Here is a 113,407-nt window from a genome sequence, read left to right as displayed (position 1 = left end):
AACAGCACCACGGTCGGCAGGCTGCGAATACCGAAGCGGGCGACGATGTCTTGCTCGATGTCGCAGTTGACCTTGGCCAGCAGCAACTCGCCCTGATAGCTCTCGGCGATGGTTTGCAGCATCGGCATCAGCACTTTGCAGGGCGCGCACCACTCGGCCCAGAAATCCACCAGCACCGGTTTGTGGAAAGAGTTCTCGATCACCGACTGGTCGAAATCGGCAGTCGTGGCATCGAAGATGTACGGCGTTTCTTGACTCATGATGGATCTCGTAAAAGCGTGAATAGATGCACTATAAGGTGTGGCGCGAAAGATCGCAGCCTTCGGCAGCTCCTACGGCTAAACCGTATTCCTCTGTAGGAGCTGCAGAAGGCTGCGATCTTTTTCGACTTCAAGCCCGACGCGCGTGATACAGACTCACATGCCGAAACTCTTCGGGCTCGGCCAGATCCGGCAGGGTCATGGCTTCGAGCATTTCGATGCGCCTGTACAGCGGATGACGAAAGTCCCGTACGCGGGAATCCGCCACCAGCGCTTCGCGGCCGCGACTGAGAAACGCGTCGAGCAGCGGCAGGTTCGCCCGGTCGTACAACACGTCCGCCACCAGGATCAGATCGAAGCGATCAGCCTCGGCGAAAAAATCTGTCGAGTAATTGAGCTGTACGTCATTGAGTTCGGCATTCGCCCGACAGGCGGCAATCGCCAGCGGGTCGAGGTCGCAGGCCACCACTTCCAGTGCCCCGGCCTTCACCGCCGCTATCCCTGCCACGCCGGAGCCGGCGCCAAAATCCAGAATCCGTTTGCCTTCGACCCAATGCCGGTTTTCAGCCAGGTAGCGGGCCACGGCCAAACCGCTGGCCCAGCAGAAACTCCAGTACGGTGGCTCATGCAGGATGCGCCGGGTTTCTTCGGGGCTGAAGGCACGGTCCATGTTGTCGCCGTCGATCAGCCACAACTTCAGGTCAGTCCCCGGCAGATGACAGGCGACCAATTGAGCATCACCCAGCAACTCACCCAACGCCTGTTGCAGGTCGAGCGGTGCACTCATGGGGCTTTGACGAACTGCAACTGGCCCAGCGCCTGGGTCGTCGGCTGGCTGATCACTTGCGACGGCAGGTGCAGGATCAACTGGCCGGACTGACTCGCGCGGCCACGCAATTCAACGCGAGCACCGGCCGGGAACGATTCCGGATTGAAACGCAGGTGGAACGGCAGCACCTGGTTGTTGCCGATCAGGCTGGAGCTGGCGAGCAATTGCTGGGGGCGGTCTTTGTCGTCGATCACCAGCAGCGCGATTTCGACTTCAGCACCGGCCGGCACGCCTTGCAAGGTGCCACTCAATTCGCGCTGATACGCCGGCAGCGGCCCGAGTTCGGCGGCTTCCTTGGCTTTTTTCTGCGCCTGTTGCGGCGCAGGGCCCGGTGTAGGCGGCTGGGGCTGGGGTGCATCGCTGCTGCAAGCCACCAACAGGCTGAAAAGGCTGAGCAAAACGAGCGGACGTAACGGCATTGGCAGCTCCGGAAAGATGAAATCCATGGATCAATTGATCATCCCGTCTGTATACCGTAAACCCTATGGCTTGTCTTGCCACCGGGATGCGCTACCATGGCCCTCCCTTTTTTTGTTGCCTGCCACCATGCACTGTCCCTTCTGCGGTGCCAACGACACCAAGGTCATCGACTCGCGTCTGGTCGCCGAGGGCGAACAGGTGCGCCGCCGGCGTGAATGCCTGGCCTGCGGCGAGCGTTTCACGACGTTCGAGACGGCTGAACTGGTGTTGCCGCGCCTGATCAAAACCGACGGCAGTCGCCAGCCGTTCGACGAAGAAAAACTCCGCGCCGGCATGCAGCGCGCGCTGGAAAAGCGCCCGGTGAGTGTCGAACGCCTCGAATCGTCGCTGGTGCACATCAAACATAAACTGCGCGCCACCGGCGAACGCGAGGTCAAGTCCCTCGTGGTCGGCGAACTGGTGATGGCCGAGCTGCAAAAGCTCGACGAAGTCGCCTATATCCGTTTCGCCTCGGTGTATCGCCGCTTCCAGGACCTTAACGAGTTCCGCGAAGAGATCGATCGCCTGGCCCGTGAGCCGGTGAAAGAATGAGCACATCTGCCGAGCAGGCCATCCTCGACGCTCATTTCATGGCTCGCGCCCTGGAACTGGCGCGCAAAGGTCATTACACAACGCACCCCAATCCACGGGTTGGCTGCGTCATCGTGCAGGCCGGGCAAATTGTCGGCGAAGGCTGGCACGAGCGCGCCGGTGAACCTCACGCTGAAGTCCACGCCCTGCGCGCGGCCGGTGAGCAGGCGCGTGGCGCCACCGCCTACGTGACGCTTGAACCTTGCAGCCACCACGGCCGCACGCCGCCCTGCGCCGATGCGCTGGTGAATGCCGGTGTGGCGCGGGTGGTCGCGGCGATGCAGGACCCGAACCCGGAAGTCGCCGGTCGTGGGCTGCAACGTCTGGAGCAAGCGGGCATTGCCACTGAAAGTGGCGTGCTGGAAAGCGAAGCGCGCAAACTCAATCAAGGCTTCCTCAAACGCATGGAACACGGCTTGCCGTTCGTACGGGTCAAGTTGGCGATGAGCCTGGACGGGCGCACGGCGATGGAAAGCGGCGAAAGCCAATGGATCACCGGCCCGGCGGCACGTTCGGCGGTACAACGCCTGCGTGCCCAGGCCAGCGTAGTGCTGACCGGTGCCGATACGGTGCTGGCAGACAACGCCCGGTTAACCGTCCGCGCCGATGAGCTCGGCCTGGATGCTGAGCAAACGGCACTGGCCATGAGCCGTCCGCCGCTGCGTGTGCTGGTCGACGGTCGCTTGCGGGTGCCGCTGGATGCACCTTTTTTCAAGGCTGGCCCGGCGCTGGTCGCCACCTGTGTGGCCGTGGAAGAGCAATACGCCAACGGCCCGGAATGCCTGATCGTGCCGGGTTACGATGGGCAGGTTGATCTTCGTCAGTTGCTGGTCGAACTCGCCAACCGCGACGTCAATGAAGTCTTGGTCGAGGCCGGTCCGCGGCTGGCGGGTGCCTTTGCCCAGCTCGGGCTGGTGGACGAGTTCCAGATTTTCATCGCCGGCAAGTTCATGGGCTCTTCGGCGCGGCCGTTGCTGGATTGGCCGCTCGCGCAAATGAAGGATGCGCCCGAGCTTAAAATCACCGAAATTCGCGCGGTTGGCGATGACTGGCGGGTCACTGCCATTCCTTCGCCAGCAGCCAGCGTATAATTCCCGGCCATCGCTATAGCGCTGGCTTTGTTCTCGAGGAGAACCTCATGTTTACCGGCATCATCGAATCCATCGGCAGTATTCGTGCATTGACCCCAAAGGGCGGTGATGTGCGGGTTCACGTCGAAACCGGCAAGCTCGACCTGAGCGACGTCAAACTGGGCGACAGCATTGCGGTGAACGGCGTGTGCCTGACCGCCGTTGAATTGCCGGGCAACGGCTTTGCGGCGGACGTCAGCCGCGAAACCCTCGATTGCACCGCCATGAACGATTTGAAAAGCGGCAGCCCGGTCAATCTGGAAAAAGCCCTGACCCCGACCACTCGCCTCGGCGGGCATCTGGTCAGCGGTCACGTCGACGGCGTGGGCGAAGTGGTTGCCCGTACCGAGAACGCGCGTGCCGTGGAATTCCGTATCCGCGCACCGAAAGACCTGGCCAAGTACATCGCCCATAAAGGCTCGATCACCGTCGACGGCACCAGCCTGACCGTGAACGCAGTCGATGGTGCCGAGTTCCTGTTGACCATCATTCCGCACACCCTGAGCGAAACCATCATGGCGTCGTATCAGCCGGGTCGCCGGGTGAACCTGGAAGTGGACTTGCTGGCCCGTTACCTGGAGCGCCTGCTGTTGGGTGACAAAGCCGCAGAGCCAACCTCCGGTAACATCACCGAAAGCTTTCTGGCCGCCAACGGCTATCTCAAATCCTGACTGAAGGGGGTGCCTTGTGGCGCTCAATAGCATCGAAGAACTGGTTGAAGACATCCGCCAAGGCAAGATGGTCATCCTCATGGATGACGAAGACCGCGAGAACGAAGGCGACCTGATCATGGCCGCCGAGTGCTGCAAGCCCGAGCACATCAACTTCATGGCCAAGCACGCCCGTGGCCTGATCTGCATGCCGATGAGCCGCGAGCGCTGCGAGCTGCTCAAGCTGCCGTTGATGGCGCCGCGCAACGGTTCCGGTTTCGGCACCAAGTTCACCGTCTCGATCGAAGCGGCCACCGGCGTCACCACCGGCATCTCCGCGGCCGACCGTGCGCGTACCGTGCAGGCTGCCGCCGCCCGTGATGCCAAGGCCGAAGACATCGTCAGCCCGGGCCACATTTTCCCGCTGATGGCCCAGGCCGGCGGTACGCTGGCTCGCGCCGGCCACACCGAAGCAGCCTGCGACCTGGCGCGGATGGCCGGTTTCGAGCCGAGCGGCGTGATCTGCGAAGTGATGAACGACGACGGCACCATGTCCCGTCGCGCCGAGCTGGAAGCGTTTGCCGCTGAACACGACATCAAGATCGGCACCATCGCCGACCTGATTCACTACCGGATGATCCACGAACGTACCGTTCAGCGGATTGCCGAGCAGCCACTGGACAGCGAACTGGGCCAATTCAACCTGGTGACCTATCGTGATTCCGTGGAAGGCGACGTGCACATGGCACTGACCCTGGGCAATGTCTGCGCCGAAGAACCGACCTTGGTTCGCGTGCACAACATGGACCCGCTGCGCGACCTGTTGATGGTCAAGCAACCGGGGCGCTGGAGCCTGCGCGCCGCGATGGCTGCGGTTGCCGAGGCTGGCAGCGGCGTGGTGCTGTTGCTCGGTCACCCGCTCGATGGCGACGTGTTGCTGGCGCACATCCGCGAAACCGCCGACCACGCGGCCGTGAAAAAACCGACCACCTACAGCATTGTCGGTGCCGGTTCGCAGATCCTGCGTGACCTGGGCGTACGTAAAATGCGCCTGATGTCGGCGCCGATGAAATTTAATGCGATATCCGGTTTCGATCTGGAAGTTGTAGAATACGTGCCCTCCGAATAATGACCGGTTGTTGCCGGCCCTGAATTCGCGGTTCAAATATCACTGAGGGACGCGTACGAGACGCGTCCCGGCTCTTTAAGAGATCTAACGAATGACCCTGAAGACCATCGAAGGTACCTTCATCGCCCCTAAAGGCCGCTACGCTTTGGTAGTGGGCCGTTTCAACAGCTTCGTCGTTGAAAGCCTGGTCAGCGGTGCAGTTGATGCCCTGGTTCGCCACGGCGTGAGCGAAAGCGACATCACCATCATCCGCGCACCTGGCGCCTTCGAAATCCCGCTGGTTGCGCAGAAAGTCGCTCAGAAAGGCGAGTTCGCAGCAATCATCGCCCTGGGCGCGGTCATTCGTGGCGGTACTCCGCACTTCGAATATGTGGCTGGCGAGTGCACCAAGGGCCTGGCCCAGGTGTCCATGGAGTTCGGCGTACCGGTCGCTTTCGGCGTCCTGACCGTTGATTCCATCGAGCAAGCCATTGAACGTTCCGGCACCAAGGCCGGTAACAAAGGTGCTGAAGCTGCCTTGTCCGCTCTGGAAATGGTCAGCCTGCTGGCGCAGTTGGAGGCCAAGTGATTAGCGACGAAAGCGATCGTTTCAACCCGCGCGATCCAAAGCCTGCGGATGCCGGCAAGCCATCGAAAAGCGTCAAGCGTCGCGAAGCCCGTCAGCTCGCGACCCAGGCGTTGTACCAATGGCACATGGCCAAGCAGTCGCTGAACGAGATCGAAGCGCAGTTCCGGGTCGATAACGATTTCACCGATGTCGATGGCGCCTACTTCCGCGAGATCCTGCACGGGGTTCCGCAGTTCAAGACCGAAATCGACACGGCACTCACGCCATGCCTGGACTTGACCATCGAAGAGCTGGACCCGGTTGAGCTGGCGGTTCTGCGCCTGTCGACCTGGGAACTGCTCAAGCGCGTCGACGTGCCGTACCGCGTTGTGATCAACGAAGGTATCGAACTGGCCAAGGTCTTCGGTTCCACCGACGGCCACAAGTTCGTCAACGGTGTGCTCGACAAGCTGGCCCCGCGTCTGCGTGAAGCTGAAGTGAAGGCGTTCAAGCGCTAATTAGCGCTTGGATCTGCGATGGGTGAGTTTGAGCTGATCCGCAACTTTTTCGCCGCCGCGCCTTGTGCGCAGGGCGGCGAAGGCGTTGCCCTCGGGATTGGCGATGACTGCGCCTTGCTGGCTGTTCCCCAGGGGGAACAGTTGGCGGTTTCTACCGATACGCTGGTGGCCGGTGTGCATTTTGCCGACCCCTGCGATCCGTTTCTGCTCGGTCAGCGTTCGCTGGCCGTTGCGGTCAGCGATCTGGCCGCCATGGGCGCCACTCCGGTCGCCTTCACCCTTGCCCTGACCTTGCCGACGGTGACCGCCGATTGGCTGCAAGCCTATGCCCGTGGTTTGAACCAGATGGCGCAAAGCTGCGGCGTCGCGCTGGTGGGCGGCGACACCACGCGCGGTCCGTTGAGCCTGACCATGACCGTGTTCGGCCGTGTGCCGTCCGGCCAGGCGTTGACCCGCAGCGGTGCGCAGTCGGGCGACCTGCTGTGTGTCGGTGGCGAGTTGGGTAATGCGGCGGGTGCGTTGCCGCTGGTGCTCGGTCAGCGAACGGCACCTGCGTCCATCGCCGACCCGTTGCTCGCGCACTACTGGTCGCCGCAACCTCAGCTTGGGCTGGGCCAGGCACTGCGTGGCAAAGCCACGTCGGCGATGGACATTTCCGATGGCCTGCTCGCGGATTGCGGCCATATCGCCCTCGCGTCAAAAGTCGGCCTGCTGGTTGAGCGCGACCTGCTGCCGCTGTCGCCAGCGCTGGTGGCATTCCTTGGCCCTTCGGATGCGCAAAGTGCGGCGCTGAGCGGTGGCGACGATTACGTGCTGGCGTTCACTTTACCGTCCGTCGAGCTACCAGCGCTGCTGGCCGATGGCTGGCCAATCCATGTGATTGGCCGAGTCGTGAACGGGCAGGGCGTGATGCTGCTCAATGCCGATGGACAAGACATCACCCCGCAAACCCGGGGTTACCAACATTTTCGGGAGTCACCGTGACAGATCATCCCAAACAGGTCCCGGCGGAATTCGTACCGCCGTCGGTCTGGCGCAATCCGTGGCATTTCCTGGCGTTCGGCTTCGGCTCGGGCACCTTGCCAAAGGCTCCGGGCACGTGGGGGTCGTTAGTTGCGCTACCCTTTATTCCGTTGTGGCAGATGTTGCCCGACTGGGGGTATTGGTTGATGCTGGGCATCACCATGCTGTTCGGCTTCTGGCTGTGCGGCAAAGTGGCCGATGATTTGCGTGTGCACGACCATGAAGGCATCGTCTGGGACGAAATGGTCGGGATGTGGATAACCCTGTGGCTGGTGCCCGAAGGATGGCAGTGGCTGTTGGCAGGGTTCTTGGTGTTCCGCTTCTTCGATATTCTCAAGCCGTGGCCGATTCGTTGGATCGACCGGCACGTGCACGGTGGTGTCGGGATCATGCTCGATGATGTATTGGCCGGGGTCTTTGCCTGGCTGGCGATGCAGGGACTGGTGTGGATTTTCGCCTAAGGGGTTAAGTGGGAGAACTAGGGATGGCTCGGCGCGGGTTGATGGTGATGGTGTTCGCCTTGTTTTGCTCATTCGTCCAGGCGGGTGAGGCCGGGACGGCGCCATCGGTGATTCATTTGGCCAGCGAAGATTGGGAAGACTACACCGCCGCCGACGGCCACGGCCTCGGCTGGGACGTGCTGCGCAAGGTCTTTGAGCCCGCAGGCGTCAAGCTCGACATCCGCACCGAACCTTACGTGCGCTCGATGGGCCTGGCCGAGCGCGGTGAAATCGACGCCTGTGTCGGCTCCTATCGTGATGAATCGCAATCGCTGCTGTATCCACGCTGGAATTTCGACACCGATCACATCTATGCCCTGGGGCTGGCCAGCAGTCCGGTGCCGACCCTGGAAACCCTGGGTAACTATCGACTGGCGTGGGTACGCGGCTACGACTACCAGGATTACTTGCCCAATGTTCGCCGTTATAACGAAGTGCTGCGGCGTACGGGCATTGTCTCGATGCTGACTCAAAATCGTGCCGATTTTTACATCGACGCACTGACTGAAGTCGATGACGTCCTCAATCGGGCCAAAGATCCATCGCAGTTGCGCCGCACGCATATTGCCGAACTGCCGCTGTATCTGTGTTTCGCCAAGACCGACAAAGCCCGCACGCTGATGGCGTTGTTCGACCAGCGAATGGAGGTGTTGGTGAAAAGCGGCGAGCTCAAGCCGATTTTCGAACGCTGGAAGCAGCCGTATCCGTTTGACATGGAATGAAGCCGGACTTTGTAGCCGCTGGCGAAGCCTGCGTTTGGCGACGTAGTCGTCGTAAATCCATGCGCTGTGGAGCATCAGGTTGACCGATTCGTCAGTATTTACGACTGCTGCGCCGCCGAACGCAGGCTTCGCCAGCTGCTACCAGTACAGTGCAGACTGGCGTTGGGCCGCCTGATATCAAACTTTTTGATAGTTATCGCCGATAATTCAGCCTAAGCGCCCGTCGGAAGCTGCTGTTACAATGCCGGCCTGCGAATTTTCAGTCTCTATAGATCAGGAGCACACCGGTGCCTGTCGTTTTTGTCGCCGCTTCCAAGCTGCCAACGCCTTTTGCGCAATTCACCATGCACGGCTTTCTCGACGAAGCTACGGGCCGCGAGCACGTTGTGCTGAGCCTGGGTGAGATCGCCGACGGTGCCCCGGTACTCGGCCGGTTGCACTCCGAATGCCTGACTGGCGACGCCTTGTTCAGCCAGCGTTGCGACTGCGGTTCGCAACTTGAGGCCGCGCTGCAAGCCATCGCCCGTGAAGGCCGTGGCGTGTTGCTGTACTTGCGTCAGGAAGGCCGTGGCATTGGCCTGCTGAACAAAATCCGCGCCTACGAATTGCAGGACGGCGGTGCCGACACCGTTGAAGCCAACGAACGCCTGGGCTTTGCTGCCGACCAGCGTGACTACGCCATGTGCCTGCCGATGCTGGAGCACCTGGGCGTCAAGTCTCTGCGCCTGATGACCAACAACCCTCGCAAGGTCAAAGCCATGACCGACATGGGCATTGTGGTTGCCGAGCGCGTGCCGCTGCACACCGGCCACAACCCGCACAACAAACTCTACCTGGCTACCAAGGCCAGCAAACTCGACCACATGATGGGCAATGAACATCAGGGCGAGGTAGACCGGGCGTGACCCGCGGTCAGGTGCGGCGGCGACTGTCCGTCAGCTGGTGGCAATACCTGGCGCTGGCCTTGTTGCCGCTGTTCGTGATCAACGGTGTGTTCGGCCAGACCGAAGCTATCTTGCCGGTGCTGGCGATGCCGTTGTTCATTGCCGGGGTCGCCTCGATGTTTGTCAGCCTGAAGTTTTTCGGCGGTTACAAACACGCGTTGATCGCCACCCAGAAAGCCCTCGATACCCCTGAAGAACCCGCCGCGTGGATCAGCCTGGCAGCCAAGCGCCGCACGGCATTTCTCGCCGCCGGCCTGCCGGCGTGGATTGGTGCGCTGGCCGTGTTCGTCGGCCTCGAAGCGGTGCCGCTGATGTTGCTGGCGCTGTCGACCACCGTGCTGTTCTATCTCTACCGTATTCCGCGTCAACTCGGTTGATGCGCGCGGCGTGGCTGGCGGGTTTGCTGTTGGCCTTCGTAGGCTCGGCAACCGCCGTCGAGCGAGTGGTCAGCCTCGCACCTTCTCTGACTGAAATCGTTGTCGAATTGGGTTCGGCCGATCTGCTGGTAGGCGTGCTGGATGCTGGAGAGCGCCCGGCCGAACTTGTCAGCTTGCCTTCCGTTGGGCGCTACGGTCAGTTGGACATGGAGCGATTGCTCAGCCTGCAGCCCGATTTGCTGCTGCTCTGGCCCGGCAGCGTCGGCCCGGCCCAGCGTGAACAACTCAAGCGCTTGAACATCCCGACCTACGTCGCCGAACCGCACAATTTCGAACAGCTCACCACACAGATCGAGGGGATTGCCGCGCAGTTGGGTCGGCCGGAGCGGGGTGTTTCATTGGCCTCGGATTTACGCCGTCGACTGGCTGAACTGCGTCAGCGCTATCGGCGGGATACACCTTTGAGCGTGTTCTACCAAGTCTGGGATAAACCGCTATACACCGTGGGCGGCGAGCAAATCATCAGTGACGCGCTGGAGGTTTGCGGAGCCAAAAACGTGTTCGCCGATCTGAAGTTGCCGGCACCGCAGGTCAGCGTGGAAGGCGTGTTACAGCGTAATCCCGAGGTCATTCTGGCCAGTGATCAGGCGCAGCTCGATGCGTGGAAAGCCTGGCCGCAGGTAGCGGCGGTGAAGCAACAGCAATTGCGTTTAGTGACGGACAAGGGCCTTGAGCGACCGAGTGGGCAAATGGTCGAGGCGACGGCCAAGCTTTGCCAGTTGATTGCGCCCGAGCGCTGAGACTGCAAACGCTTCTTCTGAAGGCGCTGCCGAAGGCTGCGATCTTTTGACCTTGCTTTTGACCGGTCCGACGACGCCGAAAATCAAGATCAAAGGATCGCAGCCTTCGGCAGCTCCTACGGGTGATTTCATTGGGCTTGCGGCGTCCACGTCACCCCAAACATCCACGCCCGACCTTCTTCGCGATACCCATACTGACTGCCTTCATGGCTGTACAGCGCTCGGCTGTAACCCTTGTCCAGCAGGTTATCGACCTTCAGCTCAAGCTTGATCTCGCGGTTGAGCGCCCAACTGCTGCGCAACCCCAGCAACGCATAACCCCCTAACGGCTGTTGATTGTTAAGGTCGTCATAACTGCTGCTGACCGCTTGCCAACTGGCGCCAAGGCCCAGCCGGTCGAACTGGCGGTCGAGGTCCAGGCTTAGCGTGCGGCGGGCGCGACGGGCCAGGGTGTGGCCGGTTTCGCGGTCCCGTGGGTCGATGATCGCCACACCGAGGTTGCTCTGCCAGCCGAACAGTTCCTGCTTCAGCGCAGCTTCGAAGCCGTTGATCCGCGCCGACGCAACGTTTTCCGGGCGCGAGTTGCTGCCGAAAATGATCGCGTCTTCGAGGTCTGTGCGGTACAGCGACGCTTCCAGCCGACTGCTGTCGGTGAGTTGGCTGCGCCACTGCAGTTCATAGCTTTTCGAGGTTTCCGGCTTCAGGTCAGGGTTGCTGAAATCCGGGTAATACAGGTCGTTGAAGGTCGGTGCGCGGAAGCCTTCGCTGTAGGTCAGCAGCACATCGTTGTTCGGGTTCAGAGGCACGGTGATGGTACCGCTCCAGCTGTTCTGCCCGCCGAACTGCTGGTTCTGGTCACGACGCAGGCCAAGCTCGGTGGAAAAGGTGTCGGCCTGAAAACGGTGCTGGATAAACGCCGCACGGTTCCAGCGGCTGTCTTCGTCAAACGCGGTGCTGCTGTTGACCCGGTCTTCGTACCAGTCACCGCCGAGAATCAGGCTGTTGCGTTCGTTGAGAGTCAGGTCGTTCTGCCAGTTCAGCGAGTCGCGGTAGGTGTTGAAAACGCTGCGTTCATCGCTGAGCTTGTCGAAGGTTTTCTCGCGGTTTTCGCTGTGGCCGAATTCGATGCGGGTTTTCCACACATCATTGACTCGCGCGTCGACGTAGCTGCTGACGCTGCTTACATCGAATTCGTTGTAGGGCTGTTCTTGCACTGACTCGAAGGTATTCAGGTCGAAGCGGCCGAACGGATTGTCGTATTCACTTTTACCGCGGTTATCCAGCACGTTGGCGCCGATTTCGATGTCATCGCTCAGGGCGTGGCTGAGGCTCAGGCTGAATGATTTGTTGCGGTACGCGTCGTGATCACCGTCGCTGGGATACGATGCATGAGTGCGATCGATGCCGGCGGTTTCATCGAGGCTGGCGCGAGATTGAAGCGGGTCTGCTCATCGCCGCCAGCCAAATTGAGGCTGCGCTCCCATGTCTGGTTGCTGCCGAAGCCAACATGCACCTGCGGGCGCAACCCCGGCTCGCTGCCACGTCGAGTGAAGATCTGGATCACTCCGCCGATCGCGTCGCTGCCGTAAATCACCGAGCGGGAGCCGCGCAGTACTTCCACGCGCTCGACCTGTTCGATGTTGATGTGTTGCAGATTGCTGTCGCCGGAGGTCGAGTTGCCAATGCGTTGGCCGTCCACCAGCACCAGGCTTTGTGCCGACTGTGTGCCGCGGATGTAAACCCCCGGCAGACTGCCGCGCCCGCCGGTTTGCGCGATTTGCACCCCCGGCACGCGACGCAGTAAATCAGTGACGCTGTCGGGTTGCAGGCGGTCGATGTCTTCGCGGGTGAACACGGTGTTGGCAGCGCTGCTGTCATTGCGCGCTTCGACCTGGCGATTGGCGCTGATCAGCACGTCGGGCAGCTTAAGGGCCTGGTCGCGTTCAAAGGTGTCGGCCAGCAGTGGGCCGGACGGCAGAAGGGTTAGCGTCAAGGCGAGGAGGGAGAGTTTCATGGAGGATCCGGTATTTCAGATGCGACACAACTCCCTGTAGGAGCTACCGAAGGCTGCGATCTTTTGATTTTGATTTTTCGGATTTGGAGCTGCCGAAGTTCAAGATCAACAGATCGCAGCCTTCGGCAGCTCCTACACAGGGTGTTGCGTTCAGATATTGAGCAGTTGCAGACGCTCGCGAATCGAAGCTTCGATGCCTGCCTCGTCCAGCCCACACTCAGCCAGCATCTGCGCAGGCTTGGCGTGTTCGACATAGACGTCCGGCAAGCCCAGGTGCAGCATCGACTTGAGGATGTTTTCGCGGGCGAGGAACTCGCTGACTGCGCCGCCGGCGCCGCCCATGATCGCGTTCTCTTCGATGGTCACCAGCAGCTCATGGCTGGCGGCGATTTCACGAACGAGTGCTTCATCCAGCGGTTTGACGAAGCGCATGTCGACCACGGTTGCATCGAGTTTCTCGGCGACTTTCAGCGCCTCGGCCAGTTGCACGCCGAACACCAGCAGGGCGACTTTGCTGCCCTGACGACGAATCACACCCTTGCCGATTTCAATCGGTTCGAGGTCTTTCTCGATGGTCGCGTTCGGGCCATTGCCGCGTGGGTAACGCACGGCCGCCGGGCCTTCGTAAAGGTGACCGGTGGTGAGCATTTTGCGCAGCTCGTTTTCGTCGCTCGGGGTCATCACCAGCATGCCGGGGATGCAGCGCAGGAACGACAGATCGAAGCTGCCGGCGTGGGTCGGGCCATCTTCGCCCACAAGACCTGCGCGGTCGATGGCGAACAGCACGTCGAGGTTCTGCACGGCGACGTCATGCACCAACTGGTCGTAGCCGCGTTGCAGGAACGTCGAGTAGATCGCCACCACCGGTTTCGCGCCTTCGCAGGCCATACCGGCAGCGAGGGTCACGGCGTGTTGTTCGGCAATAGCCACGTCGAAATAGCGCAGCGGGAAACGCTCGCTGAAGGCTACGAGGTCCGAGCCTTCTTTCATCGCCGGGGTGATCCCGACCAGGCGCGGGTCAGCCGCCGCCATGTCGCACAGCCATTCGCCGAACACACCGGAATACTTCGGCCCGCTGGCCTTTTTCGGCGCAGCGGCCGGAGCGTCCAGCGGTTCGAGTTTGGTGATGGCGTGGTAACCGATCGGGTCGACTTCCGCCGGGGCGAAGCCTTTGCCTTTCTTGGTGACGATGTGCAGGAACTGCGGGCCTTTCAGATCGCGCATGTTGCGAAGGGTGGCGATCAGGGTCGGCAGGTCGTGGCCATCGATCGGGCCAATGTAGTTCCAGCCCAATTCTTCGAACAGCGTGCCGGGCACCAGCATGCCTTTGGCATATTCTTCGGTGCGACGGGCAATTTCCCAGGCGCCGGGCAGGCGCGACAGCACTTTCTTGCTGCCTTCGCGCATGCTGGCGTAGGTGCGGCTGGAAAGAATCTTCGCCAGATAGTTCGACAAACCGCCGACGTTGCGCGAGATCGACATGTCGTTGTCGTTGAGGATCACCAGCATGTTGGCGTCCACTTCCGGCGCGTGGTTCAGCGCTTCGAACGCCATACCTGCCGTCAGGGCACCGTCGCCGATCACGGCGATGGCCTTGCGATCACTGTTTTGCAGACGCGCGGCAATGGCCATGCCCAACGCGGCACTGATCGAGGTGCTGGAGTGACCAACGCCAAAGGTGTCGTACTCGCTCTCGGAGCGGCGCGGGAAGGCGGCAATGCCGTCCTTCTGGCGCAAAGTGCCCATGCGCTCACGACGACCGGTGAGGATCTTGTGCGGATAAGCCTGATGACCGACGTCCCACACCAGCCGGTCGTCCGGGGTGTCGAAAACGTAATGCAACGCGATGGTCAGCTCGATCACGCCCAGGCCGGCACCGAAATGCCCACCGGTCTGGCCGACCGTGTAGAGCAATTCCAGGCGCAACTCATCGGCCAGGGTTTCCAGCTCGGCTTCGCCTAACCGGCGCAGGCCGTCCGGCGTATTCGCGCGGTCGAGCAGGGGCGTGGTCGGGCGCTTGCGGGGAATCTCATGAAACGTCGTGGGCATCAGGCGAATCGTTATAGGTATAAAAGATGCGGCAGTTTACCTGATGCATCGCCCCCTGCCCACGCGTTGAGCTTTTTTGGCGGATACGCCGTCAGTTGCGGCGCTCAACGATATACCGGGCCAGGTCGCGCAACGGCTCGGCCGCCGCGTCAAACGGTCGCAGCGCGTGCAAGGCCAGATCGCGCAGTTCCAGCGCATAGGCCTTGGCCGCGTCGAGGCCGAGCAGGGCCGGGTAGGTAGGCTTGTCGCGAGCAATGTCGGCGCCCTGGCGTTTGCCGAGGGTTTCGGTATCGCTTTCGACGTCAAGAATGTCGTCCTGGACCTGGAACGCCAGGCCGATGGCCTGTGCATAAGTCTGCAAGGATTTCAGTTCGTCTCTCTCGGCACGGCCGCTGGCCAGGGCGCCGAGCTTGACGCTGGCTTCAATCAGCGCGCCGGTCTTGTGCCGATGCATGTACTCCAGCGCTTTCTGATCGAGTTTCAGGCCGACGGAGCCGAGGTCTATGGCTTGACCGCCGACCATGCCCGCCGGGCCTGCGGCTTGCGCCAATGCGCTGACCATTTGCAGGCGAATCTCCGCGTCCACATGGCTCAGGCGCGGGTCGAGCAGGGCGCTGAAGGCCAGGCTCTGCAATCCGTCGCCGGCGAGGATCGCGCAGGCTTCATCGAATTTCTTGTGGGTGGTCGGCTGGCCGCGACGCAGGTCGTCATCGTCCATGGCCGGCAAATCGTCATGGACCAGTGAGTAAGCGTGGATCAATTCCACCGCGCAGGCCGCGCCGTTGGCTTGCTCCGCCTTGCCACCCAGTGCTTCGCAGGCCGCGTAGGCCAACAATGGACGCACGCGCTTGCCGCCGTTCATCACGCTGTAGCGCATGGCCTCATACAACCGCGCCAGTTCAGGGCTCGGCGCAGTGAACAGAGTTTCCAACGCCGCATTGACCCGGGCCTGGCTGGTCGCCGAATACGCTGCAATCATTCTGGCTGGTCCGCGTCGAAGGGTTCCTCGGCCAACTCGCCATCACGCTCAAGCAGCACCTGAACCTTTTGCTCGGCTTGGGCCAGCGCTGCCTGGCAATCGCGGGTCAGACCGATGCCTTGTTCGAAAGCGGTCAGCGAATCTTCCAGCGACAATTCGCCATTCTCCAGACGCTCGACCAGCGTTTGCAGGTCGGCGAGGGATTGTTCGAAATCCAGTGCAGCTTTTTTGCGGGCCATGGCGGCGATTTCCGGTTGACGTTAAACCGGCGCGACACTAGCAGATAGGGGGTTTATGGGCAAACTCACCGGCGACGTACACTCCTGTAGGAGCTGCCGAAGGCTGCGATCTCTTGATCTTTGTTTCAAGGAAGCAGATCAAAGGATCGCAGCCTTCGGCAGCTCCTACAGTGGCGAGCCATTCGGATAATTGATCTGGTATCGAGTACTGCGCCCACCACCTGGCAGTCGTTTCACACAGCCTTTTTCCAGCAATTCAGCGAGATGACGAGTCGCTGTGGCTTTGGACACCTTCGCCACAGCTTGATACTGCGCCGCGCTGACCCCGTGCTCAAATCCACGCTCCCCACCATCAAGTAAACGATTCAGTACCTTGGTCTGCTCGGTCGATAGTCCGGCTTCCCGGTGCGCCTGCCAGAATCGCGCTTTGGTTAGTACGAACTCGATCCGTGCCATTGCCTGCTGCAGGCTGCGCAGCAAGGTTTGCAGAAACCAATCCAGCCATTGCGTGATGTCCAGAGCGGCTTTCTGGCTGCTTTCGAGTACGCGGTAATAGCCCAACCGATCGTCGAGGATGCTCGCGGACATGGCGTAGAAGCGAATCGCTTGGGCCTCTCCCTGAGCCAACGCAAGATCGGTGATGGTGCGCGTCAGGCGTCCGTTGCCATCATCGAAGGGGTGCAGCGTAACGAACCAGAAATGCGCGATACCCGCGCGTAGCAGGGGATCGAGTCCTGTCGCATTGCGACTGTTCTCGAACCAGGTGAGAAAGGTAACGAGTTGTCGCTCAAGGCCCTGACGAGGCGGCGCTTCGAAGTGCACGGTCGGCCTGTCGAGACGGCCGGAGACCACTTGCATCGGCTCTTCGCCACGCAAAGCACCAACACGGATGCTTCGCGCAGCGAGATCGGAATTTTGTTCTGGGAACAGCCACTCATGCCAGTCCAGTAATCGGTCAAGCGTCAGCGGGGCGGCAAAATGCTGCGTGGCATCGAGCATCAGTTGCGCGAGGCCTTCGCTGCGTTGGCTGACGTTGTCTGCCTCGTTGAGTTCCAGCCCCAATCGCCGAGCCAATGAAGAGCGAACCGAACTGACATTCAGCTGTTCACCTTCGATCGCGGACGAAGTGACGATGTTTTGCAATAACGCATCCAGTTCACTTTGCGCGCTCAGCGAACTGCCCACGGAACGGGCCATACCCATTAATCGCCCTTGCGCTTGGATGCACTCGCGCAGCAAGGGTGCCAAGTGCTCGGCATTCCAGGTGAAGTCCGGCCAGTCAGGCTGCTGCCATATCCATTGAGGTGTCATGAACGGAATGCTCTTAAGGGTTGAGCCGATTGGAAAGGCTATTCGGCTCATTTAGTGAGCCGAATATGACGCTTATTCGGCTCACCGTCCACCACGCGTCGCGAAACTCTACGCACTTTGAGACACCCGCGATTGTTAAAAAACACCCAACTGGCTAACCTTCGCGCCATCGACGACCCAACCGTCACGGGTCTTTCAGACGAAACGCAGTATTCCCATCTGTAACGCGCCGAGGATCAGGCGCAAGGTTTCGTCATGCATGGCAGGAGGCGTCACATGCGCTCAATTCTTTTGCTGCTGATCGGGCTGGCCTGCGCCTCGGCTCTGGCTGCACCGAGTGCCGAGCTTTCGGAGCCGGTGGGTGGCTGGCGCTTTAACGGTTTGCTCGACCGCACCGAAAATCCGCAAGTGGCCTATCCCACGCCACCCATCGACCGTGGCGTGCAGCGTAATCGCACGATGATCGAAGGCCAACTCAAGGCCATCGGCACCCAGCGCGGTCCTCACACGCTGGCGGTCAACGGCAATCCCTTGAATCTGTACACCGACGACCAGGGGCGTTTTGCCCGGCCATACGCGTTCGGTGCTGGTTCCAACAGCGTCGAAGTGCGCAGCGTCGAAGGCCAGTCGCTCAAGCGCGTTCAGTTCTATGAAGCCAATAACCTGCGCACGCCCGCGCGGATTCGCGTGGTGTTGGGTTGGGATGATCCCAAGGCCGAACTCGATCTGCACATCATCACGCCTGACGGCCAGCACGCCTTCTGGGCGCATTCGGCGTTGACCAATGGCGGCGGCCTGGACCCGGACGGTGTGGATGGTCCCGGCCCGGAAATGTTCACCATGACCGCGCCGCTGCATGGCACCTATCTGGTTTACGTCAACTATTGGGGCAACTTCGGCAGCGGCGGCTATAACTTCGATGAGGCCGGTAACCAGAACGAGGTGATCACTTCTCAGATCAACCTGGTGCTCAACGAAAACACCGTCGACGAAAAACGCGAGACCTTCATCGTGCCCCTGCGGGCCATCGGTGACCTGCTGCTGGTCAAGACTTTCAACTATTAAGCATCCCGCACCACGGATGACATCGGGTTTTGTGAACATGAGCGATAACACTGTTTCTGCGGCCGCCGAATCACCGAGCGTCAAGCCGTCCCGGCGTTGGCCGGTCATCGTGGGCGGGCTGTGCCTGGTCGTGGGCGTGGCCGCCGGCATGGGCTGGCTGATGAAAAAAAGCACAGCGCCGGCACCGCAACTGGCGGCGGAAAAGCTCGGCATGAGCCGCCCCGATGGCTTGCTGGAAACCCACTCCTTGAGCCAATTGCCCAAGGACTTGTTGGCAGTGCCGTTCCTCAAGGAAACCCTGACCGAAGATTTCGTCTTCTATTACGAAACCCACGCCGATCGCCTCGGTTTGATCGGCAGCTTGCGCCGGATCATTTACGAGCATGACCTGAAGTTGCAGGACACGCTGATCGAGCAGCTCTTCGATCAACCGGCGGATGTCGCGCTGTGGCGCGGAGCGGATGGGCGGCTCAAGGATTTCCTGCTGGTGATGGATCGCGGTGGCCTGGCCAAGGTGCTGGAACCACTGGCGAAAGTGGCACTGGACGATTCTCAGTTGAGTAAAATCGCGGACGTGAAAGTCGGCGGCGATGACGTCGCGCTTTATCAGCTCACCTACAACGCCAGCAAGGCGCTGGTGTTCGCCTCCCACGGCGACAAACTGGTGGTGCTGTCGAACCCCAGCAAACTTTACGACCCTGAAAGTGGGGTAGCACAGGAAACTGGCAGCGTTTCAACGCGGTCCATCGCAGCCTTGCTCAACGGCGAAAAACTGTTCCCTGAAGCCTTCGGTCTGCAGCCCCGTGCTCCCGAGGTAAAGCAACGCCTGTCGGTCAACGCCAGTGTGCTGGCCATGGGGTATCAGCGCTTCATTCCGAACTTCGCCGGCCTGCGTTTCGACATGGACGATAAAGGCTGGCACAGCTTCCTCGCCATGGATGAACTGGAGAACCAGCCGGACTTCGATTTCAAACCGGTCTGGCAAGCCATGCCGATGGGTGCCAGCGCTTGCGTAGCCCTGCCGCTGGCCGCCGAACAGCAGAAACCATTACTGGTAAAACTCGGTGCCGAAGAGCGCGCGGCTCAAGCATTGACCGAGCGGATGGCCGGTGCGGCGGGGCTTTGCTGGTATGCCGATTCGCGGCTGTACACGCCGCTGCTGGTGGCCAGCCTCAAGGACGACGACAGCGCCAGCCTCGATGGTGATTTGGGCCAGTTGTTCGGTTCGATGGTCGGTGCTTACGAGGGCAATGTCGACGAGCACGCATTTCCGGTGGTGGAGAAGCAGCAAGACAACAGCCATCAATGGCGACGCCAGGTCAGCTCCAACTTTGGCCCCTACAAAGCCAGGGACGCCGAGAATCCGGATGCAATCAGCGGCAAGGCGTTCATGCGCGTCAGCCTCGCGCGGCATGGTTCGACGCTGGTGTTTTCCCTCGACGACAAACTCGTGGACAAGGCCCTTGGCACCCTTGATAAACGCTTCCCGCCGATGGCCGATGTGGTGCCAAAAGATCTGTTGATGCCGGTGTATTTCGGCCCGGATTCCATGGCGCAACTGATGCAACAGGAAACCCTCGACAGCCTGCCCCAAGACATGGAACCGGTGTTTTACAACGCCGCGCAAACCTACCTGATCCCGAAACTGCGCAAGCTCGGCGGCTACGGCAAGTACGCCCTGACCTTGCCTGAAGGCAGCGAGCCCGACGGCCACTGGCAGTGGCTGCCGCTGGAGTGGAAAGCCCTGTGAACGGATTGATCCGCAGCTTGGGATTGCTCGCGTTGCTGTTGAGCGCAGGCGCCCAGGCCGTCGAAGCGCCGGCGCTGGATGTGCAGCAATCCCAGGTGTTCCGCGCCTGGTTTGTGCGCATCGCCCAGGAGCAATTGAGCCAAGGCCCGAGCCCGCGTTGGTATCAGCAGGACTGCGCCGGGCTGGTGCGTTTTGCCGCCAACGAAGCGCTGAAAGTCCACGACGAAAAATGGCTGCGCAGCAATGGCCTGTCCAATCGTTACCTGCCGCCGGAGTCGCAACTGAGCGACGCCCAGCGCGGTCTCGCCCAGCAATGGCAACAGGGTGGCGGCAAGGTCGGGCCGTACGTCAACGCGATCAAGTTGATCCAGTTCAACAGTCATCTGGTCGGCCGCGATGTTTCACAGGCCCGGCCCGGCGACCTGATGTTTTTCGATCAGGGCGACGACCAGCACCTGATGATCTGGATGGGCCGCTACATCGCCTATCACACCGGCAGCACCACCCCCACCGATAACGGCATGCGTTCGGCAAGCCTGCAACAACTCATGACATGGAAGGACACCCGATGGATACCCGATGCAGCCAACCCCAACTTCATCGGCGTCTATCGACTGAATTTTCTCTCCCAATGACCGGTGCCCGCATGCTGCGATCTCTGTCTCTGTGGTTGCTATTGCTGCTGCCATTCTCGGTGGTCAACGCCGAAGACACCGTCGAACCCAGCGGCTACACGCCGGTCTCGGGGGAAAGTTTTTTCCTGTTGGCCGACAGCAGTTTCGCCAGCGATGAACCGGCGGTGGTACGCCTCGAAGCGCCGGGTCGTGACTACCGTCGCTTCCGCATGGAGCCTTACGGCGGTGCCGACATTCGCGTGTATCGCATCGACAAGCCGCTGGACTTTCTCAAACGTCAGAAGAACCTGCACCGCGTGGTCAGCGACGGCCAGTTCAAGGGCGAAGGGTTGTCCAACACGCTCGCGTACCTGTGGGACAACTGGTATCGAAAATCCCGTCGAGTGATGCAGCGGGCGTTCTCTTATGAGTCGCGCAAACAAGTTACCGAAGAGGTGCCGGAACTGAAAATGGGCAACGCGATGGCCGCGCCCACGCCCTACGATGCGCAGCCGCAATTTGCCTTGATTCCGGGCCTGCCGGTGGTCAGCCAGTTCCGCTATCCGCTGTGGCAGGCCAAGCCGATTCAGCCGCCGGAAGGCGTGAACCTGGCGGGCTCTTCCAGCGAGTTCGTCAGTGTCGCGCCGGGTAACGTGTACATCCCGTTGGGCAACTTGAAACCGGGGCTGTATCTGGTGGAAGCGCTGATCGGCAAGTACCGCGCGACGACCATGGTGTTTGTCTCCAACACCGTGGCGGTGAGCAAGATTGCCGGTGATGAATTGCTGGTCTGGGCCGCGCGCAAACACGAAGGCAGTTCGGTACCAAAGGTCAATGTGCTGTGGACCGACGGCCTCGGTGTGATGAGCAGCGGCGCCACCGATGCCGATGGTTTGCTGCGCCTGAAACACGTCAGTCCCGAGCGTTCGTTCGTGATTGGCGAGGACGAAGAGGGCGGAGTTTTCGTCTCGGAAAACTTCTACTACGACAGCGAAATCTACGACACCAAACTCTATGCGTTCACCGACCGGCCGCTGTATCGGCCGGGGGATTGGGTGTCGCTGAAAATCGTCGGCCGCGAATTCAAGAATGCCCGGGATTCCGTGCAGCCAAGCGCTGCCGACGTCACCGTGACGGTGCTGGACGCAACCGGCACGGCGCTGCAAAACCTGGACTTGAAACTCGATTCCAAGGCCGGCACCCAAGGCCGTTTCCAGTTGCCGGACAACGCCGTGGCCGGTGGCTATGAGTTGCGTTTCAGCTACAAGGATCAGGCCTATAGCAGTGCCTTTCGCGTGGCTGAATACATCAAGCCACACTTTGAAATTTCCCTGAACCTGGCCAAGCAGGATTACCGCACCGCAGAGCCGGTCAAGGGCAGTCTGGTGCTGCTGTACCCGGATGGTAAACCGGTGACCAACGCCAAATTGAGCCTGAGCCTGCGTGCCCAGCAACTGTCGATGGTCGACAACGAACTGCAATACCTCGGGCAATTTCCGGTGGAGCTGACCAGCACCGAACTGACCACCGACGCCAAGGGCAACGCCACCCTCGATCTGCCGGCCGCCGACAAACCGAGCCGCTACATGCTCACCGTGTTCGCCAGCGACGGCGCGGCGTATCGGGTCAAGACCACCAAGGAAATCCTCATCGATCGCGGCGCCGCGAATTTCCGCTTGGGTGCGCCGCAGCGTTTCAGCGCGGTGGGCGACAAGGTTGCGTTCAGCTACGTCAACGAAAGCGAGCAAAGTGCAGCCGTCACGCCAAGCAGTTACGGCTGGGTACGGCTGGAAGATCAGAGCGCCGGCGAAGGCAAACTCGCGGCAGCCGACAAAGGCTTCACCCTGGCCTTCGACCGCCCAGGCACCTACAACCTGACACTCAGGGATGCCCATGGCCGTACCCTAGGCGCGACGGGGCATTCAGTCACTGGCGAAGGCGTCAAAGCCGTACCGGGCACCGTCGAAATTGTCCTCGATAAACCGGAGTACAAGGCCGGTGATGAAGCGCTGGCGCTCATCACGTTCCCCGAGCCGATCAACGATGCGCTGCTGTCGCTGGAGCGTGACAAGGTCGAAGCCACCGCGCTGCTTTCGAAGGGCGGCGAGTGGTTGAAGATGGAAAAGCTCAGCGACACCCAGTACCGCGCACGCATTCCGGTGAAAGACAGCTTTGCCCCAAACCTGACGTTCTCGGTGCTCTACACCAAGGGCGGTCAGTACAGCTTCCAGAACGCAGGCATCAAAGTGATTACGCCGCAAATCGACGTGGCCATCGCGACGGATAAAGAAACTTATCAGCCGGGCGAAACGGTCTCGGTGGACCTGACCACGCAGTTCGCCGGCAAACCAGTTTCCGCGCACCTGACGGTCAGTGTGGTCGACGAAATGGTCTATGCCCTGCAACCGGAAGTGGCTCCCACCATCGACCAGTTTTTTTATCACCCCCGTCGCAACAACGTGCGCACCAGCGCCAGCCTGTCGTTCATCAGCTACGACGTCGCTCTGCCCGGCAGCCCCGGTGCGCCGGGCAAAACCAACCGCAGCGAGCGCGGGGTGAAAGTGCTGGAGCGGCCGCGTCGCGAAGACGTCGACACCGCAGCCTGGCAACCGGAGTTGCTCACCGATGCCGACGGCAAAATCCGTTTCACCTTCAAGATGCCCGACTCGCTGACACGCTGGCGCATCACCGCGCGGGCGATCGCCGATGACGGTCAGGTCGGGCAGAAGAAGCAGTTTGTGCGCTCGGAAAAACCGCTGTACCTGAAGTGGAGCGGGCCCAGCAAATTCCGCACGGGCGACAAGCCGGATCTCGGTGTGTTTGCCTTCAGTCAGGCGCAAAACCCGGTCAAGGCTGAGCTGGTGATGCATTACTCAGGCAGCGAGCAGCGCATCCCCGTCACGCTTAATAGCGGCATCAATTACATCCCGCTGCCGGCGTTCGCCTTGACCAACGGTGAGTGGACCGCCGAACTGGTGCAGGACGGCAAAACCGCGGATACCTTGGCCGTCCGCCTGACCGCGACCGGCGAAGGTTGGCAGGTCACGCAAAGCCAAAGCCTGGATGTTGCCAGCGGTGATACGCCGCTGGCTTTGCCGGCCGACGCCACCGACATTCGCCTGAGTCTGGATGACAGTCCGCAAGCGCTGTTCCGCTCGGCGCTCGATGATTTGCTGAGTTATCCGTACGGCGGCGTCGAGCAAACGGCCAGTCGCTTGCTGCCACTGAGCATCGCTTACCCGGTTCTGTCGTCGAATCCGCAAATCCGCGATCGCTTGCGCCTGATCATGCAGAACAGCCGTTTGCGTCTGGTACAAATGGCCGGGCCCTCGGCGAGTTTCACCTGGTGGGGCATGGACGGTGAGCCGGATGCGTTCCTCACGGCTTACGCCTACTTCGCCGATTGGCACGCCAGCCAGGTGCTGGAATTGAGCCTGCCACCGGAGCATTGGCAGCGGGTGCTGGAGGTTTATGCCAAGCAGGCGAACAACACGCCGCTGTTGCAGCGGGCGCTGATTTTGTCGTTTGCCAAGCAGATGCAATTGCCGGTCAACACCTTGCTCAGCGGTTTGATGGATGAGCTGGCGCAAGCCGGCGAGGGCCATGCCGCTAACCTGATGGAGGACGGCGAAGACAGCATCGTCATGAGCGACCCGGATTCGGCGTTGGGCCTGGCGGCGGCGCGCGTATTGACTGCCTCGCTGGCCAAGCAATCGAAGGTCGCTCTGCCGGAGGCGCTCAACCGGCAAGTGGCCGATGCGCAGCAGCGAGTGGCGGTGAGTTCCCAGCCATTTGCCGAGGCGTTGAACTTGTCGTTGCAACCGTTCGATCAGGCTCGGGCGCAAGCGTTGCTGCAACGCCTGTTGCCGCAGCAATCAACCCTCGAACGCGCACTGGCGCTGACCTGGCTGCAACGCAGCATCGAACAGGCTTCGCCGACCATCGCGCTGGCGCCGGGAGAGGGCTGGAAGAAACAATACGGTGTCACAGGGGAAATGTATTGGACGTGGCAGGGCGCAACGCCGGTGCCGAGCGTGTTGTCGCTGTCCGGCGTTCAGGAGCGGCCGATGCGTGCGGCATTGAGCTTCCAGACGCAGCAAGCGGCAGTCGACCCCATGGCGGTGACGATTACCCGTCGCCTGTCGCGATTGGTGCCGGGAGAAGAAGCCTTCACCTTCAAACTGGAAGCGGTCGGCAACGCATCTCTGTCCAGCGACAGCCTGTATCTGGACGAAGTGATCCTCACCAGCAAAGCCGCGAAGCCGCTGCGCTACGGCCTGCTCGAAGTGCCGCTGCCACCGGGTGCCGATGTCGAGCGCACTACCTGGGGCATCAAGCTGCAAGGCAAAGCCGGCACTGAACCGACGGCACTCGAGAAAGCACGTTTCGAACCGGGACAACTGGCCTATGCCGTGCCCGTCGATGCGCTGAGCGGCGAATTGCGTTTGCGACATTTGGTGCGCTTCTCACAGAAAGGCCAGTTCAATCTGCCGGCGGCACGCTTCACTCAGGTGTACGCCCCGCAGCATCAGGCCCAGGAAAAGAAACCGGCACTCGGTCAGGTCACGGTCCACTGACATGTTCCGGCCTCTGGTCTGCTGGCTGCTGTGTTTGATCCCTGCGCTGACGCTGGCGCAGGACGAACCGTTGCGCCTGGCCTTCAAGGACGAATTGTTGTCTTTGAATCGGTCGCAGTTGATGTCTCGCGAACCGTTGTCGGAGTCGTTGCAGACACCGTTGGGCAGTGTGTGGAAGCTCTTTGTCTACGGCTGGCTGGTGGATACCGGCGCCCGTGAGCCGGCGTATGTGTGTCGCGGGCAGTCGAAAGAGGAAGTCTATTGTTGCACCACCGGCGGCAAAATCGAGCGAGATCAGGCGTTGGTGAAATCCTGCGGTTTGTATTTCGAGCCAGCACGATTGGGGATCGACGCGGTTGAGTGGCGGAGTTATTGGCAGGCTCGGCAGGCACCTCCATGGTTAGTGGATTTGGCTACTTTGCAGCCCTCGACCCGTGTTTCGGTGGTTGAGTTGCTCCGCGCGCTGGCCGTGATGCCGGCGCAGGTGCAGGCGCGGCGAGTGCTGCTTGATGTGGTGCTGAGCGCGGCTGACGGCAATGTTGTCGGTGAGCTGGGCAGCCGCTTGCGGGTAAAAACCTGGAGCTGGCTGGGCGATCAAGACCCCACATCACGTCAGGGTGGTTTCGCGGGCTGGACAGCGGACGGCACGCCGATCTGGGCCGGCGGGCGTGGGACCAGTCAGCGCGTGCTGCGCGATTTTGCGCAGGCATTGGCGACGGTGGTGCCTGCGTCCTGGCCTGCGGAAACCGGGAAGTGTGTGGAGGTCGAGTTGTTCTCTCGCTACCCGCTTCGGCGCGTAATGTCGGATGATCGTACGCAGTCTTCCGGGCCGCTTCAGGGCGATTTGCGTGTTGAGTTCGTCAATGGCAACCAGCTCGATATCCACAGTGACGGCGAACTGTTCCTGATCAATGAAAAACTCGTCGCCCGGCTGGATCGCGAGGAATACGTCGCGCGGGTGCTTCAACGCGAAGCCACCCCCGAACCGGTCGAAGCCGCCAAAGCCCTGGCCGTCGCCATCCGCACTTACCTGCTGCAAAACGCCACGCGTAACGGTGAATGCCTGAGCATCGACGACAGCAGCCAGCGTCAACGAGTCGCCCCACGACCGGCCACCACCGAAGCGCGCAACATCGCTGCGTGGACCAGCGACCTGGTACTGGCTGGCAGCGCCGTCACCTACCATTCCGACCAGCCCGGTCCGGACAAATTGTCCTGGCAACACGCCGTCGAGCAGGCCCACGCCGGCCAGCGTTACGACGCGATCCTGTTGCACGCCTACCCGCGCGCCAGCCTCAGCCGATGGGACAACCCCGTAGCTTCCTGCGATGCACTGCCCGCCGCGCAAGACTGGCTGCAAAAACAGCGACGCGGCTGGCGGCCTCGTCTGGAGGGCGAAGTGGGCTACAACGAAGTCAGTACCTTTGCCGTCTGCCGCCTGAGTTTTGGTCGCCCGTTTGTCGACCGCGAACGCCAGCGCATCTACGTGCGCGGCGTGCTCTCGCTGCAAGACCGCCTCGACCTGACCCACGAATACTTGCACCTGGCCTTTGAAGCACACCCCAACGGCCAGGATGAAACCTACATCGAAGGGCTCGCCCGCCACCTTTTGCTGGAATAGACCATGACACTTCGTTATTCACAGGTCTTGCTGTTGCTCTGTTCGCTGTCGGCGTTGCCGCAGGCAATGGCGCAAGGCATCAAACTCGACACGCCCAACGGCGGCTGGCGAACCGGTGCGCCTGAAGGCGAAGGCGAGAGCTTCCGCCAGACCGTCAACTATCCTGCATCCTCGGTCAACACGCCCGCCGGGCAGGCCAACACCGCGCGTATCAGCGGCCAGATCAACGCCACGCCCAAGTCCGCCGAGCCTGGTCGCCTGATCGTCAACGGCGTCAGCATGCCCCTGAAAATCGACCCGGAAGGCCGCTTCGACCGACCCTTCTCATTTCCCAACGGCAGCAACAGCGTCGAAGTGCGCAGCCCTGACGGACAGCAACGCCACCGTACTCAATTCCTCAATGCCAGCGGCGGCGCAACCCCGGCCAAGCTCCGCGTACTGCTGGCGTGGGACAGCGATGGCACCGACCTCGACCTGCACCTGATCACCCCCGACGGCGCCCACATCTGGTATGGCGACCGCGCCGTAGCCAACGGCGCCGCACTCGACGTCGACGTCACCACCGGCTACGGCCCGGAAATCTTCGCCATGCCCGCACCGATCAAAGGGCAATACCTGGTGTATGTGAACTACTTCGGCGGTGGTTATCGCAGCGATGAAGAAGGGCAGGAAGACGCGGTGCAACCACTGACCACGGCGCAGGTGACGGTGATTACCGAGGAAGGCACGCCGAGCGAGAAGATGGAGACGTTTCTGGTGCCGATGCGGGCGGTGGGGGAGTTGACGTTGGTGAAGGGGTTTAGTTATCCGTGAGGGTAATTCCTTGACCAGTTTCCAGCAGGCATTAAAAAGCCGGCTTGTGGCCGGCTTCTCGGGGACTGGCTTGGATCATTTTTGGTAAACCGCGCCAGCCTTCAAAACGTACACCCGGATCTTGCGTCCGGCTGTGGGACTCGGCTAGAAAATCATCTGCTTTGTCGGTGCGATCTGGGCCGCGTGGCGGGTCGATGCGCAAATGTGGGGCGCAGCATACTGATTATTTGGGGAAATTCCCAGCATGGAGTGCGCTGCAGAGCTATCGCACGGGTGTGTAGCAGCTGCCGAAGGCTGCGTCCGGCTGCGCAGCAGTCGCAAACCCGCCAACTGCGGTCTACCTGAAGCACCGCGGTGAGTGATTTTACGACTGCTGCGCAGCCGGACGCAGGCTTCGCCAGCTGCTACAAAACGCCGGGTATTACAGGAACGGCACTTCCGGCCTGCGTTTGTTCAGGGTTGACCACCAGAACACCCATCCCAGCACTCTGATGTTTTGCTCTTCGATTTGCGCGGCCCTGAGGATCTCGTCCGGGTATTCGGCGTTGTTGTGGCTGCGCATGCGCAGTGCGTTGCCGGGAACTCGGTGCAGGTATTTGATACGTAGCATGCCGTCATGCTCGATCGCATAAATTTCGCCATCGACGATTTGCGTCAGTCCTTGGTCGATGGCGACGACGGAGCCGTCTTCAATTTTTTCGGCCATGCTATTGCCGATCATGCGAGCGCAGATTGCATCCGCGTGGTTGATTTCCAGAGAATCGAGGTCGGTGCGTGGCATTCGGATGGATTGGCCGGGGTCTTTGATGACGTGGGTTTTTTTGTCGCCCGGGGTGATCGGCGTTTCTTTGTAAAAGGGCAGGTCGACATCCAGTGGCTCGATAACCCGATAGGTGCCGCGGATTGCCTGGGCATCCAGCACGTTGCCGGACTCGTCGAGCAAGCGCAGTTCTTTCGCGTCTCGGGGGCCTTCGCCGGTTTTCAGCCAGGTGGTATTGACGGAAAGCTTTTTGGCGACCTCTTCCATGCGGTAGTGTGGCACTCCGCGGGTATACCAGTTATGGACATTTTGTGGTTTCGAAATCTTCAGGAATTCGGCGAATCCCGTCGTCGTGATGTTCGCCTCATTGAGGAGCATTTTGAATCGTGAACCGCAGGCTTTGTTCTTTTTCATAAACGCGAGTCTACCGGCGCGGCGTCGGGCTTTGGTTCAACGAGATGTTCAAATTTGGCGAGAAATTTACGACTGGATGTAAGACGCATTTGGACAAAATTAAACAGGAAAAAACCGTAACGGTTCTAGCTAAACTCAGGGTTTAGCCTGGCTCGATTAGCACCCATAAAAAAACCCCGGATCTACCGGGGTTCTTCTTCAAGCCTGAATCTCGCAGCCGCGCTTAGCCTTTGTAAGCAGCAACCGACTTGGTGATCGCTTCGCGAGCGGCGTCTGCGCCGGCCCAGCCTTCGATCTTCACCCATTTGCCTTTTTCGAGATCTTTGTAGTTCGCAAAGAAGTGCTCGATCTGCTGGATCAGCAGCGGTGGCAGGTCGGTGTATTCCTTCACGTCGACGTACAGCTGGGACAGCTTGTCGTGTGGCACTGCGATGACTTTGGCATCGCCGCCGCCGTCGTCGGTCATGTTCAGGATGCCGACTGGACGCGCGCGGATCACCGAGCCTGGAGCAACCGGGTAAGGGGTCACAACCAGCACGTCGAGGGGATCACCGTCGTCAGCCAGGGTGTTCGGGATGTAACCGTAGTTGGCCGGGTAGAACATTGGGGTGGCCATGAAACGGTCAACGAACAGGCAATCGCTGTCTTTGTCGATTTCGTATTTGATCGGCGCGTGGTTGGCCGGAATCTCGATCGCGACGTAGATGTCGTTCGGCAGGTCTTTGCCAGCCGGAATCTTGCTGTAGCTCATTGGGCGTTGCCCCCGTTAGTTGACCAAAAACACTTGGCCGGATTGACCAAAAAGTGGCGGCGATTATAGGCATATTCCTACGCCGACGCCATGGATCAGAGGTCGTGTAGACCTTAGTCGTGTGGCTGATAGACCGGATCGTGCGCCTGAAGTTGCTTCAGTCTTCCGAGCGGGTCCTGACGATAGAAAAGCTTCAACTGCTCGTACACCTGCGGATAGGCCTCGTGTAGCAAATCCGGGGCGCTGAAGAAGTACTCGCTGGTGACGGCAAAGAACTCGGCAGGGTTTTCGGCGGCATACGGGTCGATTGCGGTCTCGGCGTCCGGATTGCGCTCCAGTTGCTGGTCGAGGTCGTCGTAGGCGTCCTGCATGACACTGGCCCAGTCGCTGACCCGCATGTCGGCATGCAGCGGAGGCAGGCCGTTGGCGTCGCCATTGAGCATGTCGAGTTTGTGCGCCAGCTCGTGAATGACCAGGTTGTAGCCTTCCCAGCCACCACTGGCCATCACCCCCGGCCACGCAAGGATGATCGGCCCTTGCTGCCAGGCTTCGCCGCTGTGTTCGCCGTCCCATTCGTGTTCGACGCCGCTGGCGTCACGATGACGCTGGGGGCTGAGGAAGTCGTCGGGGTAGAGGACAATCTCATGAAACCCCTGATACCAGTTCAAGTCGCCCAGATTGAGCAGCGGCAATTGCGCCTGGGCGGCGAGCAGCAGGCGTTGTTCCTGATGCAGCTCGACACCGGGCAGGGCGGTCAGGTGTTTGTCTTCGAGGAACAGTACACAGGCTTCACGCAGCCATTGGTCTTGTGCGGAGTTGATGCCGTCAAGAAAGCTCAGGTGATGGCGCACCCGCTGCCACATGTCGTCGGCAATCGGATGCTTGGCCAGGATGCGCCGGCGACGCCAAGCGCTCAGGGACCACATCGAGAATCAGCGCGGGTGAGCTTTGGACGCCGTGTTGCCGAAGCGACTGCGCACCACTCCAATGATCATTGGGACCAGCGACAACAGGATGATGCCGACCACCAACAACGACAGGTTCGACTTGATGAACGGTACGTTGCCGAAGAAGTAACCGAGGGTGACCAGGCCGCCGACCCACAGAATCGTGCCCAATACGCTGAAGCCGAAGAAGCGCGGGTAAGGCATTCTTGCGACGCCGGCGACGAACGGTGCGAAGGTGCGGATGATGGGTAGGAAGCGCGCCAGGGTCACGGTTTTACCGCCGTGCTTTTCATAGAAGTCGTGGGTTTGCTGCAGATAGTCGCGGCGGAAGATTTTAGAATTCGGATTGCTGAACAAGCGTTCGCCGGCCGTTCGTCCGATCACGTAGTTGGTGCTGTCGCCCAGTATCGCCGCCAGCATCAGCAGGCCGCCCAGCAGCACCGGGTCCATGCCGCCACCCGCAGCCACCGCGCCAGCGATGAACAACAGCGAATCACCCGGCAGGAATGGCATGACCACCAGGCCGGTTTCACAAAAGATCACCAGAAACAGAATGGCGTAAATCCATGGCCCGTAATTGGTTACCAGCAAATCGAGGTAAACATCGAGATGCAGGATAAGGTCGAGCGGGTTGAAATCCATGGAAAGCACCTTTGGTAGCGGTCCGAGTCTGCGGGCCATGTGCGGATGACTTCGCGAAAGCCTACAGACGGGTGTAGTTTTTCTTACAAGCCGGAAAGGTCGGCATTATACGAGTTGAGGGGTGAAAAGCGCGTCGAGATTGTAGCGGGGCATGTCGATAGAACGTGTGTAAGTCTGGTGACAATTAATAACCCTCCAACAGGCGCCATGAAGCCTTGAGTGTGAGGGCGCAACGAAAATTCCATCGAACAGATTGACGGCTGCCTGGCAGGGCGGACGAACGGGGCGGGTCTGCTCGTTGCAGAGACCTGCCCCCCACTGAAGCATCTTTACAGTTCGTCGCTGATTGGCAATACGTAGTTCTTGAACTCGGTGTCTTCCTTGAATCCGATCGATTCGTAGGTTTTCTGCGCCACTTCGTTGTTGCTGCTGGTAGACACACGCATGCGCACGGCATTGGTTTCCTTGGCCATCTTCTTCGCGGTGCGAATCAGATTGTCGGCAACCAACTGGCGGCGTGCGTCTTCGGCGACGTAAATGTCGTTGAGGATCCACACGCGTTTTAGCGATAGCGAAGAGAAGCTCGGGTACAACTGACAGAAACCCATCAGTTTGTTGTTGTCATCATCGGACAGGGCCAGGTAAATCACCGACTCTTTACGACGAAGGCGTTTTTCGAGGAACGCCCGGGACGAGTCCGGATACGGCAGGGAACCATAAAACTCGCGATATTTGACGAACAACGGGGTCAGCAGGTCCAGGTGTTCGAGGGTCGCTTGAATAATCCGCATGGTAGGTCTCGTCTTCAAGTGGCTGTCTTGCGTGCTTGGACGGCAACGGGAAACCCTGCCAGCCGTGAGTCGATCCTGCCTGAAACTGGAACGAAAGTGCAATGCGGAAGCGGTTCAGGCATCCGGCGGACTCAGTAGGAAGTTTCCTTTCATGTCCGCACCGGCGACTGACTCCAGCGTCTGAACCTGCGCCTCGTCCTTCAGATTGACCCCGGATAATTGTCGTCGGCAGGCTTCGCGCATCAAATACAGCAAACGGTGTGCCGCCATGCCGTAGCTCAAACCTTCAAGGCGTACATTGGAGATGCAGTTGCGATAGGCGTCTGTCAGGCCGACCTTGGGATTGTAAGTAAAATATAATCCGAGGCTGTCTGGAGAGCTCAGCCCTGGGCGCTCGCCGATCAGAATGACCGTCATTTTGGCGCCCAGCAGCTCGCCCACTTCGTCGGCGACGGCAACGCGACCCTGTTCCATCAGGATCACCGGCGCCACGGTCCAGTTTTCAGCGCGAACCTGTTCTTCCAGTCGCGCCAGAAATGGCAGGGTATGGCGATGAACGGCCAGTGCCGACAAACCATCAGCCACCACGATGACCAGATCGACTCCACCGGGATGGGCAGAGGCGTATTCGCGTAAAACCTGTGCCGATTCATCACTCAGCTTTCGCCCCAGATCGGGGCGTTGCAAGTAACTGTTCCGGTCGATGGCCGCACTATGCAGCAAAAGGCTCTCATGCCCGCGCTCGCTCAGCTGTGAGCGCAGTGCACGATGATCAAACGGTAAATGCACCGCATCCCGCGCCTGGGCATGGGCGTATTGAAAGTCCAGCTGCGCGCGGGTCGGCATGCTGGTGCCGGTGCGACCAAGCGCAATGCGCGCCGGAGTCAGGCGTCGCAGTTCCAGCCATGGGTTGTGTGGGTCGTAGGGTGGTTTTTCCATGTCAACAATCATCCCAATTGCGCCAGAGCCTGGCGGAAGGCTGGCGGCAGGCTATTGCCGAAGAGAACCCGGCCGTCCGCCTGGGTAAAGATGCCCATTTTTGCCAGCCACTGTTCGAACTCCGGCGCGGGTTTGAGCCCCAGGGTCTGCCGAGCATAGAGCGCGTCATGGAACGACGTGGTCTGGTAATTGAGCATGATGTCGTCGGAACCGGGAATGCCCATGATGAAGTTGATCCCGGCCACGCCCAGCAGGGTCAGCAAGGTGTCCATGTCATCCTGGTCAGCCTCGGCGTGGTTGGTGTAACAGATGTCGCAACCCATCGGCACGCCCAGCAACTTGCCGCAGAAGTGGTCCTCAAGGCCGGCGCGGATGATTTGCTTGCCGTTGTAGAGGTATTCCGGGCCGATGAAGCCTACGACGGTGTTCACCAGAAACGGGTTGAAATGTCGCGCTACTGCGTAGGCTCGGGTTTCGCAGGTCTGTTGATCGACGCCGTGGTGGGCGGTGGCTGACAGGGCGCTGCCTTGGCCGGTTTCGAAATACATCAGGTTTTTCCCGAGCGTGCCGCGGTTGAGGCTCAACCCGGCGTCGTAACCTTCCTTCAGTACATTCAGATTGATGCCGAAGCTCGCGTTGGCGGCCTCGGTTCCGGCGATCGATTGAAACACCAGGTCCAGCGGTACGCCGCGATTGACCGCTTCGATGGACGTGGTGACATGAGTCAGCACGCAGGCTTGTGTCGGAATTTCGTAGCGCTGGATGATGGCATCGAGCATTTCCAGCATCGCGCAGATCGAGGCGATGCTGTCGGTGGCTGGATTGATGCCGATCATGGCGTCGCCGTTACCGTGCAGCAGACCGTCGAGAATACTCGCGGCGATACCGGCCGGTTCGTCGGTGGGGTGGTTGGGTTGCAGGCGTGTGGACAGCCGGCCGCGCAGGCCCAGGGTGCCGCGAAATTGCGTGACCACGCGAATTTTCTGCGCCACCAGCACCAGATCCTGCACGCGCATGATCTTCGACACGGCCGCTGCCATTTCCGGCGTCAGTCCAGGGGCGAGGGCACGCAGGACCGGTTCGTCGGCGGCATCGCTGAGCAACCAGTCGCGAAACCCGCCAACGGTGAGGTGGCTGACGACGGCGAAGGCATGTTTGTCGTGGGTATCGACGATCAGGCGGGTGACTTCATCGTCCTCGTAGGGGATCAGGACTTCCTGCAAAAAGTGGCTCAGCGGAATGTCGGCCAACGCCATTTGCGCGGCGACGCGCTCGCCATCGTTGAGGGCGGCAACACCGGCCAGAAAATCCCCGGACCGCGCCGGACTGGCCTTGGCCATCACTTCCTTGAGGCTGTCAAAGCGATAGGTCTGGGCGCCGACGGAATGGGCATATACGGCCATGGGGCGGAGTCCTCCTGATTATAAATAGCTCAAATTAACCACCAATCCCTGTAGGAGCTGTCGAGTGCAACGAGGCTGCGATCTTTAAAGGCAAGATCAAAAGATCGCAGCCTCGTTGCACTCGACAGCTCCTACAGGGGGGGTGCACTTCAATAACTCAGGCGTCGATGCAATTCATATACCTTCGAGCATAGCGTCCGCCGGTGCTTCCGAACGTTGCCGGGCGGTCAGCTGGAAGTACAGGTAACCGGCGGCCATGAAACCGAGGAACACCAGGCCGATCAGCGTGTTGAACCAGGCCATCGCCACCAGACACACCACCGCCAGAAACAGCGCGATCCCCGGCACGATCGGATAGCCCGGCGCGCGGAAGGTGCGCTCCAGGTTCGGCTCGGTTTTACGCAGCTTGAACAGGCTCAGCATACTGATGATGTACATCACGATGGCACCGAATACCGACATGGTGATCATCGCTGCCGTCAGGGTCATGCCTTGCAGGTTGACCAGGCCGTCGCTGTAGATCGCGGCAATGCCGATCACGCCGCCCGCGAGAATGGCCCGGTGCGGAGTCTGGAAGCGCGAGAGTTTGGCCAGGCTGCGCGGAAGGTAACCGGCGCGGGCCAGGGCGAAGAACTGGCGCGAGTAACCAAGGATGATGCCGTGGAAGCTCGCCACAAGGCCGAACAGGCCGATCCACACGAGCATGTGCATCCACGTCGAATTGTTGCCCACCACGGCTTTCATCGCTTGGGGCAGCGGATCGTTGATGTTCGACAGCTGACGCCAGTCGCCGACACCGCCGGCCATCACCATCACGCCGATGGCCAGGAACACCAGGGTCAGAATGCCGCTGACATAGGCCCTGGGAATCGTGCGTTTCGGGTCCTTGGCTTCTTCGGCCGCCATAGCGGCGCCCTCGATGGCGAGAAAGAACCAGATGGCGAAAGGAATGGCGGCGAAAATGCCGGGAATCGAAGCGATCGTGAACTCATTGGCACCGGACCAGCCGTTGAGCACAAAGTTGCTGAAGCTGAAGCCCGGCGCAACTACGCCCATGAACACCAGCAATTCGGCAACGGCCAGCACGGTGACCACCAATTCAAAAGTGGCTGCGATGCTGACGCCGAGAATGTTCAGGCCCATGAACACGAAATAGGCGCCCACTGCCGCGAGTTTCGGGTCCAGTTCCGGATACTGCACGTTGAGGTACGCGCCAATGGCCATGGCGATCGCCGGTGGCGCAAAGACAAATTCGATCAGGGTGGCGATGCCGGCGATCAACCCGCCTTTTTCGCCGAAGGCCCGGCGGCTGTAGGCAAACGGCCCGCCTGCATGGGGAATCGCGGTGGTCAATTCGGTAAAGCTGAAGATGAAGCAGGTGTACATCGTCGCCACCATCAACGCGGTGACGAGGAAACCCAGCGTGCCTGCGGTGCCCCAGCCGTAACTCCAGCCGAAGTACTCGCCGGAAATCACCAGGCCGACGGCAATGCCCCACAAGTGCAGGGTGCCGAGTGTGGGTTTGAGCTGTGTGGAAGAAATAGTCATAAGTCCTCTCTAATTTTTATTGTTCAATCTTTTGGACTTTCGGGTACGACGGGTTGAGTGCAAATCCTGAATGACGGGTACGCAAGGCCCGTGCCAGAGCGGCCAGATATTGGGAGTGGGTCGTTTAGGATGCCATCGCCAGCAAGCCGGCTCCCGTAGGAGCTGGCGAAGCCTGCGATTTTTTCAATCAGGCGATGGGAGCGACCGACAAGCAGAGATCTAAAGATCGCAGCCTGTGGCAGCTCCTACATCTCCCGGTTTTTAGAAGAAGCCCAGCGGATTGATGTCGTAGCTCACCAGCAGGTTTTTGGTCTGCTGATAGTGGTCGAGCATCATCTTGTGAGTTTCACGGCCGACGCCGGACTTTTTGTAACCGCCGAACGCGGCGTGCGCCGGGTACAGGTGGTAGCAGTTGGTCCACACGCGACCCGCCTTGATGGCGCGGCCCATGCGATAGGCGCGGTTGATGTCGCGAGTCCAGAGGCCAGCGCCCAGGCCGAACTCGGTGTCGTTGGCGATGGCCAGGGCTTCGGCTTCGTCCTTGAAGGTGGTGATGCTCACCACCGGGCCAAAGATTTCTTCCTGGAACACGCGCATTTTGTTGGTGCCCTTGAGCAGCGTCGGCTGGATGTAGTACCCGCTTGCCAGGTTGCCCTCGAGTTTTTCCACCTTGCCGCCGGTCAGCAGCTCGGCGCCTTCGCCCTTGGCGATTTCCAGGTACGAAAGGATTTTGTCGAATTGCTGCTCGGACGCCTGGGCGCCGACCATGGTGTCGGTGTCCAGCGGGTCGCCACGTTTGATTTGCAGGACTTTCTTCATGACGACCGCCATGAACTCGTCGTAGATCGACTCTTGCACCAGTGCGCGGGACGGGCAGGTGCAGACTTCGCCCTGGTTGAAGAACGCCAGCACCAAGCCTTCAGCGGCTTTTTCGATGAACGAAGGCTCAGCCTTCATGATGTCTTCGAAGAAGATGTTCGGCGATTTGCCACCCAGCTCCACGGTAGACGGAATGATGTTTTCGGCGGCGCATTTCATGATGTGCGAGCCAACCGGGGTCGAGCCGGTGAAGGCAATTTTGGCGATGCGCTTGCTGGTGGCCAGGGCCTCGCCAGCTTCGCGACCGAAGCCTTGCACGATGTTCAGCACGCCTGGTGGGAGCAGGTCGCCGATCAGCTCGACCAGCACGGTGATGCCCAGCGGGGTTTGCTCGGCAGGCTTGAGTACCACGCAGTTGCCGGCGGCGAGTGCCGGAGCCAGTTTCCACGCGGCCATCAAAATCGGGAAGTTCCACGGGATGATTTGCCCGACCACGCCCAGCGGTTCATGGATGTGATAGGCCACGGTGTTGCCGTCGATTTCGGCAGCGCTGCCTTCTTGAGCGCGGATGCAACCGGCGAAGTAGCGGAAGTGGTCGGCGGCCAGCGGGATGTCGGCGTTGAGGGTTTCACGCACGGCTTTGCCGTTGTCCCAGGATTCGGTGATCGCCAGCAGTTCCAGGTTCTGTTCGATGCGGTCGGCGATTTTCAGCAGCACCAGCGAGCGCGCCTGGGCGGACGTGGCGCCCCACGCGTCGGCAGCAGCGTGGGCAGCGTCCAGGGCCTTGTCGATGTCTTCGGCCGTGGAGCGGGGGAATTCGGCAATCGGTTGGCCATTCACTGGCGAGGTATTGGTGAAGTACTGACCTTTGACAGGCGCGACGAACTCGCCGCCGATGTAGTTACCGTATTTGGCTTTGAACGAAACGATAGCGCCTTCAGTACCGGGGTGAGCGTAACGCATGATGGTTTCTCCTTGGTTCTTGTGCTTATAAGGAAGACGCGCATGGGCGCTTGCTATAAGCGTAGAGCAAAGGTCGGGCCACTGCCCTGCAGCTCAGGCAAATCAAGGCCTTGCGTGTTTTTTCTCGGACGGGCGGGTAGCAGGCGTGACGCTTTCGGTACAGCCCTGGTGACACTTTGTACCGCTTATGGCACAGCGTGTGACTGATCGGTCTTGCCAGCATTGCAATGCACGCTAGGCTGGAGGATGCTCGGGATCATCCGCCCTGTCGCAGCTGCCGAAGGCTGCGTTCGAGGGCGAAGCGCTCGCATCGGTTTGGTCAGAAATACGAGACGTGAGTTTTACGACCGCTTCGCGGCCGGACGCAGCCTTCGGCAGCTGCTACACGGAGGCGAGCCAGACCCTGCGGGGAGAATAATAAGAAATGCACGACAACCATTTGAGTCGCCATGCCCAGCAAGTCTTGACCGTGACACAAGGTAAGACCCACCTGCACGGTCCGGGCAGCGATCCGTCCATCGCCCGTTCCTGGCTGCGCTGCCTTGAGGACTATCACCTCGACCCGGCCTTGACCATGGCGCCGACGGTGCTCGAACATGGCCGCGTCCTTGAAAGCCGCGAGCGCCTGCAGCAAGTGCTGCACATTGCCGGCAACGAAATGACCAGCCTGCATCAACAACTGTCCGGCGCCGGGCATGCGGTGTTGTTGACCGATGCGCGCGGGGTGATCCTCAACTGTGTCACCGCCCCCACCGAACGCAAGATCTTCGAGCGCGCCGGCCTGTGGCTCGGCGCTGACTGGAGCGAGGCCTGCGAAGGCACCAACGGCATCGGCACGTGCCTGGTGGAGCGGCAATCGCTGACCATTCATCAGGACGAACACTTCCGTGGCCGTCACACCGGCCTGACCTGTTCGGCAAGCCCGGTGTTCGATCCCCATGGCGAATTGCTCGCCGTGCTCGACGTGTCCTCGGCCCGGCACGATGTGTCGCGTCAAAGCCAGTTCCACACCATGGCGTTGGTCAATCTTTCGGCAAAGATGATCGAAAGCTGTTATTTCCTGCGCTGTTTCGACAACCAGTGGTTGCTGCGTTTTCATTTGCAGGCCGAGTCCGTTGGGTTGTTCAGTGAAGGCCTGCTGGCGTTTGACGGTGAGGGGCGGATCAGCGCGGTCAACCAGAGTGCGCTGAACCTGCTGGGACAGGTGCGCGGCGGCTTGCTGGGCAAACCGGTGGAAGCGTTTTTCGACTGCTCGCTGAATGAACTGCTTGGGCGGGCGAGCCTCAATGCCAGCGCCAGTTGGCCGCTGCGCACCCGTGACGGGCGCAGATTGTTCGCCGTGTTGCGGGGCGAGTCGCGCCGCGTACCTGCGCCGTTGGTGCCAAGCCCTGTGAGCGAGGACCGGGCTGCGTTGTCCGGTATCTGCCTGGGCGACAGCGGTTTGCAGACGGATTTCCGCAAGGCCTTGCGCGTCTATGAGCGGGACGTGCCGTTGCTGATCAATGGTGAAACCGGCTCGGGCAAAGAAGCTTTTGCCAAAGCCGTGCATCAAGCCAGTCAACGCGCAGAAAAAGCCTTCGTGGCCCTCAACTGCGCGGCCATCCCGGAAAGCTTGATCGAGAGCGAACTCTTCGGTTATCGCGGCGGCAGTTTCACCGGGGCGCGCAAGGAAGGCATGCGCGGCAAGTTGCAGCAGGCCGATGGCGGCACGTTGTTTCTCGATGAAATCGGCGACATGCCCCTTGCCCTGCAAACACGGTTGTTGCGGGTGCTGGAAGACCGGCAGGTGGTGCCGATTGGCGGCGAGCCGGAATCGGTTAACGTGCGGATCATCAGCGCCACCCACCGTAATCTGCTGGATCGAGTGCAGGACGGCAGCTTCCGCGAGGACTTGTATTACCGGCTCAATGGGCTGGAAGTCGCGCTGCCAGCATTACGCGAACGCAGTGACAAAGAACAGTTGCTCGACTTTTTGCTGGCCGAAGAAGCGCGCGGCGAAACGGTGTTGATTGATGGCGCGGCGCGGGAAGCTTTGCTGGGCTTTGCCTGGCCGGGCAACGTGCGGCAGTTGCGCAATGTGTTGCGCACGTTGGCGGCGTTGTGTGACGGCGGGCGAGTCGGACTGGAGGATTTGCCGGCGATGATTCGTTCGTCGCGACCGGCGGCGGTGCAGGCGATTGAAGAGCCGTCCGAACATCCGCTGGAGGATGCCGAACGGCTGGCGTTGCTCAATGCGCTGGAGCAGACGCGATGGCACATGACGCATACGGCCGAGCAGTTGGGGGTTAGCCGCAATACCCTTTATCGCAAGCTGCGCAAACACGGTATCGCCCGGTGACCGCGTCGCGGCCATCGCTAGCAGGCTAGCTCCCACAGGGTAATGGGCTGAATCAACAGTTTGGGAGTGCACTCAAATCTACTGTGGGCGCTAGCCTGCTAGCGATGGCGCCGGTATGGGCGAAACAAAGGTGCGAATTTCCCCTCCCTACGCTAACCTGCGGCCATGTTTTACGAGGTCGACTATGCACATTCATATTCTTGGTATCTGCGGCACTTTCATGGGTTCGATGGCGGTACTGGCCAAAGAACTGGGCCATCACGTGACGGGCTCCGATGCCAACGTCTACCCGCCGATGAGTACGCAGCTTGAGGCTCAAGGCATCGAGCTGACCCAAGGCTACGATCCGGCGCAACTCGACCCGGCCCCCGACCTGGTGGTGATCGGCAACGCCATGTCCCGTGGCAATCCGGCCGTCGAGTACGTGCTGAACAAAGGCCTGCCGTACGTTTCCGGTCCGCAATGGCTGGCCGATCACGTGCTGCAAGGTCGCTGGGTGCTGGCTGTCGCCGGTACGCACGGCAAAACCACCACCAGCAGCATGCTCGCCTGGGTGCTGGAGCACGCGGGCATGAGCCCGGGTTTCCTGATCGGTGGTGTGCCGCAGAACTTCTCGGTCTCGGCGCGGCTGGGCGATACGCCGTTCTTCGTCATTGAAGCCGACGAATACGACAGCGCGTTCTTCGACAAGCGTTCCAAGTTCGTTCACTACCGTCCGCGCACGGCGATCCTGAACAACCTGGAATTCGACCACGCCGATATTTTCCCGGACCTGCCGGCCATCGAGCGCCAGTTCCACCATTTGGTGCGGACCATCCCGAGCGAAGGTCTGGTGATCCATCCGACCACTGAACCGGCCTTGCAGCGCGTCATCGAGATGGGCTGCTGGACCCCGGTGCAAACCACCGGTGCCGGCGGGCAGTGGCAGGTCAAGTTGCTGAGTGAGGACGGTTCGGCCTTTGAAGTGATGTTCGAAGGTGTTTCCCAAGGCGTGGTCGAGTGGGACATGACCGGCCAGCACAACGTCGCCAACGCGCTGGCCACCTTGGCCGCCGCGCGTCACGTCGGTGTAGTGCCGTCCATGGGCATCGCTGCGTTGAGTGTGTTCAAAAGCGTCAAGCGCCGGATGGAAAAAGTCGCGGAAGTTCGCGGCATCACCATTTACGACGACTTCGCTCACCACCCGACGGCCATCGCCACCACCCTCGACGGCTTGCGCAAACGGATTGGCGACGCACCGTTGATCGCGATCATCGAACCGCGCTCCAACTCCATGAAGCTCGGCGCGCACCGTGACGGCTTGCCGGAAAGCGTGGTCGATGCTGATCAGGTGATTTGGTACGCGCCGGCCAACCTCGGCTGGGATCTGGCAGGCACGGCAGCGCTGTGCACCGTGCCTTCGATTGTCAGCGACACGCTGGAAGGCATCATCGAGCGCGTGAAGAGCCAGGCGCAGCCAGGCACTCACGTGGTGATCATGAGCAACGGCGGCTTCGGCGGCCTGCACGGCAAGCTCGCCGAGGCCCTGAAATGAACAACGGTCCGGACCGCATCACGCTGGCGATGACCGGCGCTTCCGGCGCCCAGTACGGCTTGCGCCTGCTGGACTGCCTGGTGCGCGAAGACCGCGAAGTGCATTTCCTGATTTCCAAGGCTGCGCAACTGGTGATGGCCACCGAAACCGACGTCACGTTGCCAGCCAAGCCGCAAATGATGCAGGCCTTCCTCACCGAATACACCGGTGCTGCTGCCGGGCAGATTCGCGTCTATGGCAAGGAAGACTGGATGTCGCCGGTGGCCTCGGGCTCTGGCGCACCGGCGGCAATGGTGGTGGTGCCGTGCTCGACGGGCACCTTGTCGGCTATCGCCACCGGCGCCTGCAATAACCTGATTGAGCGGGCGGCCGACGTCACGCTCAAGGAGCGTCGGCAACTGATTCTGGTGCCCCGTGAAGCGCCGTATTCGAGCATTCATCTGGAGCACATGCTCAAGTTGTCGAACATGGGCGTGACGATATTGCCGGCGTCGCCGGGCTTTTATCATCAGCCGCAAACCATCGACGACTTGATCGACTTCGTCGTCGCGCGGATTCTCAACCTGCTGAACATTCCCCAGGACATGCTGCCGCGTTGGGGCGAGCACCATCTGACCAGCGATGAATAAGCTGCTGGTGATTTTGCTGGCCTTGCAGTTGGCCGGGTGCGCCACGGCGCGCACGCTGGATGCGGCCAAGCCTGGGGCGCCGGTGGTGTACGCCGGGACGCGGCTGGATTTGTATGCGATGAATGGCGGTTGTTGCGCGATGGATCGTTTCGGGGCGCAAGCGCCGAGTTATCCGGGTGTCGATCTGCCGGCCAGTGCGTTGCTCGACACGCTGCTGTTGCCGTTGTCGTTGCTGACGGTGATCGGCGTGAGTTTTCAGGCGACGGGTGGGTTGTAAAAAAGCAAAAGATCGCAGCCTTCGGCAGCTCCTACAGGAGATGGTATTCCCATGTAGGAGCTGCCGAAGGCTGCGATCTTTTGATCTTATTTACCCAATTTCCTCAACTCATCCGACTCGACAATCCTGACCCCATCCTGTTCCTCTAGCGCCAGACGCCACATCGCACGCGCCAGTTGGCAGGCTTCGATGCCGTGGTATTTGCCCGGGATCAACCGCGACAAAGGGCCGGCGATTTTTTCGCCCAAGCGTGGCTCAGTGCGTTCGCCCAGCAACACTGAAGGGCGGCAAATGGTCAGCTGCGGCCAGTCCTGCGCCCGCAATGCGTGCTCCATCTCGCCTTTGACCTTGTTGTAGAAAATCGAGGATCGGCGATCGGCCCCCAGTGCACTGATCACGATCAGGTGCCGCGCACCCATCTCCCGAGCGCGCTTGGCGAAGGCCACGACCATGTCCAGATCCACCGCGCGAAACGCCTGCTCCGAGCCCGCCTGTTTGATGGTGGTGCCCAGGCAGCAGTAGGCGATGTCGACACGGCCGTTCAGCTGCGGCAGAAACACCGCCGGGTCGCCGACCGGGTTTTCAAGATGGGGATGCTTGGCCAAAGGCCGGCGTGAGGGCGCCAATACCCGGCTAATCGTAGGCTCGTTAAGCAGGCGATCAAGAAGGTGCTCACCGGTCAAACCGGTGGCTCCGGCAAGCAGCACATGCTGAGGCGTCAAGTACATAGTGTTTCTCCCTTGATACTGTTCAGCTTAGTTGTTCTTTGCGTCCTTGTTGTCAATGGAGACACTTTGTAGCGCTTTTCGTGCCTGTTGTTTACGCAAAAGCTGCCAATGCGAGAGTACGGTTTTCGGTGCCCAGATCTGTGGCTCGGAGGCTTCGAAATTGTCGGCCAGCTCCCGCTCGGCGACGGTGGCCTTGGCCAGTTTGAAGGCTTGCTCCAGGTCATCGGTCTGGTTCAGCGCCTGGGCGAACAAGGCATCACCGAAGTAGGTGAAGTTGGCCTCTTCGGAGCAGCCGAACGAAACGCGGTCGGCCCGTGAGGCGGTCATGATCAGCGTGCGCTCATCTTTGAGGGCGGGGATGAACCCGCCGGAATAGCAGGACGAAATCACAATGATCTTGTCGCGATTTTTCAGCGGGGCGAGGACGGCCGCCAGTTCATCGGCCGGCAGATCGGCCAGCTCCATGCGTGGCTGGTCGAGCACCAGTTCGTGTTCGCTGGTGCCGTGGCTGGTCAGGTAGATGAACACCAGATCTTCGGGACCGCTGCGTTCGGCCAGGGTCAATGCGGCGCGGCGCAGATTCTCCCGGGTGGCCATCGGCCGATCGCCGAGGTGGTCGCGATGGTTGACCAGGCGAATCTGGCCAAAGGCGCCGAAGCGACTGGTGAGCATGTTGGCGACGTAGTCGGACTCGCGCAGGAACACACTCTGTTTGCCATCGCCGCCGAGGGTCAGGGTGTACAGCTCAACCGCTGGCGTCGAGGCCGGTACGTTGCTCAAGGCTTCATCGAGCAGGCGACCTTGGGCCAGCAGGCCGAGTTCGAGGGTGTCGGGCAGCAACTTGCCATCGGCATCGCGCACGCGCTGGCCATTGACCCACGTACCGCTGAGCACTGAGCCATCGGTCAGCACCAGGGTGCCGCGACCCTGATAGCTGTCGCTGTCGAACTGGCCTGTGTAGAAACTGCCATCGGCCAGATTCAGGCGGCCCTGACCGCTGAAGCGCCAATCGCTGAAGTGGCCGATGTAATGGCTGCCGTCTGCGCCGATCAATTCGCCTTTGCCGTTGAGCGAGCCTTCCTTGAATTGGCCGAGCCAGACGTCGCCATCGGCGTTTTCGTAGCGCCCTTTGCCGTGCAGTTGATTGTTTTTGAAACCGCCGACGTAGATATCGCCGTCGGCGCTGTTGAATGTTCCCTTGCCTTCGAGCTGACCGTCGACGAAATGCCCGCTGAACTGGTTGCCGCTGGCGTCACCCCGCTGGCCTTCACCGTTGGGTTTGCCGTGGGCGAACTGGCCTTGGTAGGCGCTGCCGTCTTCGAGTTCAAGGCGACCGAGCCCGGAAAATTGATCGGACTTGAATTCGCCGCGGTAGGTCATGCCGTTTTCTTTGAGGGTGCCTTCGCCGTCGCGACGGCCGAGTTTGAAACCGCCGTTGTAACTGCTGCCATTGGTGGTCAGGGTGCCTTGACCGTCGAACAGCCCCTGATTGAATTGGCCGCGAAAGACCTCGCCATTGCTGCCGTGCCATTCACCCTGGCCGTGCCATTGGCCTTTGTCGAACTGACCGGCGTACCAGCTGCCGTTCGGGTAGTCGATCCGGCCCTGGCCTTGCAATAACCCATCGACCATGTCGCCACGATAGCGTCCGCCGTCCGGCAGGCGGGCGTCAGGGGGCAGCAGCGATTCGCCGTCACCGCAAGCGGTGAGCATCAGGGTCAAGGCAATGAGTGCAAGTGAGCGCATAGCGGGTTCCGGGCAATTAGGCGACCGAGTATGCCGCAGCTATGTGTCCATATACAGCCGATAGAAAAGCTGGGAGCGCGAAACAGCGTGAGCTGCTTCGCATCCGGGAAGGTTTACACGAAGCAGAGTGACAACGGTTCGGCGATATACGCCGGTTTGTCCGAGCCTTCGATTTCCAGGGTGGCGGTGGCCTTGAGCAGCCATTGGCCGGGTTTTTTCTCGGTGACTTCGGTCAGGTCGACCTTGAGGCGCACTTTGGAATTGACCTTGACCGGCTGAATGAAGCGCACGCTGTCCAGGCCATAGTTGACCACCATTTTCAGGCCTTCAGGCAGGACGAGAATGTCTTCCATCAGTTTTGGAATCAGCGACAGCGACAGGAAACCGTGGGCAATGGTGCTGCCAAATGGCGTTTGCGCGGCTTTGACCGGGTCGACATGGATGAACTGATAATCCCCTGTGGCTTCGGCGAACAGGTTGATACGCTCCTGATCGATAGTGAGCCATTCGGAACGTCCAAGTTCCTTGCCGACATAATCATTGAGCTCTGCAACTGGAACATAGGGCATTGAGACTCTCCTTGGGTTCATCGGTTTTATAGTTGTGATTGGCTGGAGATTTGACCTCCCGGATTACCACTTTAGATCAACATGGCAAATTGCTCCGGTCAACCGACCATGCTTTTGGCGAATGCCGATGTATACGGCAGGCATGCTTATAATGCCCGGGCCAATGCGGGTGATGGATGAGCGGGAGATGAAAGATGTTGTTACGTGGCCTGACCTGGCTGGTGCTGTTCCAATTGCTCGGCACTGCGATCAACCATTTGTTTTTGCCATTCCTGCCGGGGCCGATCATCGGCCTGCTGTTGTTGCTGGTGTTCCTGATCAGCCGCGGTCAGGTGGGTGAGCCGCTGAACCTGGCGGCCAGCAGTCTGTTGCGCTACCTGCCCTTGTTGCTGGTGCCGCCGGCCGTGGGCGTGATGGTGTATGCCGCGGACATTGCCGCGGACTTCTGGGCCATTGTGGGCGCGCTGTTTTTGTCGCTGCTGCTGTCGATGGCCTTTGCGGGTGTGCTGATGCAGCGTCTGGTCAAACGCCACGTTCATCCTGAGGACGGCCAATGATCTTCGACTGGCACGGCGCCTGGGCGTCGGTAATTCATCATCCGCTGTTCGGCATCGGCATCACCCTCGGTGCCTATCAGCTTGTGCTGGCGGCGTACGAGAAAACCCGCTGGATCTTTTTGCAACCGGTGCTGGTCTCCATGTTGCTGGTAATCGGTGTGTTGGTGGGCTGCGGCCTGACCTATGCCGAGTACCGCAAGAGCACCGAGATCCTCAGCATCCTGCTCGGTCCGGCGACAGTCGCGCTGGCGGTGCCGCTTTACCTCAATCTGCGGCGGATTCGGCAGTTGTTCTGGCCGATTTTTACTACGCTGGTGATAGGCGGAGTGCTCGCCACGGTTCTGGGCGTGCTGCTGGGGTGGTGGTTTGGTGCCGAGCACATGATCCTGATGACCATGGCGCCGAAGTCGGTCACCTCGCCGATTGCCATGCTGGTGGCCGAGCAGATTGGTGGTGTCGCGGCGTTGGCAGCGGTGTTCGTGTTGATCACCGGTGTGATCGGCGCGATCTTTGGCCCGAGTCTGCTGACCCGTCTCGGTGTCCACAGCCCTGAAGCCCGGGGCATGGCGCTGGGCATGACCGCCCATGCGGTCGGCACGGCGGTGGCAATGCAGGAAAGTGAAGAATGTGGCGCCTTCGCGGCGCTGGCGATGAGTTTGATGGGCGTGGCCACGGCGGTGTTGCTGCCGTTGGCGGTGTCGATGGTGGTGTAAAGGAAATGTCTATGAACCTGCCGCTTTTCCCGCTGAACACAGTGCTGTTTCCCGGTTGCATCCTCGACTTGCAGATTTTCGAGGCGCGCTACCTGGACATGATCGGACGCTGCATGAAACAGGGCGGCGGCTTCGGTGTGGTGTGCATTCTTGATGGCGAAGAAGTCGGTATCGCCCCGGCTGGGTACGCATTGGTGGGCTGTGAAGCGCTGATCACTGATTTCAAGACCCAGGATAATGGTCTGCTGGGGATTCGGGTTCAGGGCGCTCGGCGCTTCAACGTAGTGAGTACCGAGTTGCAGCGTGACCAGTTGATTCTGGCTGAGGTCGAATGGTTGGACGAGGAACCAGAACAGCCGCTACAAGACGAAGACGACGATCTGGTGGCATTGCTCAAGGCTTTGGCGGAACACCCGATGGTCGAAGCGCTGAACATGGGCACCGAAGCCACCGGCCAACAGTCGCTGGCCAATCAGTTGGCTTACCTGTTGCCCTTCGCCGAACTGGACAAGATCGACCTGCTGCAACTTGATGATCCGCAACAACGGTTGGATGCGATACAAGCGTTGCTGGATGAGTTGCAGGGCGAGTTGTTTGCCTGAGCAGTATTTGGCAAACATTCGGCAGGTTCGCCAGCATTGCGTGTCGATGCTGACTCCTCTAGGTTGAGGTTGCTCATATGAAGTGGGCCATTTCAATGTCTAAAAGGATTTAATGCCATGACCATCTACTTACACGAACGCTCCGCTTGGGAAGCCGCTGCGGTGGGTTACCTGCTCAAGCAGGCCAGCCTCGGTCAGTCTTTTGAAGACACCGCTGCAACAGCGTGCCAATTGGCAGATGCACTGATTCTGGAAAAGCGTAAGCGTCAGTGGAGCTCCAACTAAGTTCAAATAACAAAAACCCCAACGTTCAGTTGGGGTTTTTGTTTGGCATCGGAACCGAGCTGCGCAGCGCTTAATAGGCATACCGCAACATCGTGTGCGGTAAATGCCGCAATACGAAGAACCCGAACAGCGCCACCAGGGACGGTAAAATCAGCCACCAGATTTTCGGCGGCATGGGGTTGAGCGGTGCCTTGCGCTGACTCAGCCACAGGCTGGCCGCGCAGACGCACGACGCCAGCATTGCGCCGGCCAGGACATCGGTCGGCCAATGGGCGCCCAAGTACACCCGCGACAAGGCAATCGCCATCGCCGGCAAGCACGCCACCAGCAACCAGGTCAGGCGCATCCGTGGCGGTTGCCCGCGACCGGCCAGCACGGCAAGGGTGAGGAACAGTGCAAATGAGCCGGAGGCATGCCCGCTGGGCATGCTGTAGCTGGTCAGCGGGTCGCTCAACACTTCCGGACGCACGCGGGCGAAGAAATTTTTCGTGGCCGTGTTGGCCAGTGCGGTAAAGAGCAGTGTGCCAATGGCGAAGGCTGCCGGACGCCATTGCCGGGTGATCAGCAACAGCGCGACCAGCAAGCTGCTGAACAGCAGCATGTTGCGGAACTCGCCGATCAGCGTGAGGATCACGGCCACTTCATCCAGCGCGGGCTTGCGATGTTCCTGCACCAGCGTCATCACACCTTGATCCAGTGCGGTCAGGTGCGGATAGCCGATGAACAGTCCACCGAGAATCAGCAAGCTCATCGCACTAATGAACACCGTGGCGTTGCGGTGTCGGCGCAGGCTGCTGGTCGCACTCAAGCCGACCATCACCGCAATGCTGCCGGCCACGATCCCGGCCTGCGGCCAGAAGCCTTCGGGCAGTGGCAAGCGGATAGCTGCACCCGTGGCCCAGCCCGGCAACAAGTACGCTACCGACCATCCCGCACCCGCCAACAGGCTGACGGCGAAGAACCGTGGGAAGGGCATGTCGAACATGCCGGCCACCATGGGCAGCATAGGGCGCAATGGGCCGATAAAGCGTCCGACCAGCAGGCTGGCGATGCCGTAGCGCTGGAAGTACGACTCGGCGCCGGCGATCCATTCCGGGTGATGGCGCAAACCCGGCAGACGCCGGATGTTCTGATGGAAGTGGCGGCCGAGAAAGTACGACACCACGTCCCCCAGCACCCCGGCGACGAAGCCCAGCAACAGCGTTTCGCTCAGTGACAGCGCGCCACTGCCGGCCAGCACGGCGACGGCGAACAGCAAAACCGTGCCGGGCACGATCAGGCCGGCAATCGCCAGGCATTCGACAAAGGCCACGATGAACACCGCCGCCGCCAGCCATTGCGGGTTGACCGTCAACCAACCGGTCACGCTATCGAGCCATTGGCCCATAAAAACCACTCCACTTTTTCATTGGTGACCCCGGTAGGAGCTGCCGCAGGCTGCGATCTCTTGATCTTTGAAAGGCAAAAGATCGCAGCCTGCGGCAGCTCCTACCGGGGTTTTGTTCACAGCAAAATGTAATCGCGACCTTCGACCTGCCCCCGTCGAAGCGGGTTCCGCGTGCAATGAGCCGCGTACGCCGCATCGACAAAGCGATACATCAAGTGTTCATCGCGCCCATGGGGGATGCCCAGGCGCGTGGTCTGGATGATGTGGGCGGGTGTCTGGCCGACGTCTTCCACCAACAACACCTCATGGTCGAAACGCTTGGCGTCCCACACCGGCACCTTCAAACCCAGAGATTTACACAGCAACGTCTGGCCGGCGCAGAGTTTTTGCGACGGGCGAGGGCGGCCCTGGGCGTCTGGATTATTCAGCAGCATCTGCGCCAGGCTCGACGGCCCGCTGACTTCGTCCACCCACGGATAGGCCGATTTGATCAGCACCGCATTACCCGGGCCTTGTGCGCTGAAGTTCAAGGAGTCGCCGCCGCGGGCGTAATACATATAGATGTGTCCGCCATCCAGAAACAAAGCCTTACGTTTTTCTGTGTAACCGAGGGAGGCGTGGCTGCCTTTTTCGGCGCAGTAATAGGCTTCAGTCTCGATGATGCGGGCGCTGAGCCACAGATCGCCCACCCGATGACGAATCACTTTGCCCAGCAGATCCTTCGCCAGAATTTGCGCATCGCGGTCGAAAAACGCGTCCGCAAGACCCGTGGGCAGGCTCGTGGCAGACGTTCGGGCAGTCAGATTGGACATGATGAACGATGTTTATCAGGGCTGATTGAGTCGTGATGATAACAATTTGCAGCTTAATCCCGGCTGAACGTCGGCAAATTGCCTTCCATTTCGACCATCCGCCCGTCACCGCTGTTAGTCGGGAGGCACGACAGCTATAATCTGCCGCTTTACTCTTTACCAAGACCTTAGAAAAGACCACGCCCAGACCATGACTGAGTCCGTTCTTGACTACATGACCCGCTTGGGTCGCGCCGCCCGCGAAGCTTCGCGCGTGATTGGCCGCGCCAGCACTGCGCAGAAAAACCGCGCCCTGCAGGCTGCCGCCAACGCGTTGGACGCCGCCCGCGCCGAGCTGACCGCAGCCAATGAACAGGACCTGGCCGCCGGTCGCGCCAATGGTCTGGAGCCGGCGCTGCTTGAGCGTCTGGCGCTGACCCCGGCGCGTATCGACGGCATGATCGTTGGTTTGCGCCAAGTGGCTGCGCTGCCGGACCCGGTTGGCGCGATCCGTGACATGAGTTTCCGTCCGTCGGGCATTCAGGTCGGCAAGATGCGCGTGCCCTTGGGCGTGATCGGGATCATCTACGAGTCCCGTCCGAACGTGACCATCGATGCCGCGAGCCTGTGCCTGAAGTCCGGTAACGCGACCATCCTGCGTGGCGGCTCCGAGGCGATTCACTCCAATCGGGCCATCGCGGCCTGTATTCAACGCGGTCTGGCCGAGGCTGATCTGCCGGCGGCCGTTGTGCAAGTGGTCGAAACCACCGACCGTGCCGCCGTTGGCGCGCTGATTACCATGCCTGAATACGTCGATGTCATCGTGCCGCGCGGCGGCCGTGGCCTGATCGAGCGCGTCAGCCGTGACGCCCGCGTGCCGGTGATCAAGCACCTGGACGGCATCTGCCACGTATACGTGAGTGAGCACGCCGACCTGGCGAAAGCCCAGCGCATCGCGTTCAACGCCAAGACTTATCGTTATGGCATCTGCGGTGCCATGGAAACCTTGCTGGTCGATCAAACCGTTGCCAAAGATTTCCTGCCGTCGATGGCCGCTCAGTTCCGCGAAAAAGGCGTTGAGCTGCGCGGCTGCGAGCGTACCCGGGCAATTATCGATGCGGTACCGGCCAGCGAAGAAGACTGGAGCACCGAGTACCTGGATGCCATTTTGTCGATCCGCGTGGTCGACGGGCTGGGCGAGGCCATCGAGCACATCAACCATTACGGCTCGCACCACACCGATTCGATTGTCAGCGAACACCAGGGCGACACCCGGCGTTTCGTGGCTGAAGTCGATTCGTCGTCGGTGATGATCAACACCCCGACCTGCTTCGCCGATGGCTTTGAATACGGATTGGGTGCGGAGATCGGCATTTCTACTGATAAGCTGCACGCCCGCGGCCCGGTCGGCCTCGAAGGTCTGACCTGCGAGAAGTACATCGTGGTCGGTGATGGCCAGTTGCGCGGACAGGAGCCGGTCTGACTTGGGCGACCTCGACCCGTCAGCCCCGTTGACTGCCAGCGAGCCCGTACCTCGGCGCATTGGTGTACTGGGCGGAACCTTCGATCCGGTGCACATCGGCCATTTGCGTGGTGCGCTGGAAGTCGCCGAAACCCTGGCGCTCGATGAGCTGCGCCTGACACCCAGTGCCAGGCCGCCTCATCGGGATACGCCGCAGGTTTCGGCGCAAGACCGTCTGGCGATGGTCGAGTGCGCGGTGGCCGGTGTGGCGCCGTTGGTGGTGGACGCCCGCGAATTGCAGCGGGACAAACCGTCCTACACCATTGATACCCTGGAACTGATGCGCGCCGAACTGGCCGTGTCCGACCAGGTTTTTCTGCTTTTGGGCTGGGACGCTTTTTGCGGCCTGCCCACTTGGCACCGCTGGGAAGAGTTGCTCCAGCATTGCCATATCCTGGTGTTGCAACGCCCGGATGCCGACAGCGAACCGCCGGATGCCTTGCGCAACCTGCTGGCAGCGCGCTCGGTGAGCGACCCGCTGGCCCTCAAAGGGCCGAGCGGACAGATTGCATTCGTCTGGCAGACACCGCTCGCGGTATCCGCCACCCAGATCCGTCAACTGCTGGCCAGCGGTAAGTCGGTACGTTTCCTGGTGCCCGACGCGGTCCTGGCCTACATCGATGCGCACGGTCTCTACCGTGCGTCGAACTGAATAGGAGTGCTTCAAGGCACGTGGCAACAACGTGTACCGAAGCCCCGAACATACGAGCAAAACGAGTTTTATATGACGAGCAACAACGAAAGCAAAGTAAAACGCAAAGGCACGTTCAAGAGTGCTCCGCTGCCTGAGAAAGTCCTCGCTGCCGAGCCGCCTAAAGGTGACGAGCTGGTCAAGATCGCCGTAGCCGCTCTGGAAGACGTCAAGGCCCAGGACGTTCTGGTCATCGACGTTCGCGACAAGCAGAGCATCACCGACTTCATGATCATCGCGACCGGTACCTCCAACCGCCAGATCGGCGCGATGCTGGACAAAGTTCGCGAAGCCGTCAAAGCCCTGGGCATCAAGCCTCTGGGTGAAGAAGGCAAGGGCGACAGCGACTGGGTGTTGCTGGACATGGACGACGTGATCGTTCACATGATGACTTCCAACGCCCGTCAGTTCTACGACCTGGAGCGCCTGTGGAAAGGTGCCGAGCAGAGCCGTGCCGCCGACGGCAAACACCACAGCCCTGAAGTTGGTCACGAGCATTTCAACAAGCTCAACAAAGACCAGGAATAAGGAACGGCTGTGCGACTGCGACTGATCGCCGTCGGTTCTCGCATGCCCAAGTGGGTGGAAGAAGGCTGGCACGAATATGCCAAGCGTCTTCCGTCCGAGCTGGCGCTGGAACTGGTGGAAATTCCGCTCAACACCCGCGGCAAGAACGCCGACGTGGCGCGCTTTATCCGTCAGGAAGGCGAAGCCATGCTGGCCAAGGTCGGGCCGAACGAGCGTGTCGTCACCCTCGAAGTTCACGGCAAGCCCTGGAGTACCGAGCAACTGGCGGTCGAACTCGATCGCTGGCGGCTGGACTCGCGCACCGTCAACTTCATGGTCGGCGGCCCCGAGGGGCTGGCGCCGGAAGTCTGTGCCCGTGCCGATCAGCGTTGGTCGCTCTCGCCGTTGACGTTGCCGCACCCGTTGGTGCGAATCCTGATCGGCGAACAGCTGTATCGTGCCTGGACAGTCCTGTCCGGCCACCCTTACCACAAGTAGTTCTGCCCTCATGCCTCAGCCGATCCGCATCAAGGACCACGAAAAAGACGCCCGTCTGGTGCGTGGCCGCGTCGTGTTCGGGGCAATTGCGGTGGTGGCGCTGATCGGCGTGCTGATCGCGCGTTTGTATTTCCTGCAGGTGATCCAGTACGAGTATCACTCGACCCTGTCGGAAAACAACCGCGTCCATGTGCAGCCGATTCCGCCGACCCGTGGCTTGATTTTCGACCGTAACGGCGTGGTGATCGCCGACAACCGGCCGAGTTTCAGCCTGAGCATGACTCGCGAACGGTCCGGCGATTGGCAGCAAGTGCTCGACGTCATCGTTGAAGTGCTGGAGATGACGCCCGAGGACCGGGTGATTTTCGAGAAGCGCATGCGTCAGGGGCGCCGGCCGTTCGAGCCGGTGCCGATCCTGTTTGAGCTGACCGAAGAACAGATCGCCCGGATCGCCGTTAACCAGTTCCGCCTGCCAGGTGTGGAAGTGGTTGCGCAGCTGGTTCGCCACTATCCGCAGGGCGCGCATTTCGCGCACTCGGTGGGTTACATGGGGCGGATCAACGAGAAAGAGCTCAAGACCCTCGATCCGGTCAATTACAGCGGCACCCACCACATCGGCAAAACCGGTATCGAGCGTTTCTACGAGCCCGAACTGCACGGCCAGGTGGGTTACGAGGAAGTGGAAACCAACGCTCGCGGCCGCGTTTTGCGGGTGCTCAAGCGTACCGATCCGATTCCCGGCAAGGACATCGTTCTGAGCCTGGACATCAAATTGCAGGAAGCCGCCGAAGCCGCACTCGGCGGGCGTCGCGGCGCTGTCGTGGCATTGGACCCGAAAACCGGTGAAGTGCTGGCGATGGTCAGCCAGCCGAGTTTCGATCCGAACCTGTTCGTCACTGGGATCAGCTTCAAGGCTTATTCCGAGCTGCGCGATTCCATCGACCGACCGCTGTTCAACCGCGTGCTGCGCGGCCTGTATCCGCCGGGTTCGACGATCAAGCCGGCGGTGGCGATTGCCGGTCTGGACGCGGGCGTGGTGACAGCTTCGTCCCGGGTGTTCGACCCGGGCTACTACATGCTGCCCAACTACGATCACAAGTATCGCAACTGGAACCGTACCGGCGACGGCTTCGTCGACCTCGATACGGCGATCATGCGGTCCAACGACACCTACTTCTATGACCTGGCGCATAAGCTGGGGATCGATCGGCTGTCGGCCTACATGACCAAGTTCGGCATCGGCCAGAAGGTTTCCCTGGATATGTTCGAAGAGTCGCCAGGCCTGATGCCGACGCGAGAGTGGAAGCGTGCAACACGTCGTCAGGCGTGGTTCCCGGGGGAGACGCTGATTCTCGGGATCGGTCAGGGCTACATGCAGTCGACGCCGTTGCAACTGGCCCAGGCCACTGCGCTGGTGGCCAACAAAGGGATCTGGAACCGTCCGCACCTGGCCAAGACCATCGAAGGCGAGAAGCCGGTGGATCATAACCCGATGCCGGACATCATCCTGCGCGACCCGGCGGACTGGACCCGAGTGAACCATGGCATGCAGCAGGTTATGCACGGTGCCCGAGGGACTGCACGCAAGGCCTCGATTGGTGCGCAATACCGCATTGCCGGCAAAAGTGGTACGGCTCAGGTGGTCGCGATCAAGCAGGGCGAGAAATACGACCGCTCCAAGGTTCAGGAACGCCATCGCGACCACGCTTTGTTCGTTGGCTTCGCACCGGCCGACGATCCGAAAATCGTGGTCTCGGTGATGGTCGAGAACGGTGAGTCGGGCTCTGGCGTGGCTGCACCGGTCGTACGTCAGATCATGGATGCGTGGCTGTTGGATCAGGACGGCCACCTCAAAGCCGAGTACGCCAACCCTATCAGTGCAGAGGCTACTGCCCGTGATGAATAATTTTGATCGCATGCTCTCCAGCGAGGATGTGATGCGGCGTCGCGCGACGCTGTTGCAACGCCTGCACATCGACGGACCGCTGCTGATTCTGCTGCTGACGCTCGCCGCTGGCAGCCTGTTCGTGCTGTATTCGGCCAGTGGCAAGAGCTGGGATCTGCTGGCCAAACAAGCCACTTCGTTCGGTATTGGCCTGGTGTCGATGATCGTCATCGCCCAGTTCGAACCCCGTTTCATGGCCCGTTGGGTACCGGTCGGGTATGTGATCGGCGTGCTGTTGTTGATAGTGGTGGATGTGATGGGCCACAACGCCATGGGCGCCACGCGCTGGATCAACATCCCCGGTGTCATCCGCTTCCAGCCATCGGAGTTCATGAAGATCCTGATGCCGGCGACTATCGCCTGGTATCTGTCCAAACGCACGCTGCCGCCGCAACTCAAACATGTGGGCATCAGTCTGCTGTTGATCGGTGTTCCGTTCATATTGATCGTGCGCCAACCGGACCTCGGCACGTCACTATTGATTCTGGCCGGTGGCGCCTTCGTGCTGTTCATGGGGGGGCTGCGCTGGCGCTGGATCCTCAGCGTGCTCGCCGCCGCTGTGCCGGTGTCTGTCGCCATGTGGTACTTCGTCATGCACGATTACCAAAAGCAGCGAGTCCTGACGTTCCTCGATCCGGAGAGCGACCCGCTGGGCACAGGCTGGAACATCATTCAGTCGAAGGCCGCCATCGGTTCCGGCGGCGTGTTCGGCAAGGGCTGGCTCCTGGGGACCCAGTCGCACCTGGACTTCCTCCCGGAAAGCCACACCGACTTCATTATTGCGGTGATGGGTGAAGAGTTCGGCCTGGTGGGCATTTGCGCCCTGTTGCTGATCTATCTGCTGTTGATCGGGCGCGGGCTGGTGATTACCGCCCAGGCCCAGACATTGTTTGGCAAATTGCTGGCCGGCGCGTTGACCATGACGTTTTTTGTTTATGTTTTCGTCAATATCGGTATGGTCAGCGGCTTGTTGCCGGTGGTGGGGGTGCCGTTGCCGTTCATTAGCTACGGAGGAACTTCGCTGGTGACGCTGCTGTCAGCGTTTGGGGTTTTGATGTCGATCCATACCCATCGTAAGTGGATCGCGCAGGTTTGAATAAGGTGAAGAGTTCAATGCAAGTAATGCGTGGCTGGGCGACTCGATATGCGCCGTGGGTCGGCCTGGTAAGCATCCTTGGCACTGCGCAGGACGCGTTGGCCGGCGATTACGAAGGCTCACCGCAAGTGGCCGAGTTCGTTGGTGAAATGACCCGCGACTACGGTTTCGCCGGTGAACAGTTGATGGGCGTGTTCCGCGAAGCCGAGCGCAAACAGTCGATCCTGGACGCCATTTCGAAACCCGCCGAGCGGGTCAAACAGTGGAACGAATACCGCCCGATGTTCATCACCGATGCGCGCATTGCCCGCGGTGTGGACTTCTGGCGTCAGCACGAAGCAGTGCTGGCCCGAGCGGAACAGGAATACGGCGTACCGGCCCAGGTAATTGTCTCGATCATCGGCGTTGAGACCTTTTTCGGCCGCAATACCGGCAATTTTCGGGTAATCGATGCCTTGTCGACCCTGGGTTTCGACTATCCTCCCCGTGCCGAATTTTTCCGCAAGGAATTGCGTGAGTTCCTGCTGCTGGCCCGTGAAGAACAGGTCGACCCGTTGACCCTCAAAGGCTCTTACGCCGGGGCGATGGGGCTGCCGCAGTTCATGCCCAGCAGCTTTCGCGCCTATGCGGTGGATTTCGACGGCGACGGCCACATCAATATCTGGAACAACCCGGACGATGCCATCGGTAGCGTCGCCAGCTACTTCAAGCGTCATGGCTGGGTCGCCGGCGAACCGGTGGTCAGTCGTGCCGATGTGCGGGGCGATCAGGTGGATGAAGGTTTGACCACCGGCATCGAGCCGACTAAAACCGTTGGAGAGTTGCGGGCCTTGGGCTGGTCAAGTCATGATGCGCTGCGCGATGATATGCCGGTTACCGCCTTCCGACTGGAAGGCGACAATGGCCCCGAGTACTGGATGGGCCTGAAGAATTTTTATGCGATCACGCGTTATAACCGCAGCGTGATGTACGCCATGGCCGTACATCAACTGTCTGAACAGCTGGTCCAAGCACGGGGCGTCAAGTAATGCGGGCATGGCCTATGAATAAACCCCTGAAGCTGATGGCATTTGCCGCGCTGGCAGTGCTGGTCGCCAGTTGTTCGACCAGCCGCACTCCGGCGCAGAAGTCTTCCACTGCCGTGCGCTCGACGCCGGGGCTGGACATCAACCGCGCTCACAAGGATGGCGCGCCGTGGTGGGACGTCGATGTGTCGCGCATCCCGGACGCCACGCCGACCCTGCACACCGGCCCGTACAAGGCCGCCCCGTACTCGGTACTGGGCAAAACCTACTTTCCGCTGCAAGAGTCCAAGACCTACGTGCAATCGGGCACGGCGTCCTGGTACGGCACCAAGTTCCATGGTCAGAACACCGCCAACGGCGAAGTCTATGACCTGTATGGCATGAGTGCCGCACACAAGACCTTACCGCTGCCGAGTTACGTTCGGGTGACCAACCTGGACAACAACAAGACCGTGATCCTGCGGGTCAACGATCGTGGGCCGTTCTACTCGGACCGCATCATCGATTTGTCATACGCCGCCGCCAAGAAGCTCGGCTATGCCGAAACCGGTACCGCGCGGGTCAAGGTCGAAGGCATCGATCCGCAGCAATGGTGGGCCGCCAAAGGCCGTCCGGCGCCTTTAATGCTCAACGAGCCGCAAGTCGCGCAGAATAGCGCGCCGGTTATTACGGCTTCGGCCGGCACCGTCGAACAATGGACACCTCCGCCGCAGCAACACGCCGCCGCCGTCGTCCCTGTTCAACTTGCCGACGCAAAAAAAAACGCTTCTGCACCAGCGTCTGGCCAGTATCTGCAGGTGGGCGCGTTCGCCAACCCGGACGCTGCCGAACTTCTGAGGTCGAAGCTCAGCGGGATGGTGAGCGCTCCGGTGTTCATCAGCTCGATCGTGCGCAATCAGCAGACCCTGCATCGGGTGCGCCTGGGGCCGATCGGTTCGCCGGGTGAAATCCAGCAGGTGCAGAACAGTGTGCGGCTGGCCAATCTCGGTTCGCCAAGCGTTGTGACTGAGTAATACGTAAGACTTGATTGACGGTTCATCTGCGGTTTTGGGGGGTGAACCAGGTTGTTGGCTCGTTGAAGAACAAAAGCCCGGCAAAGGGTGGCTGGAGTGAGCAACTGAACACGCGATAACCCGTTAGAAGGTTATTTGATTAGTTTTGCCTTCGGGCAGTTTCCATTAGCGATTTCGAGAGACGGATGAACATCACCACCTTTGCCAAACGCCTGTTCCTGCTAGTCCCGCTGCTCCTCTCGCCAGCCGCTTTCGCGGTCGAGATGATGCCGTCGCCACCACAATTGGCCGCCAAGGCCTACGTGCTCATGGACGCCAGCAGCGGCAACGTGCTGGTCGAAAACAATGGTGACCAGCGTCTGCCGCCTGCCAGCCTGACCAAGCTGATGACCGCGTACATTGCGACGCTGGAAATCCGTCGTGGCCAGATCGGCGAAAACGATCCGGTTACCGTCAGCGAAAACGCCTGGCGTACCGGTGGTTCGCGGATGTTCATCAAGGTTGGTTCGCAGGTGACTGTCAGCGACCTGCTGCACGGCATCATCATTCAGTCGGGCAACGACGCCAGTGTTGCGCTCTCCGAGCACATCGCCGGCAGCGAAGACGCCTTCGCCGACATGATGAACAAAACCGTTGGCGACCTGGGCATGACCAACAGCCACTTCATGAACCCGACCGGCCTGCCGAACCCAGAGCACTATTCGTCGGCGCACGACATGGCTGTGCTGGCTCGCGCGATCATCCACGAAGACCCGGCTCACTATGCGATCTACTCGCAGAAAGAGTTCTTCTGGAACGGCATCAAGCAACCGAACCGCAACCTGCTGCTGTGGCGTGACAAGACCGTCGACGGTCTGAAAACCGGTCACACCGACGAAGCGGGCTACTGCATGGTGTCCTCGGCCGTGCGTGATGGCATGCGTCTGATCGCCGTGGTGTTCGGCACTAACAGCGAAGTGGCTCGCGCCGCCGAGACCCAGAAGCTGCTGACCTACGGTTTCCGTTTCTTCGAAACCCAGACCTTCTATCAGAAAGGCGCCGAGCTGGCTCAGGCCCCTGTCTGGAAAGGCTCCACCAATCAAGTCAAGGCCGGCCTGGCGCAAGACCTGACCATGACCCTGCCTAAAGGCCAGCTGAAAAAGCTTGCTGCCAGCATGACCATGAACCCGCAACTGGTTGCGCCAATCGCCAAGGGCGACGTGATCGGTAAAGTCGAAGTCAAACTGGACGACAAGGTGGTGCACAGCGCCGACCTGATCGCTCTGGACGGCGTCGAAGAGGGTGGTATCTTCCGTCGCATGTGGGATAGCATCCGTCTATTCTTCTACGGCTTGTTCAACTGATAGTGTGCACCTGCAAAGCCCCGCGCTGATCCGGCGCGGGGCTTTGCCGTCGCCACGGCTTACGCTTACGAGGCCGTTACGCCATGACCGATACCGAAGTAAAGGCGCCTAAGATCGAATTCCCTGCCACCGATTACCCGGTTAAGGTGATCAGCGACACGGGTGTGGGCAACAAGGACAAGATCATCGACATCGTCCGCAAGCACGCCAAGATCAACGATGAGCGTGTGGACGAGCGTCAAAGCAGCAACGGCAAATACACCACTATTCAGTTGCACATCGTCGCGACCGACCAGGACCAGCTGTACAACATCAACAGCGAACTGCGGGCCACCGGTTTCGTGCACATGGTGCTGTGATGTCCGGCACGCTGGGCTTTCGCGAGCTCGGCCAGATGGCTTACGAGCCGGTCTGGCATGCCATGCAACGCTTCACCAATGAACGCGGCAGCGATGCACCCGATGAGATCTGGCTGGTCGAACACCCGCCAGTCTTCACCCAGGGTCAGGCCGGCAAGGCCGAGCACTTGTTGCTGCCGGGAGATATCCCGGTGGTGCAAGTCGACCGAGGCGGGCAGGTCACGTATCACGGCCCCGGGCAATTGGTGGCTTACCTGCTGCTGGATGTGCGCAAGCTGGGTTTCGGTGTACGCGACCTGGTCAGCCGCATGGAGTCATGCCTGATCGAGCTGCTCGCCAGCTACGGCGTGACGGCGGCAGCCAAGCCGGATGCACCGGGCGTGTATGTAAACGGTGCGAAAATCGCTTCCCTGGGTCTGCGGATCCGCCACGGTTGTTCCTTTCATGGCCTGGCCCTGAACGTGGACATGAACCTGGAACCGTTTCGACGGATTAATCCCTGCGGCTACGCCGGGCTGGCGATGACCCAGCTGAGCGATCACGCAGGATCGATTGAATTTGCCGAGGTAAGTGCCCGGCTGCGCGCGCAGCTCGTCAAACACCTCGACTATGCTGAGCAGACGACCCTAACGGGCGGAATCGACTGATATGACTACTGATGCAGTGCAAACCATGATCCCGACGCAGGATGTCACCGAGCGTCCGGCCCCGCGTGCCAAGGTTGAAGCCGGCGTAAAGCTGCGCGGCGCCGAAAAGGTTGCACGCATTCCGGTCAAGATCATTCCGACCACTGAGCTGCCGAAAAAGCCTGACTGGATTCGTGTGCGCATCCCGGTGTCCCCGGAAGTCGACCGCATCAAGGCGTTGTTGCGCAAACACAAGCTGCACAGCGTGTGCGAAGAAGCCTCCTGCCCGAACCTGGGCGAGTGCTTCTCAGGGGGCACCGCGACCTTCATGATCATGGGCGACATCTGCACCCGTCGCTGCCCGTTCTGCGACGTGGGTCACGGTCGTCCGAAGCCACTGGACGTCAACGAGCCGGAAAGCCTGGCCATCGCCATCGCCGACCTGAAACTCAAGTACGTGGTGATTACTTCGGTAGACCGCGACGACCTGCGTGACGGCGGTGCCCAGCACTTCGCCGACTGCATTCGTGAAATCCGCAAGCTGTCGCCGAACGTGCAGCTGGAGACGCTGGTTCCGGACTACCGTGGCCGCATGGACATCGCGCTGCAAATTACCGCCGCCGAGCCGCCGGATGTGTTCAACCACAACCTTGAAACCGTGCCGCGCCTGTACAAGGCTGCGCGTCCGGGATCCGACTATCAGTGGTCGCTGACCCTGCTGCAACGCTTCAAGCAGATGATGCCGCACATTCCGACCAAATCCGGCCTGATGCTGGGCCTGGGTGAAACCGACGAAGAAGTCATCGAAGTCATGAAGCGCATGCGCGAGCACGACATCGACATGCTGACCCTGGGCCAGTACCTGCAGCCGTCCCGCAGCCACTTGCCGGTACAGCGCTTCGTGCACCCGGACACCTTCGCCTGGTTCGCCGAAGAAGGTTACAAAATGGGCTTCAAGAACGTCGCTTCCGGTCCGCTGGTTCGCTCTTCGTACCACGCTGACGAGCAGGCAAAACTGGTCAAGGCCGAGCTGATGTCGTCCTGATCCGTCCCTAGTAATAGAAAACGCCCGCAGACTTCTGTCTCGCGGGCGTTTTTTTGCCTTGCCCACAGCGCTTGCCGCCTTTTCCTGCAACCTGCGGGGCGACAATGCCTCTTCTGTTTGTCCCCGTTCCTGACTACTGTGTGCTCAAGTGTTCACGCAGGGAGATTCATGGATGACCGTACGACCGACCCACACCCTTTGTCCTCACACCCCGGTTCCGGCCTTGCCGTCGCAAGGGGTGATCGGTGTCATTGCGCCTGCCGGGCCGGCACCGCTGGACACGGATAAAGCTGTGCAATGGATGCGCGCCAGAGGCTATACGCTCAAAGTGTTTCCTGGCGTCTACGAGAGGGACGGTTACCTGGCCGGCAGCGATGACGTGCGCCTCGATGACTTGCATGCAGCGTTCGCTGACAACGAGGTCGATGCCATCATTTGCCTGCGCGGTGGCTATGGCACGCCGAGGTTGCTCGATCGCATCGATTTCGAATTGCTGCGCAACAACGCCAAGCCGTTTATCGGCTACAGCGACATCACCGCGCTTCACCTGGCGATCAGTCGCTACGCAGGCTTTGTGACGTTCCATGGCCCGCTACTCAATGCCGATCTGCTGGGTGACAGGCAAAAGCCCACCGAGCCTTCTTTTTTCAACATGCTGCGCGGGCAGGTGAAGGCAGGGAGCGTATTAGCGCATCCGGTGGCATACCCCTTGACCACGATTGAACCCGGCATTGCCCATGGGCGGCTGCTGGGGGGCAATCTGTCGATGATCGCCGCGACCATGGGCACGCCCTACCAAATGGATGCGGAGGGCGTCATTTTGTTCATCGAGGACATCAATGAGCCGCTGTATCGCATCGACCGTCTACTGACTCACCTGCGGCTGGCGGGCACGCTCAGCAAGCTACGCGGAGTACTGGTGGGCGATGTGGCGGGTGTCGAGGTGCCGGCGCTGGAGCGGTTGCTCAAGCAGACATTCGAGTCTTTGCGGATCCCGGTGTTGTCCGGGTGGCGTAGCGGGCATTGCGATCCGAACCTTACGCTGCCGATGGGGGCGTTGGTGCGGCTGGATGCGGGGAACAAAGAGTTGGTGTTGGAGCAGGATGTGGTGATCAGGAAGTCATAAATATTACGAAAAGATCGCAGCCTGCGGCAGCTCCTACAGGTGTACACAAACCTTGTAGGAGCTGCCGAAGGCTGCGATCTTTTGCTTTTAGCGGTTACGCAAACCTTCCAGCAGCTTATGCGTCGGATAGCCATCCGCCGGCCAGCCAAACGACTGCTGCGCACTGCGGATCGCCTTGCGCGTATTCGCGCCGATGATGCCGTCCGCAGTGCCCGCGTCATAGTTCTGGGCGCTCAGCAGGTTTTGCAATTCGATCCGTTCGGTACGGCTCAGCGGCAAATCATCCTTTGGCCAAGAGCCACTGATCAGCCCCCCGCCACTAAAGCGCTCGGACAACAGGCTCACACCCAAGGCATAGGACGATGAGTTGTTGTACTTGAGAATCGCGCGGAAGTTGTCCAGTACCAGGAAGGCGGGGCCACGGTAGCCGGCCGGTAGCAGCAGTGCTGCGGACAAGTGCTCGGAACCTGCTGGCACTTGGCGGCCGTTGGGCAGGGTGACGCCCAGTTGCTGCCATTCGGCGACGCTCTTGCGAATTGTGCCGTCGGCCAGTACGTAGTTGAAAGTGCCTGGCAGTTGCACTTCAAAGCCCCATGGCTGGCCTTTCTGCCATCCGGAGCTTTGCAGGTAGTGCGCGGTCGAGGCCAGGGCATCAGTGGCGCTGCCCCAGATGTCGCGACGCCCGTCGCCATCGAAGTCAACGGCGTGGGTGTTGTAGGTCGTCGGGATGAATTGGGTCTGGCCCATGGCACCGGCCCAGGAGCCGAGCATTTTCTCGGGCTCGATATCACCCTGTTGCAGAATTTGCAGCGCAGCAATCAATTGCGCGTGGGCGAATCCCGGGCGACGGCCTTCATAGGCCAGGGTCGCCAGCGAATTGATCACAGACTTGCTGCCCTGGAACTGGCCGAAGTTACTTTCCATGCCCCACACCGCAACAAGGGCCTGACGATCAACGCCATAGCGCTGCTCGATGCTTTGCAGGATGTCGACGTATTGGTCGACCAGCGCCTGACCTTTACGAACCCGCAGTGGCGACAGGGCGCCATCGAGGTATTCCCACACTGGTTTGGCGAACTCCGGTTGGCTGCGGTCGGCGCGAATCACGCTGGCGTCGAAGCTGACATTGGCAAAGGCACGGTCGAACAAATCGGCGCGAATACCGGCGGCCAGAGCATCCTTGCGGAAACCCGCCTGCCATTCGGCGAAGGTCTGGGTTGGCTGGATGTCGAGGTTTTCACCGTTGGGAACCACAGGCGGAAGAACCGCAGGGGCGGTGGCGACAGGCAGGGTTTTCAATGGCTGGGCGTCGGCGGCGGTGGGTTTTTCCGCGCAGGCGACTAGCAAAACGAGGCTGGAGGCAGCAATCAATTGGCGCAGGTGCCAACGACGGGAAAGACAAAGGGGCATGCACGGGTCCAGGGAAAACGGATCAAGTGCAGACCTTAACATGTTGAGCGGATGCATGCCTTTCAGGCCGCCAGAAAGTAAGAAGCCTCCCAGTTGTCAGACTGGAAGGCTTCGCGGCGGTAGCTGCCTTTGCCCTTGCCGGCTCGTTCCTGACGGCTGCGGAACAGGGGCTGGGCGATGATGGATTTGGCCTTGTTGGGGCCGTGTTTGGACGGCTTTTTGCTCATGATCGGATCTCTCGATTGAGTGGGTTTTGCGGGGGCAATAATCTGCCGAAGTCGGGGTTATGTCTATAGGGCGGATGGATACGGGTTTTGTAGGAAGGAAGATCAAAAGATCGCGGCCTGCGGCAGCTCCTACATGAGAGCGCGATTCCATGTAGGAGCTGCCGCAGGCTGCGATCTTTGAATTTACTCGGCAGGCAACGACAATCTCTGACCCGCCATCAACAACGTCAATCGACTCAAGCTCATCCACGGCGAACCCGCGGCCTGGCCTTTGATTTGGGCATCAATGCGCTGTGCTTCGAGTAGCAATTGCGCCCAACGTTGCGCCGAGTAGCGTTGCAGCGCTTTGCTCATCAGCGGTTTACGCTTGTCCCAAACCGGTGGCTTGGCCTGGCTGAAAGCCTTGTCCAGCGGCGTGCCTTGGCTGTATTGCAACGAAATATTGGCCAGCAGGCGCAGTTCGCGAGCCAGGGCCCAAAGAATCACCGGTGGCTCGACGCCTTCACCGCGCAGGCCTTCCAGCATGCGCAGGGCGTGGGCGGCTTCACCGTTGAGAATCGCGTCGGTCAAGCCGAAGACATCGAATCGCGCACTGTCGGCCACCGCAGCCTGCACGGTTTCGACGGTGATTTGACCGCCTTCGGCCATCAGCTTGAGCTTTTCGATTTCCTGGGCAGCCGCCAGCAAGTTGCCTTCGACTCGTGCGGCAATCAGTTCGACGGCGTCCTGGCTGGCGGACAGCCCGGCCTGGGACAAGCGCTGGCGGATCCAGCTAGGCAACTGGCTGACATCCACCGGCCAGATTTGCACGAACTGGGTCTGGGGGCCTTCAACCAGCGCTTTGCCCCACTTGGTTTTCTGCGCGCTGCCGTCGAGTTTGGGCAGGCTGATCAGCAACACCGTGTCTTCGGCCGGACGTGAACAGTATTCAATGAGCGCGGCGGCACCTTTGTCACCGGGTTTGCCGGAGGGCAGGCGCAGTTCCAGCAGACGTTTTTCGGCGAACAGCGACATGCTGGCGCCGGCTTGCAGCAGCGTGCCCCAGTCGAAACTGGCGTCGGCGGCAAAGACCTGGCGTTCATCGAAGCCCTGTTGACGGGCGGCGGCACGGATAGCGTCGGCGGCTTCCTGGCACAGCAAGGGGTCGTCGCCACTGATGACGTAGACCGGCGCGAGGGCGCTTTGCAGGTGCTTACCGAGTTGGGCGGGAGCGAGTTTCATAGGCGGCGGCAAACGGGGCGCCTGAGCGCCCCGTAAGTCTTATTGCTGCGGCAGTTCGATTGGCGACTGACGCGGGGTTTCCGCTTCAGCCTTCTGCGCCGCTTCCAGTGCCGCGGCTTCTGCCTTGGCCTTCGCATCAGCGGTTTGCTGCAACTGGTCCAGCTGGGCCGGCGTCAGTTGCTGCAAGCGCAGCATCATGCGCTGAACCAGCTCACGACGGGTTTCCTTGCGAGCGTCGGTGGCTTCCTGGTCAGAACCCACCAGGTTGTTGCCGTCGTGGATAAAGATTTTCTGCACTTCAAGCTTGTCGCTCATCAGTGGCAGGTTGCCTTGGCCGAGAATGTCGTAGTTGAGCACCGTGGTGACCTGGTACTCGCCAGTACGGCCCGCGCCTGCATAGCTGAGGATGCGCTGGGTTTCCTGTTCGTTGGCCAGGAACAGCTTGTAAGGTGCGCCGGTGTAGACCTTGACGCCGCTGCTTTCCAGAACCTGGCGCAGTTGAGTCACGGTTTCGCCGTAAGCGTTACGGGCGCTCAGGTCGAGTTCCTTGATCGCCAGTTCGGTGGTGCCGGTGCCGCGCAGCTGGAAACCGCAGGCGCTCAACAGGACCGCCAGGCCCATCACCAGCAAGTTGCGTTTGATCATTGTGTTGCTCCCCTTGAAACCATGTGGACCGATCTTGCGGCCCGAAAGGTTTTACTCGGCGCCAGGCCTGACCTGACGCCTGATCCAATTAGCTGGCGACGATGTTGACCAGTTTCCCGGGCACCACGATCACTTTACGAATGGTCAGACCGTCAACGAAGCGCAGTACGTTTTCGTTGGCGCGTGCGGCCGCCTCGACTTCTTCGCGCGTTGCACTGGCCGGCATTTCGATCTGGCCGCGCAGCTTGCCGTTGACCTGGATGACCAGCGTCAGGCTGTCCTGCACCAGAGCGTTGTCGTCCTGCACCGGCCAACCGGCGTCGATCACCGCATCGGCGTGGCCCAGTTGGTTCCACAGCTCGTGGCTGATGTGCGGCGTGATCGGAGCCAGGAGCAAGGTCACGGTTTCGAGACCTTCGTGAATCAGTGCGCGATCCTGTTCAGTGGCTTGCGCGGCTTTTTCCAGCACGTTCATCAGCGTCATCACTTGCGCGATGGCGGTGTTGAATTTGTGGTTCTGGCCGACGTCCTGGCTGGCCTGCTTGATGGCCAGGTGGATCGAGCGACGAACGGCTTTCTGCTCGTCATTCAGGCTGGCAACGTCCAGTTTGCCCGGCAGGCCCTGGGTGACGTGGGCTTGCGCCAGACGCCAGACGCGCTTGAGGAAGCGGTGCGAACCTTCGACGCCGGAGTCAGACCATTCCGCGCTCATGTCCGGTGGCGATGCGAACATCATGAACAGGCGGCAGGTGTCTGCGCCGAACTGGTCGATCATCGACTGTGGGTCGACGCCGTTGTTCTTCGACTTGGCCATCTTCTCGGTGCCACCGATTTCCACCGGCAAACCGTCGGATTTCAGTTTGGCGCTGATGACCTTGGCTTTGCTGTCACGCTCAAGCTCGACATCCGCCGGGTTGAACCAGGTGTAGGCACCGTTGGCTTCGCGACGATAGTAGGTTTCAGCGATCACCATGCCTTGGGTCAGCAGGTTCTTGAACGGCTCGTTGGAGCTCACCAGGCCTTCGTCGCGCATCAGCTTGTGGAAGAAGCGCGCATAGAGCAGGTGAAGAATCGCGTGTTCGATACCGCCGATGTATTGATCCACCGGCAGCCAGTGGTCGGCCGCCGATTTTTCCACCAGGCCACCTTCAAAGTGCGGCGAGGCGTAACGGGCGTAGTACCACGAAGACTCCACAAAAGTGTCCATGGTGTCGGTTTCACGCTTGGCAGGCTGGCCGCATTTCGGGCAGCTGCACTCATAGAATTCGGGCATGCGCGCCAGTGGCGAACCGGCGCCGTCCGGTACGACATCTTCCGGCAGCACGACGGGCAGTTGATCTTCCGGCACCGGTACGTCACCGCAGGTTTTGCAGTGGATGATCGGGATCGGGCAGCCCCAGTAGCGCTGACGGCTGATGCCCCAGTCGCGCAGGCGGAACTGGGTGCGCGAGGCGCCCAGCTGTTTCTTGATCAGGGCAACTTCCATGGCGTCGAAGGCGCCAGCGAAATCGAGGCCGTCGAACTCGCCGGAGTTGATCAGCGTGCCATGCTCGCCGTAGGCGTCTTGCCACGGCGCCGGGTTGGTGTCGCCTGCGCTTGTGCGCACCACCGATTTGACCGGCAGGTTGTACTTTTGGGCAAATTCGAAGTCACGTTCGTCGTGAGCCGGAACTGCCATGACCGCGCCGTCGCCGTAGTGCATCAGGACGTAGTTGGCGACCCATACCGGCAGTTTTTCACCCGTCAGCGGGTGCTCCACGAACAGGCCGGTCGGCAGGCCTTTTTTCTCCTGGGTGGCAACGTCGGCTTCAGCCACGCTGCCGCCCTTGCATTCAGCGATGAACGCTTGCAGCTCAGGATTATTCTGTGCGGCCAGGGTAGCCAGGTGGTGCTCGGCGGCCACGGCAACGTAGGTTGCGCCCATCAGGGTGTCCGGACGGGTGGTGAAGACTTTCAGCGCGCCGGTTTCGCCGATGGAGTCGACGTTGTACGGGAACTGCACTTCCATGCCGCGGGACTTGCCGATCCAGTTGCGCTGCATGGTCTTGACCTGTTCAGGCCAGCCCGGCAGGTCGTCGAGACTCTCCAGCAGCTCATCCGCGTAGGCGGTGATCTTGAAGTAGTACATCGGGATTTCGCGCTTTTCGATCAGCGCGCCGGAGCGCCAGCCGCGACCGTCGATCACCTGTTCGTTGGCCAGGACGGTCTGGTCGACCGGGTCCCAGTTCACGGTGCCGCTTTTTTTGTAGATCACGCCTTTTTCGAACAGGCGGGTGAACAGCCATTGTTCCCAGCGGTAGTAATCCGGCTTGCAGGTGGTCACTTCGCGCGACCAGTCCACTGCCAGGCCCAGGCTGCGCAACTGGGATTTCATGTAGGCGATGTTTTCGTAGGTCCACTTGGCGGGCGCTACGTTGTTCTTCATCGCGGCGTTTTCCGCCGGCATGCCGAAAGCGTCCCAACCCATCGGTTGCAGAACGTTCTTGCCTTGCATGCGCTGGTAGCGGGAGATCACGTCGCCGATGGTGTAGTTGCGCACGTGCCCCATGTGTAGCTTGCCGCTGGGGTAAGGGAACATCGACAGGCAGTAGTAAGTCTCCTTGCCTGGCTGTTCACTGACTTCAAAGGACTTTTGCTCGTCCCAGAACGACTGGGCGGCGGCTTCGATTTCACGGGGCTGATATTGTTCGTGCATGGCTACTTTTTGAACTGAATAGGGGTGGCCTAATCCTCTTCAATGCGACGCTGGACGGTGAGTGCGCCAATTCGGCGTTTCCGTACCCAGGCGAGCTGGAAGTGGAGTTACAGGAAGCGCCGTAGCATACATGACCGCGCTCTATCGAGGGAAACCCTGATTGCTGCCGCGCGTCATGCGAAAAACGCTGCGAGGGCCGTTGGTCGCGGCGCTCAGCCGGTTTGTCCATGGAAGCTAAGCTCTAACTGGGGAGTAGGTCTTATCTTCCAATGAGGTGAGGGATGGTTGAGTCACAGCGAAAAGCTACAAAACCGGAGTTGTACGAAAGACTGATTGATCGTCTTGGAATGGCCCTGGAAGCGGCAAAAACCGCTGGCCGGTTGCGTGATGAACGTCCGCTGGAGCTGGAATTGCGTGGTTTGAGCCCCGCTGAATTTGCTTTGGTGAAGGCGTATCTGGATCGCAGCGAGCGTGAGACACACGGATGCTTGTCCGAGGCAGTGAAGCAACTCGACGCACCACGCTCAGCCAAGATTATCTGGCTCAAGGACAAAGTACCCGGCAGAGACGCGGTAAAGGTCCGGTCTCTGCAGTTCAAGTAAGGCATCGAGCCATGCTCCAGGGTTTTTTGAAGCATAGTCCTTCCATATTTATTGTCGCACTGCATCAACCCACTTAGGCTTCGGGCATCTTTAAGGAGATGCTCGATGCCTTTTCGTTATTTTGTGAAACACCTTCTGATGCCTCCCGGCATTCTTATCCTGTTGCTGGTGCTCGCCTGGTGGTGGCGCCGGTCGAGGCCTCGACTTGCCGCTGTGTGCTTTACTCTGGGGCTCGGCGGGTTCTGGCTGATGAGCTTGCCGATGGTGGTGCAATGGGGGGCCGGGCTGCTTGAGCGCGAACCACCGTTGACCCGCGACCAGTGGTCGACTTTGGGCCAACACGCGGATGCAATCGTGGTGTTGGGATCGGGGCGCGAGCGGGGTGATGTGGCTTGGGATTCCGACCAGCCTACGGGTGTCGGCCTCGAGCGCCAACGCTATGCGGCACATCTGGCCAAGGCATCCGGTTTGCCGGTGTTAACCAGCGGAGGGTTGCATTACGGTACGCCGCCCAGCGAGGCGCAGCTCATGGCTGATTCCATGCGTGACGATTTCGGCGTGACCGTGCGCTGGCAGGAAGGGCAGAGTCGTACTACTTGGGAAAACGCACAAATGTCGGCACAGATGCTGTTGCCTGAAGGCATCAAGCGTGTGGTTGTCGTGACCCATGCGTCACACATGCCGCGGGCGGTCTGGAGTTTCAGGAAGGCTGGGTTTGAGGTGGTGCCCGCGCCGGTTGGCTTTCTGGGCGTAGACAATGCCGAGCCCTTGGGCGGCTGGATGCCCGAGTTCAAGGCGATATGGCGCAGCGGGCAGTTGCTGAACGAAGCAGTCGGGCAGGTAGGGTATTCGTTGTTCTATCGTTGAACGTCAAAAAGATCGCAGCCTGCGGCAGCTCCTACATGGATATTTGTGAATCCCGTAGGAGCTGCCGCAGGCTGCGATCTTTTTTCTTAAACGGTCTTGGCCATCCGGCTGGCAATCAGCGCCCAGCCAAACAACAACACGCACACAATGATCAGCGGCCATGAACGCCATTGCAGGTAAGGCGTCAGGTTGTGCATCGGCACGACTTCGCCATACAGGATGCCGCGTTCGAACTGCGGAATCTGTTCGGTGATCTGGCCAAACGGGTTGATCAGTCCGGTAACGCCGTTGTTGGTGGCGCGGATCATCCAGCGGCCGGCCTCCAGTGCCCGCATCTGTGCCATCTGCAAATGTTGCAGCGGACCGATGGAGGTGCCGAACCAGGTGTCGTTGCTGATCGTCAGCAACAGGTCGCTTTGGGCGGCCAGGCCCGCGGCGAATTCCGGGTACACCACTTCATAGCAGATGAACGGCGCGATCTGGTAACCCTTGGCTTGCAGCATTGGCTGATCGGCCGGGCCCCGGGCAAAGTCGGACATCGGCAGGTCGAAGAATGCGATCAGTCCACGCAGTACATCCTGCAGCGGCACGTATTCGCCGAACGGCACCAGTTTCTGCTTGAGGTAGGTGCCGTCGCCTTCGCCGACCACGGTAATGCCATTGAAAAAGCGCTTTTCCTGATGGACCACTTCGCGGATCGGTACGCCGGTGATCAGGGCCGAATCCCGTTCTGCGGCGAATTTTCCCATCATGTCCAGATAGCCCTGGGCAGATTCCTTGAGCACCGGTACGGCGGTTTCCGGCCAGATCAGCAGGTCAACGCGCTTGGAGCTCAGGCTCATGTCGCGGTATAGCGCGAGCTGCGCATTCAGCTGCGCCGGGTCCCATTTCATGCTTTGTTCAATGTTGCCCTGGATCGCCGCGACGCTCAGTGGCGCACCTGCCGGGGTGGTCCAGGCGTGATGTTTCAGCGCCATGCCAGCTATCCACGGGGCGACCAGCAGCACTGCGCCGATCACGATGAAGCCTTTACGTCCGGCGCGGATCAGGCGCACGCCGTTGTAGATCAAGGCAGCGGTCAGGGCCAGGGTGAAAGAAATCAGCCACATCCCGCCGACCGGGGCAAGGCCGGTCAACGGGCCGTCGAGTTGGCTGTAGCCGGAATAAAGCCAGGGGAAACCGGTCAGGAACCAACCGCGGAAAGCCTCTTGGCCGACCCACAGCGCTGCAAACGCCAAGGCGTCCGCCAGCGGAGCCTCGTTACGCCGCAGCCAGCGCGCCCAAAGCCAGGCCGGCAGGGCAAAGAACCAGGCAATCGCCGCCGTGAAGATCAGCATCAGGAAACCGGCCAATAGCACCGATGCGCCACCGAAGTGGTGAATGCTGTAATAGATCCAGCTGGTGCCGGCGCCGAACAGACCGAAGCCGAAGCACCAGCCACGGCCCAGGGCCTGGCGTGGTGTCAGTTCACGCAGCCCGGCATAGAAAAGCCCGACCGCCAGCAATGCCAGCGGCCAGATATCGAACGGCGCCAACGCCAGGGTGGTGATTGCACCGGCCGCCACGGCCAGCAGGTTACCGGGCCAGCCGGGGCGGGTTGTCCAGCGCATTTCAATCCTTAAATGTTTACCGGGCGATAGGCGTCAAACGTAGCAAATGAATACGACGGCTGTCGGCATTCAGGATGCGGAAACGATAGGCGCCGATTTCAGTGATTTCGTTGCGTTTTGGCAAGTGCCCGAATGCGCTCATCACCAGACCGCCGACAGTGTCGAATTCATCGTCGGAGAATTCACTGTCGAAGAACTCGTTGAAGTTCTCGATCGGCGTCAGGGCCTTGATCAGGAAGTCACCGCTGGGCAGTGGCTTGATGTAGCTGTCTTCTTCGACGTCGTGTTCGTCTTCGATGTCGCCGACGATCTGCTCCAGCACGTCTTCAATCGTCACCAGGCCCGCCACGCCCCCGTATTCGTCGATGACGATGGCCATGTGGTTATGGTTGGCGCGGAATTCGCGCAGCAACACGTTCAGGCGTTTGGACTCCGGCACGAAGGTGGCCGGGCGCAGCAAATCCTTGATGTTGAAGCTGTCGCCGTTTTCCTTGAGGATCAACGGCAGCAAGTCCTTGGCCAGCAATACGCCCATCACGTCATCGTGGCTTTCGCCGATGACCGGGTAGCGCGAGTGGGCCGAGTCGACCACGGCCGGCAGGAACTCGCGAGGTGTCTGGGTCGCCTTGATGCTGATCATCTGCGAGCGCGGGACCATGATGTCCCGTACTTGCAGGTCCGCAACCTGGATGGCGCCTTCGACGATGGCCAGCGCTTCGCTGTCCAACAGTTTGTTCTGATGTGCGTCGCGCAGCAGCTCCAGCAGCTCCTGGCGGTTTTTCGGCTCGTGGGCAAAAGCCTGGGTGAGCTTACCCAGCCATGACTTCTGCCCGTTGCTCGATCGATCTTCGCTCATAGCGATTACTCTGAATCCTTTGTTGTTTCGGTAGGGGATGTATCTGCTTCGTCGTCCGCGTACGGATCCGGAAAGCCCAGTTCAGCAAGCAACGTTCGTTCCAGTGCTTCCATTTCTTCGGCTTCGTCGTCATCTATATGATCGTAACCAAGCAGATGCAAGCAGCCGTGAATCACCAGATGGGCCCAATGAGCCTTGAGTTCCTTGCCTTGCTCGGCGGCTTCGCGTTCAACCACGGCCACGCAGATCACCAGATCGCCCAGCAATGGAATGTCGAGAAACTCGTCCGGCACGTCCGCCGGAAACGACAGGACGTTGGTGGCGTAATCTTTTTGCCGCCAGGTGTGATTCAGCTCGCGGCCTTCGGCTTCGTCGACCAGGCGTATGGTCATTTCCGAATCCGCTGTGCGCTGGCGCAGGGCCAGTTCGCACCATTGGCGGAACTCGGCTTCGCTGGGGGCGCTGGCTTCGGTGGCGATTTGCAGGTCAAGCTCAAGCATCGCGGCGACTTTCCTTGGCGGCTGCATCGTCGGCCGCTTTGGTTTCGAAGCGCTCATAGGCTTCGACAATCCGCTGAACCAGTGGATGGCGCACAACGTCCTTGGGCTGGAAGTGGGTGAAGCTGATGCCCGGTACATCCTTGAGCACTTCAATCACATGATGCAGACCGGACTTGGTGCCGCGCGGCAGGTCGACCTGGGTGATGTCGCCGGTGATGACTGCCGTGGAGCCGAAACCGATCCGGGTCAGGAACATTTTCATCTGTTCGACGGTGGTGTTCTGGCTTTCGTCGAGAATGATGAAGCTGTTGTTCAGCGTACGACCGCGCATGTAAGCCAGCGGAGCAACTTCGATGACCTGGCGTTCGATCAGCTTGGCCACGTATTCGAAGCCGAGCATTTCGTACAGCGCGTCGTAGAGCGGGCGCAGGTACGGGTCGATCTTCTGTGACAAGTCGCCGGGCAGGAAGCCGAGTTTTTCACCGGCCTCAACCGCCGGACGCACCAGCAGGATGCGACGGATCTGCTCACGTTCCAACGCGTCCACCGCACAGGCGACGGCCAGGTAAGTCTTGCCGGTACCGGCAGGGCCGATGCCGAAATTGATGTCGTTGCCGAGGATTTCCTTCACGTAGCGCAGCTGATTCAAGCCGCGAGGGCGAATCATGCCTTTTTTGGTGCGCAGGGCGACGGAGGCTTCGGCGGGCGAGTGGTTGTCCAATTCTTCGACGGCGGATTCCTGCAGGAACAGGTGAACCATGTCCGGCGACAGCTCGGTACCCTTGGTTTCCCGGTACAGGCGGCGCAGAAGGTTTTCCGCGGAGGTGGTGTGTTTGGGCTCGCCGATCAGCTCGAACTGGTTTCCGCGGTTGCGGATCTCGATGGTCAGGCGCTGTTCGATCAGACGCAGATGCTCGTCGAATTGCCCGCACAGATTGGCGAAGCGGCGAGCTTCAAAAGGCTCGAGGATGAAACGATGTGGTTCTATAGGAGCGTTCAAGGTCGTATTTAGCCGCCCTGGGGCAATAGTGATGAATCAAGGATAGCGCCAGTGGCGCGGGTGCGAAAGCTCTTAAATGGATCAACCCATTCTCAAGAACAATGCATTTCACTGTGGGAGCTGGCTTGCCAGCGATGGCGATGTAACTGGCGACATCATTGTCGGGCTTGCTGGCCCTATCGCTGGCAAGCCAGCTCCCACAGGGATCGGTGTTACTGGATCAGCGAGCCCCGCAGCGAGTGCGGCTGCGCGGCATCGATGTGCACATCCGCGAACTGCCCGATCAAGGTCGGATTGTCGCAGCGGAAGTTGACGATCCGGTTATTCTCGGTCCGGCCTTGCAGCTCGCCGGGGTCCTTTTTCGAATAATCGGTTACCAGAATGCGCTGGATCGAACCGACCATTTGTCGGCTGATCTCGAAACCCTGCTGATTCAAGCGATGTTGCAGGGCGTTCAGGCGTTCTTTTTTCAATGCTTCCGGCGTGTCATCGGCCAGATCGGCGGCCGGTGTGCCTGGGCGCTGGCTGTAGACGAACGAGTAGGAAAAGTCGAAACCCACGTCCTGAATCAGCTTCATGGTTTGTTCGAAGTCTTTCTCTGTCTCGCCGGGGAAGCCGACGATGAAGTCCGAACTGATGCAGATCCCCGGCACGGCGGCACGCAATTTGCGCAGTTTGGATTTGTATTCCAGGGCCGTGTGGTTACGCTTCATCGCCGCGAGGATGCGGTCCGAGCCCGATTGCACCGGCAGGTGCAGGTGCTTGACCAGTTCCGGAACGTCGGCGTGGGCCTGGATCAGGCTGTCGGAGAATTCCAGCGGGTGCGACGTGGTGTAGCGGATGCGGTCGATGCCATCGACCGCGGCGACCACGCGGATCAGCTCGGCCAGATCGGCCAGGCGTCCGTCGTGGGTCGTGCCGCGATAACCGTTGACGTTCTGCCCCAGCAGCGTCACTTCACGCACACCGTTTTCGGCCAGGTGAATGATCTCGGCGATCACGTCGTCGAACGGCCGGCTGACTTCCTCACCACGGGTGTAGGGCACCACGCAGAACGTGCAGTACTTGCTGCAACCTTCCATCACCGACACGTAGGCGCTCGGGCCATCGATGCGAGGCTCGGGCAAGTGGTCGAATTTTTCGATTTCCGGGAACGAGACGTCGACTTGCGGCAGCTTGGTGATGCGCGCGGCGTCGATCATTTCCGGCAGGCGGTGCAGGGTTTGCGGGCCGAACACCACGTCGACATAGGGTGCGCGATCACGGATGGCCGCGCCTTCCTGGCTGGCCACGCAACCGCCAACGGCGATCACCATGTCCGGGTTGGCCAGTTTCAGTTCGCGCCAGCGGCCGAGCTGCGAGTAGACGCGGTCCTGGGCACGTTCGCGGATCGAGCAGGTGTTGAGCAGGATCACGTCGGCGTCTTCAGCGCGTGCGGTGACTTCCAGGGCCTGGTGTTCGCCCAGCAGATCGACCATGCGCGAGCTGTCGTACTCGTTCATCTGGCAACCGTGGGTTTCGATGTAAAGCTTCTTGGCCATGGAAAGAGTCATCACGTGATTCAAAGAACCGCGCATTATAGGGAACATGTACCCAGGTTCCTACCGCTGTGCGTCCGATGGCTATGCTATAGTTCGCGCCCTCATTTTTATCCCCGATGTGTTGCTCGCCCACCATGACCAAACGTGAAGCTCCAATCTACAAGGTGATTTTCCTCAACCAGGGCCAGGTGTTCGAAATGTACGCCAAGCAGATCTATCAAAGTGATCTGTGGGGCTTTCTGGAAGTGGAAGAGTTCGTCTTTGGCGAGCGCACGCAAGTGGTCGTCGATCCGAGCGAAGAAAAGCTCAAGGCTCAGTTCGAAGGCGTGGTGCGCAGCTTTGTGCCGATGCATTCGATTGTGCGCATCGATGAAGTAGAGCGCCTGGGCACACCGAAAATCAGCGAAGCCCGCGGCGCGGTCGGCAATGTCATGCCGTTTCCGATGCCGATGCCTGAGAAGTAGGCCTCAAGACCGAGTCGCCCCCTTCGCGAGCAAGCCCGCTCCCACAATGGATCTCCAGTGAACACATTGTTTGTGTACGGCAGAGATTGGATGTGGGAGCGGGTTTGCTCGCGAAGGGGCCAGACAGATCAATACAGAAATCAGGGAAGTGGCGCGAAAGGCGTACGCCCGTCGGCGCTTTGCAATTCCATCAGATATTTACGGAAGATTTGCCCCAGCACCTGGGTGGCGACTTCGAGTTCTTCGCGAGGCATCTTTTCGGTGACTTCGTCAGCGGTGTCCAGCGCCTCTTCAGCACCATTGACCGCGGCCATTTTCAGCAGGATGTACGCCTGAACGTTATTGGCCGGTACGCCTTCGCCATGGAAGAACATGCTGCCGAGTTTGAATTGCGCCTGGGCGTGACCTTGCAGTGAGGCCTTCTCGAAGTAGCTCAGGGCTTGATTGAGGTCACGCGGCGCATTTTTACCTTCGTAATAGAACTCACCCAACTCGTATTGCGCTTGCGCATCCCCTTCATCCGACGCCTTTTGGCAGGCAGCGAGTGCCTGTGCCAGGTCTTGCGGCTGGGTATTGAGGGTGCAGCGACCCATCGCTGGGATTAACAACGAGTTACCGCCTGCTTGTGCGAGCGCGAGCAGGGGCTGAAGGAGCAACAGGCAGCCCAGTGAAAGGGCGCGGCCGGTGCGGTTCATGGGAATCGACTTACCTCTGAAGGGCGCGCGGACCCATCGAGGGGATCCAATAAGCGCGCATTATGAAATAAGCAGGGCCAACCTTACAAAGTCTTTACTCGTTTTTCTGCTGCGCGGGAAATTTATCGCCCACTTTGCGGGGGATTATTAGCAGATGAGCAGGAAAAAGGGCAGGAGCACAGGGAAAAGCTGACGCCGGCGTTGGCCGGCGTCAGTACAACAGCGTTACTTCAGTGCGGCAAATGCGCGCTCGGCTGCATCCAGGGTCAGCTTCAGTTCGGCTTCGCCGTGGGCGATCGAAGTAAAGCCGGCTTCGAAGGCGCTCGGCGCCAGATACACGCCACCTTCCAGCATCAGATGGAAGAAGCGGCCGAACAGGGCGGCGTCGCTGGCCATCACGTCTTCGAAGGTCACGATGTCGTCGGCGCCGCTGAAATACAGACCGAACATGCCACCGGCCTGGGTGGTCACGAACGGAATGCCCGCGGCATCGGCGCGCACTTGCAGGCCATCGAGCAAGCGAGTGGTGTAGTCGGTCAGTTCGGCGTGGAAGCCAGGGCGGCTGATCAAGCGCAGCGTGGTGAGGCCTGCGGCCATCGCCAGTGGGTTACCCGACAGCGTGCCAGCCTGGTAAACCGGGCCGAGCGGCGCAATGCGCGACATGATTTCACGTTTGCCGCCGAAGCAACCGACCGGCATGCCGCCGCCAATGATCTTGCCGAAAGTGGTCAGGTCCGGCGTTACGCCGTAGTAAGCCTGGGCGCCGCCGAGGGCAACGCGGAAACCAGTCATCACTTCGTCGAAAATCAGCACCACGCCGTGCTTGTCGCACAGGGTCCGCAGGCCTTCGAGGAACCCCGGTGCCGGAGGCACGCAGTTCATGTTGCCGGCCACGGGCTCGACGATGATGCAAGCCACGTCCTGGCCGACTTCGGCGAGCATGGCTTCAACGGCGTCGATGTCGTTGAACGGCAGGGTCAGGGTGTGTTTGGCGAACGCTGCCGGCACGCCAGCAGAGCTCGGAACGCCCTGGGTCAGGGCGCCGGAACCGGCCTTGACCAGCAGGCTGTCGGAGTGACCGTGGTAACAGCCTTCGAACTTGATGATGCTGTCGCGACCGGTGAAACCACGGGCCAGACGAATCGCGCTCATGGTCGCTTCGGTGCCGGAGCTGACCATGCGCACCATTTCCATCGACGGCACGAGGGAGCAAACCAGGTCGGCCATCTGGGTTTCCATTTCGGTCGGCGCGCCGTAGGACAGACCGTGTTCCAGCTGTTTGCGAACCGCGTCCAGCACGTCCGGGTGGCTGTGGCCGAGGATCATCGGACCCCAGGAACCGACGTAATCCACATAACGCTTGTCGTCTTCGTCGGTGACGTAGGCGCCTTCGGCGTGTTTGAAGAACAGCGGCGTGCCGCCGACACTCTTGAACGCGCGAACTGGCGAGTTCACGCCGCCGGGAATGTGTTTCTGGGCATTGGCAAACAGGGTTTCGGAACGAGACATGATCGGGCTCTCAAATCAGATTTTCAGTAATTCGTTGAAGGCGCGGGCGCGGCGGGTCACTTCTGCCGTGCTCTCGGCGCCGAACAGGCCATGCACCACCGCCAGCAGATCGACCCCGTGGGCCACCAGCGGCGCGGCGTTGTCCAGGGTGATGCCGCCGATCGCGCAGATCGGCAGGTGCAGTTGCTTGCGGGCCTGGTCGAGCAGATCGAGGCTGCAGGTCGGTGCGCCGGGTTTGGTGCTGGAATTGAAGAAGCGGCCGAAGGCGACGTAACTGGCGCCTTCTTTTGTGGCTTGCTCAGCCAGCTCGATTTGCGCGTGACAGGTCGAGCCGATGATCGCTTTGGAGCCGAGCAGGGCGCGGGTCGGCGATAGCGGGCCATCGGTCTGGCCAAGATGCACGCCAACGTTCAGGCGCGCGGCGAGCTCGGCGTCGTCATTGATGATCAGCTGTGTCTTGTAGCGATCGCACAGGTTGCGCAAGGCCTCGGCTTCACGCAGGCGGCGGGCCTCGTCGTTGCTCTTGTCGCGGTATTGCAGCAGGGTGACGCCGCCTTCCAGCGCCGCCTCCACGTACGAAAGAAATTTACCGGCCAGCAGCTGGCTGTCGGTAATGGCGTACAGGCCACGTAGTTTCATCGGGCTAGCCTCACTGCATTGCTAAAGAGTTACGAACAGAAATCCAGCGGCAGGCGGCGCGGCACGAATTGGCCTTTGCCCAGCTGCTCGGCATCACGCAGCGTGCGCCATGTGTAGTTAAGCGCGGTCTGCACGGCACTGGCGAGGTTTTCGCCTTGCGCCAGACGACCGGCCAGGGCGCTGGCCAAGGTGCAACCGGAACCGTGATAGCTGCCCGGTAAACGCTGGCAGGTATAGGTTTCGCGCAGGCCGTCACGGCTATACAGGCGATTGTGGATTTCGGTTTCGTCGCCATGACCGCCGGTGATCAGCAAGTGTTTGACGAACGGCAGCAGTTTTTCAGCGCACTCGTCCGCGGTGCCTTCTGGCAGTTCGGCGAGGATGCGGGCTTCGGGGAGGTTAGGAGTGGCGATGATCGACAGCGGCAGCAGGCGTTCGCGCATGGCGTAGCCGACTTCGTCCTTGCCCAGGCGTCCGCCGCCGCCGGCGCGCAGCACCGGGTCGCAGACCACTGGAAGGTGCGGGTTTGCCGAAAGCAGTTCGACCACGGTGTCGACCATTTCCAGGGAACCGAGCATGCCCAGTTTGACGGCCGCCACTTCGGAGTCGTTGAGCACGGCATTGGCCTGGGCCAACACCCACTCACGGTCGAGGACGCGGAAGTCAGTGACATTGACGGTGTCTTGCACGGTCAGGGCGGTGACGGCCGGAGCCGCATGGCAACCCTGAGCAAGCAAGGCTTCGATATCTGCCTGCAAGCCGGCGCCACCACTTGGGTCGTGGCCGGAGAGACAGAGGACAACGGGGCGAGAGCTGTAGATATTCATGGTGCGCGAGCTTACCACCAGTCGACCAGCGAGTCATGACGCGCCCGCGTAGCAACCGCAAACCTCACATACGTGTAGCAGCTGCCGAGCCTGCGAGGCTGCGTCCGGCTGCAAAGCAGCCGTAAAACCCGCCGCCCCGGTGCATCTGGCACACCGCAGATTATGGTTTGGCGACTGCTGTGCAACCGGACACAGGCTTCGCCAGCCGCTACAGGGGCGATGTGTTCGATCGGCGATTTTCGGCATGAAGCAGATGCCACAGCTCTAGCTCAATAATCTTCGCTGGAACGCCCGTTCTAGAGCCTTTGTAGGAAAAATTTCTGTAGTGCTCAATGGCCATCAACGGCTATGCTAGAGTGGATCCAAACAAATAACAGGTAACACCGGTTTTACGTCTACTCAAAAGGAATGGGGGGCTTCCTGACAGAACCGGACAGGCCACGCTGGGGCATAAATGCGCTATTTGCTGATGTTGCTATTGTGTTTGCCCCTTTTGGCGAACGCCGTCGAATTCGATGAGTTCACTCAAAGCCTTCCGCTGGGCCGGTCCCTGCAGGTGTTTGAAGACGTGGGTGGTCAGGCGAGTATCAGCCAGGTGCGCGCTCAAGCGGCAGCCGGTCACTTCCAGCCTCATGACAAAGCCACGCTCAATGCCGGGTATTCGCACTCGGTGTTCTGGCTGAAAATCGACCTGCAGTACCGCCCGACCAACCCTTCGGCGCAACGCACCTGGTTGCTGGAACTGGCGTATCCGCCGCTCGATCATCTTGACCTCTACTTGCCCGATGCTGCCGGCGACTATCAGTTGATCCGCCAGACAGGCGATGCCTTGCCGTTCGCCACTCGTGAAGTGCGCCAGAACAACTACCTGTTCAATCTGGATTTCACCCCCGATCAGAAGCAAACCGTGTACCTGCGCCTGCAAAGCCAAGGCTCGATCCAGGCGCCGGTGACGTTGTGGTCGAGCACGGCTTACCTCGAAGAACAACCCGTACGGCTTTATGTGCTGGGGCTGATCTACGGTGTGTTGCTGGGCATGCTGGTCTACAACCTGTTCATCTACCTCAGCGTGCGCGACACCAGTTACCTCTATTACATTTTCTACATCGCTTCGTTCGGCCTGTATCAGCTGTCGGTGAACGGCGCGGCGGTGCAGTATTTCTGGCCATCCAACCCTTGGTGGGCAAACGCTGCGACGCCGTTTTTCATTGGCTGCGCCGGGTTGTTCGGCAGTCAGTTCGCCCGCAGTTTCCTGCAGACGGCAACCCACAGTCGCTGGCTTGATCGCCTGCTGCTGGCGTTGGTGGCGTTCAGTGCGCTGGTGGTCGGTCTGTCATTGATGACCAGTTATGCCTTGGCCCTGCGTTTGGCGACAGCCCTGGCGTTGACTTTCACCGTGGTGATCTTCGCCGCAGGGATTTTTGCCTGGCTGCGCGGGTTGCGGGTGGCGCGGTACTTCATCATTGCCTGGTCGGCTTTTTTGCTCGGCGGCATCGTCAACACCCTGATGGTGCTGGGCTATCTGCCGAACGTGTTCCTGACCATGTATTCCAGCCAGATCGGCTCGGCCATCGAAGTGGCGTTGCTGTCACTGGCGCTGGCCGATCGCATCAACGCCATGCGCGAACAACAGGCGCAAACCCTGTTCGATGCGGGGCAGAAGCTTGAGGTGCTCAACCAGCAACTGGCCCACAGCAACAAGCTCAAGGACGAATTCCTCGCGACCTTGACCCATGAGTTGCGCACGCCGATGAACGGCGTGATCGGTTCGCTGGAGTTGATGCAAACCGTCGAGATGGACCCTGAGCTGGAGCAATATCAGCAAACCGCTTCCGGCTCGGCGCGGGAGATGATGCGCATGGTCAACGGCATTCTCACGTTGACCGAGTTGCAGGCCGGCAAGCTCAAGGCGTCGCCGTCGACCTTCAGCTTGCGCGGTGTGGTTGAGGCGTTGCGCGTGCAGTTCGATGGCAATGCGTTGAGCAAGTCGCTGGACTTCAAAGTCGATGTGGCGCCCGGTGTGCCGGATCGTTTGCACGGTGACAGCGCCAAGCTGGCGCAATGCCTGGAATGTCTGCTGGATAACGCGATCAAGTTCACCCGGGTCGGCGGGCTGGCATTGCGGGTATCGGGGAAAACGGTCAAGCCTGACCGGTTGGCGCTGTCGTTTGCGGTGATCGACACCGGTATCGGTTTCACCGATCTGGGCGAAGCGACGATGTATCAGCGCTTCTTCCAGCTCGACGGATCGATGACCCGTGAATACGGTGGCCTGGGGGTTGGCCTGGCGATCTGTCGGCAACTGGTCGAATTGCTCGGCGGGCGCCTGACTCACCGTTCGGAACCGGGGCGAGGCAGTCGTTTCCAGCTCGACGTCGAGTTTGAAGTGCCAGCGCCGGAACTGCCGACCACGCCTTTCATGACCCGCGACTTTTCCCGTCTGCGCTTGCCGCAGGACTGCACGGTGCTGCTGGTCGATGACAACAACGTCAATCAGCTGGTGATGCGCGGCATGTTGCTCAAGCTCGGGTTCCGGGTGCGCACCGCAGACAGCGGCAGCGCTGCGCTCGATTTCCTGCAACGTGAAAGCGTTGACGCCGTGTTGCTCGATTGTGAATTGCAGCCGAAGGACGGCGTCTCCATCTGCTGCCAGATTCGCGCGTTGCCGGGCGGCTCGCAATTGCCGGTGTTCATGATTGCCCAAACGGTGGATCGCGAGCGTTGCCCGACCGGCGCGTTGATCGACTACCTGAGCAAACCGGTGAAATTCGAAGACTTGGAGGTGGCGCTCTACCGTCGGGTGCTCTGTTCACAACAGGGCGAAAGCGCCGACAGTTAGGCGGGTATGACACTTTTTTCAGCCGAGGGGCGGTGCTTAACTGAATCCCTTGGCTGACCAAAGGAGCCCTGTCATGAACCTGCATCAGTTCGCCGAAACCCACGAAGTCACCAATCAGCCGCCGTCACTGGACGGCGCCAACCTGTATCGCATCGACCTGCCTTTGCAGGAGTGGTCGCGGCGTTTCGGGGCCGGTTGGGCCGAGTCGCGGATCGACGCCTATGGCGCACTGGCCGGCGGGCCGTTGATGGAAGCGGGGTTCCTGGCCAATCAGAACAAACCGGTATTCAGCAGCCACGATCGATTTGGGCACCGCATCGATCTGGTGGAATTTCACCCGGCTTATCACGAACTGATGCGCACGGCGGTCGAGCATGGCTTGACCTCCTTGCCCTGGGCGCATCCGCAGTCCGGCGCCCACGTGGCCCGCGCCTCCATGACTTACCTGCACAGTCAGGCCGAAGCCGGCAGCGGCTGCCCGCTGACCATGACCTTCGCCAGTGTCCCGGCGATGCGCCTGCAACCGGATCTGGCGGAACAATGGCTGCCGAAAATTCTCGCCACTGAATATGACCCGCGCAATGTCGGCATGGCCCATAAGGCAGGTGTCACCATCGGCATGGCCATGACCGAGAAACAGGGCGGCACCGATGTTCGCGCCAACACCACCAAGGCGTATCCGGTGGGGGCCAGCGGTCCGGGCCAGGCCTATGAGCTGGTGGGCCACAAGTGGTTCTGCTCGGCGCCAATGTGCGATGCCTTCCTGACCCTGGCGCAAACCGATAAAGGCCTGACCTGTTTCCTGCTGCCGCGCCATCGCCCGGACGATACGCGCAATCAGTTCTACATCCAGCGCTTGAAAAACAAGCTCGGCAACTGTTCCAACGCCTCCAGCGAAGTGGAGTTCCGTGGCGCGCTGGCGTGGATGGTCGGCGAAGAAGGGCGGGGCGTTCCGACGATCATCGAAATGGTTGCAATGACCCGCTTCGATTGCATGGTCGGTTCCAGTTCGCTGATGCGTCAGGCGCTGACCCAGGCCAGCCATCACTGCGCTCACCGTTCGGTTGGCGGCAAGCTGTTGAGCGAACAGCCGTTGATGCAGAACGTGTTGGCGGATCTGGCGCTGGAAAGCGAAGCGGCGCTGGCGTTGAGTTTGCGCATGGGCCGCGCGCTGGATCATCTGGACGATTCCCAGGAAGCCAAATTCGCCCGGCTGGTGACAGCGGTGGGCAAGTACTGGATCTGCAAGCGCGCGCCGGCCATGATCAACGAAGCCGCCGAATGCATGGGCGGTGCCGGTTATGTCGAAGACAGCATCCTGCCGCGCCTCTACCGCGAGGCGCCGGTCAACTCGACCTGGGAAGGTTCCGGCAACGTGCAATGCCTTGACGTATTGCGAGCGCTGTCGAAAGAGCCGGGCGTGCTGGATGCGCTGTTCAGCGAATTGGGCGACGGGCATGGCGACAAACGCCTGGCTACGCACATCCAACAATTGCAGGCGGCCTTCAAGGACACCACTGACATTCAGTATCGCGCCCGTCAGTTGACCGAGGACATCGCGCTGGGGTTGCAGGCCAAGCTGTTGCTGGAGGCGGGGAATTCGGTGGTCAGTGATGCGTTCATTGCCAGTCGACTGGATGGCGGCGGCCGAGTGTACGGCGCATTGCCACGCGGGCTGGATGTGGAAGCGATTGTCGCTCGTTCGACTCCACAAGGCTTCTGATCGGTCAGAAGATCGCAGCCTGCGGCAGCTCCTACGGGTGCACGACGAGCCCTTGTAGGAGCTGCCGCAGGCTGCGATCTTTTTTGGCTGTTCCCGTGAAGCTTTGATGCAGGCAAGATGAAGGTCTGCAAGTCAGAACACAGGATGCTGATCGTGACCGAAGCTTTTATTGTCGTTCAAACCGCCGAGCAAGCCGTGGATCGGCTTGCGCTCTTGCACAATCGTGCAACCACCGCGCTCAACCAGGCGCTCAAGCGCTACCTCAAGGATCGAGTCGAGCCGGACGCCGAGCAGCGTGCTCTGTTTCGTTATCCCGAATTGCGCCTGACCTACCATTGCCAGGGCGAAGTCCCGCAGACCACCCGCGCCTACGCCAAGGTTCAGTTGCCAGGCACCTACAGCGTCACCGTCACCCATCCGGCGGCTTTTCGAAAATACCTGCTGGAACAGCTCGTGCCGTTGATGCACGACTTCACCGTGACCGTGGAAGTCGGTGTCAGCCAGCAAAACATTCCTTATCCGTACGTGGTTGAGCAGGGCGATGAGCTGGCCGGGTCCGGCGTGACCGCTGCCGTGTTGGCGCGCGTATTCCCGAGTACCGACCTGTCGGCTGCCACCGACGGCATCGCCGATGGCTTGTACGATTGGGAAAATACCGATCCGCTGCCGCTGGCCTTGTTCGACGCGGCGCGGGTGGATTTTTCCCTGCGCCGACTGGTGCATTACACCGGCAGCGACTGGCGCCATGTGCAGCCGTGGATTCTGCTGACCAACTACCACCGTTACGTCGACCAGTTCATCGTCCATGGCCTGGAGCAGTTGCGCAGTGATCCGCGTTTCGTACGCATGGTGCTGCCGGGCAACGTGATCATCGAAAAGAGCATGGACCACGGTGAAGCCTCGGCCATCGCCGCTGGCGTGGTCTGGCACCGTTACCAGATGCCGGCCTATCACCTGATCGCCACCGACGGTCACGGCGTAACGCTGGTGAACATTGGCGTCGGCCCGTCCAACGCCAAGAACATTACCGACCACTTGGCCGTGCTGCGTCCACATTGCTGGCTGATGATCGGCCACTGCGGAGGCTTGCGTCAGTCGCAGACGATTGGCGACTACGTGCTGGCCCACGCTTACATGCGTCGCGACGGGATTCTCGATCGCGTGGTGCCGCCGAACATTCCGATCCCGGCTTTGGCTGAGGTGCAGATGGCCTTGCAACAGGCGGCGGCGAATATCACCGGCGAGAAGGGCGATGAGCTGAAGAAACGCCTGCGCACCGGCACCGTGTTGACTTACGACGACCGTAACTGGGAGCTGCGCTGGGCTCAGGAACGGCCGTTGATCAACCTGTCCCGCGCCGTGGCCGTGGACATGGAAAGCGGCACCATCGCCGCTCAGGGTTATCGCTTGCGGGTGCCTTACGGCACGTTGCTCTGCGTCTCGGACAAACCGCTGCACAGCGAGATCAAGTTGCCGGGTTCGGCCAACGCGTTTTATGAGCGTGCGGTCAGCCAGCACTTGAAGATCGGTATCGAGGCAGTGGATCTGCTGCGTACCGAGCTCAACTCGCTGCACTCGCGCAAACTGCGTAGCTTCGACGAGCCGCCGTTCCGCTAACGGTTGTCATGGTCATTTGGCGGTTGGGGCACTAGCATTAGCAGCCCTGATCGCTAGATGTTCTCTTCGCCATGTCCCGTCCTCCACGTCCCGTTTCCCGCCGCCCTGGCGCGAAACCAGCCCCCTCAGCCGCGCGCCGTGTTGCCAAGGCGCCACCGGCCGAGCCCAAGCTGATCTTGTTCAACAAGCCGTTCGATGTGCTGACGCAATTCAGCGACGGCGACGGGCGTGCGACGCTCAAGGATTACATCGAGATTCCGGGGATTTACCCGGCCGGACGGCTGGATCGCGACAGCGAAGGTTTGCTGCTGTTGACCAACGACGGTCAGCTTCAGGCACGCATCGCCGACCCCAAGCACAAACTGGCCAAGACTTATTGGGTGCAGGTAGAAGGCGCGCCGAGTGCCGAGCAGCTTCAGCGTTTGCGTGAGGGCGTGGAGTTGAACGATGGCATGACCCTGCCCGCTGAGGCGCGGCACCTGGATGAGCCTGAACTGTGGCCACGCAACCCGCCGGTACGCTTTCGCAAAAGCGTGCCAACCAGTTGGCTGGAATTGATCATTCGCGAAGGGCGCAACCGTCAGGTGCGGCGCATGACCGCGGCGGTCGGCTTGCCGACGTTGCGGCTGGTGCGGGTGCGGATCGGTGACTGGACCATCGAAGGGCTCGATCAGGGTCAGTGGAAAGAAGTGCCGGCGCGCTTATAAAGAGCCGGATTCGATCAGGCCGATCACTACGCTCTTGATCACGAACGCCGCCACGCCAAGGCCCAGCACGAAAAACAGAATGAACGAGCCGAAACGCCCGGCCTTGGACTTCTTCGCCAGATCCCAGACGATGAAACCCATGAAAATGATCAGGATGCTGACCAGCCCGGTCATCATCCACTCTTCGAAAACTGCAGGATCCATCGAACTTCTCCAGCGCGGGCGAGGCTAAAAGGGCGCGGGGAGTATACGCCTCGCAGGTTGCGCGAAGTATTGACCTGCGGCGGTGTGTCGCAGCTATTCGTCGCTCGGTGACAACTCAATGGCTCTTGTAGGAGCTGTTGTAGGAGCTGTCGAGTGAAACGAGGCTGCGATCTTTAAGGAACAAGATCAAAAGATCGCAGCCTCGTTTCACTCGTCAGCTCCTACAGGCAAACGGTCAGCTGCGTAGGTGAGTCAACGGCAACTCAGTGCTATTGAGCACCTGGTTCAGCACAAAACTCGAGCGCACACTGGTCACGCCTTCAATCCGGGTCAAATGCCCCAGTAGCAGCTTCTGATAGTGATCCATGTCCGGCACCACCACCTTGAGCTGGTAGTCCGCATCCATCCCGGTCACCAGGCTGCATTCGAGCACCTGCGGCAAGGTGCGGATGGCTTGCTCGAAATTCTCGAAACGCTCCGGCGTGTGCCGGTCCATGCCGATCAGCACATACGCCGTCAGGCTCAGGCCGAGCATCTTGCGGTCGAGCAGGGCGACCTGGCGGGAGATATAGCCGTCGTCTTCCAGTTGCTTGACCCGACGGGAGCAGGGTGAGGGTGACAGGCCGATGCGTTCGGCCAGCTCCTGATTGGAGATGCGCGCATCGCGCTGCAATTCAGCCAAAATGCTCAGGTCGTAACGGTCGAGTTTGCTCATCAAACGGTCCCTTGTCGTATCTATTGCGGCAGATTATCTATCCAGGGTTAAAAATTGCGCAAGTGATGTTTATTTCAGCAATCTTCGCAATCCTCTGCCGGCGCCGCAGGCCTATTCTTATCACCAGAATCACTGCTCGGACAAACAGTCCAGTGCGGCTCGCCCAATCAGGCCAGCCGCGGCCGCCACCCCCCACCGGGGATGCGCAGGCCCCCGAGCTACACACTGTCCAGAAGACGGCGTGAGGTGAGCCGATGCCACAATCATCGAGCACGGACGAAGTTCTCAAGGGGAGGCCGACGGGTCTCCCCTTTTTCTTGCCAAAATTTGGCGTTCGCCACTCAATAAATAAGTTTCGCGACTGATAACCTGTTGCAGAACCGGCCTGTGCATTTCCAGTCTTACGTACAAGCCCTAACCCGCAGTGAGGAAAAGCATGAAGTCGTGCATCTGGCGTTTGGCCGGTGTTGGTTTGCTGTGTTTCAGTGTCACTGCGCAATCGCTGGCCGATGAGCCGCAGAACCGTGGCCCCGATGGTGGCCAGCATGGCGACGGCAGTCGTCAGGGCAACAATAATCAGGGGCACGGCGGTAACAATCAGCCGCGCCCGCAGAACGGCCAGCAACAGAATCAGCCGCGTCCGCAGAATAACGACATCATTCGTGGCGACAACAGCCGCCAGTTCGAGCACAACGGCCAAGGCCAGAACAATAGCCAATCGCAGAACCGTCCACCGCCAGACTACAACAGTCGCGTGCGCTCGCCGCCTCCACCACCGCAACTGCCTGCCAATGACCTGCCGATTCAACCTCGGCCCGACACCGTGCAGCAAACCCAAGAGCCGCGCCGTGGTTACTATCAGGACCAACCGCGGCGTAATGACCCCAATCAGCACTGGAATGGCTACATCGGCGCACCGTCCAATGGCAACAACCAGTGGCAGGGTCGTCCGAGCGGTCGCGGCAACGGCTGGGGGCCTGGCCCGCAGTACCGGCCGGGACATGTGATCGACCGCTTCCCGGACCGTGATTATCGCGTGCCTTATGGTGGTCGCGATTATTTTTACTCCGGCGGCTACTGGTATCGCCCGCAAGGCCCGCGTTACGTGGTCGTACAGCCGCCACGCGGGATTCGCATCCAGTATTTGCCCGATTACGCCCGTGAAGTCTGGATCGGCGGTTCGCTGTTGTTCCTGGCTGCGGGGTCGTACTACGCCTATCAGGAAAGCACACAGGATTACGTGGTGGTCGAGCCGCCCGGACAGCCGCTGGCCTCCGGGAATGGTATCGATGTTGAAGCCTACCCGGCCAACGGCCAGTCGCCGGAGCAGGTCAATCAGGATGGCTACGATTGCTATCGCTGGGCGGTTGAGCAGAGTGGTTTCGACCCGCGTGTCGACACCTATCAACCGGACCCGACCGTGGTGCAAACCTACCGGCAAGCCCAGGGCGGTTGCCTGAGCAGTCGCGGTTATCGTGTGACGTTCTGAGCCCTGGCGGCTTTCACCACTTCCTGCGGGTCGGCGTGCACCAGCACTTCGGCTCGCGGGTAGGCCGCGTGAATCGCATCGGCGGCTTGATCGCTGATGCCGTGGGCGACTGACAAGGTCAGCTCTCCCGGCAATTCCAGATGCAATTGCACAAACCACTGGTTGCCGGAAATCCGCGTGCGCAAGTCGTGCGCACCCAATACCCCCGGCACGCTGCAAGCCAGTTCGAGCATGTGCTGGCTGACATCCGGCGGCAGTTCTTCATCCATCAACACCGCAAAACTTTCCCGGGCAATCGTCACTGCGCTCCAGAGAATGTACGCGGCAATCCCCAGGCCGAACCAGGCATCGACCTGATGCCAGCCAAAACCCGCCAACACCAATGCGACCAGAATGCTGCCGTTGAGCAGCATGTCCGAGCGGTAGTGCAGCGAATCGGCGCGCACAGCGTTGGAGCCGGTGGCCTTGACCACCCGATGCTGCAACATCAGCAGCGCCAGGGTCAGGCCCAGCGAGAACACAATCACACCAATGCTGATCCATGGCGCGCCCACCGGTTCCGGGTGCTTGAGCCGGTCATACGCCTGCAACGCAATCAGCACCGCACTGCCACCGATGAACAACGCCTGCGCCATGCCGGCCAGCGACTCGGCCTTGCCATGCCCGTAGCGATGATCGTCGTCGGCCGGGCGCAAGGCGTAGTGCACAGCGAGCAAGTTGAGCAACGAAGTGACGCCGTCGAGTGTCGAGTCGGTCAATCCGGCGAGCATGCTCACCGATCCACTCAACCACCAGGCGATGGCTTTGGCGATGATCAGCGTGCAGGCCACCGCCACCGAGGCACGGGTTGCCAGCCGCAGCAGCCGGGCGTGTTCGGAGCTGGAGATCATGAGTGCGGCTATTCCTTCAAGTGCACCGTTTACGCGGCGGGTTGCAGGCCAAGCAGGGCCAGTTGCTGAGTGCTTCCCTTGTGCTGGATCAGGCGTGGATCGTCCAGCGGCAGGCTGCGGCCCGTTTCACGTTCCAGAATAGTCTGCAACTTGAGGTTATCGACCTTGCCGTCGGCGCCGATGGCCTCCTTGAGTTTTTCCGGGGCGACCTGGGCGGTCTCGCCCGGTGCGTAGTAAATCGCGCCAGTGGCGAAGTCCACCGCAAACGCGATCAGGCCGGGAACGATGTAGAACAGCAGCCCCACGGCATCGAGCACGGCAATCGCCGGGTCAATCTTGCCGTCGATCTGGCCACGACGGTCCGGGTAGAAAATCGAACCGCAGGCGGTCAGTTGTGTCAGCAAAGTTGCAACCAGAACACCGCCAATCAGGCGAAAGGGAACGCGCATATGAAATCTCCTGAGTAATCTCAAAACGAAGCTTCGTCGATATGAATTAGGACCGCGACGAATGCCAGGCAGTTCGCCGTTATACTCGCCGCTCTGTTTGGGAGCCAGCATGATTTCTTTGCCGATCGATGAAGTTTTACCCGCCCTGCGTGAAGCCCTCGCTACACGTCACGAAGCTGTGTTGGTGTGCGATTAGGCAAACTGATTTGAGTTGTAACATGATAGTTGTACGGTAACATTTGCGCTGTTACTGTGCGTTAATCGTGTTGCTTGGTGCTGAGATGAGAACTAGCCGGCAAGAGATTCAAAATTATTTCCAGTTGATTTTCGGGGTAAAGCCCGAGATTAAGCGTTGGGCGAAATCCAAGGGTTTGCCTTTTTATCTCCTGGATGAGTACGCCTTCGACGTAGTGACACTGCATGGGTGTCAATGCTTGGTGTTACTCGCTCATGAACCCTTCGAAAATGCAGCGAAGATTCGCAAGCACATCGATATTCTGAAAAAAATCGTAGATCCCCCGATTCTCTATGCGACCGGTGCACTCCAATCATTTGAGCGCAAGCGCCTTATTGAGGCCGGTGTCCAGTTCGTTGTTCCTGGCAACCAATTGTTCGCACCGCAGCTCGGGCTTGATCTGCGTGAGTTCTATCGCAGCAGGCAGGCAGAAAAAACTGTCTTGAGCCCGGCTAGCCAGGCTGTGCTCATCGCAACCCTCAATCGAGGTTGGGAGGAGAATGATACCTTCCGGGGGACCGATCTGGTCGACGCAGACCTCTACTCCAAAATGACGATATCCAGGGCGATGAAAGAGCTTCATTCGTTCGGATTGATAGAGCCGGTATCCAGTAGCAAATCAATACTTTGGCGTTTCGTTGCTGCTCCTAAAGCCATATGGGAGAAATCCCTGCCGGTTCTGCAAAGCCCGGTGAAGCGGGTGGTGTATGCAGATTGGCAACCCGTGGCGCAAAGAGTCGCAGGATTGTCTGCGCTCAGCAGGCTCTCCTTGCTGGGCGAGCCGTCAATACCCGTTATTGCGTTCACCAAAGAAAGTTGGGATTTGGAAGTCGCTCGCTCCGGTCGCGCGGAAGTTGACCCATTCGACAAACCGGTCGTTGAGGTCGAGATCTGGAGTTATTCCCCTGATCACATTACAGGGCAAACCCGGATTCCGATGTCACCAGAAAGCGTCGATCCTCTGTCTCTCTATCTGAGCCTGAGGAACAACGTCGACGACCGGGTTCAACTGAGCCTTGATGAAATGATGGAGAAGATCGAATGGTAAAAGGATTGGATACCTTCCGCGAAGCCTTTGCCGGCCATGCGGACCGATATGTGCTCATCGGCGGCGTTGCAGCCAGTCTTACTCTTGAGGAGGCGGGCATTGAGTTCCGATCAACGCGAGATCTGGACATCGTGCTCATCATCGAAGCGTTGGATGAAGTGTTCTGTGCTGAGTTCTGGGAGTTCATCAAGCGCGGAGGTTATAACGAGCGACAGGAGCTTGATGGTCCGTCAAAGCGGTACAGGTTCGGCAAGCCTTCTGATGAACGTTACCCGGTTCTTCTTGAATTGTTCTCAAGGGCACCCGACGGTTTAACGCTGCCAGAAAATGCTGATCTGACCCCGGTTCCAATCGATGGAGAGATTTCCGATTTATCGGCCATTTTGCTCGACGATGCTTACTACAGCTTCATCGTCGCAGGTCGCAATCATACGAACGATCTCGCCTACATCGGCGTTGACCGGCTTATTCCGCTCAAGGCGCAGGCATGGACCAATCTCAGTCATCCGGATTGCGTGGAGGAGGGGGCGGGCCGCAAAAGCAATAAACACTTGAAGGACGTTTTGCTTCTGTCTCGTCTTCTTTCGGCGGAATCAGATGTTGATCTGCCGGAAAGCATCGCAAACGACTTGCGAAGCTTTCTCGACGTTATGCCCTCTCTGAACGTCGATATGAAAGCCGTTGGGCTGCGTGGTGTCACTATCACTGAAGTCGCAGAGCGCATACGTTCAGCATTCAAGGTATAGGGCTGTTCGTCGCTATACTGCGCGGCTTGTTTGGGAGCCAGCATGATTTCTTTGCCGATCGATGAAGTTTTACCCGCCCTGCGTGAAGCCCTCGCTACGCGCCACGAATCCGTGCTCGAAGCGCCGCCCGGTGCCGGTAAAACCACCCGCGTGCCGTTGGCCCTGCTCAATGAGCCTTGGCTGGCCGGGCAGACCATTCTGATGCTCGAACCGCGGCGCTTGGCGGCGCGGGCGGCGGCGGAGCGGTTGGCCAGTGAGCTGGGTGAGAAGGTTGGCGAAACCGTGGGTTATCGCATTCGGCTCGACAGCAAGGTGGGCCCCAATACTCGTATCGAAGTGGTCACCGAAGGCATTCTGACCCGGCGCTTGCAGGACGACCCGGCGCTGGACGGCGTGGGGTTGCTGATCTTCGATGAATTTCACGAACGCAGTCTCGACGCTGATCTGGCGTTGGCCCTGAGCCTGAACGGTCGGGAGCTGTTCCGTGACGACCAGCCGCTGAAAATCCTCTTGATGTCGGCAACGCTCGAAGGCGAACGTCTGGCGGGGCTGCTGGACGATGCGCCGATCCTGCGTAGCGAAGGGCGCATGTACCCGGTGGCGATGCGCTGGGGTCGACCGTTTCAGTCCGGTGAATTCATCGAGGCACGGCTGGTGCAAACCATCCTTGAAGCCCTGAACGACGAAACCGGCAGTGTGCTGGTGTTCCTGCCGGGGCAAGCGGAAATCCGTCGTGTGCATCAGCAATTGGCCGATGCGTTGGGCGACAACTCGCAGGTTTTGCTCTGCCCGTTGCACGGTGAACTGGACCTCGCCGCGCAACGTGCGGCGATCGATCCTGCGCCACCGGGCAAGCGCAAAGTCGTGCTGGCCACCAACATCGCCGAGACCAGCCTGACAATCGATGGCGTGCGCGTGGTGATCGATGCCGGGTTGGCGCGTGTGCCGCGTTTCGACCCCGGCAGCGGCATGACCCGCCTCGATACCCAGCGCATTTCCAGGGCCAGCGCCACGCAGCGCGCGGGTCGGGCCGGGCGACTGGAGCCGGGCGTGTGTTATCGCTTGTGGTCGCAGGATCAGCACGAGCAACTGGCGGCTTATGGCAGCGCGGAAATTCTTTCGGCGGATCTGGCCGGGTTGGCCTTGCAACTTGGTCGTTGGGGCGTGACGCCCGGGCAGTTGGTGTGGCTCGATGTACCGCCCGCCGCCGCGTATGCACAGGCGCAGGATTTGCTCGAACGCTTGGGCGCGCTGGAGGGCGAAGCGCTGACCCGTCACGGTCAGGCCATGGCCGAATTGCCGGCGCATCCGCGCATCGGCCATTTGTTGTTGCGCGGTCAGGCGCTGGGGTTGGCGGACATGGCTTGCGATGTCGCGGCTTTACTCGGCGAGCGCGATATCTTGCGCGGCGCTGGCGCGGATCTGCACAGTCGGCTGGTGTTGTTGTCCGGCGAAGAACGGGCCGCTCGCGGCGCGCAGGGTGGGGTGCAACGAGCCCGGCAACTGGCGCGGCAGTATCGCGGTTATCTGCGGGGCAAGGCGTCGGAGCCGGTCAGCGATCCCGATCATCCGCGCTGGCTCGGCGCGTTGCTGGCGCTGGCCTATCCGGATCGCGTCGCTCAGCAACGTCGTGCTGGCGGCGCCGAGTATCGCTTGGCCAACGGTCGCGCCGCGTTGTTCGCCGAAGCGGACAGTTTGATGAAGCAGTCGTGGCTGGTGATCGCTGATCTCGGCAGTCGCCAGGGGCAACGCGAAGAGCGGATTTATCTGGCGGCGGATTTTGATCCGGCGCTGTTCGATTCAGTGTTGGCGGAGCAGGTGCGCTGCGTCGATCAACTGGATTGGGACGAACGCGAAGGCGTGCTGCGTGCCGAGCGCCAACGCAAGGTCGGCGAGCTGATCCTCAGCCGTGAACCGCTGACCGGGCTCGATGAAACCGCCCGCAGCCAGGCGCTGGTCAACCTGGTGCGACGCAAAGGCCTGGAGCTGTTGCCGTGGACGCCGGAGCTGCGCCAATGGCAGGCGCGGGTGGCGTTGTTGCGTCAGCTGGATATGGCCGGCAAGGGCGAAAGCGAATGGCCGGACGTCAGCGACGCTGCGCTGCTCAAAAGTCTTGAGCACTGGCTGATGCCGTATCTGGGCAAAGTCTCGCGGCTCAGCCACTTCGCCAATCTCGACCTGTCGAGCATCGTCCACAACCTGCTGCCGTGGCCGCTGCCGCAGCGGCTCGACGAGTTGGCGCCGCATCATTTGAGCGTGCCGTCGGGCTCGTCGATTCGTCTGGATTACAGCGAGCAGCCGCCGATTCTTGCGGTGCGTTTGCAGGAGTTGTTCGGCCTGGCGGAAACCCCGCGCATCGCCGGTGGCCGGCAAGTGGTCAAGCTGCACCTGCTGTCCCCGGCGCGACGCCCGGTGCAGGTGACTCAGGATTTGGCGAACTTCTGGCGCAGCACCTACGCCGAAGTGAAAAAGGATTTGAAGGGGCGGTATCCGAAACATTATTGGCCGGATGATCCGTTGGTGGCCGAAGCAACCGCACGAATCAAGCCACGCAAATAAACCCACCGCAATCCGTAGCAGCTGGCGAAGCCTGCGTCCGGCTGCGCAGCAGTCGTAAACCCAGCCAACGCGGCCTAACAAACCTGTGCCGCCGATAGGCTTTCACCTTCAATTTAACGCGAGCATCAGTTGGTTAAGCATCGACGGAGAGCCCGTGTTTAAAGGCGTTTAAGGATACTTCCTGCAAGCTACAAGACCTTGCGCCGTTGCCTACGGGTACGCCAGAATCCGCCGGCTTGTGCGCTTTGGAGGCCATCGGTAACTTGATTCGTGTCACTGCTCATCAGTGATCGGGTTTAGTCGCCCGCCTAAGGAATACGGTCGCACGAGCGTCATCAGTCAGGTATCGCCTGCACTTTATGGCAGCTGTGCGCATGGCGTCCTCGGACGCGCCGGATTTTTGTGTTTCCTTGCCGGTCGACTAACTTGCGCACCGCTGCCACCCTTTCGTTTAGTCGCGAGACGGTTGCAGCCCTACTTCAGAAGGGACGCAATTATGTTCAAGGTAACTCCAAATCCGCCGGACACCGATCCGGCATCCCCATACGAACCCGATTCCAAAAAACTCAACGAGGCCGCCGAACGCGCCCTCAACTTTCACTTTCCCTCGACCGCCGACATCAAAGCCACGCCGCGTACTGTCAGCACGCTGTTTACCGTCGACCCGCAGGCCTCCACCGAAACCCTTGCGGTTTATCTGGTCGAAACCCTGGCCTCAATCGACGTCATGGTCCATCAATTGGTCGATCACCTGGACGGCGAATCGCGCAATGCCCTGCTAGGGATTTCCAACAGCGTGATGCTGGCGGAGATCACAGCCAATCGGGTGCTGGATCAGATTGATCCGCCTGAGTAGCAGGTCGGGCCTGACCAGTTTTTTCCTTCCCCAAAGCCACAAAAAACCTGCTTTCTCCCTTTCCAGTGCATGCACAGAATGCAGTTGCGCGTGCATTGGAATTTTAAGGAGTGAGTCATGACGTTCTCGATTATCGGACGCTGCCCTGAAACCGGGCAGCTCGGTATTGCCATCAGTTCTTCGAGCATTGCGGTCGGTGCGCGTTGCCCTTGGGCACGGGCGGGGGTGGGTGCGGTTTCTACGCAGAACATTACGCTGCCGGCGCTAGGCCCGCAGATTCTGGACTTGTTGGAACATCAGCATCTGGAGCCCGACGCGGCGCTGGACAAGGCGCTCACGTCCAACGGCTGGAGCCAATACCGACAGGTCACGGTGATCGATGCGTCAGGGCGGATTGCGCTGTTCAGCGGCAAAGAGTCGTTGGGCGTGCATAACGCGGTGAAGGGCGAGCAGTGTGTCGCGGCGGGTAATTTGCTCAGCGACGTGCGGGTCATCGAGGCGATGGTCGCGGCGTTCGAGGCTGAGCCGGGTCAGTTGGCCGACCGTTTGCTGGCGGCCATGCACGCGGCGATGGCGGCCGGTGGTGAGGCCGGTCCGGTGCATTCCGCTGCGCTGAAAGTGGTGGGTGATCACACCTGGCCGATCATCGACTTGCGGGTGGACTGGGCCGAGGAAGACCCCATCGGGCAGCTGGATGGCCTCTGGCAAGCCTATCGACCACAAATGCAGGACTACCTGACGCGCGCACTCAACCCGACGACAGCGCCGAGCTACGGAGTGCCGGGGGATGAGTGAGGCGTCCAGTCGCGCGCTGCTGGAACGCCTGATTGGTTTCGCCACGGTCAGCCGCGATTCCAACCTCGAACTGATTCGTTTCATCGAGGCGTATCTGGCCGGGCATGGCGTTCAGAGCGAGCTGTTCTTCAACGAAGAAGGAACCAAGGCCAATCTGTTCGCGACTATCGGCCCGCTCATTTCCGGTGGCGTGGTGCTTTCCGGGCACACCGATGTGGTGCCGGTTGATGGGCAGGCGTGGACGGTCGATCCGTTCCAGATGACGGAAAAGGAAGGGCGCCTTTACGGCCGTGGCACGGCGGACATGAAAGGCTTCATCGCCTCGGTGCTCGCGGCGGTGCCAACTTTCGTGCAGCGTCCGCTTTTGACCCCGGTGCACCTGGCCTTTTCCTACGATGAAGAAATCGGCTGCCTGGGTGTCAGGCCGATGCTGGCCGAGCTGGAGAAACGACCATTCAAGCCTCGGCTGTGCCTGATCGGCGAACCGACAGAACTCAAGCCTGTGCTCGGCCACAAAGGCAAACTCGCGATGCGCTGCGAAGTGCGCGGTGCGGCGTGCCATTCGGCGTATGCGCCGTATGGGGTGAACGCGATTGAATATGCGGCACAGCTGATTGGCCGGCTCGGCGTGATCGGTGAGCAGTTGGCGCATCCTGATCACCACGACTCGCGTTTTGACCCGCCGTTTTCAACGGTGCAAACGGGTGTGATCAAAGGTGGCCGGGCGTTGAATATTGTTCCGGCCGAATGTGAGTTCGATTTCGAGGTCAGGGCATTGCCGGACTTCGATGCACAGGTCGTGGCGGATCAGTTGCAGGCCTACGCTCAGGAAAACCTGTTGCCCAAGATGCGCGCGGTGCAGGTGGATACCGACATTCGTCTGCGGCCGCTGAGTGCTTATCCCGGATTGGCGACACCGCCCGAGAGTGAGGCGGCGCGGCTGCTGGCTCTGTTGAGTAATTCTTCAGAGTTTGGGACGGTCGCGTTTGGCACCGAGGGTGGGCTGTTTGATCAGGCCGGGATTCCCACGGTGGTGTGTGGTCCGGGCAGCATGGATCAGGGGCATAAGCCTGATGAGTTTGTTTCGTTGGAGCAGTTGAGTGGTTGCGACGCGATGCTGGTGCGATTGGCTGATTATTTGTGTGGTGCTGGATAAAAAGATCGCAGCCTTCGGCAGCTCCTACAGGAGATGCGTTGCACGGTTGTTTGGGGTGGCTGGCGTCGTGGGTTAAAAGATCGCAGCCTTCGGCAGCTCCTACATTGGAATGCGTTTCCTTGTAGGAGCTGCCGAAGGCTGCGATCTTTTGATTTTGATTCAGGGCGCGACTTTCTGGCTCAGTTGTTCGCGGCAAAAATCCACGAACAATTGCGCAGGCTTGGTCAGTTGGCTGCGTTTCAAATGGGCCGACGCCAAGCCGGACAGGGTGACCGGCTCTTTGATGTTCACCGAGATCACTTTCTTGCCATCGTAAGTGCATTCCGAGTGCGGGCGGGTGACCAGGATCGAGAAGCCGAATCCCTGACCGACCATGCCGCGCACCATCTCGATCGAAGGCGAGCTGAACACGATGTTGGGCGTCAGATCCAGTTCATGGAACAGGCTCACGAAGTAAGTACGGCTCGGCTGCACATCGAGCAGAATCATCGGCTCGCTGCACAAGTCCCGCAGCGATACTTCTTTCTGGTCGGCAAAGCGGTGCCCTTCAGGCAACAACACATAAGGCTTTTGCGGTGGCATCAGCGGCGTGGTCTGGATGGTGCCATCCAACCCGTGGTCGTAGAGGAACGCCACGTCGAAAGTGCCGGCGGTCAAGCCTTGCACCAGCTCTTGCTGCTCACCATCGCGAATACGAATGTCCACGCCCGGATAAAGCTTGCGAAAGCCTGCGATCAGTTGTGGCAGGTACAACGGGGCAACGGTCTCGAAGCAGCCGATGTCGATCTGCCCCGACACCGTGTCGTTGTCGGCCAGCGCGTTCTGCTCAAACTCCCTGGCCATGCGCAGCAGCTCTTGCGCCTTGTGATAGAAGCGCGTGCCGGTGGGCGTCAGCGAAACGCCCTGGGCGTGGTGGCGGATGAACAACTGGACGTTGAACGACTCTTCCAGACTCTTGATCGCCGTGGAAACCGAGGGCTGCGCGATGTACAGCTGTCGCGAGGCTTCAGCGACGCTACCGGCCTCTACCGTTGTGACGAAATACTTGAGTTGCCGCAATGTATAGGAAGCCACACGCACCTCGTTCTGCTTTGTTTTGCGCTGCAAGACCGGATGGCCGCCGCACAGATGGTTGACTGAACCTTACCCTATGCGGGTTCTGGACTGGGGCAGCGCTTACCCAGTTTTTTCTTATACCCCGAGCACATTTTTAATAATTTTCCTCTGCGTACGGTTGCCGCACTATCTCTCCAACCTCTGATAACAACCCCGACCACCCAGGCGGTCGTAAAGGGAGCGTAGCGTGTTCGACCTCGACTATTGGCAGCAACGAGCTGCCCGGCAAACCTTCTCAGACAAAGCCTTGATCGATGGCCGACAGGTGGCTGCGTCCTCGGGCGCAACATTCGACTCGATCAACCCGGCGACCAATCAGTTGCTTGCCCGTGTCGCCGCGTGTGGCGAAGTGGAAGTGGAACTGGCCGTGCGCAGTGCGCGTCGCGCGTTCAACGAAGGCCCTTGGGCGCGGATGGCGCCAGTCGAGCGCAAGCGGGTGATGCTGCGTCTGTCTGAGCTGGTGCTGGCGCACCGTGAAGAGCTCGCGCTGCTCGATTCGCTGAACATGGGAAAGCCAGTGATGGATGCCTACAACATCGACGTCCCCGGCGCGGCCCATGTGTTCGCTTGGTACGGCGAGTCGCTGGACAAGCTTTACGATCAGGTCGCGCCGACGGCGTCTTCGGCGCTGGCAACCATCACCCGTGAAGCGCTGGGCGTGGTCGCGGCCGTGGTGCCATGGAATTTCCCGCTCGACATGGCAGCGTGGAAACTGGCCCCGGCCCTGGCGGCCGGCAATAGCGTGGTGCTCAAACCCGCCGAGCAATCACCGTTCTCGGCCCTGCGTCTGGCCGAGTTGGCGCTGGAAGCCGGTTTGCCGCCGGGTGTGCTGAACGTACTTCCGGGGTTGGGCGAGTCTGCTGGCAAGGCGCTGGGCCTGCATCCGGATGTCGATTGCCTGGTGTTTACCGGCTCGACTCAGGTGGGCAAATACTTCATGCAGTACGCCGCGCAGTCGAACCTCAAGCAGGTCTGGCTTGAATGCGGCGGCAAGAGCCCGAGCCTGGTGTTCGACGATTGCCGTGATCTGGATCTGGCCGCAGAGAAAGCGGCGTTCGGCATCTTCTTCAATCAGGGCGAGGTCTGCTCGGCGAACTCACGGCTGTATGTGCAAAGTTCGATCAAGGAAGAATTTATCGAGCGTCTGTTGGAGAAAACCAAAGCCTGGATGCCCGGCGATCCACTGAATCCTGTGAGCGCTGCTGGCGCCATTGTCGATTCGGCGCAGGCATCGCGGGTGATGAGTTTTATCGAGCGCGCCCACGAAGACGGCGCCCGACTGCTCGCCGGCGGCCGTCGCTTGAGCTTCAACGGTTCCGACAACTTTATCGAGCCAACCATTTTTGCCGACGTCGATCATGACTCGCACCTGTCGCGCGAAGAAGTGTTCGGCCCGGTTCTGGCGATCTCCACGTTTGACACCGAAGAGCAAGCGGTGCGGCTGGCCAACGACAGCATCTATGGGCTGGCCGCCTCGGTGTGGAGCGACGATCTGAATCGTGCGCACCGGGTTGCACGGGCGCTGAAGGCCGGCACTGTTTCGGTGAACACCGTGGACGCCCTCGATGTCAGCGTGCCGTTCGGCGGTGGCAAACAATCGGGTTTCGGCCGGGACTTGTCGTTGCACTCGTTCGATAAATACACCCAGTTGAAAACCACCTGGTTTCAATTGCGTTAAGCGTCTGCTGAACAATTAACCGCCTGCCGATGGTGTGCGGTTTGAAGAATAAAAAGATGTCACCACGCGGAGAGTCTTCCGTGAACTTGCGGCTGCGTGGCCGTGACTGCCTCAGTAACTAACCACAATTAAAAAGTGAGGGAGCTTTCATGTTCAGATATTCGTCTTCGAGCGTTGTAACAGCATTTTTGGTATTCACGGTGCCCGTTGTTGCGCACTCCGAAAGTCTCACGGTTATTTCGTTCGGCGGTGCGACCAAGGCCGCGCAAGAAGGGGCTTATTTCAAACCCTTTGAACAAAGTGGTGCCGGCAAAGTTGTAGTCGGCGAGTACAGCGGCGAACTGTCCAAAGTCAAAGCCATGGTCGATGTCGGCCAGGTCAGCTGGGACGTCGTCGAAGTGGAAAGCCCTGAGCTTTTGCGTGGCTGCGAAGAAGGGCTGTTCGAGCGCCTGGACCCGGCGCTGATCGGCGACTCAAAAAACTATCTGGCTGGCGCGGTCAGCGAGTGCGGCGTGGCCAGTTACGTGTGGTCGATGGTGCTCGCCTATAACTCGAACAAGGTGGCTGCGGCCCCGACCTCCTGGGCGGATATGTGGAACCTGCAGCAATTCCCCGGCAAGCGCGGCCTGCGCAAGGGCGCCAAGTACACGCTGGAAGTGGCGCTGCTCGCCGACGGGGTCAAGCAGGATGACCTGTACAAAGTGCTGGGCACCAAGGAAGGCGTGGACCGGGCGTTTAACAAGCTCGACCAGATCAAGCCGTCGATCCAGTGGTGGGAAGCCGGAGCGCAGCCTCCGCAATGGCTCGCAGCAGGCGACGTGGTGATGTCGGCGGCCTACAACGGCCGGATTGCCGTGGCGCAAAAGGAAGGCTCGAAACTGGCCATCTCCTGGAACGGTCACCTCTACGATCCTGATCACTGGGCGATTGTTCGCGGCAGTCCGAACAAGGCGCTGGCCGAGCGTTTCATCGTGTTCGCCAGTCAGCCGAGCGGGCAGAAATCCTTCTCCACGCAGATCCCTTACGGCCCGATTCGCAAGGATGTGCTGGCGCAACTTCCGGCCGACACGCTTGCCCAGTTGCCCACGGCTCAAGCCAATTTGTCTGAGGGCCAACTGGTGGATGCGACGTTCTGGGTCGATCACGGCGAAGAACTCGAGGAACGTTTCAACGCCTGGGCGGCCCGCTAAGCCGCTGCTGTCGTCAATCGCCACTCACGGATGAGTGGCGATGTTTATCCCTGCCTTCCACGTGAAGGCGATCAACAACAAGAAAACACGGGGAGTTTGTCATGAGTTCAAGTACAACCGCGTCCATCCAGGCGCCGTCCGGCGGTTTGCGCCGGGTCCTGGGGCTGGGTTCATTGCTGGCCGTTGCGGTGGGCGTCGTGGTATCGCAGGGCGTGATGGTGCTGATGCTGCAAGGGGCGGGCATTGCCGGTTTCGGGTTTATCATTCCGTTGGCCATCGCTTATGTATTGGCAATCACCTACGCCTGGTCGTTTTCCGAATTGGCCTTGATGATCCCGAAGGCGGGCAGTCTCAGCAGTTACACCGAAGTGGCAATCGGGCATTTCCCGGCGATTCTGGCGACCTTCTCGGGCTACATGGTGGTGGCGATGTTTGCGCTCTCCGCCGAGCTGCTCCTGTTGGATCTGGTGATCAGCAAGGTCTATCCGGATGTCATTCCGCACATGGTGGTGGCCTACGGCGTGCTGGGGCTGTTCACCGTGCTGAACCTGTTCGGCATTGATGTCTTCGCCAAGCTGCAGAACGTGCTGGCGCTGGTGATGGTGGTGATCCTCATCGCCATGGGCCTGGCTTCGCTGACTAACGGTCAGGCCAGCTTGCAACTGCCGCTGGATCAGGGCTGGAACCCGTTGGAGTTCGGTGCAATTACCTTGGCTGCGATGGCGGTCTGGGGTTTTGTCGGGGCCGAATTCGTCTGCCCGTTGGTGGAAGAAACCCGCAATCCGGAGCGCAATATTCCACGCTCGATGACCATTGGTTTGACGGTGATTTTCGGCGTGATCGCGCTGTATTGCTTTGGCGCGCTGCTGTGCATTCCCCGTGAGCAACTGGCTAGCGATGCGCTGCCTCACTACCTTGTCGCCACCACCGTTTTCGGTGAAGCAGGCAAGCTGTTCCTGGTGGTCGCGGCCATTACCGCGACTTGCAGCACCGTGAATTCGTCGCTGGCCGCACTGCCGCGCATGCTCTACGGCATGGCGCAAAACGGCCAGGCGTTCCCGCAGTTCAAGAAACTCACAGAACGCGGTCGCACGCCATGGGTGGCGGTGCTGTTCGTTGCCGCGATCACCGGCCTGCCGATCCTCATTCTGGGGCACGACGCGGCGGCGATCAGCTTGCTGCTTCTGGCTGCCGCCTTGGCGTGGCTGCTGGCCTACATCATCGTACACATCGATGTGATTGCCTTGCGCCGCCGCTATCCCCATCTGGCACGCCCATTCCGCTCACCGTTTTATCCATGGCCGCAAGTCATCGGCATTGCCGGCATGCTGTTTGCGATCTACCACGTGTCGCCAACACCGGAGATGACCGCGAGTATTTTTGCTTGCGCTGGCGTGGTACTGGGCGTGATATCGATCATTGCCGTGGTGTGGATCAAGTTCGTGATGCGCAAACCGCTGTTTACGCCGGAGCCGCTCATTCAACAAGAATCACAGGGTACCGATGAGCCGAAGATGGCACCGATCGCTACCGTGTCCGGGAACTGAACCTTTATTCAATTCAGGAGAATAAAAAATGACAACCGATTACAAACCGCAGCGCGAAACCAAGGATTATCAAGCGGCCGATGCCGCCCACCACATTCACGCATTCCTTGATCAGAAGGCGTTGAACGAAGAGGGGCCGCGCGTGATCGTCGGTGGCGAGCGCCTGCACCTGTGGGACAACGACGGCAATCGTTACCTCGATGGCATGTCCGGTTTGTGGTGCACCAACCTCGGTTACGGGCGCAAGGATCTGGCCGCGGCGGCGACCCGTCAGCTGGAGCAATTGCCGTACTACAACATGTTCTTCCACACCACTCACCCGGCGGTGGTCGAGCTCTCCGAGCTGCTGTTCAGTCTCCTGCCCAAGCACTACAGCCACGCGATCTACACCAACTCCGGCTCTGAGGCCAACGAGGTGTTGATCCGTACCGTGCGCCGCTACTGGCAGGTGCTCGGCAAGCCGCAGAAGAAGATCATGATCGGTCGCTGGAACGGTTATCACGGCTCCACCCTGGCCGCCAGCGCCATGGGCGGGATGAAGTTCATGCACGAAATGGGCGGTGTGATTCCTGACGTCGCGCACATCGATGAACCGTACTGGTTTGGTCATGAAGGTGATCTGACGCCCGCCGAGTTCGGCCTGCGCGCCGCTCAGCAACTGGAAACCAAGATTCTCGAACTGGGCGCGGAAAACGTCGCCGCGTTCATCGCCGAACCGTTCCAGGGCGCGGGCGGCATGATCTTCCCGCCAGAGAGCTACTGGCCGGAAATCCAGCGCATCTGCCGCAAGTACGACGTGCTGCTGTGTGCGGACGAGGTGATCGGTGGCTTCGGGCGGACCGGTGAATGGTTTGCCCACCAGCACTTTGATTTCGAGCCGGACACCTTGTCCATCGCCAAGGGCCTGACCTCGGGTTACATCCCGATGGGCGGCCTGATTCTGAGTCGGCGCATGGCTGAGGTGCTGGTGGAGCAGGGCGGCGTGTTCGCCCACGGCCTGACCTATTCCGGTCACCCGGTGGCGGCTGCGGTGGCTATCGCGAACCTTACGGCGTTGCGCGATGAGGGTGTGGTCACGCAAGTGAAAAGCGACACCGGCCCGTACCTGCAACAGTGCCTGCGCGAGGTCTTCGGCAATCACCCGCTGGTGGGTGAGATCCAGGGTGTCGGCCTGGTGGCTGCGTTGCAGTTTGCCGAGGACAAGGCAACTCGCAAGCGTTTCGCCAATGAAGGCGACATTGCCTGGCGCTGCCGCACGATTGGTTTTGAGGAAGGCGTGATCATTCGCTCGACGCTGGGCCGCATGATCATGGCGCCGGCATTGATCGCCACGCGTGCTGAAATCGATGAGCTGGTTGGCAAAACCAAGATTGCGGTTGATAGAACTGCCAAAGAAATTGGCGTGCTCTAAATAAGTATCGGGCTCGCCTCCATTAACTGTGGGAGCGAGCCTGCTCGCGATGGTCGTTAACGATTATGCGTATTGCCTGAATAAACGCGGGGCTTTCAAGTTCTTCGCGAGCCGGCTCGCTCCTACAGGGTTTGTATTTATTCAGTGAAGTTCGAAGTTAGTTGTGGGTTAGTTTTTTCATGGGCAACAACGACAAAAATCATATTTTCGCTATTGGCATTCGCTAAGCACAATAAACCTACCCCGCCAGCAAAGTTATCTACGCGGTATTCAATTATTACAACAGCTGATCTGTCGCGACTTGCCGCGCCATAGTCGCCTCTCTGAAGGACACAAGCATGAATGATAAAAAGATCGAAATAGATACGCTTGTTGTCGGTGCCGGCCAGGCTGGCGTCGCCATGAGCGAACACTTGAGCAAACTCGGTGTGCCGCATCTGGTGCTGGAGCGCAACCGCATCGCTGAAGCGTGGCGCACCGGGCGCTGGGATTCACTGGTGGCGAACGGCCCGGTCTGGCACGACCGCTTCCCCGGCCTGGCCTTCGAAGACCTGGCGCCCGATGCCTTCGCCTCAAAAGACCAAGTGGCCGCTTACTTCGAAGCCTATGCCGAGAAATTCGAAGCGCCGATTCGTACCGGTGTCGAAGTCAAAAAAGTCGTACGCAACAGTGATCGTCCGGGCTTCACCATCGAGACCTCCGAGGGCGTGATTCAGGCCAATCGAGTAGTGGCAGCGACCGGTCCTTTCCAGCGCCCGGTCATCCCGCCGATTGCGCCGAAAGACAGCACCATCACACAGATTCACTCGGCCCAGTATTTCAATCCACAGCAGCTGCCTGAGGGCGGTGTGCTGGTGGTCGGGGCAGGTTCTTCCGGTGTGCAGATCGCCGATGAATTGCAGCGCGCCGGCAGGCAAGTCTATTTGTCGGTCGGCCAACATGACCGCCCGCCTCGCGCCTATCGCAACCGTGATTTCTGCTGGTGGCTGGGCGTGCTGGGGCTGTGGGATCTGGAAACCATGGAACCTGGGCGCGAGCACGTCACCATTGCCGTGAGCGGTGCGCGTGGCGGACAGACCGTGGATTTCCGGGTACTGGCCCAGCAAGGCGTGACGCTGGTGGGGCTGACCCAATCGTTCAACGACGGTGTGGTGACGTTCCAGCAGGATCTGGCGCGCAACATCGCGGCGGGCGACGCGAATTACCTGTCGCTGTTGGACGCCGCGGATGCCTACATCGCCCGCAATGGACTCGACCTGCCAGAGGAGCCCGAAGCCCGCTTCATGCTTCACGATCCCGAGTGCGTCACCCACCCGATTCTCGAACTGGATCTGGCCGAGGCAGGCATCACTTCGATCATTTGGGCCACCGGCTACGCCGTCGATTACAGCTGGCTGCAAGTCGACACCTTTGACGAGAAGGGCAAGCCGCGTCATCAGCGCGGGGTCTCGAACGAGCCGGGCATCTACTTCGTGGGCCTGCCGTGGTTGTCGCGTCGTGGTTCGAGTTTCATCTGGGGCGTCTGGCACGACGCCAAGCATGTCGCTGGCCACATTGCTACGCAGCGCCAATACCTCGAATACCGCGACCCGTCGCAGCGTTAAGAATCGATCGAGGGAATGGTCCTGTGGCCATTCCCGATCCACACCTTCACTCAAGTTTCAGGGAGTCAGTTGATGCCTACTCACACGCGCATTCGCATGTTCAATACCAAGGACACGTATCCCAACCAGTCGCTGGACAATGATCTGTGCCAGGCCGTCCGGGCCGGCAACACGGTGTACGTGCGCGGCCAGATCGGCACTGATTTCGAGGGCAATCTGGTGGGCCTTGGCGACCCGGGTGCCCAAGCGGAACAGGCGATGAAAAACGTCAAGCAGCTGCTGGAAGAGGCGGGGAGCGATCTTTCCCATATCGTCAAAACCACCACGTACATCATCGACCCGCGTTACCGTGAGCCGGTTTATCAGGTCGTGGGCAAGTGGTTGAAAGGCGTGTTCCCGATTTCGACGGGGCTGGTGATTTCCGGGTTGGGTCAACCGCAATGGTTGATGGAGATCGATGTGATCGCGGTGATTCCGGATGACTGGAAAAAAGACTGACCTGTAGGAGCTGTCTCGCGAAGCGAGGCTGCGATCTTTTGACTTTGATTTTTAAGATCAAGATCAAAAGATCGCAGCCTCGTTGCACGAGACAGCTCCTACGGGTTTTGTGTTCGGCGGGTTATGGCGTGGCGGGCAGCAGGAAGCGCGCTATCACCGGCAAATGATCGGAGATGCGCAACGTGTCGTCCTGTCTGACCGTTGCCTCGACCCGCTTGATACGCGGGCTGTAAAACAGGTAGTCGACGGTCCGGTCCGGGCCGCTCAGGCTCGGATCGTTCGGGTAATGGGTCAGCCAGCGGGCACGGTCGATCCCGCTGGCTTCGTTGTTGTTGGGGATCATCGGGTACTTGTCCCACAGCACATGCAGCGCGCTGTCGGCGGAGTAGGGGGTGCGTTGCTCGTTGGGCAGGCGTTGGTATTGCCCCAACGGCAACAGGTTGAAGTCACCGCCGATCAGCCAGGGCGTGCCGCGGCTTTCGAGCTTGTCGAGGACCCTGGCCACCGCCGACACCTGCGCCTGCAAGGTTTCGTCGGGTTGTGTGGCGCGGTCCAGATGAGTATTGAGGATTGCGACCTGACCGCCATCGCTGACTGGCAGGTAGCTGACCAGCATCGCGTTTTTCGGCTGGAACTGGCGGCTGATCAAGTTGGCCGGCACTACCGGCAATTGCAGACGCTGGGCATGGTCGATCTGGTAGCGGCTCAGCGTTGCCAGTTGCCGGCCGACGCTGCCGAAGATGTGCGGATCAGGGACGAAGTCGGCCTTCCAGTCGAAGGCGCTGGTGCTGCACGGATACAGGTCGGCGAGCCGTTCTTGCAGCAGTTTGAGCTGGTGCTGGTAGTCGCTGGCCTTGGCGCCGTCATCAAGTTCCTGCAACAGCACCACATCCGGCTGCTCGTCGCGAATCACCCGCGCCACTTCATCAAGGCTGAAGGCCATGTCTTCCGGTGTGGGCTTTTCATCGGTGCCGTTGGCCAGGTCATTCCAGAACACATAGCGCTTGCCCGCCAGGTACTGGACGTTCCAGGTCATCACCTTCAGTGCCTGGCCAGAAGCCAGGGTCGGCGCCTGGGTGCTGCAACTGACCGGCAGCACTTCGCGGGCCTCGGGGCGCCAGGTCAGGCTGTAGATCATCACGCCCGCCAGGCCGACGAGCATCAACAATCCCAGCAAGGTGTAGCGCAGCAGTCGGGTCATGGCTCGGCTTATAGCGTTACGGAAGTTGATCCCGAGCATACCCGAGCGTCAACGATGGCGGTACCGCACGTGTAGCAGCTGGCGAAGCCTGCGTTCGGCTGCGAAGCAGTCGCGAAATCAGAGCGCACGGTGTATCAGGAAAACTGTGCAGGCGGGTTTACGACGGCTGCGCAGCCGAACGCAGGCTTCGCCAGCTGCTACAGGAGTCGTGAGTCAGAGGGGGCCGTCGATTTTTTCCGGCACATCGCTGATCAGCATGAACAAGCGGAACAGCACCACGCTGGTGAACAGTTGCAGGAAGCTGTGGGCGCTGTCGATCAGCAGCGAGATCACCGGGTTCTGCGGTTCGGGATACACCGCCAGCGTTGCGCCCTTGAGCAGCCACAACGGCCCCATCACGCACAGGATGCACGCCAGGATGCGCAGGAAATGGCCACGGGTCAGGCGCAGGCTTTCCTTCATCGCTTGCAGCGGCGCCAGGCCACGCAGCACCAGCAGATACTCGCCGAATGCCAGGGTCACCATCAGCCAGATACCCGGCAGGAAATACAGCGACAGGCCCAGCAGGATCAGCAACGTGTTGAGCGCAGTCAGTAGGGCGAAGCGCGGCCACAGGTAGGCTGACCTCGACAGCAGATCGCGGTTGCTCGGCGATTCGCCACGGCTACGGGCATCGAGAAACAGGATGAGCGCGGCGGTGTACAGCGGATAGATCAGCAGGCCGACGATCACGCTGATGCCGGGGAAACTGTCCGGCTCGGTGGAGTGGTCGACCACTTGTTGCAACAGGGCCTCAACGATCACCAGTGGCAGGCACAGCTGCACGATCTGGCCCAGATTGCGCTTGAAGAAATACAGGGAGTCACGCAGTACATCGAACGGATTCATCAGTCGGTATCGCAGGTTGAAAGCAGTGGCCCACTTTAACCGATGAAACCCTTCGGGACGCAAACGTAAACGTTCGGTAAAGGGCATTGAAACATCTTGTTTCAGCCTCCATTAAGGTCGGGTCGCTTATCCTCAATGGACAAGGGCAACGATTTCCCCGGCAATCTACGAGGTCGCCATGAACAGCGAAGAACAAACCCTGATCGATGGACTGTATTCCCGGCTGCAACAGGCCGAAACGGACGCAGCCCCGCGCGACGCCCAGGCTGAGGCGCGGATCAAGGAACACCTGGCTCGCCAACCGGCGGCAGGTTATTTCATGACCCAGGCGATTCTGGTGCAAGAGGCGGCGATCAAGAGCCTCGACGAACAGAACAAGCAACTGACCGCGCAAGTCCAGCAATTGCAGGCCGAACTGCAACAGGCCAAGGCGCAAACGGCCGCGCCGGCACCGAGCAGCGGTGGCTTTTTGTCGAGCATTTTCGGTGGCGGCAATCGTGATCCGCAGCCCGCACCCGTGCCAAGTGCACCGGTATCGAGTGGTGGTGGCTGGCGTGAGCCGGCGCGTCCGGGCTTCAACTCGCAGCCTGTGCAGCAGAACTTTCCTCAACAGGGTTATGCCCCGCAGCCACAAGCACCCGCAGCGGCCGGCAGCAGCTTCCTCGGCGGCGCGCTGAAAACGGCCGCGGGTGTGGCGGGTGGCGTGATGCTGGCGCAAGGCATCAGCAGCCTGTTTCATCACAACCAGCAACCCGAAGAAATCGTCGAAGTCATCAAGGAAGAACCGGCCCAGGTCAATGACCAGAGCAACAGCGGATGGGGCGACGACCAGCGCATGGCCGGCAACGATTCCTATGGCAATGACCAGGGCGGCTTCAGTGACGCCGACTACAGCGATGACAGTTCATCGTTCTTTGGCGGCGACGACGACTCCTTCGTCTGACACGCCATTCGTCCGGAGCGCTACGGCGCCTCCGGCCGATTATTCGCGGAACCCTCCTTTTGGCTGGCATACTGGGCGACTTTTCGGGCCTGGTGCCTGATCCTGCCTGCGCCCAAGGGGATGTGCGGTGAAAAAGATCGCTGTGTTCGCCGATGTCCAGAACCTTTATTACACCGTGCGCCAGGCTTACGGTTGCCACTTCAACTATGCCGCGCTGTGGGCCGAGATCAGCAAGCAGGGGCAAATCGTCGAGGCCTATGCCTACGCCATCGACCGTGGTGACAGCAAGCAACAGCAGTTCCAGCAAATCCTGCGCAACCTCGGTTTCACCGTGAAGCTCAAGCCTTATATCCAGCGCAGCGACGGCTCGGCCAAGGGCGACTGGGACGTGGGCATCACCCTCGATATCATGGACGCCGCCGACCACGTCGACGAAATCGTGCTGGCCTCCGGCGACGGTGATTTCGACATGCTGCTCGAACGCATCATCAGCAAACACGGGGTGCAAGCGGTGGCCTACGGCGTACCGGGCCTGACCGCCAATTCGCTGATCCGCGCCGCCAGCCGCTACGTGCCGATCGAAGGCGCGTTGCTGCTCAAGAATTGATTTTTACGGAGTTGAACCAGGTTTGGAACGCATTGCAGTCATCGACTTTGAAACCACCGGGATCTCCCCGAGCAGCAGTTGCCGGGCCACGGAAATCGCCGTGGTCATCCTCGAACAAGGGCGCATCGTCGAGCGTTACCAGAGCCTGATGAATGCCGGCGTACGTGTGCCGGCCTTCATCGAACAACTCACCGGCATCAGCAACGCCATGCTGCGCACCGCGCCTTCGGCCGAGCAGGTGATGAACGAAGTCAACGAATTCGTCGGCACCACGCCGTTGCTGGCGCACAACGCCGCGTTCGACCAGAAGTTCTGGGACTTCGAGCTCGGACGAATCAAACGCACCCGCTTGCAGAACTTTGCCTGCTCGTTGCTGCTGGCCCGACGTCTGATGCCCGCCGCACCGAACCACAAACTCGGCACCCTCACCACCTTCGCCAACCTGCCGCACACCGGCAAGGCTCACCGGGCGATGGCCGATGCCGAGATGGCGGCCAACCTGACGGCGCACCTGGCCGAAGAGTTGCGCCACAAGCACGGCTTGCGCGAACTCTCCCATGACTTGTTGTGCAAATTGCAGAAAGTGCCGGCGGCCAAAGTCACCGAGCACCTCCAGCGCTATCGCGGGTTCTGAATTCACCATACATCCCCTGTAGGAGCTGCCGAGAGAAACGAGGCTGCGATCTTTTGACTTTGATTTTAAAGATCAAGATCAAGAGATCGCAGCCTCGTTTCTCTCGGCAGCTCCTACAGTCCAACAGTCCTACAGAAAGCTATTTGGCATTGCCTTCGATGTGCCCCAACGGCACCCGCTTTTCGATGGCGCTGGACAACACAATCGACGTCTTGCTGAACCCGAACGTCGCAATCCGGTTGATTAACTCTTCCAGCTCCGGCATCGAACCCACCGCCGCTTGCATGATCACGCACGGATCGCCCGTTACCCGGTGGCACTCGGTCAGTTGCGGGATTTTGATCAGGTCGTCGTAGGCTTTCTGGTTGCCGTGCTGGTTCAGGCGCAGTTCGATCACGCACTGGATCGGCAGGCCGAGCTTGGCCATATCAACTTTCGCCTGGTAGCCGGTGATCACGCCGCTGGCTTCGAGTTTGGCCACGCGCTCTGCCACGGCCGGGGCCGACAGGTTGACCTTGCGCGCGAGGTCGGCGTAGGACGCGCGACCGTTTTCCAGCAGGGCGCTGAGCAGCATGCGGTCGTATTTGTCCATGGTGGCGACTCCTGAAAATGACTGACTTTCGAAAGCACGGTTTATCGCAACAATCTCCGTGTTTTGAAAAGTGTACCGGCGCTATAAACACGTTTTGTAACTTATTTTCCACCCTTAGCCTTTCTAGAATAGCCGTTCACTTGTCTTGCCTGCGAGCTGCTCCCCATGCCTGGCCTCCGTCGCTTTCCCTTACCGTTGATCGCTGCCTTTTTCGCGTTGTACGTGATTTGGGGCTCGACGTATCTGGTGATCCGTATCGGCGTCGAGTACTGGCCGCCGCTGCTGCTAGCGGGCATTCGTTTCGTGATCGCCGGGACGCTGATGTACGCCTTCCTGCGTTGGCGCGGGGCGCCGGCGCCGACCTGGGCGCAATGGAAAGCCGCGGGGATCATCGGGATTCTGTTGCTGGCGTGCGGTAACGGCGCGGTCAGCGTGGCCGAGCACACGGGCGTGGCTTCCGGAGTGGCGGCGTTGGCGGTGGCGACGGTGCCGTTGTTTACCTTGCTCTGCGGATATTTCTGGGGCGCGCGTAATACCCGTCTCGAATGGGCCGGGATTGTGCTCGGGCTGATCGGCATCGCCATGCTCAACCTCGGCTCCAACCTGCAGTCGAGCCCGTTGGGTGCGGCGTTGCTGATTTTTGCCGCAGCGACCTGGGCGTTCGGTTCGGTATGGAGCAAGCACCTGCCGTTGCCGCAAGGCGCGATGGCCAGTGCCGTGGAAATGCTGGTGGGCGGCGTGGTGTTGCTGATCGCCAGCGCGGTCAGTGGTGAACACCTGGAGAAAATGCCGCCGATTGAAGGCTGGGCCGCATTGGCATACCTGACCGTGTTCGGTTCGATCATCGCCTTCAACGCCTACATGTACCTGCTCAAACACGTGCGTCCGGCGGCGGCGACCAGTTATGCCTACGTCAACCCGGCGGTGGCGGTGTTGCTGGGGATCGTGTTCGTCGGCGAGACCATTGGTATTGAAGAAGCGCTGGCGATGGCGGTGATCATCAGCGCCGTGGTGCTGATTGGCCTGCCGCAGTGGCGCCGTGCACCAGCGCTGCCGACGGTGAAGGTGGTGCCGACAGAATCCCGTGTGAATTAGGGTAAACTGCGCGGCATTGCACACTTGTTCCGCACAACCGCGCTGAATTTTCCTACGGTATTCCCATGACTTTCGCCACCCTTGGCCTGATCGAACCCTTGCTGCGCTCCCTCGAGACGCTCGGCTACCAGACTCCGACGCCGGTTCAGGCGCAAGCCATTCCAGCGGTGCTGGCCGGTCGCGACCTGATGGCCGCCGCCCAGACCGGCACCGGCAAGACCGCCGGTTTCGCCTTGCCGCTGCTGCAATTGCTGGCCATGGAAGGGCCGAAAGTCACCGCCAACTCGGTGCGCGCACTGATCCTGGTGCCGACCCGCGAACTGGCCGAGCAGGTTCACGAAGCCGTGCGCCAGTACGCCGAAAACCTGCCATTGCGCACTTACGCGGTGTACGGCGGCGTCAGCATCAACCCGCAAATGATGAAGCTGCGCAGCGGCGTCGACCTGTTGGTGGCGACCCCGGGCCGTTTGCTCGACCTGTTCCGCCAGAACGCGCTGAAGTTCAATCAGCTGCAAACCCTGGTGCTGGACGAAGCTGACCGTATGCTCGATCTGGGCTTTTCCGAGGAGCTGGCGAACATTTACCGCGCGCTTCCTAAGAAACGTCAGACGCTGTTGTTCTCCGCGA

At 60.3% G+C, this 113,407-nt stretch carries 107 protein-coding genes and 2 pseudogenes (2 of these 109 only partly in view); 65 read left to right on the top strand and 44 right to left on the bottom strand.

The features are described 5' to 3' along the window. From trxA to KVG88_RS27020, 3 genes are all read right to left on the bottom strand, one after another. Window positions 1–260, bottom strand: the 5' end (the start) of a protein-coding gene (trxA, locus tag KVG88_RS27030; RefSeq protein WP_217873241.1) for a thioredoxin. The gene continues 613 nt to the left of window position 1, outside the view; 260 of the gene's 873 nt are visible here — the first part of the coding sequence; the start codon lies at window positions 258–260; its stop codon lies beyond the left edge, outside the window. 130 nt (window positions 261–390) lie between these two features. Further along, on the bottom strand, window positions 391–1,047 hold the full coding sequence (locus KVG88_RS27025; protein WP_217873240.1) for a class I SAM-dependent methyltransferase: 657 nt from the start codon (window positions 1,045–1,047) through the stop codon (window positions 391–393). Continuing rightward, window positions 1,044–1,508, bottom strand: coding sequence for a YbaY family lipoprotein (locus KVG88_RS27020; RefSeq protein WP_150701647.1), 465 nt, complete (start codon window positions 1,506–1,508; stop codon window positions 1,044–1,046). The genes KVG88_RS27025 and KVG88_RS27020 overlap by 4 nt, the downstream gene beginning before the upstream one ends. A gap of 127 nt (window positions 1,509–1,635) precedes the next feature. Between KVG88_RS27020 and nrdR the strand changes: the two genes are divergently transcribed. The 12 genes from nrdR (at window position 1,636) to KVG88_RS26960 (ending at window position 10,479) form a co-directional block, all read left to right on the top strand. Beyond that, the gene (gene nrdR / locus KVG88_RS27015; protein ID WP_003228656.1) at window positions 1,636–2,100 is read left to right on the top strand and encodes a transcriptional regulator NrdR; all 465 of its coding nucleotides are present in this window, start codon (window positions 1,636–1,638) and stop codon (window positions 2,098–2,100) included. After that, window positions 2,097–3,230 (top strand): bifunctional diaminohydroxyphosphoribosylaminopyrimidine deaminase/5-amino-6-(5-phosphoribosylamino)uracil reductase RibD, encoded by a 1,134-nt coding sequence (gene ribD, locus KVG88_RS27010; protein ID WP_150701646.1) that lies wholly within the window; start codon window positions 2,097–2,099, stop codon window positions 3,228–3,230. The genes nrdR and ribD overlap by 4 nt, the downstream gene beginning before the upstream one ends. 47 nt (window positions 3,231–3,277) lie before the next feature. Next, on the top strand, window positions 3,278–3,940 hold the full coding sequence (locus KVG88_RS27005) for a riboflavin synthase (protein WP_053162786.1): 663 nt from the start codon (window positions 3,278–3,280) through the stop codon (window positions 3,938–3,940). Between the two features lie 16 nt (window positions 3,941–3,956). Further along, window positions 3,957–5,048 carry a bifunctional 3,4-dihydroxy-2-butanone-4-phosphate synthase/GTP cyclohydrolase II gene (ribBA, locus tag KVG88_RS27000; protein ID WP_090325554.1) on the top strand — a complete coding sequence of 364 codons (1,092 nt, stop codon included), beginning with the start codon at window positions 3,957–3,959 and terminating at the stop codon, window positions 5,046–5,048. A gap of 91 nt (window positions 5,049–5,139) precedes the next feature. After that, window positions 5,140–5,616, top strand: coding sequence for a 6,7-dimethyl-8-ribityllumazine synthase (gene ribH / locus KVG88_RS26995; RefSeq protein ID WP_003228649.1), 477 nt, complete (start codon window positions 5,140–5,142; stop codon window positions 5,614–5,616). Then, the gene (nusB, locus tag KVG88_RS26990; RefSeq protein ID WP_008053839.1) at window positions 5,613–6,113 is read left to right on the top strand and encodes a transcription antitermination factor NusB; all 501 of its coding nucleotides are present in this window, start codon (window positions 5,613–5,615) and stop codon (window positions 6,111–6,113) included. Before ribH ends, nusB begins: the two co-directional genes overlap by 4 nt. A gap of 18 nt (window positions 6,114–6,131) precedes the next feature. Further along, window positions 6,132–7,097, top strand: a complete 966-nt coding sequence (gene thiL / locus KVG88_RS26985; protein ID WP_217873239.1) for a thiamine-phosphate kinase — start codon at window positions 6,132–6,134, stop codon at window positions 7,095–7,097. After that, window positions 7,094–7,597, top strand: coding sequence for a phosphatidylglycerophosphatase A family protein (locus KVG88_RS26980; protein WP_075948646.1), 504 nt, complete (start codon window positions 7,094–7,096; stop codon window positions 7,595–7,597). Before thiL ends, KVG88_RS26980 begins: the two co-directional genes overlap by 4 nt. Before the next feature lie 23 nt (window positions 7,598–7,620). After that, window positions 7,621–8,358 carry a substrate-binding periplasmic protein gene (locus tag KVG88_RS26975; RefSeq protein WP_217873238.1) on the top strand — a complete coding sequence of 246 codons (738 nt, stop codon included), beginning with the start codon at window positions 7,621–7,623 and terminating at the stop codon, window positions 8,356–8,358. Window positions 8,359–8,645: 287 nt separating this feature from the next. After that, the gene (gene ribA, locus KVG88_RS26970; RefSeq protein WP_150701643.1) at window positions 8,646–9,263 is read left to right on the top strand and encodes a GTP cyclohydrolase II; all 618 of its coding nucleotides are present in this window, start codon (window positions 8,646–8,648) and stop codon (window positions 9,261–9,263) included. After that, window positions 9,260–9,679, top strand: coding sequence for an MFS transporter (locus tag KVG88_RS26965; protein WP_150701642.1), 420 nt, complete (start codon window positions 9,260–9,262; stop codon window positions 9,677–9,679). The genes ribA and KVG88_RS26965 overlap by 4 nt, the downstream gene beginning before the upstream one ends. Next, window positions 9,679–10,479 (top strand): cobalamin-binding protein, encoded by an 801-nt coding sequence (locus tag KVG88_RS26960; RefSeq protein ID WP_217873237.1) that lies wholly within the window; start codon window positions 9,679–9,681, stop codon window positions 10,477–10,479. The genes KVG88_RS26965 and KVG88_RS26960 overlap by 1 nt, the downstream gene beginning before the upstream one ends. A gap of 128 nt (window positions 10,480–10,607) precedes the next feature. Here the strand turns inward: KVG88_RS26960 and KVG88_RS26955 are convergent. The 5 genes and pseudogenes from KVG88_RS26955 to KVG88_RS26935 form a co-directional block, all read right to left on the bottom strand. Then, window positions 10,608–12,493, bottom strand: a pseudogene (locus tag KVG88_RS26955) (TonB-dependent receptor domain-containing protein). Between the two features lie 150 nt (window positions 12,494–12,643). Next, window positions 12,644–14,542 (bottom strand): 1-deoxy-D-xylulose-5-phosphate synthase, encoded by a 1,899-nt coding sequence (dxs, locus tag KVG88_RS26950; protein ID WP_150701639.1) that lies wholly within the window; start codon window positions 14,540–14,542, stop codon window positions 12,644–12,646. Window positions 14,543–14,633: 91 nt separating this feature from the next. Beyond that, window positions 14,634–15,521, bottom strand: a complete 888-nt coding sequence (ispA, locus tag KVG88_RS26945) for a (2E,6E)-farnesyl diphosphate synthase (protein ID WP_217873236.1) — start codon at window positions 15,519–15,521, stop codon at window positions 14,634–14,636. Next, a complete protein-coding gene (locus KVG88_RS26940; RefSeq protein ID WP_007894317.1) occupies window positions 15,518–15,760 on the bottom strand; it encodes an exodeoxyribonuclease VII small subunit in 243 nt (80 codons plus the stop codon). Before KVG88_RS26940 ends, ispA begins: the two co-directional genes overlap by 4 nt. 165 nt (window positions 15,761–15,925) lie before the next feature. Beyond that, entirely contained in the window at window positions 15,926–17,071 is a 1,146-nt protein-coding gene (locus tag KVG88_RS26935) for a Fic family protein (RefSeq protein ID WP_217873235.1), read from the bottom strand. Window positions 17,072–17,347: 276 nt separating this feature from the next. Here KVG88_RS26935 and KVG88_RS26930 point away from each other — a divergent pair, with 276 nt between their 5' ends. From KVG88_RS26930 to KVG88_RS26905, 6 genes are read left to right on the top strand one after another with little or no spacing between them, the layout of a single operon-like run. After that, a complete protein-coding gene (locus KVG88_RS26930; RefSeq protein WP_150701636.1) occupies window positions 17,348–18,136 on the top strand; it encodes a YfaP family protein in 789 nt (262 codons plus the stop codon). Between the two features lie 37 nt (window positions 18,137–18,173). Next, entirely contained in the window at window positions 18,174–19,886 is a 1,713-nt protein-coding gene (locus KVG88_RS26925) for a DUF2138 domain-containing protein (RefSeq protein ID WP_217873234.1), read from the top strand. Further along, window positions 19,883–20,521, top strand: a complete 639-nt coding sequence (locus KVG88_RS26920; RefSeq protein ID WP_191630455.1) for a DUF1175 domain-containing protein — start codon at window positions 19,883–19,885, stop codon at window positions 20,519–20,521. The genes KVG88_RS26925 and KVG88_RS26920 overlap by 4 nt, the downstream gene beginning before the upstream one ends. Beyond that, window positions 20,518–25,077: an alpha-2-macroglobulin family protein gene (locus tag KVG88_RS26915; protein ID WP_217873233.1), complete on the top strand. Its 4,560-nt coding sequence runs from the start codon at window positions 20,518–20,520 to the stop codon at window positions 25,075–25,077. Before KVG88_RS26920 ends, KVG88_RS26915 begins: the two co-directional genes overlap by 4 nt. 1 nt (window position 25,078) lies before the next feature. Continuing rightward, entirely contained in the window at window positions 25,079–26,698 is a 1,620-nt protein-coding gene (locus KVG88_RS26910; RefSeq protein WP_217873232.1) for a DUF2300 domain-containing protein, read from the top strand. Between the two features lie 3 nt (window positions 26,699–26,701). Next, a complete protein-coding gene (locus KVG88_RS26905) occupies window positions 26,702–27,511 on the top strand; it encodes a YfaP family protein (RefSeq protein WP_150701631.1) in 810 nt (269 codons plus the stop codon). 421 nt (window positions 27,512–27,932) lie between these two features. On the opposite strand, the gene KVG88_RS26900 is transcribed toward KVG88_RS26905, so the two are convergent. From KVG88_RS26900 to exaC, 9 genes are all read right to left on the bottom strand, one after another. Next, window positions 27,933–28,685 carry a LexA family transcriptional regulator gene (locus tag KVG88_RS26900; protein WP_217873231.1) on the bottom strand — a complete coding sequence of 251 codons (753 nt, stop codon included), beginning with the start codon at window positions 28,683–28,685 and terminating at the stop codon, window positions 27,933–27,935. Between the two features lie 223 nt (window positions 28,686–28,908). Further along, window positions 28,909–29,436, bottom strand: coding sequence for an inorganic diphosphatase (gene ppa / locus KVG88_RS26895; protein ID WP_003205933.1), 528 nt, complete (start codon window positions 29,434–29,436; stop codon window positions 28,909–28,911). 113 nt (window positions 29,437–29,549) lie between these two features. Further along, window positions 29,550–30,362, bottom strand: coding sequence for a M90 family metallopeptidase (locus KVG88_RS26890; RefSeq protein ID WP_217873230.1), 813 nt, complete (start codon window positions 30,360–30,362; stop codon window positions 29,550–29,552). Between the two features lie 6 nt (window positions 30,363–30,368). Then, the gene (locus KVG88_RS26885) at window positions 30,369–31,025 is read right to left on the bottom strand and encodes a DedA family protein (protein ID WP_217873229.1); all 657 of its coding nucleotides are present in this window, start codon (window positions 31,023–31,025) and stop codon (window positions 30,369–30,371) included. Window positions 31,026–31,354: 329 nt separating this feature from the next. Then, the gene (locus KVG88_RS26880; RefSeq protein ID WP_034148104.1) at window positions 31,355–31,816 is read right to left on the bottom strand and encodes a GNAT family N-acetyltransferase; all 462 of its coding nucleotides are present in this window, start codon (window positions 31,814–31,816) and stop codon (window positions 31,355–31,357) included. Between the two features lie 114 nt (window positions 31,817–31,930). Continuing rightward, a complete protein-coding gene (gene eutC / locus KVG88_RS26875; RefSeq protein ID WP_217873228.1) occupies window positions 31,931–32,755 on the bottom strand; it encodes an ethanolamine ammonia-lyase subunit EutC in 825 nt (274 codons plus the stop codon). Between the two features lie 8 nt (window positions 32,756–32,763). Further along, complete coding sequence (locus tag KVG88_RS26870) at window positions 32,764–34,158, bottom strand: ethanolamine ammonia-lyase subunit EutB (RefSeq protein ID WP_217873227.1); 1,395 nt, start codon at window positions 34,156–34,158, stop codon at window positions 32,764–32,766. Window positions 34,159–34,332: 174 nt separating this feature from the next. Then, window positions 34,333–35,706, bottom strand: a complete 1,374-nt coding sequence (gene eat, locus KVG88_RS26865) for an ethanolamine permease (RefSeq protein ID WP_217873226.1) — start codon at window positions 35,704–35,706, stop codon at window positions 34,333–34,335. Between the two features lie 261 nt (window positions 35,707–35,967). Next, window positions 35,968–37,488 (bottom strand): acetaldehyde dehydrogenase ExaC, encoded by a 1,521-nt coding sequence (gene exaC, locus KVG88_RS26860; RefSeq protein WP_150701619.1) that lies wholly within the window; start codon window positions 37,486–37,488, stop codon window positions 35,968–35,970. Between the two features lie 424 nt (window positions 37,489–37,912). On the opposite strand from exaC, the gene KVG88_RS26855 reads away from it, so the two are divergent. The 4 genes from KVG88_RS26855 to KVG88_RS26840 all read left to right on the top strand — a co-directional run bounded on the left by KVG88_RS26855 (window position 37,913) and on the right by KVG88_RS26840 (window position 42,266). Continuing rightward, complete coding sequence (locus tag KVG88_RS26855; RefSeq protein WP_217873225.1) at window positions 37,913–39,826, top strand: sigma-54-dependent Fis family transcriptional regulator; 1,914 nt, start codon at window positions 37,913–37,915, stop codon at window positions 39,824–39,826. A gap of 184 nt (window positions 39,827–40,010) precedes the next feature. Continuing rightward, window positions 40,011–41,360 carry a UDP-N-acetylmuramate:L-alanyl-gamma-D-glutamyl-meso-diaminopimelate ligase gene (mpl, locus tag KVG88_RS26850; RefSeq protein ID WP_217873224.1) on the top strand — a complete coding sequence of 450 codons (1,350 nt, stop codon included), beginning with the start codon at window positions 40,011–40,013 and terminating at the stop codon, window positions 41,358–41,360. Beyond that, window positions 41,357–41,989, top strand: coding sequence for a flavin prenyltransferase UbiX (gene ubiX, locus KVG88_RS26845; protein WP_095057270.1), 633 nt, complete (start codon window positions 41,357–41,359; stop codon window positions 41,987–41,989). The genes mpl and ubiX overlap by 4 nt, the downstream gene beginning before the upstream one ends. Further along, window positions 41,982–42,266 carry a YceK/YidQ family lipoprotein gene (locus KVG88_RS26840; protein ID WP_217873223.1) on the top strand — a complete coding sequence of 95 codons (285 nt, stop codon included), beginning with the start codon at window positions 41,982–41,984 and terminating at the stop codon, window positions 42,264–42,266. The genes ubiX and KVG88_RS26840 overlap by 8 nt, the downstream gene beginning before the upstream one ends. Window positions 42,267–42,352: 86 nt before the next feature. On the opposite strand, the gene KVG88_RS26835 is transcribed toward KVG88_RS26840, so the two are convergent. The 3 genes from KVG88_RS26835 to KVG88_RS26825 form a co-directional block, all read right to left on the bottom strand. Continuing rightward, on the bottom strand, window positions 42,353–42,994 hold the full coding sequence (locus KVG88_RS26835; RefSeq protein WP_150701615.1) for an oxidoreductase: 642 nt from the start codon (window positions 42,992–42,994) through the stop codon (window positions 42,353–42,355). A gap of 27 nt (window positions 42,995–43,021) precedes the next feature. Beyond that, window positions 43,022–44,740: a C13 family peptidase gene (locus tag KVG88_RS26830; RefSeq protein WP_150701614.1), complete on the bottom strand. Its 1,719-nt coding sequence runs from the start codon at window positions 44,738–44,740 to the stop codon at window positions 43,022–43,024. A 113-nt stretch (window positions 44,741–44,853) separates the two neighbouring features. Then, window positions 44,854–45,309 (bottom strand): MaoC family dehydratase, encoded by a 456-nt coding sequence (locus KVG88_RS26825; protein WP_150701613.1) that lies wholly within the window; start codon window positions 45,307–45,309, stop codon window positions 44,854–44,856. 194 nt (window positions 45,310–45,503) lie between these two features. Between KVG88_RS26825 and KVG88_RS26820 the strand changes: the two genes are divergently transcribed. The 4 genes from KVG88_RS26820 to KVG88_RS26805 all read left to right on the top strand — a co-directional run bounded on the left by KVG88_RS26820 (window position 45,504) and on the right by KVG88_RS26805 (window position 47,466). Further along, window positions 45,504–45,866, top strand: coding sequence for a CidA/LrgA family protein (locus tag KVG88_RS26820; protein WP_150701612.1), 363 nt, complete (start codon window positions 45,504–45,506; stop codon window positions 45,864–45,866). Further along, window positions 45,863–46,579 carry an LrgB family protein gene (locus KVG88_RS26815; protein WP_150701611.1) on the top strand — a complete coding sequence of 239 codons (717 nt, stop codon included), beginning with the start codon at window positions 45,863–45,865 and terminating at the stop codon, window positions 46,577–46,579. The genes KVG88_RS26820 and KVG88_RS26815 overlap by 4 nt, the downstream gene beginning before the upstream one ends. An 11-nt stretch (window positions 46,580–46,590) precedes the next feature. Further along, window positions 46,591–47,181 (top strand): LON peptidase substrate-binding domain-containing protein, encoded by a 591-nt coding sequence (locus tag KVG88_RS26810; protein ID WP_150701610.1) that lies wholly within the window; start codon window positions 46,591–46,593, stop codon window positions 47,179–47,181. Window positions 47,182–47,298: 117 nt separating this feature from the next. After that, complete coding sequence (locus KVG88_RS26805) at window positions 47,299–47,466, top strand: hypothetical protein (protein WP_217873222.1); 168 nt, start codon at window positions 47,299–47,301, stop codon at window positions 47,464–47,466. Between the two features lie 70 nt (window positions 47,467–47,536). Here the strand turns inward: KVG88_RS26805 and KVG88_RS26800 are convergent, their stop codons facing one another. Both KVG88_RS26800 and KVG88_RS26795 read right to left on the bottom strand, forming a co-directional pair. Further along, window positions 47,537–48,853, bottom strand: coding sequence for a bifunctional DedA family/phosphatase PAP2 family protein (locus tag KVG88_RS26800; RefSeq protein WP_217873221.1), 1,317 nt, complete (start codon window positions 48,851–48,853; stop codon window positions 47,537–47,539). 116 nt (window positions 48,854–48,969) lie between these two features. Further along, window positions 48,970–49,665 carry a DNA-3-methyladenine glycosylase gene (locus KVG88_RS26795; protein WP_150701608.1) on the bottom strand — a complete coding sequence of 232 codons (696 nt, stop codon included), beginning with the start codon at window positions 49,663–49,665 and terminating at the stop codon, window positions 48,970–48,972. 190 nt (window positions 49,666–49,855) lie between these two features. Between KVG88_RS26795 and KVG88_RS26790 the strand changes: the two genes are divergently transcribed. From KVG88_RS26790 to KVG88_RS26730, 13 genes are all read left to right on the top strand, one after another. Further along, window positions 49,856–51,127 carry a glutamate-5-semialdehyde dehydrogenase gene (locus KVG88_RS26790; protein ID WP_150701607.1) on the top strand — a complete coding sequence of 424 codons (1,272 nt, stop codon included), beginning with the start codon at window positions 49,856–49,858 and terminating at the stop codon, window positions 51,125–51,127. Window position 51,128: 1 nt separating this feature from the next. Continuing rightward, window positions 51,129–51,818 (top strand): nicotinate-nucleotide adenylyltransferase, encoded by a 690-nt coding sequence (gene nadD, locus KVG88_RS26785; protein ID WP_191630453.1) that lies wholly within the window; start codon window positions 51,129–51,131, stop codon window positions 51,816–51,818. A gap of 72 nt (window positions 51,819–51,890) precedes the next feature. Beyond that, window positions 51,891–52,385 carry a ribosome silencing factor gene (rsfS, locus tag KVG88_RS26780; protein WP_150701605.1) on the top strand — a complete coding sequence of 165 codons (495 nt, stop codon included), beginning with the start codon at window positions 51,891–51,893 and terminating at the stop codon, window positions 52,383–52,385. Window positions 52,386–52,394: 9 nt separating this feature from the next. Next, entirely contained in the window at window positions 52,395–52,862 is a 468-nt protein-coding gene (rlmH, locus tag KVG88_RS26775; RefSeq protein ID WP_007937439.1) for a 23S rRNA (pseudouridine(1915)-N(3))-methyltransferase RlmH, read from the top strand. A gap of 10 nt (window positions 52,863–52,872) precedes the next feature. After that, entirely contained in the window at window positions 52,873–54,768 is a 1,896-nt protein-coding gene (gene mrdA, locus KVG88_RS26770; protein ID WP_150701604.1) for a penicillin-binding protein 2, read from the top strand. Window positions 54,769–54,799: 31 nt separating this feature from the next. Further along, window positions 54,800–55,903: a rod shape-determining protein RodA gene (gene rodA, locus KVG88_RS26765; RefSeq protein WP_191630457.1), complete on the top strand. Its 1,104-nt coding sequence runs from the start codon at window positions 54,800–54,802 to the stop codon at window positions 55,901–55,903. Window positions 55,904–55,920: 17 nt separating this feature from the next. Continuing rightward, window positions 55,921–56,931: a lytic murein transglycosylase B gene (gene mltB / locus KVG88_RS26760; RefSeq protein WP_150701602.1), complete on the top strand. Its 1,011-nt coding sequence runs from the start codon at window positions 55,921–55,923 to the stop codon at window positions 56,929–56,931. After that, window positions 56,931–57,941 carry a septal ring lytic transglycosylase RlpA family protein gene (locus tag KVG88_RS26755; RefSeq protein ID WP_150701601.1) on the top strand — a complete coding sequence of 337 codons (1,011 nt, stop codon included), beginning with the start codon at window positions 56,931–56,933 and terminating at the stop codon, window positions 57,939–57,941. Before mltB ends, KVG88_RS26755 begins: the two co-directional genes overlap by 1 nt. 185 nt (window positions 57,942–58,126) lie before the next feature. Then, a complete protein-coding gene (locus KVG88_RS26750; RefSeq protein WP_150701600.1) occupies window positions 58,127–59,284 on the top strand; it encodes a D-alanyl-D-alanine carboxypeptidase family protein in 1,158 nt (385 codons plus the stop codon). Window positions 59,285–59,367: 83 nt separating this feature from the next. Then, window positions 59,368–59,643 (top strand): DUF493 domain-containing protein, encoded by a 276-nt coding sequence (locus KVG88_RS26745; RefSeq protein WP_056855803.1) that lies wholly within the window; start codon window positions 59,368–59,370, stop codon window positions 59,641–59,643. After that, on the top strand, window positions 59,643–60,290 hold the full coding sequence (lipB, locus tag KVG88_RS26740) for a lipoyl(octanoyl) transferase LipB (RefSeq protein WP_217873220.1): 648 nt from the start codon (window positions 59,643–59,645) through the stop codon (window positions 60,288–60,290). Before KVG88_RS26745 ends, lipB begins: the two co-directional genes overlap by 1 nt. Before the next feature lies 1 nt (window position 60,291). Continuing rightward, window positions 60,292–61,314, top strand: a complete 1,023-nt coding sequence (gene lipA / locus KVG88_RS26735; protein ID WP_075949067.1) for a lipoyl synthase — start codon at window positions 60,292–60,294, stop codon at window positions 61,312–61,314. A 172-nt stretch (window positions 61,315–61,486) separates the two neighbouring features. Next, window positions 61,487–62,440 carry a S66 peptidase family protein gene (locus KVG88_RS26730; protein ID WP_217873219.1) on the top strand — a complete coding sequence of 318 codons (954 nt, stop codon included), beginning with the start codon at window positions 61,487–61,489 and terminating at the stop codon, window positions 62,438–62,440. 87 nt (window positions 62,441–62,527) lie between these two features. Here KVG88_RS26730 and KVG88_RS26725 read toward each other — a convergent pair whose 3' ends face one another. The 5 genes from KVG88_RS26725 to leuS form a co-directional block, all read right to left on the bottom strand. Then, a complete protein-coding gene (locus KVG88_RS26725) occupies window positions 62,528–63,850 on the bottom strand; it encodes a lytic murein transglycosylase (RefSeq protein ID WP_217873218.1) in 1,323 nt (440 codons plus the stop codon). 62 nt (window positions 63,851–63,912) lie between these two features. After that, window positions 63,913–64,077 (bottom strand): alternative ribosome rescue factor ArfA, encoded by a 165-nt coding sequence (arfA, locus tag KVG88_RS26720; protein ID WP_008035105.1) that lies wholly within the window; start codon window positions 64,075–64,077, stop codon window positions 63,913–63,915. Window positions 64,078–64,260: 183 nt separating this feature from the next. Next, on the bottom strand, window positions 64,261–65,298 hold the full coding sequence (gene holA, locus KVG88_RS26715) for a DNA polymerase III subunit delta (protein ID WP_150701595.1): 1,038 nt from the start codon (window positions 65,296–65,298) through the stop codon (window positions 64,261–64,263). A gap of 39 nt (window positions 65,299–65,337) precedes the next feature. Then, a complete protein-coding gene (locus tag KVG88_RS26710) occupies window positions 65,338–65,943 on the bottom strand; it encodes an LPS-assembly lipoprotein LptE (RefSeq protein ID WP_150701594.1) in 606 nt (201 codons plus the stop codon). A gap of 88 nt (window positions 65,944–66,031) precedes the next feature. Continuing rightward, window positions 66,032–68,638: a leucine--tRNA ligase gene (leuS, locus tag KVG88_RS26705; protein WP_217873217.1), complete on the bottom strand. Its 2,607-nt coding sequence runs from the start codon at window positions 68,636–68,638 to the stop codon at window positions 66,032–66,034. A gap of 281 nt (window positions 68,639–68,919) precedes the next feature. On the opposite strand from leuS, the gene KVG88_RS26700 reads away from it, so the two are divergent. Together KVG88_RS26700 and KVG88_RS26695 are read left to right on the top strand one after the other, a co-directional pair. After that, a complete protein-coding gene (locus tag KVG88_RS26700; protein WP_077045550.1) occupies window positions 68,920–69,240 on the top strand; it encodes a hypothetical protein in 321 nt (106 codons plus the stop codon). A gap of 105 nt (window positions 69,241–69,345) precedes the next feature. Next, the gene (locus KVG88_RS26695; protein WP_217873216.1) at window positions 69,346–70,107 is read left to right on the top strand and encodes a YdcF family protein; all 762 of its coding nucleotides are present in this window, start codon (window positions 69,346–69,348) and stop codon (window positions 70,105–70,107) included. 86 nt (window positions 70,108–70,193) lie between these two features. Here KVG88_RS26695 and lnt read toward each other — a convergent pair whose 3' ends face one another. The 5 genes from lnt to miaB all read right to left on the bottom strand — a co-directional run bounded on the left by lnt (window position 70,194) and on the right by miaB (window position 75,614). Then, window positions 70,194–71,717 carry an apolipoprotein N-acyltransferase gene (gene lnt / locus KVG88_RS26690; protein WP_217873215.1) on the bottom strand — a complete coding sequence of 508 codons (1,524 nt, stop codon included), beginning with the start codon at window positions 71,715–71,717 and terminating at the stop codon, window positions 70,194–70,196. Window positions 71,718–71,733: 16 nt separating this feature from the next. Next, on the bottom strand, window positions 71,734–72,573 hold the full coding sequence (locus KVG88_RS26685; RefSeq protein ID WP_007909641.1) for a CorC family transporter: 840 nt from the start codon (window positions 72,571–72,573) through the stop codon (window positions 71,734–71,736). A 5-nt stretch (window positions 72,574–72,578) separates the two neighbouring features. Then, window positions 72,579–73,073: an rRNA maturation RNase YbeY gene (gene ybeY, locus KVG88_RS26680; protein ID WP_217873214.1), complete on the bottom strand. Its 495-nt coding sequence runs from the start codon at window positions 73,071–73,073 to the stop codon at window positions 72,579–72,581. Further along, complete coding sequence (locus KVG88_RS26675) at window positions 73,066–74,073, bottom strand: PhoH family protein (protein ID WP_150701589.1); 1,008 nt, start codon at window positions 74,071–74,073, stop codon at window positions 73,066–73,068. The genes ybeY and KVG88_RS26675 overlap by 8 nt, the downstream gene beginning before the upstream one ends. Before the next feature lie 212 nt (window positions 74,074–74,285). Next, on the bottom strand, window positions 74,286–75,614 hold the full coding sequence (gene miaB / locus KVG88_RS26670; RefSeq protein ID WP_150701588.1) for a tRNA (N6-isopentenyl adenosine(37)-C2)-methylthiotransferase MiaB: 1,329 nt from the start codon (window positions 75,612–75,614) through the stop codon (window positions 74,286–74,288). Window positions 75,615–75,748: 134 nt separating this feature from the next. Between miaB and KVG88_RS26665 the strand changes: the two genes are divergently transcribed. Beyond that, complete coding sequence (locus tag KVG88_RS26665) at window positions 75,749–76,078, top strand: DUF1820 family protein (protein ID WP_003185742.1); 330 nt, start codon at window positions 75,749–75,751, stop codon at window positions 76,076–76,078. Between the two features lie 140 nt (window positions 76,079–76,218). Here KVG88_RS26665 and KVG88_RS26660 read toward each other — a convergent pair whose 3' ends face one another. The 4 genes from KVG88_RS26660 to KVG88_RS26645 form a co-directional block, all read right to left on the bottom strand. Continuing rightward, window positions 76,219–76,773, bottom strand: a complete 555-nt coding sequence (locus KVG88_RS26660) for a tetratricopeptide repeat protein (RefSeq protein ID WP_150701587.1) — start codon at window positions 76,771–76,773, stop codon at window positions 76,219–76,221. Between the two features lie 225 nt (window positions 76,774–76,998). After that, the gene (gene hemL, locus KVG88_RS26655; RefSeq protein WP_150701586.1) at window positions 76,999–78,282 is read right to left on the bottom strand and encodes a glutamate-1-semialdehyde 2,1-aminomutase; all 1,284 of its coding nucleotides are present in this window, start codon (window positions 78,280–78,282) and stop codon (window positions 76,999–77,001) included. Between the two features lie 15 nt (window positions 78,283–78,297). After that, window positions 78,298–78,921, bottom strand: a complete 624-nt coding sequence (thiE, locus tag KVG88_RS26650) for a thiamine phosphate synthase (protein WP_150701585.1) — start codon at window positions 78,919–78,921, stop codon at window positions 78,298–78,300. 29 nt (window positions 78,922–78,950) lie between these two features. Next, window positions 78,951–79,748: a hydroxymethylpyrimidine/phosphomethylpyrimidine kinase gene (locus KVG88_RS26645; RefSeq protein WP_150701584.1), complete on the bottom strand. Its 798-nt coding sequence runs from the start codon at window positions 79,746–79,748 to the stop codon at window positions 78,951–78,953. 454 nt (window positions 79,749–80,202) lie between these two features. On the opposite strand from KVG88_RS26645, the gene KVG88_RS26640 reads away from it, so the two are divergent. From KVG88_RS26640 to KVG88_RS26625, 4 genes are all read left to right on the top strand, one after another. Further along, the gene (locus tag KVG88_RS26640; RefSeq protein WP_217873213.1) at window positions 80,203–82,587 is read left to right on the top strand and encodes a hybrid sensor histidine kinase/response regulator; all 2,385 of its coding nucleotides are present in this window, start codon (window positions 80,203–80,205) and stop codon (window positions 82,585–82,587) included. A 73-nt stretch (window positions 82,588–82,660) separates the two neighbouring features. Then, on the top strand, window positions 82,661–84,310 hold the full coding sequence (locus KVG88_RS26635) for an acyl-CoA dehydrogenase family protein (RefSeq protein WP_217873212.1): 1,650 nt from the start codon (window positions 82,661–82,663) through the stop codon (window positions 84,308–84,310). A 117-nt stretch (window positions 84,311–84,427) separates the two neighbouring features. Continuing rightward, window positions 84,428–85,927 carry an AMP nucleosidase gene (amn, locus tag KVG88_RS26630; RefSeq protein ID WP_191630451.1) on the top strand — a complete coding sequence of 500 codons (1,500 nt, stop codon included), beginning with the start codon at window positions 84,428–84,430 and terminating at the stop codon, window positions 85,925–85,927. Window positions 85,928–85,998: 71 nt separating this feature from the next. Continuing rightward, window positions 85,999–86,634: a pseudouridine synthase gene (locus tag KVG88_RS26625; protein WP_225934169.1), complete on the top strand. Its 636-nt coding sequence runs from the start codon at window positions 85,999–86,001 to the stop codon at window positions 86,632–86,634. Here the strand turns inward: KVG88_RS26625 and KVG88_RS26620 are convergent. Both KVG88_RS26620 and KVG88_RS26615 read right to left on the bottom strand, forming a co-directional pair. Beyond that, entirely contained in the window at window positions 86,629–86,838 is a 210-nt protein-coding gene (locus tag KVG88_RS26620) for a DUF2788 domain-containing protein (RefSeq protein WP_093229943.1), read from the bottom strand. The two genes, KVG88_RS26625 and KVG88_RS26620, sit on opposite strands and share 6 nt — an antisense overlap. Window positions 86,839–87,073: 235 nt before the next feature. After that, window positions 87,074–87,553: an Lrp/AsnC family transcriptional regulator gene (locus tag KVG88_RS26615; RefSeq protein ID WP_056855781.1), complete on the bottom strand. Its 480-nt coding sequence runs from the start codon at window positions 87,551–87,553 to the stop codon at window positions 87,074–87,076. Window positions 87,554–87,989: 436 nt separating this feature from the next. Between KVG88_RS26615 and KVG88_RS26610 the strand changes: the two genes are divergently transcribed. Next, window positions 87,990–89,042, top strand: coding sequence for a DUF6515 family protein (locus KVG88_RS26610; protein ID WP_217873211.1), 1,053 nt, complete (start codon window positions 87,990–87,992; stop codon window positions 89,040–89,042). Here the strand turns inward: KVG88_RS26610 and KVG88_RS26605 are convergent. Both KVG88_RS26605 and pmcY read right to left on the bottom strand, forming a co-directional pair. Then, a complete protein-coding gene (locus KVG88_RS26605) occupies window positions 89,024–89,932 on the bottom strand; it encodes a cation diffusion facilitator family transporter (protein ID WP_217873210.1) in 909 nt (302 codons plus the stop codon). The two genes, KVG88_RS26610 and KVG88_RS26605, sit on opposite strands and share 19 nt — an antisense overlap. Window positions 89,933–89,961: 29 nt before the next feature. After that, complete coding sequence (gene pmcY, locus KVG88_RS26600) at window positions 89,962–90,381, bottom strand: periplasmic Zn2+ metallochaperone PmcY (RefSeq protein WP_150701577.1); 420 nt, start codon at window positions 90,379–90,381, stop codon at window positions 89,962–89,964. A 109-nt stretch (window positions 90,382–90,490) separates the two neighbouring features. On the opposite strand from pmcY, the pseudogene KVG88_RS31440 reads away from it, so the two are divergent. The 7 genes and pseudogenes from KVG88_RS31440 to argE form a co-directional block, all read left to right on the top strand. Continuing rightward, a pseudogene (locus KVG88_RS31440) lies at window positions 90,491–90,565 on the top strand (DEAD/DEAH box helicase); the annotation flags it as partial. 79 nt (window positions 90,566–90,644) lie between these two features. Next, a complete protein-coding gene (locus KVG88_RS26595) occupies window positions 90,645–91,664 on the top strand; it encodes a hypothetical protein (protein ID WP_217873209.1) in 1,020 nt (339 codons plus the stop codon). Continuing rightward, on the top strand, window positions 91,658–92,410 hold the full coding sequence (locus KVG88_RS26590) for a nucleotidyl transferase AbiEii/AbiGii toxin family protein (protein ID WP_150701575.1): 753 nt from the start codon (window positions 91,658–91,660) through the stop codon (window positions 92,408–92,410). The genes KVG88_RS26595 and KVG88_RS26590 overlap by 7 nt, the downstream gene beginning before the upstream one ends. Window positions 92,411–92,452: 42 nt before the next feature. Then, entirely contained in the window at window positions 92,453–94,969 is a 2,517-nt protein-coding gene (gene hrpB / locus KVG88_RS26585) for an ATP-dependent helicase HrpB (protein ID WP_217873208.1), read from the top strand. A 496-nt stretch (window positions 94,970–95,465) separates the two neighbouring features. Then, entirely contained in the window at window positions 95,466–95,825 is a 360-nt protein-coding gene (locus tag KVG88_RS26580) for a DUF6124 family protein (RefSeq protein WP_217873207.1), read from the top strand. Window positions 95,826–95,942: 117 nt separating this feature from the next. Continuing rightward, complete coding sequence (locus tag KVG88_RS26575) at window positions 95,943–96,620, top strand: DUF1028 domain-containing protein (RefSeq protein WP_150787112.1); 678 nt, start codon at window positions 95,943–95,945, stop codon at window positions 96,618–96,620. Beyond that, window positions 96,613–97,776, top strand: a complete 1,164-nt coding sequence (gene argE / locus KVG88_RS26570; RefSeq protein WP_217873206.1) for an acetylornithine deacetylase — start codon at window positions 96,613–96,615, stop codon at window positions 97,774–97,776. Before KVG88_RS26575 ends, argE begins: the two co-directional genes overlap by 8 nt. A gap of 159 nt (window positions 97,777–97,935) precedes the next feature. Here argE and KVG88_RS26565 read toward each other — a convergent pair whose 3' ends face one another. Further along, window positions 97,936–98,850 (bottom strand): LysR family transcriptional regulator, encoded by a 915-nt coding sequence (locus tag KVG88_RS26565; RefSeq protein WP_150701570.1) that lies wholly within the window; start codon window positions 98,848–98,850, stop codon window positions 97,936–97,938. 229 nt (window positions 98,851–99,079) lie between these two features. Here KVG88_RS26565 and KVG88_RS26560 point away from each other — a divergent pair, with 229 nt between their 5' ends. The 6 genes from KVG88_RS26560 to KVG88_RS26535 all read left to right on the top strand — a co-directional run bounded on the left by KVG88_RS26560 (window position 99,080) and on the right by KVG88_RS26535 (window position 106,820). Continuing rightward, window positions 99,080–100,570, top strand: a complete 1,491-nt coding sequence (locus tag KVG88_RS26560; protein ID WP_217873205.1) for an aldehyde dehydrogenase — start codon at window positions 99,080–99,082, stop codon at window positions 100,568–100,570. A 149-nt stretch (window positions 100,571–100,719) separates the two neighbouring features. Then, the gene (locus tag KVG88_RS26555) at window positions 100,720–101,760 is read left to right on the top strand and encodes an ABC transporter substrate-binding protein (protein ID WP_217873204.1); all 1,041 of its coding nucleotides are present in this window, start codon (window positions 100,720–100,722) and stop codon (window positions 101,758–101,760) included. A 101-nt stretch (window positions 101,761–101,861) separates the two neighbouring features. Further along, window positions 101,862–103,307, top strand: coding sequence for an APC family permease (locus KVG88_RS26550; protein ID WP_217873203.1), 1,446 nt, complete (start codon window positions 101,862–101,864; stop codon window positions 103,305–103,307). Between the two features lie 28 nt (window positions 103,308–103,335). Then, a complete protein-coding gene (locus KVG88_RS26545; protein WP_217873202.1) occupies window positions 103,336–104,718 on the top strand; it encodes an aspartate aminotransferase family protein in 1,383 nt (460 codons plus the stop codon). Window positions 104,719–105,056: 338 nt separating this feature from the next. After that, window positions 105,057–106,322 (top strand): flavin-containing monooxygenase, encoded by a 1,266-nt coding sequence (locus KVG88_RS26540; RefSeq protein ID WP_217873201.1) that lies wholly within the window; start codon window positions 105,057–105,059, stop codon window positions 106,320–106,322. Window positions 106,323–106,394: 72 nt separating this feature from the next. Continuing rightward, window positions 106,395–106,820, top strand: a complete 426-nt coding sequence (locus KVG88_RS26535; RefSeq protein ID WP_150734680.1) for a RidA family protein — start codon at window positions 106,395–106,397, stop codon at window positions 106,818–106,820. Window positions 106,821–106,941: 121 nt separating this feature from the next. Here the strand turns inward: KVG88_RS26535 and KVG88_RS26530 are convergent, their stop codons facing one another. Together KVG88_RS26530 and KVG88_RS26525 are read right to left on the bottom strand one after the other, a co-directional pair. Then, window positions 106,942–108,021 (bottom strand): endonuclease/exonuclease/phosphatase family protein, encoded by a 1,080-nt coding sequence (locus tag KVG88_RS26530; protein ID WP_217873200.1) that lies wholly within the window; start codon window positions 108,019–108,021, stop codon window positions 106,942–106,944. A 213-nt stretch (window positions 108,022–108,234) separates the two neighbouring features. After that, the gene (locus KVG88_RS26525) at window positions 108,235–108,909 is read right to left on the bottom strand and encodes a YciC family protein (RefSeq protein ID WP_150701562.1); all 675 of its coding nucleotides are present in this window, start codon (window positions 108,907–108,909) and stop codon (window positions 108,235–108,237) included. Between the two features lie 178 nt (window positions 108,910–109,087). Here KVG88_RS26525 and KVG88_RS26520 point away from each other — a divergent pair, with 178 nt between their 5' ends. The 3 genes from KVG88_RS26520 to KVG88_RS26510 all read left to right on the top strand — a co-directional run bounded on the left by KVG88_RS26520 (window position 109,088) and on the right by KVG88_RS26510 (window position 111,093). Beyond that, on the top strand, window positions 109,088–109,852 hold the full coding sequence (locus tag KVG88_RS26520; protein WP_150701561.1) for a DUF2076 domain-containing protein: 765 nt from the start codon (window positions 109,088–109,090) through the stop codon (window positions 109,850–109,852). A gap of 127 nt (window positions 109,853–109,979) precedes the next feature. Then, window positions 109,980–110,459 (top strand): NYN domain-containing protein, encoded by a 480-nt coding sequence (locus KVG88_RS26515; RefSeq protein ID WP_150701560.1) that lies wholly within the window; start codon window positions 109,980–109,982, stop codon window positions 110,457–110,459. Between the two features lie 22 nt (window positions 110,460–110,481). Then, the gene (locus tag KVG88_RS26510) at window positions 110,482–111,093 is read left to right on the top strand and encodes a 3'-5' exonuclease (RefSeq protein ID WP_217873199.1); all 612 of its coding nucleotides are present in this window, start codon (window positions 110,482–110,484) and stop codon (window positions 111,091–111,093) included. A gap of 139 nt (window positions 111,094–111,232) precedes the next feature. Here KVG88_RS26510 and KVG88_RS26505 read toward each other — a convergent pair whose 3' ends face one another. After that, on the bottom strand, window positions 111,233–111,685 hold the full coding sequence (locus KVG88_RS26505) for an Lrp/AsnC family transcriptional regulator (protein WP_217873198.1): 453 nt from the start codon (window positions 111,683–111,685) through the stop codon (window positions 111,233–111,235). A 165-nt stretch (window positions 111,686–111,850) separates the two neighbouring features. Between KVG88_RS26505 and yedA the strand changes: the two genes are divergently transcribed. Beyond that, window positions 111,851–112,780 (top strand): drug/metabolite exporter YedA, encoded by a 930-nt coding sequence (yedA, locus tag KVG88_RS26500; RefSeq protein WP_150701557.1) that lies wholly within the window; start codon window positions 111,851–111,853, stop codon window positions 112,778–112,780. Between the two features lie 65 nt (window positions 112,781–112,845). Next, window positions 112,846–113,407, top strand: the 5' end (the start) of a protein-coding gene (gene rhlE1 / locus KVG88_RS26495; protein WP_150701556.1) for an RNA helicase RhlE1. 779 nt of this gene lie beyond the right edge of the window; the window shows 562 of its 1,341 coding nt (coding positions 1–562); the start codon lies at window positions 112,846–112,848; its stop codon lies beyond the right edge, outside the window.

Origin of the sequence: Pseudomonas azerbaijanoccidentalis (assembly GCF_019145495.1) — a bacterium.
Lineage (GTDB): Bacteria > Pseudomonadota > Gammaproteobacteria > Pseudomonadales > Pseudomonadaceae > Aquipseudomonas > Aquipseudomonas azerbaijanoccidentalis.
Note: the sequence above shows the minus strand (reverse complement) of the source record. Positions and strands in the feature narration are given on the sequence as shown.

Excerpts from the sequence above, each read along its gene's own strand:
- KVG88_RS27025 (WP_217873240.1), bottom strand. The coding sequence starts at position 1,047 with ATGAGTGCACCGCTCGACCTGCAACAGGCGTTGGGTGAGTTGCTGGGT.
- KVG88_RS27020 (WP_150701647.1), bottom strand. The coding sequence starts at position 1,508 with ATGCCGTTACGTCCGCTCGTTTTGCTCAGCCTTTTCAGCCTGTTGGTG.
- nrdR (WP_003228656.1), top strand. The coding sequence starts at position 1,636 with ATGCACTGTCCCTTCTGCGGTGCCAACGACACCAAGGTCATCGACTCG.
- ribD (WP_150701646.1), top strand. The coding sequence starts at position 2,097 with ATGAGCACATCTGCCGAGCAGGCCATCCTCGACGCTCATTTCATGGCT.
- KVG88_RS27005 (WP_053162786.1), top strand. The coding sequence starts at position 3,278 with ATGTTTACCGGCATCATCGAATCCATCGGCAGTATTCGTGCATTGACC.
- ribH (WP_003228649.1), top strand. The coding sequence starts at position 5,140 with ATGACCCTGAAGACCATCGAAGGTACCTTCATCGCCCCTAAAGGCCGC.
- thiL (WP_217873239.1), top strand. The coding sequence starts at position 6,132 with ATGGGTGAGTTTGAGCTGATCCGCAACTTTTTCGCCGCCGCGCCTTGT.
- KVG88_RS26975 (WP_217873238.1), top strand. The coding sequence starts at position 7,621 with ATGGCTCGGCGCGGGTTGATGGTGATGGTGTTCGCCTTGTTTTGCTCA.
- KVG88_RS26960 (WP_217873237.1), top strand. The coding sequence starts at position 9,679 with ATGCGCGCGGCGTGGCTGGCGGGTTTGCTGTTGGCCTTCGTAGGCTCG.
- dxs (WP_150701639.1), bottom strand. The coding sequence starts at position 14,542 with ATGCCCACGACGTTTCATGAGATTCCCCGCAAGCGCCCGACCACGCCC.
- ispA (WP_217873236.1), bottom strand. The coding sequence starts at position 15,521 with ATGATTGCAGCGTATTCGGCGACCAGCCAGGCCCGGGTCAATGCGGCG.
- KVG88_RS26940 (WP_007894317.1), bottom strand. The coding sequence starts at position 15,760 with ATGGCCCGCAAAAAAGCTGCACTGGATTTCGAACAATCCCTCGCCGAC.
- KVG88_RS26935 (WP_217873235.1), bottom strand. The coding sequence starts at position 17,071 with ATGACACCTCAATGGATATGGCAGCAGCCTGACTGGCCGGACTTCACC.
- KVG88_RS26930 (WP_150701636.1), top strand. The coding sequence starts at position 17,348 with ATGCGCTCAATTCTTTTGCTGCTGATCGGGCTGGCCTGCGCCTCGGCT.
- KVG88_RS26925 (WP_217873234.1), top strand. The coding sequence starts at position 18,174 with ATGAGCGATAACACTGTTTCTGCGGCCGCCGAATCACCGAGCGTCAAG.
- KVG88_RS26915 (WP_217873233.1), top strand. The coding sequence starts at position 20,518 with ATGACCGGTGCCCGCATGCTGCGATCTCTGTCTCTGTGGTTGCTATTG.
- KVG88_RS26910 (WP_217873232.1), top strand. The coding sequence starts at position 25,079 with ATGTTCCGGCCTCTGGTCTGCTGGCTGCTGTGTTTGATCCCTGCGCTG.
- KVG88_RS26905 (WP_150701631.1), top strand. The coding sequence starts at position 26,702 with ATGACACTTCGTTATTCACAGGTCTTGCTGTTGCTCTGTTCGCTGTCG.
- KVG88_RS26900 (WP_217873231.1), bottom strand. The coding sequence starts at position 28,685 with ATGAAAAAGAACAAAGCCTGCGGTTCACGATTCAAAATGCTCCTCAAT.
- ppa (WP_003205933.1), bottom strand. The coding sequence starts at position 29,436 with ATGAGCTACAGCAAGATTCCGGCTGGCAAAGACCTGCCGAACGACATC.
- KVG88_RS26890 (WP_217873230.1), bottom strand. The coding sequence starts at position 30,362 with ATGTGGTCCCTGAGCGCTTGGCGTCGCCGGCGCATCCTGGCCAAGCAT.
- KVG88_RS26885 (WP_217873229.1), bottom strand. The coding sequence starts at position 31,025 with ATGGATTTCAACCCGCTCGACCTTATCCTGCATCTCGATGTTTACCTC.
- KVG88_RS26880 (WP_034148104.1), bottom strand. The coding sequence starts at position 31,816 with ATGCGGATTATTCAAGCGACCCTCGAACACCTGGACCTGCTGACCCCG.
- eutC (WP_217873228.1), bottom strand. The coding sequence starts at position 32,755 with ATGGAAAAACCACCCTACGACCCACACAACCCATGGCTGGAACTGCGA.
- KVG88_RS26870 (WP_217873227.1), bottom strand. The coding sequence starts at position 34,158 with ATGGCCGTATATGCCCATTCCGTCGGCGCCCAGACCTATCGCTTTGAC.
- eat (WP_217873226.1), bottom strand. The coding sequence starts at position 35,706 with ATGACTATTTCTTCCACACAGCTCAAACCCACACTCGGCACCCTGCAC.
- exaC (WP_150701619.1), bottom strand. The coding sequence starts at position 37,488 with ATGCGTTACGCTCACCCCGGTACTGAAGGCGCTATCGTTTCGTTCAAA.
- KVG88_RS26855 (WP_217873225.1), top strand. The coding sequence starts at position 37,913 with ATGCACGACAACCATTTGAGTCGCCATGCCCAGCAAGTCTTGACCGTG.
- mpl (WP_217873224.1), top strand. The coding sequence starts at position 40,011 with ATGCACATTCATATTCTTGGTATCTGCGGCACTTTCATGGGTTCGATG.
- ubiX (WP_095057270.1), top strand. The coding sequence starts at position 41,357 with ATGAACAACGGTCCGGACCGCATCACGCTGGCGATGACCGGCGCTTCC.
- KVG88_RS26840 (WP_217873223.1), top strand. The coding sequence starts at position 41,982 with ATGAATAAGCTGCTGGTGATTTTGCTGGCCTTGCAGTTGGCCGGGTGC.
- KVG88_RS26835 (WP_150701615.1), bottom strand. The coding sequence starts at position 42,994 with ATGTACTTGACGCCTCAGCATGTGCTGCTTGCCGGAGCCACCGGTTTG.
- KVG88_RS26830 (WP_150701614.1), bottom strand. The coding sequence starts at position 44,740 with ATGCGCTCACTTGCACTCATTGCCTTGACCCTGATGCTCACCGCTTGC.
- KVG88_RS26825 (WP_150701613.1), bottom strand. The coding sequence starts at position 45,309 with ATGCCCTATGTTCCAGTTGCAGAGCTCAATGATTATGTCGGCAAGGAA.
- KVG88_RS26820 (WP_150701612.1), top strand. The coding sequence starts at position 45,504 with ATGTTGTTACGTGGCCTGACCTGGCTGGTGCTGTTCCAATTGCTCGGC.
- KVG88_RS26815 (WP_150701611.1), top strand. The coding sequence starts at position 45,863 with ATGATCTTCGACTGGCACGGCGCCTGGGCGTCGGTAATTCATCATCCG.
- KVG88_RS26810 (WP_150701610.1), top strand. The coding sequence starts at position 46,591 with ATGAACCTGCCGCTTTTCCCGCTGAACACAGTGCTGTTTCCCGGTTGC.
- KVG88_RS26805 (WP_217873222.1), top strand. The coding sequence starts at position 47,299 with ATGACCATCTACTTACACGAACGCTCCGCTTGGGAAGCCGCTGCGGTG.
- KVG88_RS26800 (WP_217873221.1), bottom strand. The coding sequence starts at position 48,853 with ATGGGCCAATGGCTCGATAGCGTGACCGGTTGGTTGACGGTCAACCCG.
- KVG88_RS26795 (WP_150701608.1), bottom strand. The coding sequence starts at position 49,665 with ATGTCCAATCTGACTGCCCGAACGTCTGCCACGAGCCTGCCCACGGGT.
- KVG88_RS26790 (WP_150701607.1), top strand. The coding sequence starts at position 49,856 with ATGACTGAGTCCGTTCTTGACTACATGACCCGCTTGGGTCGCGCCGCC.
- rsfS (WP_150701605.1), top strand. The coding sequence starts at position 51,891 with ATGACGAGCAACAACGAAAGCAAAGTAAAACGCAAAGGCACGTTCAAG.
- mrdA (WP_150701604.1), top strand. The coding sequence starts at position 52,873 with ATGCCTCAGCCGATCCGCATCAAGGACCACGAAAAAGACGCCCGTCTG.
- rodA (WP_191630457.1), top strand. The coding sequence starts at position 54,800 with ATGCGGCGTCGCGCGACGCTGTTGCAACGCCTGCACATCGACGGACCG.
- mltB (WP_150701602.1), top strand. The coding sequence starts at position 55,921 with ATGCAAGTAATGCGTGGCTGGGCGACTCGATATGCGCCGTGGGTCGGC.
- KVG88_RS26755 (WP_150701601.1), top strand. The coding sequence starts at position 56,931 with ATGCGGGCATGGCCTATGAATAAACCCCTGAAGCTGATGGCATTTGCC.
- KVG88_RS26750 (WP_150701600.1), top strand. The coding sequence starts at position 58,127 with ATGAACATCACCACCTTTGCCAAACGCCTGTTCCTGCTAGTCCCGCTG.
- KVG88_RS26745 (WP_056855803.1), top strand. The coding sequence starts at position 59,368 with ATGACCGATACCGAAGTAAAGGCGCCTAAGATCGAATTCCCTGCCACC.
- lipB (WP_217873220.1), top strand. The coding sequence starts at position 59,643 with ATGTCCGGCACGCTGGGCTTTCGCGAGCTCGGCCAGATGGCTTACGAG.
- lipA (WP_075949067.1), top strand. The coding sequence starts at position 60,292 with ATGACTACTGATGCAGTGCAAACCATGATCCCGACGCAGGATGTCACC.
- KVG88_RS26730 (WP_217873219.1), top strand. The coding sequence starts at position 61,487 with ATGACCGTACGACCGACCCACACCCTTTGTCCTCACACCCCGGTTCCG.
- KVG88_RS26725 (WP_217873218.1), bottom strand. The coding sequence starts at position 63,850 with ATGCCCCTTTGTCTTTCCCGTCGTTGGCACCTGCGCCAATTGATTGCT.
- arfA (WP_008035105.1), bottom strand. The coding sequence starts at position 64,077 with ATGAGCAAAAAGCCGTCCAAACACGGCCCCAACAAGGCCAAATCCATC.
- holA (WP_150701595.1), bottom strand. The coding sequence starts at position 65,298 with ATGAAACTCGCTCCCGCCCAACTCGGTAAGCACCTGCAAAGCGCCCTC.
- KVG88_RS26710 (WP_150701594.1), bottom strand. The coding sequence starts at position 65,943 with ATGATCAAACGCAACTTGCTGGTGATGGGCCTGGCGGTCCTGTTGAGC.
- leuS (WP_217873217.1), bottom strand. The coding sequence starts at position 68,638 with ATGCACGAACAATATCAGCCCCGTGAAATCGAAGCCGCCGCCCAGTCG.
- KVG88_RS26700 (WP_077045550.1), top strand. The coding sequence starts at position 68,920 with ATGGTTGAGTCACAGCGAAAAGCTACAAAACCGGAGTTGTACGAAAGA.
- KVG88_RS26695 (WP_217873216.1), top strand. The coding sequence starts at position 69,346 with ATGCCTTTTCGTTATTTTGTGAAACACCTTCTGATGCCTCCCGGCATT.
- lnt (WP_217873215.1), bottom strand. The coding sequence starts at position 71,717 with ATGCGCTGGACAACCCGCCCCGGCTGGCCCGGTAACCTGCTGGCCGTG.
- KVG88_RS26685 (WP_007909641.1), bottom strand. The coding sequence starts at position 72,573 with ATGAGCGAAGATCGATCGAGCAACGGGCAGAAGTCATGGCTGGGTAAG.
- ybeY (WP_217873214.1), bottom strand. The coding sequence starts at position 73,073 with ATGCTTGAGCTTGACCTGCAAATCGCCACCGAAGCCAGCGCCCCCAGC.
- miaB (WP_150701588.1), bottom strand. The coding sequence starts at position 75,614 with ATGGCCAAGAAGCTTTACATCGAAACCCACGGTTGCCAGATGAACGAG.
- KVG88_RS26665 (WP_003185742.1), top strand. The coding sequence starts at position 75,749 with ATGACCAAACGTGAAGCTCCAATCTACAAGGTGATTTTCCTCAACCAG.
- KVG88_RS26660 (WP_150701587.1), bottom strand. The coding sequence starts at position 76,773 with ATGAACCGCACCGGCCGCGCCCTTTCACTGGGCTGCCTGTTGCTCCTT.
- hemL (WP_150701586.1), bottom strand. The coding sequence starts at position 78,282 with ATGTCTCGTTCCGAAACCCTGTTTGCCAATGCCCAGAAACACATTCCC.
- thiE (WP_150701585.1), bottom strand. The coding sequence starts at position 78,921 with ATGAAACTACGTGGCCTGTACGCCATTACCGACAGCCAGCTGCTGGCC.
- KVG88_RS26645 (WP_150701584.1), bottom strand. The coding sequence starts at position 79,748 with ATGAATATCTACAGCTCTCGCCCCGTTGTCCTCTGTCTCTCCGGCCAC.
- KVG88_RS26640 (WP_217873213.1), top strand. The coding sequence starts at position 80,203 with ATGCGCTATTTGCTGATGTTGCTATTGTGTTTGCCCCTTTTGGCGAAC.
- KVG88_RS26635 (WP_217873212.1), top strand. The coding sequence starts at position 82,661 with ATGAACCTGCATCAGTTCGCCGAAACCCACGAAGTCACCAATCAGCCG.
- amn (WP_191630451.1), top strand. The coding sequence starts at position 84,428 with ATGAAGGTCTGCAAGTCAGAACACAGGATGCTGATCGTGACCGAAGCT.
- KVG88_RS26625 (WP_225934169.1), top strand. The coding sequence starts at position 85,999 with ATGTCCCGTCCTCCACGTCCCGTTTCCCGCCGCCCTGGCGCGAAACCA.
- KVG88_RS26620 (WP_093229943.1), bottom strand. The coding sequence starts at position 86,838 with ATGGATCCTGCAGTTTTCGAAGAGTGGATGATGACCGGGCTGGTCAGC.
- KVG88_RS26615 (WP_056855781.1), bottom strand. The coding sequence starts at position 87,553 with ATGAGCAAACTCGACCGTTACGACCTGAGCATTTTGGCTGAATTGCAG.
- KVG88_RS26610 (WP_217873211.1), top strand. The coding sequence starts at position 87,990 with ATGAAGTCGTGCATCTGGCGTTTGGCCGGTGTTGGTTTGCTGTGTTTC.
- KVG88_RS26605 (WP_217873210.1), bottom strand. The coding sequence starts at position 89,932 with ATGATCTCCAGCTCCGAACACGCCCGGCTGCTGCGGCTGGCAACCCGT.
- pmcY (WP_150701577.1), bottom strand. The coding sequence starts at position 90,381 with ATGCGCGTTCCCTTTCGCCTGATTGGCGGTGTTCTGGTTGCAACTTTG.
- KVG88_RS26590 (WP_150701575.1), top strand. The coding sequence starts at position 91,658 with ATGGTAAAAGGATTGGATACCTTCCGCGAAGCCTTTGCCGGCCATGCG.
- hrpB (WP_217873208.1), top strand. The coding sequence starts at position 92,453 with ATGATTTCTTTGCCGATCGATGAAGTTTTACCCGCCCTGCGTGAAGCC.
- KVG88_RS26580 (WP_217873207.1), top strand. The coding sequence starts at position 95,466 with ATGTTCAAGGTAACTCCAAATCCGCCGGACACCGATCCGGCATCCCCA.
- KVG88_RS26575 (WP_150787112.1), top strand. The coding sequence starts at position 95,943 with ATGACGTTCTCGATTATCGGACGCTGCCCTGAAACCGGGCAGCTCGGT.
- argE (WP_217873206.1), top strand. The coding sequence starts at position 96,613 with ATGAGTGAGGCGTCCAGTCGCGCGCTGCTGGAACGCCTGATTGGTTTC.
- KVG88_RS26555 (WP_217873204.1), top strand. The coding sequence starts at position 100,720 with ATGTTCAGATATTCGTCTTCGAGCGTTGTAACAGCATTTTTGGTATTC.
- KVG88_RS26550 (WP_217873203.1), top strand. The coding sequence starts at position 101,862 with ATGAGTTCAAGTACAACCGCGTCCATCCAGGCGCCGTCCGGCGGTTTG.
- KVG88_RS26545 (WP_217873202.1), top strand. The coding sequence starts at position 103,336 with ATGACAACCGATTACAAACCGCAGCGCGAAACCAAGGATTATCAAGCG.
- KVG88_RS26540 (WP_217873201.1), top strand. The coding sequence starts at position 105,057 with ATGAATGATAAAAAGATCGAAATAGATACGCTTGTTGTCGGTGCCGGC.
- KVG88_RS26535 (WP_150734680.1), top strand. The coding sequence starts at position 106,395 with ATGCCTACTCACACGCGCATTCGCATGTTCAATACCAAGGACACGTAT.
- KVG88_RS26530 (WP_217873200.1), bottom strand. The coding sequence starts at position 108,021 with ATGACCCGACTGCTGCGCTACACCTTGCTGGGATTGTTGATGCTCGTC.
- KVG88_RS26525 (WP_150701562.1), bottom strand. The coding sequence starts at position 108,909 with ATGAATCCGTTCGATGTACTGCGTGACTCCCTGTATTTCTTCAAGCGC.
- KVG88_RS26520 (WP_150701561.1), top strand. The coding sequence starts at position 109,088 with ATGAACAGCGAAGAACAAACCCTGATCGATGGACTGTATTCCCGGCTG.
- KVG88_RS26505 (WP_217873198.1), bottom strand. The coding sequence starts at position 111,685 with ATGGACAAATACGACCGCATGCTGCTCAGCGCCCTGCTGGAAAACGGT.
- yedA (WP_150701557.1), top strand. The coding sequence starts at position 111,851 with ATGCCTGGCCTCCGTCGCTTTCCCTTACCGTTGATCGCTGCCTTTTTC.